We start from the raw sequence: 115,343 nt of genomic DNA on the forward strand, positions 1-115,343 counted from the left end.
TTTTTCAGCGTTTACGGCTATTGAGCTCTATGCAGAAGCCTTTGCGCAGCTTGATGCGCTGGATAAGTTAGAGGGTTTTGCCAGCCACTTTGGTGCTGATTTTTATGGCCGCCCGCGCAACACCAAGAAAATACAATTGCAACGGGATATTTGGCAGGCGCCTGCAACAGTTACCCACAATGGCGAAACTTGGGTACCGTATTGGGCAGGGCGAGATTTGCAGTGGCAGGTGGTGATGGCTGGGGCTTAGCTTGTAGCTATCGATAGTTATATTCTATTTGTCATACATAGAAACCCAAGTAAGTTTGTTAAAAAAGCTATAAAATATCGTATGTTAGTAAAAGCTTGTGAAGCTAAAGTTAAGAACTTTATGTGTATTTCACTAGGTTTCCGTTTATAGTTTATGAAAGTTAGTAAGTTATGAATCTACGCGCTCTTCTTGAGCAGCGAAAAAAATGTTCAGGAATGAGCGATGAGTAACTTAACAGAGGGATTCGTTTGTTTACGTTTTTAAAAACAAACAAAAAGAAGTTAATAGTAGCACTGGGCGTTTGTGAGGCTTCAGTGCAAATTGCTATTCTCAAAGCGGTAGCTCAAGATCAGGCCAGTGGCGCTGTGATCAGCCACGCAGGTGAGGCATGGCAATTAGTGGTGAATGATGAAGAGCCCATAACCGACCACAACCCGCTGGTGGCGGTTGAGGCGCTTATCAATCGCTACGAGAGCTTTGATTTCAAAAAGCAGCCTGTGCAACTGGTGCTCGGCTCCAGCTTAGTAGAGCAAGTTGCCGTAGAACGCCCCGATGTTCCCGAACAAGATATCGTGCCCACATTACAGTGGACACTGAAAGATTTGGTAACCATTCCCGCCGATGATTTGCTCTTAGATTATTACGATATCCCGGTGCAAGTAGCGGGCGCAAAGAAAATCAATGTAGTGGCCACCAGCCGCAAGAAAATTCAGCCTTTGGTTACCTTTTTAGCGAGCCAAGGCATGCAAGTGGCTGGCATTGTGAACCAAGATAAGGCGCTAACGCAGTGGCTAGATGAAGAGCTGCGCGGCATGTTAGTTACTCAATCAGCTGGTGAACGCGCACAGTTGCACATCATTGCCAAGCAACAGTTGGTTGTGAGCCGGAGATTACCGGCAGCATTCAACTTGGCGTCTATCAATCCAGAAGATATCGAGGAACTTGAAAACCTCTCGATTGAGCTGCAACGTTCGCAGGATTTTTATACAGGGCAATTGCGGCAAGCGCCTTTAGCGGATATTGAGTTAGCTATCGATCATAAGAATTCTACCGCTATTGCGGAAGTAATTGGCGCGCAGCTGGGTATGCAGGTGAGTATGTTGGGCTACCCGGATTGGGCAAAAGAATTGGCCGCCGGTGATTATTCTGATTTAGCCGCGATTTCTGGGCTGTTATGGTTCGTGTTTTCTGCGGGGCAAGGCGATAAAGGAGCGGGTTCATGAAACACTCAATTAACCTGTTCCAACACGATCTTATCCCAGAGCAACCTTGGCTGAGTTTCACGCGAGTGTTGCTTGCCACATTGCTTGTGTGTGTTGTGCTTGTAGGTTGGAAAGGCATGCTCATACTGCAGCTCAAGGATTTACAAACGCAAGTTGCTACACAGCAGGAAAAACTTGCGAATGAGCAGCAAGAATTGGCTCAGCTAAGTGAACAATTACGTGCGAAAACGCCAAGTTCTGCGCTACAGGCAGAAGTGAATCAGCTCGAAAGCGAAGTTTCCATGCGCCAATTCTTGCTAGCTGAATTTCAACGTCGCGGGCAAATTAAACAGCAAGATTATGCCGAATTGCTTACCGATTTAGCGATTCTGCACCGTGAGGGCGTATGGTTAACGCGAATCCACCAAGATCGTAATCGCCTGAATCTGCATGGGCATTCGGTGAATGCAAGTATTTTACCGCAATGGATGCAAAGCTTTAAAACCTCAGCCACATTATCTGATCGCCGTTTCAATATGGTTGAACTCAAGCGCGACAATCGCGATCTTCTCAGTTTTGTGTTGCAGGGTAGCTCTGGCGATATGGCAGAGTTTCTGCCGGTCGAAGGAAACAGTTTCGATGAGCAAGGTAATAGCGTGCAAGCCTCGCAACAACGGGATAGAGAAGCAGAAGCGCGCGCTGCAGAAATACGAGCGGAACGTTTGCGCGCGCTAGAAACTGCGGAAGAAGCGGAACAGCAGCAACAAGAACAACTGGAAGAAGCTCGCAGAGCACTGGAACGCGTTACGGGAGGTAACCAATGAAAGAATGGTTAGCTAACGCAGAACTTTGGTTTAGTGATCGGGAAAAGCGCGAGCAATATATTTTAGCTGCGGTTTCTATTTTGCTGGTAGCCTGGCTTGGCTATATTTTGCTGATTGAACCCGGCATAGAAGAACGCGAAGGAATGCAACGGCAGTTGCAGCAAGCCACCACGCAAGCTAACAGCATGGAACAACAAGTAACCGTGGCGCAAAACCAATTGCAGGCAGATCCAAATGCAGCATTGAGTAATCGCCAACGGCAACTGGCAAGCCGCAATGATCGCTTGAACCAACAGCTTGATAATTTGGCAGAATTTATTGAACCGGAGCAATTGCTAGATTGGTTACAGGCAATGCTCATGGATTCCGAGAATATCGGCAACACTTCCGAGGGCGCTGCGGATTCCGGATTAACCTTGCGTTCTTTTGATACCTACGCGCCTATACCGTTTTTAGAAGATTCCCCAACAGGCACGGTTTATCAGCACAACGTTGAGGTGGTTTTGGAAGGCAGTTATTTTGCGGTGCGGGATTACTTGCAACGTTTACAAGATTTGCCTTTTGGCTTTTATTGGCAAGAGCTTGATTATCAAGTTGATGCCTACCCTACGGCAATGGTGCGGTTGCGTTTATACACATTGAGCCAACAAGCTCGAACTATGCGCACATCGCAGGGCTCGAACTCAGGGGAGGGCAATAATGCAGGCGAATAAACCAATGGCACAGGCAAAGGCTAGCGTACTTATTGCAGCCGTTTGCATTTTTAGCTGCAGTTACTTTGTTGCGAGCGCAAACACCAGCGGTGATGCGGTGCAACGAGATCCAACACGCCCAGCGGTAAGTGCCGAGCAATTAGCCCCTGAGGGAGAGCGAGCTCGCTTGCGCTCTGATAACTTGCAATTAGAGCTCATACGTTATAGCTCTGAGGGCAGCAGCGCGGTGATTAACGGCGATACTTATCAAATTGGGGATCGCTTGAGTGGTTGGGATGTGCAGCAAATTGAAGCAGATCGTGTAGTACTGATTCGTAACAACGAACAGATCGTTTTATCGGTATTTTCCGGTTTAACGCGCAGTAGTTTTAAGGATAATCCATGAAAGTAAGAATCAGCCTGAGCATCCTTATCGGATGTATCGCACTCACGGGGTGTATTAGTAAACCACCCGAGCAGTTGGCCGATGAAGCGGATCAAGCATTGCGTACCGGTGAGCAACGGGGCTCTTCAAGCCAGCGTTTAGCAGAGTTACCGAGTGATGTGCGGAATGAATTGCGGCAGCCGGTTAACAACCGCGAAGAGCGTAACCGTTTGCTCGAAGAGCCACGTTTTTCCGTGCAAGCTCGGCAGGTGAACGCGGCTGATTTCTTTGCTCAGCTTACCAATGAAAGCCCTTATAGCCTAGTAGTACACCCTGATGTACAAGGCTCTATCACGGTTAACCTTCGTGATGTTACGCTGCAAGAAGCGCTCGATGTGGTGCAAGATATCTATGGCTTCGATATTCGCCGCGAAGGCCGTATTTACCGCGTGTTCCCAGCCGGTTTGCGTACCGAAACTATCTCTTTAAACTACCTTGCGCTGCGCCGCCAAGGGCAATCACAAACATCTATTACTTCTGGTGGCGTTGCTGAGCAACAGGGTGGTGCAAGTGGCTCGAACCAAGGTAACTTTGGTGGCAGCAATGCCGGTAATCTCGGTGTGCCAACCCAAGGCGGGCTGCCAGCAGGTGGTTCAATGGGCGTAAGTGGACAAACCGGTTCAACGATATCATCGCAATCGGAAACCGATTTTTGGAAAGATCTGCGGGAAATTCTTGAAGGTGTAGTGGGTGAAGGCGAAGGCCGCCGTGTGGTGGTATCTCCGCAAGCAGGCTTGGCTACTATTCGCGCTTACCCTAGCGAAATTCGAGCGGCTCGTGATTTTCTGGCAGCTGCTGAAAATAGTTTACAACGGCAAGTTATTTTAGAGGCTCGTATTGTTGAGGTGTCACTCAGCGAAGGTTATCAGCAGGGCGTTGATTGGAGCCAGATCACCAGTGGCATTGGCGGCGGCGCAACCGAGTTCAGCTTTAGCGGTGGCAGTGTTGATGCAACTTCGTTGGGCGGCGTATTTGGCTTACAATTCCAGAGCCAATCGTTTAACGGTATGCTCGAGATGCTCTCAACCCAAGGGAATGTGCAAGTACTCTCGAACCCGAGGGTAACGGCCACGAACAATCAAAAAGCGGTTATCAAAATTGGTGAAGATGAATACTTTGTAACCGATGTGTCTACCACTACCGTTACCGGTACGGCTACCACTTCAACGCCAAACGTTCAGTTAACTCCTTTCTTTTCGGGGATAGCTTTGGATGTTACACCGCAAATATCCGACGATGGCACCATTACCTTACATATTCGCCCTTCGGTTACGGAAACCCAAGAGCAAGAAAAAATTATTAGTTTGAATAGCGAAACCTTAGTATTGCCGCTCGCTCGCAGTAATATTCGGGAATCCGATACCATTATTCGTGCCCGCGATGGCGAAGTGGTGATTATCGGTGGCTTAATGCAAACTTCCTACACCGATGAGTTAAGCCAAGTGCCATTCTTGGGTAACATTCCTATGCTCGGTGAGTTGTTTACCAACCGGCGGCAACGGGAAGTGAAGAAAGAATTAGTGATTATGCTTCGCCCTACTGTAGTAGGTGTGGATACATGGGATACTGAACTGGAATCTTCTCGCGAATTATTACGCCGCTGGTATGAAAGCCAGTAACGAATGCGCGTTGCCGATAGCGATGAAGCTATTGGTGTAGAACCTGGAATAGCAAGGATAACAATGTATTTATACCACTTCGGCTTTTCAGAATTGCCGTTTACATTAACACCGAATACCAACTTTTATTGTGGCCTCCGGGGCCACGATGAAGCGTTGCAGGTGTTGTTAACGGCGTTGAAAACCGGTGAAGGCTTTATAAAAGTAACCGGCGAAGTGGGAACCGGTAAAACCTTGTTATGCCGAAAATTGCTCAATGAAATTCCTGATCATTTTGCCACAGCTTATATTCCAAACCCTTATTTACCGCCTGAAGAACTGCGCCATGCCGTTGCTTCGGAATTGGGTATTGAGCATCACGCACAAATTGATCAGCATCAGCTTACGCGAGAAATTGAGAAGAAATTGGTGAGCTTAAATAAGAGTGGCCGTTCTGTGGTGCTCATTATCGATGAAGCACAAGCGCTACCAAACGAGAGTTTAGAAGCACTGCGGCTGCTATCAAATTTAGAAACCGAAACGCGCAAACTCGTGCAGCTGGTGATGTTTGGCCAACCTGAACTCGATGAGCGTTTAGCTACTCGCGAACTTCGGCAGTTGCGGCAACGAATTAGTTTTTCCTATCAGCTAGAAACGCTTTCTGAAGAAGATATGGGGCGCTATGTGCACCATCGTTTGCAAATCGCCGGTTACAAAGGGCCACCCTTATTTCAGCCCGATGTGATTTGGTGGCTGCATAAAGGCAGCCGCGGTGTTCCCCGGTTAGCGAATATTTTGTGCCATAAAATGCTCTTACTAGCTTATGGTTCGGGCCGCCACACTTTATCGGTGAAAGATATTAAAACAGCCATAGCCGATACCGAAGATGCGATTATGCCGAAGCGCCAAGATATGCTTTGTTTTTTGGCGGGCGTGTTAGTGGCTGCGGCATTAGCGTTAAGCTTAGCCTTTTTCTTAGGGTGGTTGCCCGTATGAGTATCATTAATCAAATGCTGAAAGATATTGATCAGCGCGAGCGGCAGAATCACTCAGGTGGTAAAGCAAACTATGTGTATTCCGGCTCAGCGTTGCGCTCCCGCCGTTGGCTTTGGGCGCTTGGTGGTGTGGGTTTAGTTGTGGTTGTATTTGCACTTATCGCACTCGTTATGTGGGCCAGCTCAGCATTTAATACTGGGGATAACGCGCCATTACCAACCGCTGAGCAAATGCAAATTGAGCGCATGAATGCGCAATTAGAGGCTCGTGAAGCGGAAATTGCCGAAATTCAGCGGGAACTTAATGCGCAAGCTGAACGAACGAATTCAGAATTAAACAATTCAGCCTCGAATGCGGCAAATACTGGTGCTGAAAACCGTGCCGAAAACCGAGCACGAGCCCGGCAAGTAGCGGTGCCTGTGGTACCGGAAGTAATCGCAGAAAATGATTCGGTGAGCGATTCGCAAGCGGACGATGCCAATAATGTGTCTGGTTTGCCTAATGCCGAATCCGCGGTGGTAGAAAATGGCGTTGATACCCAAGCTGCCAACAACAGCGCAAATCTTGAGAGCACAGACAATCAAAATCCAAACCGTGCAGCTGGCAGCTCGGATAGCTCGAGTGCAGAGGCGAATTCCGGTGCTGGCGAAATGAGTATTCAACGCAGCGATAGCCGCACGGCAACGGCGCCTGCACTGTATCGCCGTGGTATGGAAAGCTTAGAAGCGGGCAATGGCCGCGAGGCAATGCAACGTTTTCAGGAAGCTTTATTAGTAGATGGCGAGTACCACGATGCCCGCCTGCAACTCGCCGCTTTGCAGTTTGGCCGCGGTTTTGCCGCCGATGCCCTAGAATTGCTGCGCGATGGGTTAGCGCGCGCGCCAACAAATACCGAATTTTTGTTGTTAAAAGCGCGGATTTACGATCGTATTGAGCAACCCGGTTTTGCCCTCGAGCTATTGCGTGATGTTGATGCCCAGCTGCCGCGGGATGCCGATATTTTATTGATGCGGGCAAACTTGGCCAGTGATGCCGGTGATTATGCGCTGGCAGTTTCTAGCTATCAACCACTGGTGGCTTGGCGCAGTGATCAAGGCAACTGGTGGTTAGGCTATGGCTACGCACTGGAACAATTAGCCCAAAGCCAAGGTGAAAGTACAAGCGAATACACGCAGCTGCGCAATGATGCCGCCGAGGCCTATCGCCGGGCACTGCAAGATGCCCGCTTATCTAGCTCAGCCAAAGAATTTGTATTGGATCGGCGGGAGGCCTTAACAAACTAATGGCACGCCGTAATCGATTAAAAATGCGCTTGGGCGATTTACTCGTTCATGAAAAGGTTATTTCTGAAGACCAACTGAACCAAGCGTTAAAAGCGCAGAAAACATCGGGCCGTAAGCTCGGTGATTTATTGATCGAGCTCGAGTATTTAACTGAGCAGCAACTACTGGATTTCCTCGCTCAGCAGTTGAACCTGCCAGTGCTGCAACTCAGTGAGCGGCGTTTAGATACCAACTTAGCGCGGCTATTGCCAGAAGTGCAAGCTCGCCGGCACCGTGCCCTAATCGTTGAAGCCGATGATAATCGAGCCTTAGTGGCCATGAGTGACCCGGCCGATCTCACCGCTATTGATGCCATTACTGCGATTCTGGCCCCGCGGGAAATTGAGTTGGCCGTGGTAGCCGAGCGGCAACTCTATGATGCTTTTGATAGCTTGTATCGCCGCACACAAGAAATTGAGCAATACGCCAGCCAACTGCAAGAAGAATCAAAAGATGAAACCGAGCTTGATTTAGGCGGCTCCCTTGAAGGTGATGGCGATGATGTTACCGTTGCCCGGCTCTTAAAATCGATTTTCGCCGATGCGGTGCAAGTGCGGGCCTCGGATATTCACTTAGAGCCAGCTGAAAAAGGCCTACGGATTCGGCAGCGGGTAGATGGCCAGCTACAAGAAACCATGCTGGATGAAAAAGGCATTGCTGCGGCTCTGGTGCTGCGCTTGAAGTTAATGGCGAGCTTGGATATCTCGGAAAAGCGGTTGCCGCAAGATGGCCGTTTTCAAATGACAGTGCGCGGCCACCAAATTGATGTGCGTTTGTCTACTTTGCCTACCCAGTGGGGCGAAGCCTGTGTTATGCGGTTGCTGGATCAATCCCACGGCCTGCTTAGTTTGGAACAAACGGGTATGCCGGCGGCGCTGGCGAAAAAAATTCGTTATCACATTGGCCGCCCTCACGGCATGATTTTGGTAACTGGGCCTACAGGCTCCGGTAAAACCACTACGCTGTACGGTATTTTGAGTGAACTGAACCAGCCGAACAAAAAGATTATTACGGTAGAAGATCCAGTGGAATATCGTTTACCACGGATTTCGCAGGTGCAGGTAAACAGTAAAATTGGCCTTAACTTTGGCCGCGTGTTGCGCACTACGTTGCGTCAGGATCCGGATATTCTGATGGTGGGTGAAATGCGCGATCAAGAAACCGTAGAAATTGGCCTTCGCGGCGCGATTACCGGCCACTTGGTGTTATCAACCTTGCACACCAACGATGCAATCACCAGTGCCATGCGCCTTATTGATATGGGCGGCGCGCCCTACTTGGTAGCCAGTGCCTTGCGCGCGGTATTAGCGCAGCGGCTTGTGCGCCGAATTTGTGAGCATTGTAAAGAAGAGCATATTCCAGATACCCAACAAAGCACCTTGTTGCGCAGCGTTTTACCAAAAGTGCCAGAAAACGCTACCTTCTATAAAGGCCGTGGCTGCCAACGTTGTAACTTTACCGGCTATCGCGGCCGTGTAGGTGTATTCGAGCTCTTGGAAATGAATGAGCCGATGATTGCGGCACTTAGAAACAGCGATACGCAAGGCTTTGCTGAAGCAGCCCGCAGCAATAAAGATTTCAAAACGCTTGCGGAAGTGGGCTTTGATTATGCCCTTGAAGGCATTACCTCGGTAGATGAGGTGCTTACCTTAGCGGCGGGCACACCAGTATTTTCTGATGAAGATATGCAGTTGATGCAAGAAGCCGATGATCTTAAGTTAAGCGATTCCAAGGCTAGCGGAAAGGCCGATAGCGATGGCTGAGTTCGCTTATCAAGGCCGAAATCGGGCCGGTAAGAACGTAAAGGGCAACCTCAGTGGTGCCAGCGCCAATGCGGTAGCGGAAACCTTGATTCAACAGGGTATCACCCCGTTAAAAATTCAGCCGCAAGCGGCGAAAACTGAACGGCCGAAATCAGCGAAAGCAGCGAAAACTCGAACAGCAGCACGTGCTGGCGCGGGCGGAAATGCAGCTGGCTCAAAATCCAGTGCAGGCAAAGCAAAAGCAAGCTTAACCTTACCCAGCTTTTTCCAACGCAGTGTACCGCTGCCCGATTTGATTATGTTTATTCGGCAAATGTATTCGCTTACCAAAGCGGGTATTTCTATGTTGCGGGCCATTGAAGGACTGGCCGAGAATGCTACCAACCGCCAGCTTGGCGATGCACTAAAAGACATTTGTGAGCAACTTGAACGCGGCCGTGGTTTATCCACCGCTATGGCGGAACACCCCAAGGTATTTCCGCGGCTCGTGGTGGCTGTTGTTCATGTGGGTGAGAATACCGGCCGCCTAGAGCAAAGCTTTGCCCAGCTCGCGGTATATTTAGAGGGTGAGCTCGACACCCGAAAACGCATTAAGAGCGCTACACGGTATCCCATTTTCGTGAGTATCTTTTTAGTGCTTGCGGTAATTGTGTTGAATATCTTTGTCATTCCTCAGTTTTCACAGATGTTTGCAAGTTTTGATGTGGAATTGCCCTTGATTACGCGCATGCTACTCGCAAGCTCCAGCTTTTTTCTCAACTATACTTGGTTGCTGATCTTAATTATTGTTGGGGTGATTGTGGGCACCATTCGTTGGCTGAAGCAGCCTCATGCGCGAGAACGCTGGGATGGCTGGAAATTAAAGATGCCAGCCGTAGGCGATATTCTTGAACGCTCTCTGCTTGCTCGGTTTTGCCGCAGTTTCTCGGTAATGCTGAATTCAGGCGTGCCACTTACCCAGGCATTAGGCCTCGTGAGTGAAACATTGGATAACCAATATATGTCGGTGCGCGTGGGCGAAATGCGCAAAGGCATTGAGCGCGGTGAAAGCCTATTGCGGGTGAGCCGTAACAGTACTTTGTTCACACCGTTAGTGTTACAAATGGTAGCTGTGGGCGAAGAAACCGGTAGTTTGGATGATTTGCTGGTAGAAGCTGCCGAATATTACGAGCGCGAAGTGGATTATGATTTGAAAAACATTACCGCGCGCATTGAGCCCATTATGATCAGTGTGGTGGCAGTAATGGTGCTTTTCTTAGCGCTCGGTATTTTCCTACCGATGTGGGAAATGATGGGGGCGTACGGAGGTGGCATGTAATGGACGAAGAAAGGCGTAAACGCTCACGTTCTGCTACCTCAAGCGCGGCTTCAGCGCAGAAAGTAACCTTGCCGTTAAAAACAACGAGCACAGCGGCAGCTAGCACCAGCTCAACATTAGGTATTGCGCTGATCATTAGTTTGGCCAGCATGGTGGTGGTGGGTGTGTTGATGCGCGGTGCTTTAATGAATATGTTTTCAGAAGATACCGCAGGCTGGCGCGAAACTGAATTTGATGCGGCGGCAAGCCGTTTTCAAACTCATGTAATGTTGGCGCATGTAGAATGGATTCGGTTAAGCGAACCAAGCCAAGTAGCCCTGGAAGTGCGCGGCGATACCTTTACGCAAGTGCCCATGGGGGCAAACGGTTGGCCCGTTGGCCGCAATGGCGAAGTGAGCGGTAATGGCATGTGCCAAGATATTTGGGAGCTTTTGGCCGAGCCTGGCACCATGCGCGGCAGTATGCGCACCGAGTGGGCAGAGCAGGGAAACCGAGCGTTTTGTGAATTCTATTACGATGGTACGCTGCGCTTTCGTTATCAGCCCTCGAATGGGCAGATTTACCACGAGTTGAAAACCGAGTAGTTAGCTCTTGTTAGTGAGCTTTGGTTAGTAAATGGGGAAATAGAAAGCCAATACTGGCGGGGTGTGCAAAATGTCGCATATAACATTCAACATAGAGCAAACTCGCGCGCAGTTGTTATGATCACCGTATAAAGTTTGTTCGCCATGCTTCACGAAGCAACAGAAACAAGCTGGCAGCGAAAAAGCTAGTAGCAGAACAGCTAGCAACGAAAAAGCCAGTAGCGAAGAAATAGCAGCAGAACGAGCAAAAGCCAGATAGAGGTAAAAGAAGAATGACCAAGCAGTATTTGCAAAACAAAAGAAGCGCACGCGCTATGCAGCAAAAAGGCTTTACCCTGATTGAGCTTATCATCGTGGTAATCATTCTTGGCCTGTTAGCCGCAAGTGCACTGCCACGCTTTACCGATATTTCTAGCCAAGCGGAAGATGCTTCACTTGAAGGCGTAGCCGGTGGCTTTACCAGCGCCGTAGGCATAGTGCGCGGCCAGTGGGAACTTGATGGCCGCCCAGTGGGCGATGATGAAACAACAGGCGCAGGCTCGTTAGTATTAATTGATGAAATTGAAGTGTTTGTTGATGGCAATCGCGGCTACCCCGTAAGCGGCTTAGATAATGCATCAGCACACGATAACAACATGAACGCAGAAGATTGCCGTAGTTTGTTCTCTGCAATATTACAGGGCGCACCAACGGCAAGCACCAATTTCGCTGATCTCGACAGAGCACGATTCTTTGTTGCGGCGGAAAACAACGGCACCAACAATATCTGTGTGTACTACCAGGCCAGAACATTAAGAAGCTTGCTAGATGCGCCCAGTGGTGACGATTATCTAACGGTAGGTAACAATTTCGTGTACAACCCGCGTACCGGAGGCGTAAACGTTAACCTCAATCGAAGCAACTAGCAGGCAGTATTACTGCCACGGAAATTTTAAACGTAATTTTAAAACTTAACTTTTAAACTTAGGCAATACAAAAGGTGAACAACATGAAACAGCAAAAAGGTTTTACATTAATCGAATTGATCATCGTGATCATTATCTTAGGTATCTTGGCCGTAACCGCAGCACCACGGTTCTTTAACTTTGCAACGGATGCTCGTATATCTGCGTTACAAGGTTTAGAAGGAAGTATTAATGGTGCCGCGGGTATTATTTATGGCAAATCTGTAATTAACGGTACGAATACTGCAGCAACAGGCACAACAGAAGGCGTTTCCGTTGCATATGGATATCCAACTGCTGACGAAACTGGTATCTTAGAAGCGGTTTCATTGAGCAATGATTGGACTAATGAAGAAGTTACCGGCTATGAGAACGGCACTCCGGCGGCTGCTGTTACAGCGATAGCAATTTATAGCTCAGCTTTCGATGCAGCTACCGTTACTGCCGATTGGGATTTCACAGAAGCCGATGCATCTGGTTGCTATGTAGTCTACGTTGAGGCGAGCAGAGATATTGATAGCTCAGGCACTGAACCTGTATTAGGTGATATAAGTGAATATCAGGTGAAACGTGTAACTGACCAGTGCTAATTTAAAAAAACATTTTTAGCGAAAGGGGGCTTCGGCCCCTTTTTTGTTACCCGCATTCCTAGATGACAATCTAAGTGAAAGCCAACCTAATAGTTTGAGTACCAAAAAAGATCTAAAACTCTCAATTTCTACTATAACTACTAACTGAATTAATAAGAACATTCGGCTTTGTAAGGGAGCGAAAGTATGAAGATTTTAAGTTCGTTGGCGGTAGTAGTGAGTTTTGCATTTGCTAGCTTGATGGTGAGCGCGAACGCCCAAGCGCAACAAGTTACAGAAACGGAGCTTACCGAGGGTGTTTATATGCTCGAGGGACAGGGCGGTACCATGATGCTGGTAACGACGGAAACTCGCACGGTGTTGGTTGATGCCCAATATGCGCAGATGGCTGAACAAATTGCGGCAAAAGTGGTGGATTTAAGCCAGGTGCCGTTAACTTACCTTATTAATACGCACTTCCATGGCGATCATGTGGGTGGCAATGGTTACATGGGTGAAGAGCTGGGTGCGCAAATTGTAGCCCATAAAAATGTTCGCACGCGCTTGGAAGCGGATGATGAATTCCCAGCGGCTGGCCTGCCTACTATTTTAGCGGATAATTCCCTTACCCTTGAGCTTGGTGGCCATAGCTTAACCTTGGTGCATTATCCAACGGCGCACACTGATGGCGATATGGTGGTTTGGGTAAATGATGAGAATATTGTTCACTTGGGTGATTTGTTCTTCGTTGACCGCTTCCCGTTTATTGATTTAAATGCTGGCGGCACGGTGCAGGGCTATATTGATGCGCTTGCGGCATTGCGGGATATCATGGATGACGACACGCAAATTGTTGCGGGCCACGGTGGTGTGCGCAACAACGCTGATTTGCTGCGCCTGCACGATATGATTGTAGAAACTCGCCAGCAAGTGCGCGATTGGCATGCAGCTGATGCCAGTGTAGATGATATGGTTGCTGCTGGTTTAGGCGAGAAATGGGAAGATTGGAGCTGGAACTTTATCAACGAAGATCGCTGGATCCGCACCCTTTATAACGATATGCAAGCGAGCATGTAAGAACTAAGTTACTCAAGCGCCCGAACAGTGAGTTCGGGCGCTTTTGCTCAGCTAACGCACTAACGTACTAGCGCAATTCCAGCCAATAAATAATACGATCGTTGCCGCGATACTGGCCGAAGCTACCGAAAGCGCGCGGATTAACATAAGGATCGCCTTCGGCATCTACCCAAGGATATTGCAGCCATGTAGGCGCTTGATATTCAAACTCGAACTCGCCCACATCATTTGCTGCTTCCCAGAAGAAATCACCGAATACCAATTCTCCATTTTCAAGATTAGCAATGGTACCATCAGGCCCAGTTACCAGATTATTTGGGTTATCAACAATGGCTAAGTTTGCTGGGTTCGTTGGCGTGCAGCTATCGAGGCTATTCACCATAAAGCGGTTACCATCCCAATACTCCGCCAACATAATCACATTCAGATCTTCATCTTCTGGGCCAGCAATGTTTTCCAGCACCAAACGGCCATAACGAACGTTAAGCGTATCGGCAAGGGGCACCGCGGCGCCAAGTTGCGTGGTTAAACTGGCATCCGTGCTACTAAAATTGCGGCTATCTTGCTCGTTGGCAATTTGCAGGCCTATATTCACATCTTCATAAGGCCCATCGGGGCTTCCATCGGTGAGCCGCTGAAATACCGCTGCCGGTTCACTCACTGGCATAATGCCATCTTCCCAATCAGCAGCCCAACTAATGCCAAAGCGACTGGGGAAATCATCCGCAGGCTCATCGGCAGGCGTAACATTCGCCGCTACCGCATTGATATCCGCCGAACCAACATAAGGCACGCGGCCATAATTCTGGGTAATAGCGCCATTAACATTCACCGCCCGCACCTCAGCGGAAACAATAATATCGTTGTGCCCCATGTAGGTGAAGCCATCGGCGGTGCAGGCGTTCACAACCGAGGAGCTTTCCACAACAAATCGATCTGGGAAGAACCGGCCAACTGGGCTGGGTGGCTTGGCAATCACATCACCTGCTCCGAGATAGCTATTGCCAACCAAGCTAGCTACAAGATTTACGGTGCCGGCTTCGCTCCAGGTAACGCCATTTGAGCGCTGGGCACCAGGGTAAACGTTATCTGGCACAAAGGCGCTGCCCGTGGTTACCGTGCCATCTTCAGCATCGGATGGAAACGCCACCGAATCAAATGCGGCCTGCACACCCGCCGGCGTATTTTCTCTGCCGAAGTTAGGTGTTGCATTGCCATTGGCATTCAATGATTGAATGATGACATTGAAGGGCGAACCTGCCGCTTGAAAACCGTTGCCCGTATCTGTGGTAGCACTCCATAGATCATCGTTACCATCTAGTGCTTGCAATACCAAGGTGTGGGGTATCACTATAAATTCGTTTAAGCTGGTGCCCTCAAGTTCCACAGGTGGATCGTTAATGTCGGGGTTATCAGCATTGGGTTCTGCCGGCAAGGTGAGTTCAGCATGCAAGCGCAGTTCGCCAACGTCGGTGTAGTTATGTGGCAGTAGGGCAATACCGTTGGCATCGAAGTTAAGCGTTACTGGCTGTTTATTGCCGCTTGAACCTAAATCATTTAGGCCTACATTAGTACCGCCAATACTGTAGTTCTGCCCGGGCATACACGAGGCCGGGTTCACACACTCCACACCGATATCAACCGTTTGCGCACCTTCTACCCGCGCTTCGCAGGCACCGGTGTTCACATTCGTTTCAACGGCGCGCAAGGCAACCGAGAAATCAACACCGGCGTGGCTATCGGGTACCGGCTCAAAATTATTGGCCCCCACAAACAGTAGGCCCGCGGTTTGGAAATCAATATTACAGGTGCTGGCGATAGTGCCGGTCGGGTCAAAACACTGGGTGGGGTTTACCGCAGCAACGCTGGTGTTATCAACACTAAGGGTAGCGTTGCCTCCCGGCACATTTTGCAACCCAATCACGCCACTGCCATTGGTCAGGTCTAGGGTGCCAGTGGTCCCGCTGGTGCTCACCACATCACCACCTAACCAAGTTGAAGCCGCAGCAGTTGAATCGAGGGTAATCTCCACTGGATCTTCAAATAACTGGGAACAACTCGCATCGGCGCAGGCATCCACGCTAACCGCTGCAGTGAAACAACTCACAATACCTAGGGGATGTCGGATTCGGTAGTGATCTATTTCTGCTGCATCGGGATCACAACCGAAAGCGTTGTTGATATCACTTTGTACTGCGGGGCTGTAAATAAAATCTGTTCCGCCGCCGACATCAATTGTACCACCGACTAATATACTGCCTTGAATAGTATTGTTATTACCGAAGTTTATGTTGTTGTTTTCAGCTGGGCCGTAGATTAAGCCATTAAAATTTATCGGTGCGTTATTACCTGAGTTACCATTGCCGACGTTAATATATGCACCATCATATAAAAACACTTGAAAGCTACTAGGGTTCCCAGCAGTGTTTATTTCAATTTGATTTGGACTATTATTGCCATCACCTTGAATATAATTACGAATAAACACACGTACAGGCCCACCCGAGGTGAGTATCTCAACCCCATTACCTAGTATGAAATTCTCTATGAAATAGTCACCAGATTGCATCGTGATACTGCGATTGTTTTCAATCGTTAATTGCTTAATCTGATACGTACCAGATGTTAGTGTACTATTATTATTCGGTGTGACTTGATTGTAAGTACCGGGATTTATCGTTCCACCAGATACGTTTGTTGTCGAGGAAAAAGTAGGGAAAACAGCAGGATCTAGTGCCGGGAGGCTTAAATCAACCGTGTCCACCTGTCCTATTGGTGTAGGTGTATTGCCCGAACCTTCGATGGTTTCACCATTAATTTCTGAGTTCTCGTAGGTAAATCCACCAAGGCCGACTATACCAAAGCCAGTTGCCGCATTTATTTCACCGCAGAAATCAGGGGGCGGGCCAGTAGGCCCAGCAACACAGCTGTGTGGCGTTTGCCCATCGGAATCATCACAAATCGCATCACCACCAACGGTGCCGCCATTATTAGTTATTTCTGGTGCCGTTGCATTCCCTCCAATGGAACCCTGATTGTTAGAAATTGTTTCACTGGCGGTTGCATTTTCCGTAACGTAAGCGTTGGAAAAATTAAGGGTAATATTAGTGGCTGTTGCGTTGCCGGTAATGCCAGAACCACTGCCAATATCAATATTATTTGTTGCGGTGACATTGCCTGTTATATCAGCGCTGCTCGGCTGAATGTTGACATTAGTTGCGCTCACATTCCCTGTCACCGAGCTATTACTGGCTAATGTGAAATCACCGCTCGCCGTTACATTCCCATTTATGGTTACCGGAGAGTTTGTGGAAATAGTGGTTCCCGTTACCGGCCCGTTAATTGTGGCTGAGCTACCTATAAATACCGTACTTGTTGAGTTGAGAGCCCCGTTAACGGTAGTGTTTGATGATTGAATCGCTATGCTATCGCCGGTTATAGAGCCACCGATGGTGTTTGCAGAACCAATGTTTACAACAGCCCCCGTAACAGTGCCTCCCACGCTAGTATTGTTCGCGGTTGTAACATTCCCTCCTTGAATAGAGCCGGTGATTGTATTTGCTGAAGCACCGGTAAAAGATGTGCTTGCAACAACATTACCGCTGATAGTAGTACTGCTTTGAGTGGTAATAGTGTTTGCAGAAACATCGCCTAGAAACTGAGCGCCACTACCACTGTTGATGTTGCCGGCAGTAACCGGGGCACTGAAGGTATTGTTACTTGCTGCATTTAATGTACCACCGACACTTAACGAGGAATTAATACTAAAGCCAAACCCTGTGTTTAGATCTCCTGATATTGAAACGGCTAAGCGATTTGTGTCACCGCCAACGTTAATTTGCGCATTCTGTAAATTCGCATTACCAATAATAACTAAAGAACGATTGTTTCCGCCAACCGAAATTGTATCACCCCAGTTAAGGTTTAACCCATTTGGGCAAGTAACCGTGCCACCACTACGATTACAACCGGGAGGTGCATTATTTGGGATCGTATAATCGGCGGCAAAAACTGAAAACGAAATCAGGAATAGGAGAACAAGGCCCAAGATCTGATTAAAAACGCGAGTACTATGGCATGGAACCGGTGCTTTTAAGATGTTAATTCCCTTCATCGATGGCCTCCAAGATCACTTGCTTTGAATATTCCATATCGCCGGCATCGCAGATGCCGCGGGTGATGATACGAAAATGAGTGCCGGTGTAGGCCGAGTCAATCGCGCCCAGATCGAGATAGTCACAGGCTACTTCCGCGCGGCAGCTGTTCAGGCCGGGTATCGCAAAGGTTTGGCTGAGTGTAGGCGTGAACGGATTATCGAGGGGAATGCTCGTATCTCGAACCGAACAAACGCTGGTATCAACGGGTGCATCGAGGGGGAATAAATCGGTTAAAAATAATTCTGCACCACTGCGCGCGGCGGCGAATGCGCGGGTGCCATACACATCGCTTACCGTTGCTCGGCCTAAATCACCGAGGATGCGCACCATGGCCACGCCAAGAATGCTCATGACCACGATAATAAAAATAGCCACAGCTAGCGCCCCGCCGCGCTGGCGAGCCATACGCTGCCGCGCCATGCACTGATTCGAAATGCTTTTGTGGTTTGGCTTTGCGTTATGGAACATTCGGTACATGCACCTCATGAAGAATCTGCAGCGGCTCGTTTTCGGCACTGCGGCGGAAGCGAAGGTCGATTTGCACTAGGCTACTGCGCTGCAATGTGGCTTCAAACACGCGAAATGGCAGCTGGTTATTATTTAAATCATTATCCATATTTACGGCCATGATTTCGCGAGTTCCGCTAAAACTGCTCTGCAGCGCGGTTTGTGTGAGCTGGGAAACGTTTAAGCCATAACCTTGGTAACGTTCAAGTGAATTTGTAGCTGCGTTGTAACACCAGCTTACCGGCTGACCACCCACATAATAGCGCGAAGCCGGGCTATCGGTAGGAAAGAAGCTCGGTGTGTTGCTGTAATCAATGGTGATTAGGCCATCTTCCGGCACATTATTGCTCACGCTATCAATGGTTTTGCGCCGAAGTGGCGTATTGCCATAGATGAAATTCGCGTTGGTGGCATACACAAACAGATATTCGCCGGCTAATGTGCTGTTGGTTTGTGGCAAAACACCAATAAAATCATCTCCCGCGCTTGGCCCGGCTTTCGGGATTTGTACATAACTACTGCTGGTAATAATGGGCACAAACTCAATGCAGCGCTGCAAATCGCCGGGGAGCACGCGAATACTGCGTGGGAGCGCATTGCGCAGCTCGCGGGTAAGGCGCTCAACGGCAAATCGGCTTTGGGAAACCAATTGTTCGCGGCCGGCTACATCGCTGTAAATTCGAGTGCCGAAACCGATATAGCTAAAAATAAAGGTGCTGGTGATACCCAGAAGAATGATCACGATCACTAATTCTACTAGGGTATATCCCTGCGTTTTAACGCGCTGCACTAGTAATTACCTCGTATGGCGCTAAATTGGAAATCTTGCCCAATAGGGGTAGTTACGGTTACCTCAACCCGTTTAAATAATGAGATTGCGCCTGTGTTCAGGCATTCGCCACTGTTATCGCTGTAACACACAGTTATGGCGTAACCGAAGCCTGAGTAGCGCGCGGCTATTTCCTCGCCGAGGGCATCTTCGAGGGGTGAAACAGTATCATTCAAGCCATCGTAATCATCCACATCATTAAAACGATCACGGGTTTCGGCGGCATCTTCAGGGCCAAAACTAATTTCTAAAGTGCAAGGGCTTGCGCCGATTTCGCCGCAACGCTCGGCACCGCCCGAGCGATCGCTATTTTCATCAAAGGGTTTACTCATGATTTCATCGAGCAAGGCTTGGCCCAAGGTTGCGGCTCGGGATTGCAAAATCGGCTCGGCGCTTCGTTGTGCCTGGGGGAAAATAATGACAGAGAGTAAAACAACACTAATACCAAGGGTAACGATACCAACAATAATTTCGATCAGGGTAAAACCTCGTTGCCCACGAACCTGGCTGTTCGCCATTTGCTTTAGCTTGAGGTGCTGTTGGTGTGGCATGAAAGATTCCCTTGCTCATGTTAGGTTCGATAGCGTGTGGCAAAAAGCGCCACTTTTTAGTTGTAAAACTCAGCCTAAACCTTTTCTGAAGCTTTAATTAACTTGCAATATAACAGCGAAATATATCGTTACCTGCTAGTTTAACTCGTTAATACAGCATTGTTTATATATTGTTCTTCATACTACATTTTTTTAAGTTACACTGCATACTTAGATTATTCACTTTAGCGCTTTCATTAGGTTTTCCGTATGGCTAAAACACAACATTCTGAACAATTGGAAACTGCCAGTGCGAATAGCCGCTTACCTATTTCCTATTGGTATAATAAATCAGTTGCTAGCGGCGTTAAGCTGAGTGCTCAGGGGGCAACACCGCCGCCAAAGTATCAGCGAGCCACTGGTTTTACGCTTGTAGAGTTGGTGATTGTGATTGTGGTTTTAGGCATTTTAGCGGTTACCGCGGCGCCACGTATTTTTGGCGATCGTGGTGTTGAAGAATCAACCTTAGAGCCACGGATTCTGAGTATGCTGCGCTTGCAGCAGCAACGGGCAATGCAAGATACAATTCAGCCCTGCTATGGCGTAACCCTTACCGCCGCGCAACTCACCCCCAAGGATTGTGCCGAACCGATAGCGCCGGAACGCGTTTTGGCACTGCCAACGCCTGCGGTGTTAACCGTGATTTCCGCATTGCCGGGCGCTGATTCTGGCTTTTTATTCAACGGCCTTGGTTGCCCGGTTTCCAATGGCCATGAAACTATCCCTGAAGCTTGCGGTCAGAGTTCTGTTGAATTACAGATTGACGGTGTTGAAAACCGACGAATTTGTGTGCAAAGCCAAGGATATATTCGGTCCGGTGAGTGTTAGTGATCGGAAACTGTATAAATCTCGCAAAACCGCGTTAACGCGCTTGCTCGCGGGATCACAGCTTGTTAAAGTTACGGCCTAGAATTCTATAATTATCACAAAGGGAACATCCCCCCATGTTTAAGAAGTTGCGCGGTTTGTTTTCCAACGATTTATCAATCGATTTGGGAACGGCAAACACCCTCATATATGTAAAAGAAAAAGGTATCGTGTTGAACGAACCTTCGGTGGTTGCGATTCGGCAGGATCGTGCTGGCGGCAGCAAAAGTGTGGCCGCAGTGGGTACCGCAGCGAAGCAAATGCTAGGGCGAACGCCGGGCAACATCAAAGCTATTCGGCCCATGAAAGATGGCGTAATAGCCGATTTCCATGTTACCGAAAAAATGCTCCAGCATTTCATTAAACAAGTTCACGAGAATAATTATTTGCGCCCAAGCCCGCGGGTTTTGGTGTGTGTGCCGTATGGCGCCACGCAGGTTGAGCGCCGAGCGATTCGCGAATCAGCACTAGGCGCTGGCGCTCGCCAAGTGGTTCTCATTGATGAGCCAATGGCCGCTGCGATTGGTGCCGGCTTACCGGTTTCGGAAGCAACTGGCTCTATGGTAATTGATATTGGTGGTGGTACTACCGAAGTAGCGATTATCTCGTTAAATGGTGTGGTGTATTCAAGCTCAGTGCGCATTGGCGGGGATAAATTTGATGAAGCGATTATCAGTTACGTGCGTAGAAACTTCGGTTCATTAATCGGCGATGCTACCGCTGAACGTATTAAGCATGAAATTGGTACGGCTTACCCGGGCGATGAAGTGCGCGAAATTGAAGTTCGCGGCCGTAATTTAGCCGAAGGCGTGCCGCGCTCGTTTACGTTAACCAGCAATGAAATTTTAGAAGCCCTGCAAGAGCCATTAATGGGTATTGTGGCGGCGGTAATGACAGCGCTTGAACAATCACCACCTGAATTAGCCTCTGATATTTCAGAACGCGGCATGGTACTTACCGGCGGCGGCGCCTTATTGCGTGATTTAGATCGTTTGCTCATGGAAGAAACGGGCATTCCAGTTATTGTTGCGGATGATCCGTTAACCTGTGTGGCTCGTGGTGGTGGTAAAGCCCTCGAGTTGATTGATGAGCATGGCGGCGATTTATTTAGCGACGAATAAACGGTGTCTTCTACTTTATTCATTCAAAGGGTCTCTTTGAGGACCCGCTTAACGCTAGCCTTGTTGCTAGCGTTTTTGCTTATTTTTGCCGACCATCAGCTCGAAATAATGCAGCCGGTGCGGGGGGCATTAAACTCTGTGGTAAGCCCAGTTCAATACCTTGCGGTAATGCCGGAACAAGGGCTGGATAACTTTATTAATCAAGTGCAATCGCGCCGGCGTTTAGTTCGGGAAAACCAGCAACTAAAAGAAGATGTGTTGAGTTTGCAGGGGCAAATGCAGCGCTATCAATTTTTAGTGCGGGAAAATGAGCGCTTGCGTGGCTTGCTTGCGAGCGAATCACGGGAAGAAAGGATGCGCATGGTGGCGGAAGTTATCGCGGTGGATTCCGATCCTTTCTCCCATCAAGTGGTAGTGAATAAAGGCACGCGAAACGGGGTTTATATTGGCCAACCGGTTATCGATGCTGAGGGCGTGATAGGCCAGGTGGTGGATGTTGGCTTAACCACGGCTCGGGTTATTTTGGTTTCGGATCAAAGCCACGCCATTCCATTGCGCGCTGAGGCAAGCGGTATTCGGGTGATTGCGCAAGGGGTAGGCGACACTAATTCCATTGAGCTGATGCACGTGCCCCATTCTACGGAGCTTAGCGAAGGTGATTTATTAATGACATCGGGGCTGGGCGGGGTATTTCCGGAAGGCTACCCGGTTGCGCGGATAAGTAATATCTTGCGGGATGAATCATTACCCTTTGCTCAGGTGCAAGCTACACCAGTGGCTAACCTTGATCGTATTCGAATGCTGTTATTACTCTGGGATAGCAACAGCGAACTACAGCCCATTCGTACGGAAAATGAGCCCCCAAGCGCTGATGAAAGTGGTAATGAAGGCGCCAATGAAAGTGGTAATGAAAGCGTCGATAAAAGCGCTAATGAAAGCATGGAAGAAAGCGCTGATTCAGAACCTGGAACAGCGGAGCCTGAAACCACACAAGGGGAGGGCGTATGATGATGCCACGTTTTGCCCAGCGCAGTATTATTTTGATTACGGTGATTTTATCGCTGATTCTGGCGGTGATGCCTATGTCGATCGCGGTAGCCGCATGGCGCCCTGAGTGGCCGTTACTGGTAACCCTGTACTGGATTATTGCTTTGCCACACCGCGTGAACATTGGTTATGCGGCAGTGGTGGGCCTTGCGGTTGATATTCTTCTTGGCTCTACGTTGGGTTTTCACGCCGCGGCTTACGCAATAACAGCCTATCCAGCCGCCCGTTATTATCAGCGGATTCGCAATTTCTCGCTCTCCCAGCAGGCACTGTTGGTGGCGCTGCTGGTGTTAATTGCCCGGGTAATTGTGTATCTATTTGAGCATTACTTAAATAACGCACCCCTGATGTGGGTTTATCTTTGGCCGGCGCTGAGCTCGGCAATTTTTTGGCCTTGGATATTTTTAGTGTTGCGTAAATTACGCCGGCGGTTTCAAGTTCAATGAGCCATTTAATTTTAGCCTCGGCATCACCGCGGCGAAAAGAGCTTCTGCAGTTATTAGGTGTGCCTTTTAGCACACAGCCCGCGGATATTTTAGAAGAAAAGCAAGCCCACGAAACACCCCGTGAATATGTTGAGCGCTTGGCTTACGAGAAAGCAGCGGCGGTGTTAGCTTCAGAGGCCTCATCGGCTAACGTTGAGCGCCAAGCCGTGCGCGGTTCTGGCATAGCGGTTTTGGGTTCTGATACAGTAGTTGTGTGCGATGATAAAGTTCTCGAAAAGCCAGTTGATTTTGCTCACTTTAAACGCATGATGGCGATGTTGAGTGGCCGTAGCCACCAAGTGTACACCGCGGTTTCTTTGCTAACGCAACAGCAGAATTGGCATTGTTGTGTTGTTACCGAGGTGAGTTTTCGAGCGTTAAGCGATGAGGATATTCAAGCCTATTGGGCATCTGGCGAACCTTTAGATAAAGCCGGCGGCTATGGCATTCAGGGCTTAGCTGGAAAGTTTGTAACAGGCCTAAACGGCAGCTACTTTGCTGTGGTTGGTTTACCTTTGTATGAAACTGAGCACTTGCTGAAGCAGTGGTTAGCAGCAGATTCGGGATAATATGAAATGAGCGCGGAAATATTAGTAAATGTAACCCCTAGCGAAACCCGAGTGGCTTTGGTGGAAAATGGCATTTTGCAAGAGGTGCATATTGAGCGCCAAGAGCGGCGTGGCTTAGTGGGCAATGTATATGTTGGCAAGGTGAACCGCGTGCTTCCGGGTATGCAAGCAGCATTTGTGGATATTGGCCTTGATAAAGCTGCGTTTCTTCACGCTTCCGATATCATTACGCGCATTGATAATGTGGAAGAACTTGATCGCGATCAGCTGCCCTCACCAGATATTTCCCGCTTAGTGCGCCAAGGCCAGCATATTATGGTGCAAGTGGTGAAAGATCCGCTTGGTACCAAAGGTGCTCGTTTAACCACTGATATCACCATTCCCTCACGTTATTTAGTGTTAATGCCGCGTTCTAATCACGTGGGCGTTTCTCAGCGTATTGAAAGTGAGCCGGAGCGCGATCGCTTGCGCAGTGTGGTAACCCAATTTAGCGATGAAAACATCGGCTTTATTGTTCGTACCGCCGCTGAGGGCGCGGCAAAAGAGGCGCTCGAACAAGATGCCCTATTTTTGCGCAAGCTCTGGGGGAAAATCCAAGAGCGGAAGAAGAAACATGCCAAAGGTGGGGTGCTCTACGAGGATTTGAACCTTGCAGCTCGAATTCTTAGAGATTTTGTGGGCGTTGAAATTGAACGAATTCGTGTTGATTCGCGTCTAAGTTTTCAGTTGCTGCACGAATTTGTTGAAGAATTTGTACCGCAGTTAGCGCCGCGTTTGGAATATTACGAGGGCGAACGGCCAATTTTCGATTTGTTCGATGTGGAAAATGAAATTCAGCGCGCCCTCGATCGCCGCGTGCAGTTGAAATCGGGCGGCACATTGGTGATCGATCAAACCGAAGCCATGACCACCATTGATATTAATACCGGGGCGTTTGTTGGGCATCGGAATTTAGAAGAAACCATTTTCAATACGAATACAGAAGCAACCCAAGCCATTGCGCGGCAACTCAGGTTACGAAATCTCGGCGGCATCATTATTATCGATTTTATTGATATGCAAAATGATGATCACAAACGCCGCGTGCTTCATAGTTTGGAATTAGCTTTGGCGAAAGATCATGCGAAAACCAGTATTTCCGGCTTTACATCGTTGGGTTTAGTAGAGTTAACGCGCAAACGCACTCGCGAAAGCCTAGAGCATATCTTAAGTTGCGAGTGCCCGGTTTGTAAGGGCCGCGGTTCAATGAAAACAGTAGAAACCGTGTGTTATGAAATTATGCGCGAAATTGTGCGAGTAAACCGCGCCTACGCTGCGGATCAGTTTGTGGTGTATGCCTCGGCAGCAGTAGCGGAACGCCTACTGAACGAGGAATCCCATGGATTGGCAGAGCTAGAAGTATTTGTGGGTAAGCAAATTAAAGTTCAAATTGAGCCTTTGTACCATCAAGAACAATTTGATGTGGTGATGATGTAGTGAATGTAAGAAGTACCCTAAGTTTTGTAATTAGAAAATTGTGGCTCACTGCCGCCGTTATCTTGGTGGGCCTTGCCGTGCTTCTCAGCATTGTTCGCTTTAGCCTGCCTTATCTTGATTATTATCGAACTGACATTGAACAGCAGCTGAGTGAGCGTTTTAATCAAGAAGTGCAAATTGGCAGCTTAAGCGCCACCTGGAATGGCATTGGCCCAGCCCTCGTGCTTGAAGATCTCGAGCTTGTGGTGAATGAAGGCGCTGAGGCTCGTGTAGCGATTGGCACCCTTGCTGTGGGTATCGATTTTTGGAATAGCTTGCTGCAACGGCAAGTGCTGCTGAATCACTTTTCCCTAACCGGCATGGAGCTGGATGTTTATTACCAAGGTAGCAACGGCGAAAGTAATGTATTAGCTGAGCTACAAGAACCCCTTGAACGCTTATTGTTTCAGCAATTAGAACGTTTCCAGTTGCATGATAGCTTGGTGCGTTTACACATTGGCGAGCAAGAGCCACGGGCTATTGAAATTGAACAGCTGCAATGGCGCCGCGATGCGCTACTAAAACAAGCCACAGGTTTGTTTCGTATTCCTGATATTACCAGCAATTCGTTAGATTTTGTGCTTGATGTGTATGGTGAGGCTTTCGCTGAAGTGAGTGGTAGTTTGTATGTAGAAGCGCAGCAGTTAGATGTTTCGCCTTGGTTGCAGGAGATCACCCAAACGTCTTCCGTTGAGCGGGCTGAGTTTAATTTACAAGCTTGGTTAGATTTTGAGAATGGCCAGTTTGGTGAGGGGCAAGTTCGGTTTGCGGAAAATACGCTAGCTTGGCGCCGAGGCGATGAGCTTCATCAACTAATTACAACCCCCACTGTATGGACATTATTCCCTGAACCCGGTGGTTGGATTTTAAATTCAAACCCTATGGTAGCCAGAATTGATGAACAGGAATGGCGCCTTGAACAAGTTACCTGGCAGTATCGCGAGGGTGAGCACCTGTGGAATTTAAATGATATCGAACTGATTGATTTTGGCCCAGTTTGGAATCTCTTCGGTGCACCGGGTATAGCCCTTGGGGATTGGGCCGATGGGTTGCAACTGCAAGGTTGGCTCGATTCTGTGCAGATTCGCTTGGATGCAGATCGTGATTGGCAGTTGTACGGGCGCGGTAGCGATATTCGTTGGCAGCCGCACCGGGGTATTCCGGGTATTAATGGCCTACAAATGGAAGTGTGGAGCACCCTTTCTGAGGGAAGGTTCGAACTGCAGGGCGATTCGGTAAGTTTAAGCTCGCCGGCAACCTATAACGATGCCAAAGTGCTGAATGAAGTAATGGTTTCAGGTGGTTGGTTGCAAGATCAAGGGCATTGGGAGCTCGATGTTGAAGAAGCGCTTTTTAGCCTACCTGGGGCTGATATTAGCCAACAAATGCGCTTTACTGGCGCACCAAATGAACCGGTGGAAGTGGATTGGCTGATCAACGGCGGCACTTCGGGCATGGCCGTGTTGGATGTGGTTTCCTTGTTGCCACTGCAATTGGGTGAACGCTTAGGCAACTACTTAAATAATTCCTTGCTCGATGGTGAAGTTGATAGTTTGAGCATGGTGTGGCGTGGGCCCGTTGGCCGTTTTCCTTACACCGAGAATGAGGGCGTATTACAGGCTCACGCGTTAATCAATGATATGGATTATCGCTTTCAACCCAACTGGCCAGCAGTGATGGGAACCCGTGCCGAACTCACCTTCGCCGGTAATGAATTAGCGATTAATGCGCGCGGTGGCCAGTTATTGGATATTCCCCTTACCGAAGTAGATGCAACGATTTCGAATCTGAGTGGTGGCGAGCGCCATTTGCATATTGCGGCTGATGTGGCGGCTGAGGGAGGGCAATTACAGGAACTCTTTTTGCAAAGCCCATTAGCAAATAGCGTGGGCGCGGCCCTTGAACGGGTGCAGCCAAATGGTGCGCTAACAGGCGCCTTTACCTTAGATATTCCCTTGGTTGGCCAACGCCCGCAGGTTAAAGCTCAAGGGCGCGTGAACCTTGTGGAACAAGATATCTATATTCAGCCGGTGAATTTATGGCTTCGGGATATTGATGGCTATCTTACCTTTGATAATGCCGATATCAATTTTGTAGCTGAGGGTGCCTCGCTGTTTGCGCTACCCGTTCAGGTTGAGCTTACGGGCGGACTGGCTGAAAGCAACGAAAGCGGCCAGCGTGATTATCAAATAGCCGCTAAAGTGGATGCTAATTGGCAAGCACCAGCGATACACGAAGAACACGCGAATATTCCACTGATTCAGCAATTACAGGGCGAGTTTGCTTGGAACGCCGATTTTAATTTGAATTTGCTCGCTGGTGGCGCTGGCTATAATTATCAGTGGTTGATGGATGCAGATTTAGCGGCTACAGATTTGTTGTTGCCCAAGCCGTTTGCGAAAACGGCGGGTGAAGCACGCAACTTAACCGTAGAAGTTACCGGTAACCAGGAGCGTTTGCGCGCAAATGCTAGTAGCCCTGAGGTATTCGCTTTGCGTGGCGATATGCGCATCGGCTCCGGCGCGTTTCAAGCCCTGGAATTACAAATTGGTGATAGCCCCTATACAGTGGGTGCACGGCCAGAAAATGGTTTTCGCATTATGGCCGGTTTAGCGGAAGCAGAGCTAGGTGATTGGTTGCCTATTATTGTATCCCTCGGCCGCGCCATTCCTGCCCCAGCTGAAGTGGTTGCTAGTGCGAATTTAAGTTTGGACGCTGTAGGTTTGGATGATGTGAGCGATAATCTCGGTGAGGTGGCGGCCAGTGCCGGCGCAGAACCTACAAAAGCTTCGCCGGTACCGCCTTTATCTCGAGTAGATGCACAAGTTTCTAGCTTGCAGTGGTTTGGCCAAGATTTTCGCAACACTGAAATTGAGGGCCGCAGCAGTGGTGATGGCTGGCTGTTAGATGTGGATGCGGAAAATGGCCGCGCGCGGATTGATTGGAGCACTATTGGTTCTGGGCAGTTAACCGTAGCCGCTGATTTTCTTGAATTGAACCGGCCGCCAGAAGTTAACTCGGAAGAGCGGGTGATTGCGGATCGTTCTTGGCTAAATAGCATGCCACCGATCATTTTCACCTGCCGCATTTGCCGTTATCAAGGCCGTGAGCTTGGCCAAGTTGCGTTGCGTTTAGAGCCTGCTAACGGTGAGCAACAGGTGCGGCAATTTGAAATTCGCAAGGGCAGCACAGTTTTGCAAGCGAGCGGCGGCTGGTCTGGCGAGGGCGAAGCCATGCAAACTGCGCTGCAAGGAACCTTTGTAAGCAACAATGTAGGCTCTTATTTGAGCGAGCTTGGCTTTAATTCAGTGGTGCGCGATTCTTCCGCTGATTTTCGTTTCGATTTGGGTTGGGATGGCGCCCTCCAAGATTGGAACAAAGAAACACTGCGAGGCGAAGTAAATTGGGCGCTGGGCGCTGGTTATTTGCGTGATGTTTCCGATGGTGGGGCGCGTTTGCTTTCCATTCTTAGCTTAGAAAGTGTGTTGCGTAAGTTTGCGCTCGATTTCCGTGATATTTTTGCTCGCGGTATGTTTTATTCCTCGTTTGGAGGCACATTAACCCTTGAAAATGGCGTAATTCGAACTGAAAACACGCGCATGAATGGTTCTGCCGGCGACATGACGGTTTCAGGTTCCACCAACTTGGTGGATGAACAACTTAATTACCGTTTAAGCTATGTGCCTAAGGTAACTTCGAGTTTACCGGTGCTGCTTGCCTTCATGGTGAACCCACCAAGTGGTATCGCGGCTCTGGTGCTGGATCGGATGTTGCACGATGCGGAAGTAATTTCGCGTTTGGAGTATGAAGTAACGGGCACGATGCAAGATCCAATAGTAACGGAAGTACAGCGGGATAGCACCGAGGTTGAGTTACCGGAAATGGCTGAGGACGTTCTACCTCCGGAGCTGCCTGCGAATACCGAGGCACAGCGAGAGCAAGGCGGCGCAACGCGAGATCCTGAAAGCAACAATCAAGGAGGCGGCAATGAGTGATTCATCAACACCTCTAATTACCCTGTTACAGTGGACATCACGGGCTGATTGGGGCGCTAATAAGGCTTATTTAGAGCAAGCCTTTGCGGAAATAGCCAAAAGTGCAAATGCTCGGGGTAACAACCCTCACTTAGTTATTTTGCCGGAAGCGTTTCCGCGCTTTGGAGCCGGCGAGGCGGTGCAGGGAAAATATGCTGAAACTATAGGGCATGGCCCGGTACAGGATTTCCTTATGGAGTGTTGCCAGCGTTATGATATTTGGATTCTTGCCGGTACTATGCCAATTCGAGGTGGTGAACGTTACTGTGCAGCTTCCTTGTTATTTGATGCGCAAGGGCAGTTAGCCGCGCGGTATGATAAAATCCATTTGTTTGATGCCAACGTACAAGATAATACGAAAACTTATCGGGAATCTGCATTTACGCAGCCCGGAAACAAGCTCGTGGTGGTGGATACGCCCTTTGGTAAATTAGGGCTGGCGGTTTGCTACGATTTACGTTTTCCAGAAATGTTCCGGGCGCTACGCACAAAAGGCGCACAACTTATCAGTTTACCTTCTGCGTTCACCAAAGTAACTGGCGAAGCTCATTGGTTGCCGCTATTACAAGCGCGAGCTATTGAAAATCAAGTTTACATGCTGGCGCCGAATCAAACCGGAACGCACGATGATGGCCGCGAAACCTGGGGCCACAGTATGGTAGTTGATCCTTGGGGCCGGGTGGTTACAGCGCTAGGTTCGGAGCCTGGGTTTATTAGTTTTACGCCGAATTTTAACGAATTAGAAGAACTGCGCGAGCGCATGCCCGTGCAGCAACACAATCAGTTTGAGGTACGTTTTTTAAATGATTAATACGCAGGTGGCCGACCACTTATTGCACAATGCTGAGCTTGATTACAGCGCCTTGCAACAGAGCTTACAAAGTATTTATAGCGGTAGCATTGATTACGCCGATATTTATTTGCAAAGCAGTATTCATGAAGCTTGGGTGTTGGAAGATGGCATTGTAAAAAGTGGTAGTTTCAATATTGAGCGCGGCTTGGGCGTTCGCGCCATTAGTGGCGAGAAAACTGGCTTTGCTTACGCGGATAGTATCGATCCTGCGGCCCTTAAACGGGCATCGCAAGCCGCTCGTGGCATTGCCGATCAAGGGGCGAATCGCACGGTAGCCGATTTAAATTCAGGGCCGGTAACATCGCTATATGCGCTTGATAATCCGCTCGATAGTTTTTCTGAGCAGAAGAAAATTGATCTTCTGCAAACTATGGATAAATACGCGCGTAAGCTGGATCCGCGTATTCAAGAAGTTTCGGTAAGCCTTACCGGCACCTATGAGCATATTTTAGTGGCGGCTACCGATGGCACTTTAGCGAGCGATATCAGGCCATTAGTGCGTTTGAATTGCAGCGTTTTGGCGGAACAAAATGGCCGCCGGGAGCGAGGTTCTTCTGGCGGTGGTGGCCGAGTTGATTATCACTATTTTATGCAGCCTGTGTTTTTGGATACGGATTCGCTGAAACAGGAACGTGGTGCCGATAAGGTGCGTTACTTGAGCTATGTTGATGAAGCCGTTCGGCAAGCATTGATTATGTTAGAGGCAAAACCTGCGCCGGCGGGTACTATGCCGGTGGTGTTGGGTGCCGGTTGGCCAGGCGTACTTTTACATGAAGCCGTGGGCCATGGTTTAGAAGGTGATTTTAACCGTAAAGGCGCTTCTTCATATAGCGGCCGTATTGGCGAGCAAGTGGCGGCAAAGGGTTGCACTATTGTAGATGATGGCACCATTGCTAATCGCCGCGGTTCTTTGAGCGTGGATGATGAAGGCACGCCGAGCCAATACAATGTGCTCATTGAAGATGGCCGTTTAGTGGGTTACATGCAGGATAAACTGAATGCGCGCTTAATGGGCGTAGCGCCTACGGGCAATGGCCGCCGCGAATCATACGCACACTTACCGATGCCGCGCATGACCAACACTTACATGCTCGGTGGCGATAAAAGCCAAGAGGAAATAATCGCTTCGGTTAAACGCGGTATCTTTGCGCCCCAGTTTTCTGGTGGCCAAGTAGATATTACTTCCGGCAAGTTTGTATTTTCGGCCTCGGAAGCTTATTTAATTGAAGATGGCAAGATTACGGCGCCGTTGAAAGGGGCCACGTTGATTGGCAATGGCCCGGAAGCAATGGCAGCGGTATCTATGGTTGGTAATGATTTAGCGCTAGATACCGGCATTGGTGTGTGTGGTAAAGATGGCCAAAGTTTACCGGTTGGAGTAGGGCAACCAACCTTAAAAATTGACAACATGACAGTAGGCGGGACGGAATAACGGAGTTGAATGTGGCGCACGGTGCCTAGTATTGGGCCGAGCACTTGAGCGCCGTTTGTTCTAGATTGAATTACTTGTTTATTTTGCCGTTTCGCTGAGTGTGCGGATGTATTTAAACAAGGCGCGTGAAGCCGCAGGTGGCTTGTTTTGCTCTTGTTCTTTAGCGGCTTGCCGAGCGTATTGGCGCAACTGTTGGCGATCGCCGTGAGGATACTTTTCAAGTAGCGCCTGAATCGCATCATCGCCTTGTTGGATGATTCGATCACGCCATTGTTCAAGGGCATGAAAATGGGCGGCCTGATACAGGGCTTTGTTTTCTAGTTCATCAATGGCGGCCAAGATAGGACCTACTTCACGATTGCGCAAAAGCTTGGCAACGAGTTGAAGTTGGCGGCGATAGCCCTCGCGTTTGTGTTCGATTTTTTTAGCAAGCTTTACCGCTGCGGCGGTTTCATCATCGAGCGGTATTTGTTTGAGTGCGTTACTGCCAAGTTTTACCAGTTTTACGCCGAGATCGTGCATCTCTTGGGAATGGCGCTTCAGTTGTGTTTTACTGAGTTCGCCATCATCTAAATGTTCATCTTGGTTATCGCGTTGCATGTTCAGGTTCACCTAACTATTCAATGCGCTAAGTTTATCAGGAAGCAGGCTTCGGTGATATACCGGCCGTTCACCATAATATTTGAGGTTTTTTTTGGCTAATTTAAATAACACCACAGGCTTAACATCACGGGAACAGTTACAACCAGATTTAGAGAGGGCGGTAACGGCAGTTGAAGCTGCCTTAGCTGCGGCAAAAAAGCGTGGTGCCTCGGCGGCTGAGTGTGCCTTGGCACACAGCCGTGGTTTAAGTGTAAGCACGCGTTTGGAAGAGATTGAAACCGTAGAATTTAACCAAGATGGCTCGTTGGGTATCACGGTATATCGGGGCCAAAGTAAAGGCAGTGCGAGCACCTCTGATTTATCTGCCGATGCGGTTCTGATTGCGGTGGAAAAAGCGGATGCAATAGCGCGTTGGACGGAAGCTGATGCTTGTTCCGGGCTTGCAGATAAGGCTTTAATGGCAAATGGTTATCAAGACCCTGAGCTCTTTTATGCGGCGAATCAATCACCGGATTATGCAGCCGAGCAAGCACTTGTGTGTGAAAAAACTATGCTGGCGGCAGATTCGCGGATCGTGAACTCTGATGGCGCACATTATTCGAGCCATTGCGGTTTTCGCGTGTATGGCAATAGCCATGGGTTCCTCGGCCACTACATGAGTTCGCGGCAAAGCTTGAGTTGCATGCCAATCGCCAAAGAGGGCGATAAAATGGAGCGCGATTATGCCTATACTATGGCCCGCAACCCGAGCTTACTGAATAGCCCAGAGGCCGTAGCTTCAGAAGCCGCAGCTGCCACAGTAGCGCGTTTAGGCGCGCGCTCGATTCCTACCTGTTCAGCGCCGGTTATTTTTCATCGAGATTTAGCCCATGGTATTTTTGGCCAGTTCGCTGGGGCGATTAGCGGTGGCAACTTGTATCGAAAAAGTACCTTTTTACTCGATCATTTAGGCCAACAAATTTTCCCTGAATGGTTAAGTATTCATGAAAACCCGTTAATTCCCGGTGGCTTGGCAACAAGCCCGTTTGACCACGAAGGCGTTGCTACCCAAGAGCGCGATATCGTTACCGCGGGGGTGCTAGATACTTATTTATTAACCAGCTATGCAGCGCGCAAGCTAGGTATGCAGAGTACCGGGCATGCAGGCGGGATTCATAACTGGTTTGTGCAGGCGAAAGCGCCGCAACTTGATGCCGATCTTGCTGCACTGTGTAAACGCATGGGCAAAGGCCTTTTAGTAACTGAATTAATGGGCCAAGGCGTGAATTTAGTTACGGGCGATTATAGCCGTGGTGCGGCAGGATTCTGGGTAGAAAATGGCGAGATTCAATTCCCGGTAACGGAAGTGACCATTGCCGGTAATTTGCGCGATATGTTTAAAAATATGGTTGCAATGTCGGCGGATGTTGACCCACGGCACGGCGTGCAATGTGGTTCGGTATTGTTGGCTGATATGAAGATAGCCGGTTCGTAACCGGCTACTCGTCTTCGTGAAAACGCTCTTCGATGAGCGTGCTGATTGCATTTAAAGCCGCCTCAGCATCTTTGCCGGCGGCTTTAATTTCTATCTCTTTCCCACGTTGGCTTGCGAGTAGCATTAAACCCATCACGCTGGCTGCATCTACTTCCTTGCCATCCTGGGCAATAATCACCTTAGCCTCAAACTCATTTGCTAAACGCGCAAGTTTAGTGGCTGCGCGCGCGTGCAACCCAAGTTTATTACGAATCTCTACTGTACGGCTAAAGTTTGGCATTGTTTTTTCTTTCTAATTCACGGTGTTTGATACGGATATTCGGGTGTTGCGCGGCAATGCCTTCTGCTAATTTTTCGGTAATATAAACCGAGCGGTGCTGGCCCCCAGTACACCCAACAGCGATGGTAAGATAACTACGATTACTGCGTTGGAAATAAGGGAGCCAAGTGCTGATAAAATTCTCGGTTTGATAAATAAACTTAGTTACTAGTTGCTGCTGGCTCAAATAATGCTGAACCGGTGCATCAAGGCCGGTATATTGGCGTAATTCAGGCTCCCAGTGGGGGTTCGGCAGAATACGTGCATCGAATACCGTATCGGCAGTTGTTGGAATACCATGTTTAAATCCGAACGACATAAATACCAGCATGAGTTTGTTTTGTTTGCGGCCTAAAACCCGTTCCGTAACTTGCTCGATCAGCTCATGCAGGCTCAATTCGCTACTATCGATGCGCCAGGTGGCTTGTGCCGCTAGGGGTTCAAGAATCTGCCCTTCAGCCTGAATGGCATCAGCTAGGGTTAAATCAGACTGGGACAACGGGTGTAAACGCCGTGTTTCACCGTAGCGGCGAATAAGCACATCATCGTTGGCATCGAGGAACAGAATGTCAGGTTTTATATCGTGTGGAAGGAATTCAAGCGCATCGCTGAGTTCACTATTATCGGCTGCTAAATTGCGCACATCGATGCTAATAGCAATGGTTTCGTAGCGTTCAATTACCGTGTGCACCAAAGTGGGTAACAAGGCCACAGGTAAGTTATCAACACAGTAGTAGCCGAGATCTTCAAGTGCTCGAAGTGCTACGGTTTTGCCTGAGCCTGAACGGCCACTAACGATAATTAACTGCATGAATCGGCGGTGTATTCCTTTGTGATGAGCTCATAGAGCTCAGCGCTAGAAGTGGAATGCCGCAACGCTCGGCAGCAATCCTTTTGATTTAGTTTAGCGGCAACTGCAGATAGGGTTTGTAAATGCAGTTCCGGATTATCTTTGGGTACTAATAATGCAAAGATAATATCCACTGGTTGGTTATCAATAGCATCAAAATCAACTGGCTGCGCTAAGGTAATTAACGCCGCAACCGGTTGGCCGGCATTTTCCAGCCGGCCGTGAGGGATTGCGATTCCCAGCCCAATACCCGTGCTGCCAAGGCGCTCTCGCTGCAACAAACTATCGAAAATATCAGCCTTACTCACCCCGGCTAATTTCGGCGCCACCATTTGGCTGATGAGCTCAAGAATTTTCTTTTTGCTGCTTTCTTCCACAGCAACGCGCGTACTATCTGGGCTAAGGATATCTTTTAGTTCCATGATCCTAGTGCTTACTCAACTTTTCTTTGTGTTTAATAACTTGGCGATCGAGTTTGTTGATCAGGCCATCGATTGCGGCATACATATCTTGATGCTCTGATGTGGCAAAAACTTCACCCCCGTTTAGATGTAGGGTAGCTTCCGCTTTTTGCATAAGTTTTTCAACATTCAAAATCACATGAACATTATTGATGTGGTCGAAGTGGCGCTCAAGCTTGGAGAATTTGGTATCAACATAGTTTCTTAGAGCATCGGTAATATCAACATGGTGACCCGTAAGATTAATTTGCATAGCACATCTTCCTTCTATTGATAGTTAAAGCAGACTCTTCCGTTGACTCGAAGGCGGGATGTTGAGTGATTCCCGGTACTTCGCAATGGTCCGTCTTGCTACTTGGATACCCTGGTCAGCCAATAATTGAGCAAGTTTATTGTCACTTAATGGCTTCCCCGGATTCTCCGCTGCAATCAACTTGCGAATTAACGCTCGGATTGCAGTAGATGAATACTCGCCCCCTTCATCAGTGCTGACATGGCTAGAGAAAAAATACTTCAGCTCAAAAACACCTTGTGGGGAATGCATGAACTTTTGCGTGGTTACTCGCGAAATGGTTGATTCATGCATATCTATACTATCTGCGACATCACTTAGAATCATTGGTTTCATTGATTCTGGACCATACTCAAAGAATGCCTGTTGTCGTTGCACGATACAATGGGCAACTTTAAGTAAAGTTTCATTTCTACTTTCAATACTTTTAATAAACCAGCGCGCTTCTTGCAAGTGTTGTTTGATATATTCTGCGTCGCCACTACTACAGTTTTCGTTACTTTTACTACTTCCCATTGCTGCATAGGTTTGGTTTACGCGCAACCTAGGTGCTGAGGCAGGGTGAAGTTCAGCAATCCAGCGGCCTTGATGTTTGCGAACCTGAATGTCGGGAATAACGTAGTTGGAATCGCCACTAGAAAAACTATCACCCGGTCGCGGATTTAAATTTTGTAAAAGTGCAAGAACATCGCGAATAACCGCTTCTTTTAAACGTGATTTTCGTGCCAATGTTCGATAATCGTGCTTGCCAAGCAGATCCAGATAATTATCAACTACATTCTTTGTGGCAGCGAGTGCTGGAGTATCTTTAGGTAATTGTTCGAGCTGCAGTAGTAAGCACTCACGTACTGTGCGTGATGCCACACCAATGGGTTCGAAGTTTTGAATGCGCTTTAACACCATGGTAACTTCAGCACCGGTTATTTCATCATCTTGCTGTTGTGCGGCTTCTAGAACCTCATCAAGGGATTGCGTTAAATAGCCACTATCATCGATTGCATCGATGATGATTAATGCGATTTGTTCATCGGTTTCGGAGAAGTGAGAAAGGCGCATTTGCCAAAGTAGGTAATCTTGCAGCGATTCGTTAGTTTCGCCTTGATAAATATAATCATCTTCGGCAGCGATGCCTGAGCTTGTGGATATGCCGGCCGACAAGTTTTGTTCCCAGTTAGGCGTGTGTTCTTCTTCGGGCAATTCCAGTAATGGGTTGTTTTCCAGCGCCTCTTGAATTTCTTGTTGCAGCTCTAAAGACGACAGCTGTAACAGCCGAATTGCTTGTTGCAACTGCGGTGTCATGGTTAGGTTTTGGCCAAACTTCAGCTGCAAGCCTTGCTTCATTGACTTCGTATCTCTCGCTGTTTGCGGGTGAATTTAGTGTATCTTACAAATACGATGCATACCTATATGATGGGTGCACTGGCAAAAATTACAAGGTGAATTGATCGCCTAAGTACACGTCTTTCACTTGCTGATTGGCCAAAACCTCATCGGCAGTGCCTTTTGCAATCAGATTACCTTGGCTCACAATATACGCAGTTTCGCACACAGAGAGCGTTTCTCGAACATTGTGATCAGTTATCAAAACGCCAATCCCGCGATCACTGAGTTGTTGGATAATTTTTTTAATATCCAATACCGAGATAGGGTCAACACCGGCGAAAGGCTCATCAAGAAGTATGAATTTTGGTTCAGCGGCTAGGGCACGGGCTATTTCAACGCGCCGTCGCTCACCACCAGATAAGCTCATGCCTAAATTATCGATGATATGGCTGATATGAAATTCGTTCACGAGCTCATCGAGCTTATCTTCGCGCTGGCTATTATTTAGCTCTTTGCGAGTTTGCAAAATAGCCATAATATTATCGCGCACACTGAGCTTCCGAAATACCGAGGCCTCTTGCGGCAAATAACCAATGCCCTTGCGCGCTCGCGCATGCATCGGCAGCAAGGTAATATCTTCATCATCAAGCAGAATCTGGCCATTATCGTTGGTAACTAGGCCCACGATCATATAGAAAGTTGTTGTTTTACCGGCGCCATTCGGGCCGAGTAATCCAACAACTTGGCCTGCTGCAACATCGATACTTACATCTTTAACGACGCTGCGGCCTTTATAAGCTTTCGCTAGGTGCTTAGCTTTTAGTGTTGTCATGCTTAATTTTGCTCATTTTCTGTGCGTGAACGCGGCCGGAATATTGTTTCTACTTGTTCTTCGCCGCGGGTGGCGCTTACTTGCATTGTCTCTACATAGTAAGTGATGTTTTCGGCACGTACTGAGTTTCCCTCTTGAGTTAATTCAGCGGCGCCTACCAGTTTCAATATACGATTTGTGGCATCGTATTCAATACGATTTGCATACGCGTTCACAATCATGCCCGGCTCAATTTCTTGTTCGTAGGTGGCAGGGCCTTCGCCATTACCTTCTAAAATAAACAGCTCATCTTCACCGGTGTTGGTTTCGAAGCCGGTTACTGAAAGCGTGTGGGCGGTGATGCGCATGCTACCTTGGGTGATGCGCACATTGCCGCTCGCCCGATAAACGTTTTCAGCTAAATCGAGAAGATCATTATCGGCTAGAATTCGAATTGGCGCGGCAAAATCCCGCGCTAGGGTTGTGCCGCGTGCGTTTTCGGAAGCTTCAGCTACGGGCTGTTGCTCTTGCTCCTGCGCTGAAGGCTCTTGTTGCCCCGCTGAAGGCTCTTGTTCCTGCGCTGAAGGCTCTTGTTCCAGCGCTGAAGGCTCTTGCGCGCTTGCGCTCGCCAAGCTAAGGGCGAGCAGAGCGAGGATAGTAAATGGTTTCAACATGATGGATAAGCTCCAGTTGCTGTGCTTCTAAATCAACGCGCATGCCATTGCCGTTAACGATAAATTGCGTACCCTCAATGGTAACAGGGGAATCGGTGTGCATGGTACGATTTTGTAAATCGATGTAAATAAAATCAGTTCGAATTTCATCGATGTATCCCGTATTCGAAAGATTCAGCACTAATACATTGTCTTCTAGCTCTAGGCGTTCACCTTCATAGTATCGACCTGTGTTCGCCGATACCTCCCAAATACTGCCTGTTTCCGCTGGATTCACCGCTAGTTCATCCAAATAAGTGATATAAACTGGGTTTTCGAGGTTAGTGAGGTTGAGTGCACTGAAATGAGCCATGTGATCAGCGCGGATTTGTTGCGCAAGGCGGCCATCGGATTCGAATACTCGAGTTTCCAAGCCGGTAGCAGTGAAATCGGGAATTAAGGCTTCACTGTTTTGGTCAAGCTCGATAGTTTCTTCATCATCAAACGCATTCCAAAGAATGATGGCGGCGATTAACGCCAGAAGAAGAATGATAACGATGCTGCGCCGATTCACGTGCTACTCTCCTGCACCTGATGCAACAAGCCTTGGCTCAATAAGAGTAAATCAGCAATTTCACGTACAGCGCCAAAACCGCCGCGCTGTTGTGTTACGTAATGCGCTCGCTGCTGCACTTGCGGATGGCCATCAAAAACACTGAATGCCAAATGTGAGCCGCCGAAAAGCGCTAAATCTGGCGTATCATCACCAACACTGGCGGTGTATTCTGGGCCGATGCCAAGATTTGCTTGCAACTCCGTTAACGCCTCGGCTTTATTGTGCTGCCCTTGGTAAATGTGTTTTACACCTAAAGCCTGCATTCGGCTTTGCACAATGTTCGAAGATCGCCCGGTAATCACTGCAACCTCGATGCCGGCCGTTAATAAAGCCTTTACCCCAAGGCCATCGCGAGTATGAAAGGCTTTCAGTTCCTCACCTTGATCACCGAGGTAAATACGGCCGTCAGAAAAAACGCCATCAACATCGCACACCAGTAATTTTACCGCGCGAAAACGGCCCATTAAATCGTTATGGATATCACCATACCAAGTTGTGACGTAAGCACTCGATGCTGATTTCATTAAATTACCCCTGCCCGCAAGAGATCGTGCATGTTGAAAGCGCCAACCACGGTTTTATCCTTATCTAACACAATCAAGCCATTAATTTTACGCGTTTCCATCAGTTTGAGGGCTTCGGCCGCTAAGGTATTAGGTGTTGTGGTGATACACCCTGTGGTCATTACCTCAGCAATTTTGGTTTGATGGATATCCACGCGCTGATCAAGGATGCGTCGCAAATCACCATCGGTGAATAGGCCCAGCAAACGGTTTTCGGCATCAACGATGGTTGTCATGCCTAAGCCTTTTTGCGATATCTCCAATAGTGCTTCGGTGATGATGGCATCACTTGTAATTTTTGGCACACGCTCATCGGCATGCATAATATCGCTTACTCGCAACAGCAAGCGTTTGCCTAAACTACCGCCGGGATGAGAAAGCGCAAAATCATTCGCAGTAAACCCACGCGCGTGCAGCAAGGCTACCGCCAGCGCATCGCCCATTACTAAGGTTGCGGTAGTGCTTGCGGTGGGCGCTAAACCCAGTGGGCAGGCCTCTTCACTAACCGCTACGTTTAAATGCACATCAGCAAGTTTAGCTAGGGTTGATTCCGGTTGCCCGGTGAGCGCCACTAAAGGAACACCAAGGCGTTTGATCACGGGCAGAATACTCAAAACTTCATGAGTTTCACCGGAATTCGAGATGGCGATTACCGTATCTTGTGGCGTGATCATACCTAAATCACCGTGGCTCGCTTCGCCAGGGTGCACAAAAAATGCAGGGGTGCCGGTGCTGGCTAGGGTAGCTGCGATCTTTCCGCCGATATGGCCAGATTTCCCCATACCAGTAACAACCACACGGCCTTTACAGCGAATGAGTAATTGGCAGGCATTGGCAAAATCATCATTAATTGCGGTTTGCATTGCCTGAATTGCGGCAGTTTCAATTTCTAGAACCCGCTTGCCTTGCCAAATGTAGCCTTCGGCAGATGCGGGTGAGATATGTTCAGCCATAGATCCCTATTCCTCTTTTGCAACGTATTCATTGGCTATTCGGCACGTTATGTACACGCTCGCGATATTCGCTGTGCCAATGTTCGTGTGCTTCCAATATGCTGCAAGTATACCATCGCTTGCACTTAAATCAGCTATTCTCTGGTGGTTTCTCAATGAATGCAATTGCAACACTGATTCGCTGTTTGAGAAAAAGGCCAAGTAATGATAGTTTACCGGATAGACGGTTTTCATAATGGGTATCTAATATGACAGCAGTAAAGAAAACAAATCGCGGCGGCAGACCAAGCAAACGTGATTATATCCTCAAGCAAGCGGAACTTCTGGTGCAGGAGCAAGGCGCTTCGAATCTAACCTTTGATTCGTTAACTGAGAAAACAGGCATCAGCAAAGGCGGTTTGCTGTATCACTTTGCCAGCAAGGAAGCCCTAATCGTTGCCATGTTGGAGCGCTACATCGGTATGCGCGAGGCGCGCACGGAGGAGCTGATCAATGAGGGTATTTCTGGGCCAAATGCGGAAATAAAAGCGGTTATCCTTGGTGAGTTGAATGTGCCGCAATCGATGCTGGCTGTTGATAGTGCGATTATTGCCGCAGCGGCAAATAACCCGGCCTTGTTAGAACCGGTAAAACACAAGTTTGAAGAACTGTGGGCAACGCTAAATGCCAGCGAAAGTGGCGGTGCGCGTGCGCAAGCGGTTTGGAAAGCTGCTGTTGGCGATCGTTTATTACGGCAATTTGGTTTGCTCGATAGCGAAAGCCCAGAGCAACGGGAAGCGTTTATTGCAGAAATGATGGCCTTACTCGATGCGCCAGATTTAACCAAAGATAATTCCGATAGTGTATTCGGCTAAATAGGCTTTAGCCGAACGAAGGTTGCCGCTGTTACCCTTATCAATGGTATAATCAGCTGCAATGCGAAATGGCATACGAGGCACTAAGTGGACAATTTAGTAGAAGTAAAGGATATATATTTCAAGCGCGGCGATACCTTGATTTATGAAGATGTATCAGTGCAAGTGCCGCGGGGTAAAGTAACGGCCATTATGGGGCCCAGTGGTTGCGGCAAAACCACACTCTTGCGTTTGATTGGTGGTCAATTAAAACCACAAAAGGGCAGTATTCGCTTCGCCGATTATGAAATCACCGAGCTTGGGCGAAACCAATTATTCGAAGCGCGCAAGCGTATGAGTATGTTGTTTCAAAGTGGTGCGCTGTTTAGTGATATTACCGTGTTTGAGAACGTGGCGTTTCCGCTGCGGGAACACACTAACCTACCGGAAAACATTATCGCTACTGTGGTGAAAATGAAGCTAGAGGCCGTTGGTTTGCGCGGCGCTGGGAAATTATTCCCACAAGAGTTATCCGGCGGGATGGCAAGGCGAGCCGCGCTGGCACGTTCGATAGCACTCGACCCAGAGCTTATCATGTACGATGAGCCGTTCGCGGGGCAAGATCCTATTTCCATGGGTATGTTAGTGAAGCTTATCCGCTCCTTAAATAGCACCCTTGGGCTTACTTCCATTGTTGTTTCCCATGATATTCATGAGGTGATGAGTATCGCAGATCATGTGGTGATACTGGCGAACAAAACAGTGGTTGGGCAAGGAACGCCGGAAGAGTTAAAGCGAGATGGCAATGATTTAGTGCAGCAGTTTCTCCGTGGTGAAGCTGATGGCCCAGTGCCATTCCATTATGCTGCCTCCGAGTATGAAAGTGATTTGTTGGCAGGAGGCCAGAAGAAATGACATTTTTTATTAAAATTGGCCGCAATACCCTAAATATTTTGCAGGGCGTAGGCGCGGCATCAATTATGCTTTTCCAAGCCTTAGTGGGTAAACCAGAGCCACGGAAAATGTTCCCGTTGCTCATTCGCCAGTTGTATGTGGTGGGTGTGCAATCGATGCTAATTATCCTCATTTCCGGTTTGTTTATCGGCATGGTGCTGGGGCTGCAAGGTTATACCATTCTGGTAGATTTTGGTGCTGAGCAAGCCTTGGGGCCAATGGTAGCGTTATCCTTGCTGCGCGAATTGGGGCCGGTAGTTACAGCGCTCTTGTTTGCTGGCCGGGCGGGCTCGGCGTTAACAGCTGAAATTGGCCTAATGCGAGCTACAGAACAACTTTCTAGCTTGGAAATGATGGCTGTGGACCCGTTACGCCGCGTAGTGGCACCGCGCTTTTGGGCTGGTTTTATCAGCATGCCGCTACTGGCGCTGATGTTTAGTGCTGTGGGTATCTATGGCGGCTTCCTTGTAGGTGTGCAGTGGCTAGGGGTCGATGATGGTGCGTTCTGGTCGGTGATGCAGGCCAGCGTTGAGTGGCAAAACGATATTCTTAATGGTTTTATTAAAAGTTTAGTATTCGCAATCGTTGTAACCTGGATCGCGCTTTACAAGGGTTATACCGCAGCACCTACCTCGCCGGGAATTAGCGCCGCCACTACACAAACTGTAGTGTATAGCTCGCTAGCCGTGTTGGGTTTGGATTTTGTTTTGACAGCAGTGATGTTCGGGTGATTTATGGAAACGCGTAAAATTGAATTATTAGTAGGTGTGTTTATTTCGGCTGCGGTAGTAGCGTTGATATTTTTAGCGTTGCAGGTGGCTAATCAAAGCAGTGCTATGCGAGGCGAAACTTACACGCTATATGCCAATTTCGATAATATTGGTGGATTAAAAGTTCGTTCGCCAGTGAAAGTAGGTGGTGTAGTTGTTGGCCGAGTTGCAAATATTGAACTGGATCCAGAGTATTTTGAAGCCGTAGTGGAATTGCAGATTAGTAAATCATTTTCTCAGTTCCCAGAAACTAGCAGTGCTTCGATTCTTACTTCAGGGTTGTTGGGCGAGCAGTATATCGGTTTAGAACCCGGCTTTATGGACGATGATGTATTCGTTTTAGAAGACGGCGATTCAATTTTTAGTACCAATTCAGCAGTGGTGCTTGAGGAACTTATCGGCCAATTCTTGTTTAGCCAAGGTGACAATTAAGATGGCAGATTTGAGTTTTGAAGTGCAGGATGATGGTGTTCATGTTGCTGGGAAGCTGAACCGAGATAACGTGGGCGATGCCTGGCGCTCTCGCCACGATTGGCTTGGTGAGAGTGGCGAACTCGTTTTGGATTTTAGCAGTGTAGAGCAGGTGGATTCCTCTGGCATTGCCATGCTTATTCAATTAATTGCTGAGCTTTCTGCTAGCGAGCGCTCACTCTCTTTACGTAATACCAACAATCAACTGCGGCAATTTGCTGAGGTGAGTGGCGTTACCGAGCTGCTTTCGTTAAGCTATGAAGATACAGAACAGTAACCAACGGATAAGCTCATGACCCCGAAAGATATCGAAGCGATTTTACAAGCCGCGCTCGAACTAGATGAAGTGCACGTAACCGGTGAAGGCCAGAGTTTTCAAGTAATTGCAGTGAGTGCTGCGTTCGCCGACCTTTCTCCAGTAAAGAAACAACAAATGATTTACCGCCCTTTGAACGATAAAATTCACGATGGCAGTATTCATGCTTTGAGCATTAAAACCTACACTCCTGAAAAATGGCAGCGTGAAAAACTGCTTAATATGCCAAGCTGAGTGTAAAGAAAATGGAAAAATTAGTTGTTCAAGGTGGCACTCGTTTAGCGGGCGATGTGCGTATATCTGGCGCAAAAAACGCCGCCCTTCCGATTTTGCTGGCCTCTATTCTTGCTAAAAGCGGCGTTCTGATTCACAACGTGCCGCGCTTGCAAGATGTGGAAACCTCATTAGATTTGCTCGCTGAACTAGGCATTCCGCACCAGCGCGAGGCAGATAATAGCTACTTAATTACGCCGCCCGATGAGCATGGGCACATTGCGCCCTATGAGTTAGTAAAAACCATGCGGGCCTCAATCTTAGTGCTCGGCCCATTACTTGCGAAATGTGGAAAAGCGGAAGTTTCCTTGCCTGGCGGCTGCGCCATTGGTGCTCGGCCGGTAAATCTGCACATTGAAGGGATGCGGCAAATGGGCGCGGAAGTGGTTGTGGAAAATGGCTACATCAAGGCTCATGTACCGGCAACATTAGGTGGCCGTTTACAGGGTGCGCACATCATTATGGATATGGTGAGCGTTACCGGTACCGAAAATCTGATGATGGCGGCGGCGTTAGCCAATGGCATTACGGTGATTGAAAACGCCGCTCGCGAACCAGAAATTATTGATTTAGCAAACTTTTTAAACGCTTTGGGCGCCGATGTGCGCGATGCGGGCAGTGATACAATCACGATTCATGGGGTAGAATCGCTGCATGGCGGCGAATATAGAGTTTTGCCCGATCGAATTGAAACCGGTACGTTTTTGGTAGCGGCGTTGGCTACCCAAGGCCATATAAGATGCACGCATACGAATCCAGATTTTTTAGATTCAGTGCTGAAAAAATTAACCGAGGCGGGCGCGGAAATTCGCAAAGGCCCCGATTGGATAGAGCTTATCAGCCATGGTAGGCCTCGCGCTGTGAATGTAGTTACGGCACCGCATCCTGCTTTTCCAACCGATATGCAGGCGCAGTTTATTGCTTTGAATAGTATTGCTGAGGGAACGTGTTGGGTGCGGGAAACTATTTTTGAAAATCGATTCATGCACGTGCCTGAGCTGCGGCGCATGGGTGCGAACATCGAATTGGAAGGCAACACAGCCATTTGCACTGGCGTGGAAAAGCTCACCGGCGCCCAAGTTATGTGCACCGATTTGCGCGCTTCCGCTTCGCTAGTGATTGCGGGCATGGTGGCGCAAGGTACCACTGAAGTTGAACGGGTATATCACATTGATCGGGGCTATGAAGCGATTGAAACTAAATTAGCTGGCCTAGGTGCGCAGATTGAGCGGGCGAAGATGTGCCCAACACGTATCAAGCGCACACAAGATTAATAAGCAGGTTATTGCAGTTTGGTGGTTGTTGCTACTAGGGCTTATTGCAGTTGCTCTATGGTAACAACAACCGACATTTGCCGGTTACCGCGATAGAATTTGATTTCTAACTCGGTACCTGGCGCCGCTTCGGCAACAAGATCTAAGCCTTGGTTCACCGACGTTACCGCGCGGCCGCTGATTTCATAAATCAAATCACCTACACGTAAGCCAGCTCGATATGCTGGCCCTTGCTCAACAACCTCATCAACCTGTAAGCCGCGTGCGCCAATATCATCACTGTAATATTGTCCGGCAGTTATACCAAGAAACCCGCGTGTTACCGTGCCCTCATCGATAAGCTGGCGCATGATGCGTTGTGCCAGTGGGTAAGCAAGCGCAAAATAAATACCTTGCGAACCGCGGCTGCTAAATTCCGATTGATACGAAGCGCTCGCAATGCCTACTAGCTCCCCCCGCGTGTTTACCACGGCGCCACCCGAATTACCTTCGTTTATCGCTGCATCAATTTGAATAAACTCAGCATAAGGGCTGCCCAAGCTAATGCGGCCCGTAGCGGAAATAATACCTTGGGTTACGGTTTGGCCTAAGTTGTAAGGATTGCCAATTGCAAGTACAACATCGCCCGCGCGAGGGTTGTATTCTTGATTTACGGTAATGATAGGTAAGTTACTTGCATCGATGCGCAGCACCGCTAAATCAGTGAGCTCATCGCTCCCTACTAATTGGGCGCCAAATAGGCGGCCATCTTGCAGCGCAACTTCGATTTGATCTACATTTTGCACAACATGCAAAGCGGTTAAGATATAGCCTCCCGAATCTACAATAATGCCTGAGCCTAGGCGCATAGCGGTAGCTGGTTGGCTGCGCAGGCGGCCATCGCGAACTGATTGGGCGGTGTAGATATTAACTACTGCTGGTGCGGCTTTTTGAAAGGCGCTGGAGAAGCTTACCAATTCGCTGCTGTTTAGCGGGGGTTGTTGTTGTGAACTTGGTTCACGAGTGAGCACCCATAGCACAATAAAAGCAACAACCACGCCTAAAAGCGCGGGTTTTAAAAAGTATTGCGTGAACATATCGCTTAGTGTGCTTTTAGGGCGCTGCTTTGCCGTCATGAGAGCCTACAGGTGTTATATCGCAAATTATCAATGGCCTAGCGGAAGCGAGTTCGGCGGCATAGTAAATCGCATATTGGTGAAATATAACACTAAATATAGCAGGAAAGGCTGGCCTCTGATAGAGGCCAGCTGATAATAGAAGGGCTTTAGTTTGGTAATACGAGGTATAGTTGCGAGTTGCCTCGGCGTAAATTCAAGGCTACTACGCCTTGGGCATTCTCAATCATATTTTGTAACTCGCGGGTTGTGCTCACTGCTTGCCGGTTTACGGCAATGATCACATCGTCCTCGCGCAAGCCAATGCGTTCAGCAGGTGAGTTGCTTTCAACCGTGGTTACTACAACGCCTTCGCGCTCCACAGTGCTGAGTTCGGCACCCCGTAAGGCTGGGTGCAACAAATCTGCAGTAATTTGTTGGCTCTCTTGGCGATCTAGCTCAACGGTAACCTTCAGCTCTTCGCCTTCGCGCAGCAAGGTAAGCTCGATAGTACGCCCTGCACCAATGGTTCCCACTTTCGCTGCTAACTCAGCGAAGGAGTAAACCGGTGTTCCGTTGAGTTCCAAAATAACGTCACCCGCCTCAATTCCTGCACGTTGAGCCGCGCTATCATCAATCACTTCGCTTACCCAAGCGCCTTGTGCGCGGTTGATTTCTAAAGCTTCGGCTAATTCTTGGGTGAGGTTACCACCGCGAACACCTAACACACCGCGGCGTACTTCCCCAAACTCCACAATTTGTTCAACTAAGTTGTTCATCATGTTCGCGGGAATGGCGAAACCAATTCCAATGTTACCGCCGGTTGGGCCGAGAATAGCCGTATTAATTCCAATTAAGTTGCCTTCTAAATCAACTAAGGCACCACCGGAGTTACCACTATTAATCGCGGCATCTGTTTGAATAAAGTTTTCTAAGCGATCAACGCCCAGGCCGCTGCGGCCTAGCGCAGAAACAATTCCAGAAGTAACGGTTTGGCCGAGGCCAAATGGATTGCCGATAGCTACTACAAAATCGCCCACCCGCAACTGATCAGAATTGCCGATTTCGATAGCCACAAGATTTTCTGGATTTTTCAATTCTAGTAGCGCAATATCCGATTCCTCATCACGGCCTAATACTGTGGCATCAAATTGTCGGCCATCGCGCAGCGTTACCGTAATTTCGGTAGCGTCATCGATTACGTGAGCGTTAGTGACTACAAAGCCCTCTTCGGCATTAATAATCACACCTGATCCCAAACCTTGAAAGGGTTGCTCACGCACTTCTTCACGAGGGGAATTAGGTCCAAAAAAGAACCTGAATGCCTCAGGCAAACGCTGGCGCGTAACGCGTTTCCCTTGCACGGAGATATTCACAACCGCTGGGGTTACTTCCTCGAGCATGGGCGCGAGGGTAGGTACACCGCGCTCATTGGTATGGGCGGCCGGAAAGTTGGCATAGGCTTGGCCGTTTGCCTGGGCTGCTTGAGTTACCTGCGGTGCTTGAGCGGCGTGGGCGCTTTGCAATGGTTGCAATGCAGTTGTTGCTATGAGCGCACTGGTGATCACAACAGTGGTAATAAACGACGTTACTTTTCTCATCAATATTACTCCGAATAAACATCTATTGTTCAGGGTATAAACCATTGAAGGTATAAACTACTGACCATCAAAATCGGAAATAAGTTCGGCGGGAAAAGATTTCAAGGGGTGAAATACGCAAACAGAGCGTTGAAACGCTCTGTTTGCGTATTTAATTGATGAATTAAAGAGCGAGGAAAAGTGTTTGTGCGCTGCAACCGTTATTAAAGTATTTATGCGTTTCAGCTCTAACTCATTAGTGCGGCTAACTAATGTTGTTTAACCAATGCTGTTTAACCGATGCCTCCATGGCGCTTTAAGTAGTGCACACTCCATGGGGTTTGCTGGTAAAGCCGCTAATCTTCCTTCATGGCTTTCGGCACAGGAGTAAACAAACCACTACCTGGTTCCGAATAATCACGTGGCGGTGTCTCGTCAGCAAGCTCGCTATCATCCCGGCGATCCCGATTTAGGGTATTGGCTTTGCGAATGGAGCGAATTGTTTCTTCTGAGAATAGGAGCGGCTGCTGCCAATCTTTATCTTGCTCGAGCAAATGTTGGCTATCTTGCAAAAATAGGTTCAAGCGGTGTTGAATATCCGTTACTTCCGAGGCCAATTGGCGGGCCGAAGCGAGTTGCTCTACCACATCTTTGCGGTAGGCTTCAAACTGCTGCTGAGAATTTTCAATTTGCATTTTCAGTTCGGCGGCATCGCCGGTTTTCGCTAAATAAAGACGCGCTAAAAAGAAACCAATGATAGCACCTGCAATTAGCAGCAAAATCCCAATTAACCAATCCATATCTTGTTCCTCGATTTGGGCTACATATTATATATAGCATGATGGTATCATGTAATCATTCCAACAGTCGTCAGATGTCAGGCAAATTTGTGGTTGAAAACGTAAAAACTCCTTTAGCAGCATATGAACGTGATTTAGCCCGCGCAGATTTTCACCATGATCCTGCGCAAGAGGAGGCTGTGCGGCATCTTCAACGTTTATATGAAGATCTTATCGAGCATAAACCAGCGAAAGGCTTAAAAAAACTCTCCCGAACTTTACTTAAGAAATCAAAAGCACCGATAAAAGGGCTGTATTTCTGGGGTGGAGTAGGCCGCGGGAAAACTTATTTAGTTGATACTTTTTATAATGCGCTGCCCTTTGAGCGCAAGTGGCGCGTGCATTTCCATCGATTTATGCATCGTGTGCACACAGAACTGAAGGCATTAAAAGGCAAATCTGATCCGTTACCAATTATTGCGGCTAAATTCGCTGCTGAGGCGCGGGTAATTTGTTTCGATGAATTTTTTGTTCAAGATATCACCGATGCAATGATTCTCGGCACGTTACTCGAAGCCTTGTTTGCGGAAGGTGTTGTTCTGGTGGCAACTTCGAATATCGTACCCGATGATTTGTATAAAAATGGCTTGCAACGGGCTCGCTTTCTACCTGCCATTAAGCTATTGAATCAACATTGCGAAGTAGTGAATGTTGATGGTGGCGTAGATTATCGCTTACGCACTCTTACCCAAGCCGAAATTTATCATTCTCCCCTTGATGAAGCGGCCGACGACAATCTCGTACGTTACTTCTATCAACTTGCCCCAGAGCATCAGGCACACCGGTGTGATGAGCATATTGAAATTAACGGGCGTAACCTATTAGTGCGTTGTGAAGCCGATGATGTTGCGTTCTTTGATTTTAAAGAGCTATGCGAAGGGCCGCGTAGCCAGAACGATTACATTGAGTTAGCACGTTTATACCACGCGATTTTAGTAAGTAACGTGCCACAACTCGGGCGTGAAAAAGACGATGCCGTACGCCGTTTTATTGCTTTGGTAGATGAGTTTTACGAGCACAAAGTAAAGCTGATTATATCGGCGGCGGTACCCATGCAGGATCTCTATTCTGGTGGCACTTTGAACTTCGAGTTTCGCCGCTGTTTGAGCCGTTTACAAGAAATGCAATCCCATGCTTATTTGGGCCTTGAACACTTACCATAATTTAATCGGATCTAAGCATGATCGCCGTTGCGTTTAACTACGTCCGTGTATATAATACCCGCCGCCCACGTTACCTCCCCCGGTTTAAAGCGGGGTGAAACATTATTGGCATTTCGCGGGGAAGCCCGGAGAGCCGCAGGTAAACTCATGAATTTGGGTAATAGATAACTCATGAAAACATTTGTAGCAAAAGCAGAAACTGTAAAGCGCGACTGGTTCGTAGTTGATGCAGACGGAAAAACTCTTGGTCGTTTGGCCACTGAAGTAGCAACTCGTTTGCGCGGTAAGCACAAACCTGAATATACTCCACACGTGGATACTGGCGATTACATCGTAATCATCAACGCTGAAAAAATTACCGTAACAGGTAACAAAGCGAAAGATAAAATGTATCATTCGCACAGCGGATATCCTGGTGGTCTGAAGTCTATCAGCTTTGAAAAGCTACAGGCGAAGAAGCCAGAAATGATCATCGAAGCAGCCGTAAAAGGCATGTTGCCGCGTGGTCCTTTGGGTCGTGCCATGTTCCGTAAGCTTAAAGTGTTTGCGGGTCCTGAGCATGCACATGTAGCTCAGCAGCCTAAAACTTTAGAGATTTAATACGGAGCATATTATGGCAGATAATCAATACTACGGTACAGGTCGTCGCAAAAGCTCTACAGCTCGCGTATTTATGCGTGCTGGCGGCGGTGACATCAAAATCAATAATCGTACGCTCGAAGAATATTTCGGTCGTGAAACTGCTCGCATGGTAGTGCGTCAGCCTTTAGAACTTCTTGAAGTAACTGAGAAGTTTGATTTGTACATCACTGTTACTGGTGGTGGTACTACTGGCCAAGCAGGTGCAATTCGCCACGGTATTACTCGTGCGTTGATGCAATACGATGAAGCCTTGCGCGGCGATTTACGTAAAGCGGGTTATGTTACTCGTGACGCGCGTAAAGTTGAGCGTAAGAAAGTGGGTCTACATAAAGCGCGTAAGCGTCCACAATTCTCCAAACGTTAAGTTGGAATTGGCAGACCTACAAAAGCCCGGCTCAGTCCGGGCTTTTTTTATTTCAACTGCACTAAATATTATATAAACTTACCTCTGCTAAGCCTCATTTTTACTGCATTTCACAAGAATCAAAATTAAGCTCCTCGAACGAAAAATAAACCGCAGATCTATCCGATTTGATCAACCGTTTACCTTGTAAATAGAGTGAATTTTCATTATGATTGGACAGATTTTTTTTCGTGCGAGCATTGAGTTAAATTAGCTGCGTAATTTCGCACAGCGTCCAAATTGGAGAGAGATGGATGAGCAATGCGCCTGTAGATAAAGGCCGCCGTCGGTTTCTGACCGTTGCTACTTCGGTAGTGGGTGGTGCAGGAGTTGTTGGTGCTGCCGTGCCTTTTATAGCTTCATGGAATCCGAGCGCAAAAGCCCGCATAGCGGGTGCTCCGGTAGAAATGAAGATAGATAAAATTGAGCCGGGTCAGTTGGTTCGATCTGAATGGCGAGGAAGCCCTGTGTGGGTTATTCGCCGTACTCAAGCCATGATAGATAGTTTATCCCTAGTGGAAGACAATCTACGTGACCCAGGTTCCGAACAGCCACAACAACCTGAATATGCGAAGAACCAACATCGGTCGATTGACCCTGAATGGTTCGTGGCCGTAGGTATATGTACGCATTTAGGCTGCTCACCGCAGTTTATTACCCGCGATTTCGGTTCGATGGAAGGTGTTGATGCGGGCTTCTTCTGCCCTTGTCACGGTTCTCGTTTCGATATTGCTGGCCGCGTATATCAAGGTGTTCCCGCACCAACTAACCTAATGATTCCACCGCATTACTTCGTTGACGATGCAACGATTCTAATCGGTGAAGAAGAGGGAGCAGCCTAATGTCCTTATTAAACTGGATTGATAAACGCATTCCCTTTAGCAACACCATGAAGTTGCACATTACTGAATACCCAGCGCCGAAAAACTTTAACTTTTGGTATCTAATGGGTTCGTTAGCGATTGTGGTGTTAGTGAACCAAATCGTTACCGGTATCTGGTTAACTATGAGCTACACACCAAGTGCGGAAGGGGCGTTTGCTTCCGTAGAATACATCATGCGTGATGTTGAATTCGGTTGGTTGTTGCGTTACATGCACTCCACCGGTGCCTCAGCGTTCTTTGTTGTGGTGTATCTGCACATGTTCCGCGGCATGATGTACGGCTCGTATCAGAAACCACGGGAGTTACTGTGGATCTTCGGTATGCTCATCTTCCTAGTGTTGATGGCTGAAGCCTTTATGGGTTATCTACTACCTTGGGGGCAAATGTCTTACTGGGGTGCGCAGGTAATCATTTCATTGTTCAGTGCCATTCCTATTGTGGGTGAAGATCTTACAACCTGGATTCGGGGTGATTATGTTATCTCCGGTGCCACGCTGAACCGTTTCTTCGCGTTACACGTGATTGCGCTTCCGTTAGTGATTGTGATTTTGGTGTTCTTGCACTTAATCGCGTTACACGAAGTGGGCTCTAACAACCCTGATGGCGTAGATATCAAAAAGCCAAAAGGTACTGTGAAACCAGAAGAACAGGCTAAATATAAGTTCCACCCACGCTACACTGATAAGTACGATATTGTGGATGCTATTCCGTTCCACCCGTATTACACAGTGAAAGATATCGTTGGTTTGGTTGGCTTCTTGATTCTATGTTCTTTGGTGATTTTCTATGCACCAACGATGGGCGGGTTTTTCCTAGAGCCACCAAACTTCACAGCTGCAGATCCAATGAAAACACCGGATCACATTGCACCGGTTTGGTACTTCACGCCTTTCTACGCAATTTTGCGCGCCATACCAGATAAGCTTGGCGGTGTAATCGCCATGTTCTTAGCTATCGTTATGTTGGCGTTGTTGCCGTGGTTAGATAGAGCGAAAGCACGTTCAATTCGTTACCGCAGTAAGCTACATAAGTTGAACTTAGCTCAGTTTGTAATCAGCTTCATTATCTTAGGTTACTTGGGTGTGATGCCGGCAACTGATTTATACACGCTAATGGCTCGAATCTTTACAGCGTTGTACTTCGGGTTCTTCATATTCCTGTTCTTGTATAGTAAGAATGAGAAGATTAAGCCACTGCCTGAGAGGTTAACGAAATGATGAAGCGATTTCTAATGGCTCTTGCCTTACTAATACCTGCTGCAGCTATTGCAGCAGGGTATTCAGGACCGCTAGATAAGGCGGATATTGATCTGAAGGATAAAGCTTCATTACAAAGCGGTGCGCAGATATTCATGAACTATTGCCTTGGTTGCCATAGCATGGAATATCAGCGCTATCAGCGTACCTTTGAAGATTTGGATATTCCTCTAGATCTAGGTGAAGAATTTCTTCAGTTCACTGGTGATGGTGTAGGTTCTCATAAATTTTCAGCGATCGATGAAGAAGCCTCGGCGGATTGGTTTGGTTTAACACCACCAGACCTAACCATGGTTGCGCGAGTACGTGGTGCTGATTGGCTATACACCTATTTCCGTAGTTTCTATGTTGATGAAAGCCGCCCATTCGGCGTGAACAACGAAGTATTTGAAAACGTGGGTATGCCGCACGTATTACAAGAACTTCAAGGTGTTCCGCGGAAAACTTGGGAACGTCGTATGGTCGACGGTGAAATGAAAGAAGTTTACGTGGGTATCAAATCAGATGGCACAGGCTCTATGAGCGAAGAAGAGTTTGATCAGGCGATGCTCGATCTTACTAACTTCCTTGTTTACACCGGTGAACCAATGATTTTAGAACGTCAGCGCATGGGTATGTTTGTAATTGGTTTCTTACTGGTTCTTCTTATCCTTAGTATCATGCTGAAGAAAGAATACTGGCGCGACGTTAAGTAATTATCCTCGCTAGGTATTTGAAAGATAAGTTATATTTTCGGGGGCGAAATTTCGCCCCCTTTGCTGTTTTCAGAGAGTGGAGAATCTTATGGCTGTTGCTGCCAATAAGCGTTCAGTAATGACCCTTTATTCAGGGAAAGATGATTTGTTCAGCCATCAAACACGTATCGTGTTGGCTGAAAAAGGTGTAACGGTAGAAATTGCATATGTAGAACAGGACAATCAACCGGAAGATCTGTTGCAGTTAAACCCATACGCCGATAACGTGCCCACCTTAGTTGATCGTGAGTTGGTGTTGTACAAAGCACAAATCATCATGGAATACCTTGATGAGCGATTTCCACATCCGCCATTAATGCCAGTTTATCCTGTTGCTCGTGGCACTAGCCGTTTGATGATGTACCGCATCGAGCGCGATTGGTATGCGCTTGCCGATACTATTTTAACGGGCAGCAAAAAAGAAGCCGAAGCAGCTCGCCAAGAATTGAAAGAGAGTTTGTTAGCGCTTGCACCGGTATTCTCGGAAATGCCGTATTTCATGAGTGAAGAGTTCACGCTAGTAGATTGCTATTTGGCTCCGCTGTTATGGCGTTTGCCCGTGTATGGTATTGAATTAGCAGGCACAGGCGCAAAAGAAGTAAAATCTTACATGCTACGTGTTTTTGATCGGGAATCTTTCCGTGATTCGCTTACAGAAGATGAACGCGAAATCGGCCGTAGTTAATTCTATTAGTGAGAAATAGTGTGGGCTAACGGGCAAAATTCACGGTAAGTAGTGCTTTTTGCCTGTTAGCTAAAATCGCAAACTAATTAACCGGTAGCGGCTACAAGTATATTTTCTTCCGATTTTTGGCTTGCAGCCTTTACCGGATAATTGATTCCATTTATTCAATGAAGAGTATGGCAATCTAACTATGACACCTAAACGACCTTATATTTTGCGCGCTCTTTATGAGTGGTTAGTTGAAAATGATTTAACACCACACCTTGTGGTGGATGCAGAATATCCGCGAGTAGAAGTGCCTCAGCAGTTTGTTCAAGATGGCCAAATTGTACTAAATGTTGCTCCAGGCGCGGTGCAGAACATGCTTATGGCGAACGAGGAAGTAAGCTTTCGCACTCGTTTTAATGGGCAAGATCAAAGAATCATTCTGCCCATGGGTGCGTTGTTAGCCATTTATGCACGCGAGAATGGTGCTGGCACAATTTTTGAGCCAGAAGATGCGTATATTGCAGCTGCTGATAAAGATGGCGGTTCAGAGGGTTTAGTGCCGGTAGAAACAACAGATACGGATATCAATTCTGAAGCACCAGAAACAACAGAAAAACCCAAAAAAGGCCCAAAACTCACCGTAGTAAAGTAGAGGCTCGGCCTTAAGGTTTACCCTTAAGGCGGAGTAAGTTAACTTATTTCACGTTGAGTGACCGCAAGTTAGCTTAGCGAATGGTAAGAACGTCGATAACCTTGTTTACACCACGGACATTTCGAGCAATATCAATTGCTCTATCGGCACTTTCACGATCAACAATACCCAGTAAAAACACTTCATTATTTTCAGTGATCACTTTAATACCTGAAATATCGTATTCTTGATCCCGTAACAGCAAGGCTTTAACTCGAGTGGTAATCCAAGTGTCGTCGGCCCGGGCCACTAAGTTCGCCACATCATCAATACGAATTTGATTATATACCCTTACCACGCCCTCTATATCACGCGCTTGTCGCTCGGCTTGGCGAGCGATATCTTCGTTCGCTGCTTGCCCATAAAGCAGTATATCGCCGTTGTATACAACAAACTTAACACGTTGATCATCGAACGCATTACTTTCCCGAAAGGCCGATGAGGCTCGCAAACGCAGGCCAGTGTCATCGATTTGTTGATTTACTTCCCGGTTATCCAAAACAACCGCAGTACCGCCTACCGTTGCGCCCACTACTGCAGCAGCACAACCTTGTAAGAATGGAACCAGCAAAATGATTAAAAGGAACCACTTCTGAAACACGGTGTTACCCCCCATGGAAAATACGTTGCTCAATTAAATCACAGAGTAGTTGGCTAAGAAATAGTTGCTGTTCAACAATACGTAGCGCACTGGTAGTTGGAATCCGCACCTCAATATCAGCAGGCCCCAACAAACTGGTAATTTCTTGCGCATCATCGCCAATAATCGCAATGATTGTCATTTCTCGCGAAAGCGCCGCTTCCATAGCTTGGTGCACACGCTCCGATTGTTGTTCACTAACAAAGGCTATCAACAAATCACCCGCCGAACCTAAAGCGCTAAGTTGCCGCGCTAAACATGCATCTTTACTGATATGCGTAGAATTGCCATTTAAGGTAATTGCCGGAAAAGGCGGGCGTTCAAGCTGGCTACCTTGCAACAACAGATCAGTAAAATGCTCGGCAATAAAGCTGCTTTTGCCATCACCACAGGAAAAAACACGGCGGCCTTCAAGTAACGATGAAACCATTAAATCAGTGGCATGTTGAATCGAAGCAGTAAGGGTATCCGAGGCTGCCACTTGAATCTGTATGCTCTCGTTAAAATAGGCCTTTATGGTATCTTGCATACTTAAAATGCGTCCTTAAACCATTCAATATGAAAGGGCTCGCCGGTGATTATTATCAAATCAAAGCGGCAATAAGTTCGATGCTCAATCAGCTTTTCGCTCGCCATCCAAGCCCTCGCTGCATACTTGATTCGCTCTAACTGCGATACACGGAGCTGTTCTAATACTTTGGCAAAATGCTGATTGCGGCGATATTTTACTTCAACAAAAACTAAATATTGACCATCTTTGAGAATTAAATCAATTTCCGCGTGATGAACGCGCTGATTTCGAGCTAGCGGCAGTAAGCCCCGCTCCTTTAAGTATTGTTCAGCCAATACTTCGTAGTTAGTTCCCACCTCGCGAGTTGACATAGCTTTGCACTTCCAGTTTGATTTCGTGTTCATCAAACCTAGCCCAATCTAACTCGCGTTCAACAATTTGATTAGAAATACGTAATTGCCCAGTTAAGCCCGGATATTGATACCCAGGGTAACGCAGCATAATGGCAAATTTTGGCGCCATTGCAAACGCATCAAAGCCCATGGCAACTAAACGCTGACGATTGAGTGTCCATGGCAACATAGCATTGCTCAATTGTTGCTTGAGGTTGCTTTCTAAATCATCTCGCAATACCCATGGCGCATCAGAGAAAAACACCGAATCGAGGTCATTCTCACCCAAACTACGTTGCTCTTGGTGTATTGCGCTACTTGCGTATACCGGAATGCGGTTGCCAAAGGCGCTCAAGTTTACATCAATGAAAGGTTTAAGCAGGCGCACTTGGTTGGCATCACCTAATAAATAAATGGCATCAACATCTTGCCGGCTGCGCACCTCGAAGTAGAGTTCGGGAGCCTCGCCACGGGTTGAACGCAAACTACGATCGTTAACTAAAGCACTCTCTATTGCATCAATTCTGTTTTGGCTCGACGTTACATTGAGTGCTTCTTGCACGGCATCGGCCATATCATTGCTAGATGCATAAAAATTTGCGCGAATACTGAGCGGCCCGTGCTGATCTTGCCACCAGTTTTCTAGCCGAGCAGCGGTACCGCGCCCTCGTTGTGTATCGGGGCCCAATAAAATAATATTTTTATGCCCTTTATCAGCTAACCAGCGAACAGCACTTTCTGCCTCTGATTCAGAATCCAAGGCGAAAAAAGCATGATTCAAGCGTTCAGAAACCTCTGCCGGTGGTTGGTTTAACCATAACTGGCTCCAAGGGCCTTCAGAGTAAGGCAGGAAAGCTTCAATCGCAGCGCGATCTAAGGGGCCAATTACAAAATCAACATTCGCCGCTAGCAATTCAGCTTGCAGCGCCTCAGGATTCAATGTGGCGGTATCATGAAAACTTACAACTTCATCACGATCTGCACTAAGAGCCCCCAGCACGCCATTGCGAACTGACATCCCTAAATCCGCCATTGGCCCGGTTAGGGGAAGAAGTACCGCGATACGAGTTGGCCGCTCGGTTAAAACATCTACGCTTAGCATCTCGGTTACAATATCTTCGGCTGGATGCGCCGGATAAGTGCGTTGCCAAGCCTGCAAGGCACTATCAAGAGGGCGGTTGCTATCTAATGCGAGGGTGAGTTGCTCAATAAGGCTAAACCAACCACGCACTAGTTCATCGCTCTGGTAACGTGATTGCCGCCAATATTCTGCGGGCACTTGCGTGAGCAACTGCCAAATTTCCGACGCTTCAACGTTATCGCTATAACGGCTAAGGAGTATGAGTTGCTGCGCGGCATCTAACCATTCTTCGTTGTTCTGAAACGCTTGAAAACGCAGGGTATAAAGTTGTGTTCGTAGTAGGCGTTGATTGAACTTACCATCCAGCTCAGCGGTTAATTCGAGTACTCGTTGCCAGTTCTCTAGTTCGGCAGCAAAGCGCGCCTTTTGCAGTAACAACCGATTAGCTGCTTCAGGGCGAACTTGCTGAATATTAATAACGCTAAGAACAACCCCTGCCTTTTCCGTGCTACCTTCATCAAGCAATTGTGTGGCAGCGGCAAGCAAGGCTTCTTGCTGTTGATACCCTGGTGCCGCTTTTCTGGCATCTGCCATTAGCATTTCAGCGGTTGTTTCCGGAGTATCTGGGCGTGCTATTTCAGGTGTAGGCTCACCTTCGCTCACCGGCTCGGGCGCTGAACTACAACCCGCCAGCGCAAGAGCACTAACGGCGAAAACAAATATGCAACGGGCTAACTTATTTGGCACAATAACCATCTCATCTAACGAGCGATGCTCTACTATAAACTGCCAATCGCGGTGAAACAAATATCGCTAACCTACAACTGCGTAAAGAGAGCGAAAAATGAAAACCGGAACCTTATATATCGTGCCAACACCAATTGGCAACCTCAATGATATCACGTTACGCGCGCTCGAGGTTCTTCGCAGTGTTGATGTTATTGCCGCTGAGGACACGCGGCATAGTGGTGTGTTGTTGAACCACTTCGGTATCGAGAGCACATTATGGGCGGTGCACGAGCATAACGAACGGCAAAAATCCGAGGCTATAATCCAGCGAATTCAAGAGGGCCAGAGTATTGCCCTGATTAGCGATGCAGGAACCCCGCTGATAAGCGATCCCGGTTACCCGTTAGTGAATGCCTGCCGCAACGCTGGTGTTCCCGTAGTGGCATTGCCAGGGGCATGTGCAGCCATTACTGCGTTATCGGCTTCAGGGCTGCCTACCGATAGGTTCTTATTTTGCGGTTTCTTGTCACCCAAGCAACAAGCTCGATTAACTGCGCTGCAAGCGCTGGAAGATGAAACTGCTACCCTGGTGTTTTATGAAGCCCCGCGCCGAATACTCGATACACTCGCCGCCGTATCTGAAGCCTTAGGCCCGGAACGGTATGTTGTTATTGGCCGCGAAATAACGAAACAATTTGAAACCTACTTAACTGGCACAGTAACTGAAGTGCAAGAAAAAGTGGCCGCCGATACTAACCAACAACGGGGCGAAATGGTGCTGATGATTGCCGGTGCGCCTGCCAATGAACACAATATCCCGGCAGAAGCGCTGCAACTCCTCAATTTATTGAAAAGCGAAGTGCCGCCGAAGAAAGCGGCAAAGTTAGTAGCTAGCCATTATAATTTGCGAGCGAACGATTTATACAAACACATAATTTAGAAATTAAACTGTTGTTAGGGGGTATATCGATGCCCATCTATCTTCGGTTGTTTTCGATTATTTTATTTGCACTTCCAAGCAAACCCGAAGTGGCCGGATAATGCTTTCCCCAGTAAAAAGGCTGGGGTATACTCCCGCTCGGAGTCAGCCAAGGCAATCGCCGCTTGCGTTTAGCGCAAGGGGAGGAAAGTCCGGGCTCCATAGGGCAGGGTGCCAGGTAACGCCTGGGCGGCGTGAGCCGACGACAAGTGCAGCAGAGAGCAAACCGCCGATGGCCTTAGTTTTCGCAAGAAAGCTTGGGATCAGGTAAGGGTGAAAGGGTGCGGTAAGAGCGCACCGCGCGGCTGGTAACAGTTCGTGGCTGGGTAAACTCCACTCGGAGCAAGACCAAATAGGGATTCTTGGGGCGGCCCGCCTCGGATCCGGGTAGGTTGCTTGAGGCTATGGGCGACCATAGCCCTAGACGAATGATTGTCCACGACAAAACCCGGCTTAACGGCTGACTCCAATTTATTCTTGCTTTTGCGATGCCGCAGCGCGTTAAGCGCCTGCGGCATTTATTTTTTCCTGATCTAGTTCTGGCTCAACGCTTAATTTTGTTCACCATAGCGTTCAATTATTGCCGCAATAGGCATCGGCCGAGCAAAATAAAAGCCCTGAATTAAATCAGCACAATGCTTATTCAAAAACTCTACTTGCGTAATTTGCTCCACGCCCTCAGCAACGACATCAATTTCTAGTGCCCGCGCCATGTGAATTAAAGCCGTTAACAACGCGGTTTGGTGCTTATCCTCGGGTACCCGATCGACAAAGCTTTTATCAATTTTCAGCATAGATACGGGGAAATGCTGCAGGTAACTGGTAGACGAGTAGCCCGTTCCGAAATCATCAATGGCTAAGTGGATCCCCTTGTGGTGAATACTTAAAAGTAAATCACGTTGGCGTTCGCGATCTGGTAACAGCATGGATTCGGTGATTTCGAAGGTAAAGTTCTCCGGTTTAATATCGTGTTTTTCCAAAATAGCAAACCAAGCATCTACCGCCATACGATCATAAAACTGATGCGATGAAAAGTTCACCGCTACGCGCCCTTTAATTTTGGCTTTGCGAAACTTGGGGATATCTAGGCAAGTTTGGTTCAATACAAAATTTCCCAACTCGCGGATAGCCCCACTTTTTTCGGCGATGGGAATAAATGCTTTGGGGGGCATTAAGCCATGTTGTGGGTGTTGCCAACGAACTAAGGCTTCCACACTATGCAAAGAGCCATCTTTCGAATTCACCACAGGTTGGTACTCGATAAAAAACTCATCGTTTTTCAGGCCAAGCATAATGGCATGGTGGAGCTCAACATGAGAACTTGCCTGTTCCCGTAACTCTGCGTTAAAAAATGAGGTAGTGCCACGGCCAGTATTCTTCGCGTTATACATGGCTAAATCAGCTGATTTCAGGAGTTCATCCACGGTTTCGCCATCGCTCGGATAAATGGCAATACCGATAGATGAATTAATGATCACATCTTGTTCACCCAAAGTTACTGGTTCATGAATGTGTTGCAGCAATTTTTGTGCCTGAATTTGTGCATGCATGGCTTCAGTTATATTCTTCATCACCACCACAAACTCATCACCGCCCAAACGGGCAACGATATCGTCTTTGCGTAGCGAAGTGCGCAAGCGATTAGCAATAGTGACTAAGAGAGCATCACCTGCCGCATGGCCAAGAGCGTCGTTTACTTCCTTGAAATGATCAAGATCTATAAATAACAAAGCACATTTTTCTCGGCGCCGCTCACAGCTATCCAAATAGCCGGATAGTTGTTCTTGAAAATAATGCCGGTTTGGTAATTCGGTGAGGGTATCAAAACGAGCTTGGCGAGTAATCAAACGAAAAGCATCGCGCAGCCGATGCTGATTAAACAACACTAAGCTGGTTAAAACGGCGAGCAAGCAAGACACGAAGGTGCCTATTAACCACAGAAGTGCGTAAGGATAGTTTTCAGGAATCCAAGAACCATTAATTGGAGCCGCCGCCAGCGCCCATGAACCAGTAGGCAAATGAACTTCCTGAGTGATGGGCTCGCCTTGCCAAACACTGCTATCGCCCAAAATAATAGCACCGTTTATGCCCGAACCATCGATTCCCCGTAAGCTAATGTTTAAAAAGGGATGTTGAACCAAGCCTGCATCGCGAAAAAGCCGCTCATGATCGATAACTTGGGAAATAATCATCGGTGGCTCACCCTCTTTATACGCCACCGGCACCCGAGCGATTAAAGCTGTGCCACCTTGAGTAAGCTGAACCGGGCCATTCAAAGTTATTTCGCCACTGCTCACCGCGGTTAAAAATGAGCTAAGTTGTTCGGGATCACTGCGGTAATCAAAACCAATGGCATTCTCGTTTCCTTCGAGCGGGTAAATAAGCACAATGCGATAGTTCTTGCCTAAGGCTAAATGGCGGATGTGTAATTCCGGTGAGAGTAAGCTAGATGCGATTCTACGAAAACGCTGTTCATCAATGACAGGATTTAGCGTGAGCTCTGTTCTCAATTGCCGAATGGCAATAAGGTTCGCTTGTAACAGGCCCTCGAGGCGTGCTCGCACTGTGGATAATTGCTCCAAGCCAACATAACGATTTGTTTCCACTAAACCTTCGCGATCGGAGTGAATTATGCGAGCCACCACTAATTGGCTACATAAAAACACCACAAGGCCGATCCCTGTAATCCACAGCTTAGCGCGCACGTTTTTACTCCTCGTTTAATTATTAAACAAATAGTTAACGAAAGTAATGAAATGCGCAAGTAAAACTGTAAAGCAATATTGTAGAAAACTTAACGCATTTTTCCTTGACAGGTGATCAGAGTGACACCTAGACTGTATCATTGTGGGGAAAAGTGGAGAGAAGTGGATCATTCTGTGATCCCGCTATAAAACTATGTTTCGTGGAGCTACTAGTATAAATCTTGATGACAAAGGTCGCCTTGCGATACCCGCGCGGTATCGTAACCTGTTGTCGTTAGATTGCGAAGGTAAAATGGTTTGCACTGTTGATAACAAGCAACCATGCCTTTTGCTATACCCGCTCCCCGAATGGCAAGTGATTGAACAAAAACTCGCAAGCCTTTCCTCAATGAATCCAGTAGAGCGCCGTTTGCAACGTTTATTGCTCGGCTACGCAGAAGATTGCGATATGGATAAAAATGGTCGCCTCCTGATTGCGCCACCCTTGCGGCAATTCGCAAATCTAACGAAAAAATTGATGCTTGTTGGTCAGTTAAATAAGTTTGAGATTTGGGATGAAGCGGTATGGCAACAGCAAGTTGCTGAAGATATAGCAGCTGAACAGGCAGGTGATTTTACATTAACTGATCGACTACAAGATTTCTCATTATAATGACGCAGACACCGCTTCACGTACCGGTGTTGCTAACCGAGTCGATTACAGCGTTAGCGATCCAACCGGACCAGATATACATCGACGCGACCTTTGGCCGTGGCGGGCACAGCCGTGCTATCCTGAAAGAACTCGGGCCAGCAGGCAAACTCATTGCTTTTGATCGCGACCCCACCGCGGCTGAGGCAGCTGAAGCGCTTTCCAACGACCCACGTTTTCAGTTTTTCCACACTCCTTTCTCTAAACTCGCTGACATCATTGCAGCGCAGCAATTAAACGGCCGCGTGGCCGGAATTTTATTCGATTTAGGCGTTTCTTCCCCACAGTTAGACGATGCCGGTCGAGGATTTAGTTTTATGCGTGATGGGCCCTTGGATATGCGCATGGACCCAAGCACGGGTGAATCCGCAGCAGAGTGGCTCTCCCATGCGGATATGGATGAGCTTTGTTATGTGTTCCGAACCTATGGTGAAGAAAAATACGCTGCTCGTATTGCTCGGGCGATTATTGCGTACCGAGAGGATCATCAATTTTCCCGCACCTCGGAATTGGCCAACCTAATTGCCAAGGTGAACCCGAGCCGAGAAAAACATAAGCATCCGGCTACACGAGTATTTCAAGCGATTCGGATTCATGTGAATCGCGAACTTGACGAGGTGCGCGAAGCCTTGGTAGCGGCGCTTGATGCTTTAATGCCGGGTGGTCGCCTTGCGGTAATTAGTTTCCACAGCTTAGAAGATAGGATTGCGAAACAATTTATTCGCGAGCAAAGCCGGCGCGCACAAGTACCTGCAGGTTTACCGCTCATGGAGGATCAAATTGAAGATAACCGAACCTTGTTGCCAATTGGTAAAGCGATAAAACCTAGCCAAGCTGAATTGCATTTGAACCCGCGCGCCCGCAGCAGTGTGTTGCGTATTGCTGAACGTTTAGCAACAGGAGATGAGGCCGGTAGATGAAAAAGCTCGATTTAAAGCGCTTTGATGCCCACCAAGCTTTACTGCAGATTATCCTTGCGGATATCAAGCAGTATCGTGGCCTATTGGTGTGGGTATTAATTGCTTTAGGTAGTGCTTTGTTAACCGTGTATTTAACCCATTTAAACCGTGAGCTTATCGCAGAACGCGAAGAATTACTGAAACACCGCGATGCCATTGATGTTGAATATCGGCATTTGGTAATCGAGCAAACCACATTGAGTTCTCACAATCGCATTGAATCATTGGCGCAACGGGAACTTGGTATGCAACGCCCCACCGACGAACAGGAGGTATTAGTACCATGGCGGTAAAACGCAATGAAAAAATACTTCGGCCTGAGCCATTGCCTGGGCGTTTTATGTTTTTGCTGGTATGCATTTGCTTAGGCTTTGTATCCTTGGTGGCGCGAGCGGCTTACATTCAAGTTATTGAGCCAGATCGGCTGCGTTACGAAGGTGATTTGCGGTCAATTCGTGTGGCGCATGATCGGGTACAACGCGGCAATATCACCGATAGAAACGGTGTTGAGCTCGCCGTGAGTGTGCCGGTGCACACGATTTGGGCTGACCCGAAAGTAGTACATGATCGCGGTGGCTATACCGATACTCGGCGCTGGCAGGCGATGGCGGATGTGTTGAATACCACGCCAGAGCAATTATTAAGTAAAGTTGAAAATCCTGAACGTCGATTTGTGTATCTTGAGCGCATGATCACCCCTGCGGTTGCAAATTACATCCGCGATCTACGTATTCCAGGAGTTGGTTTGAAAGAAGAATCACGGCGCTTTTATCCGGGCGGCGAAATAAGCGCGCAAGTTGTGGGCATTACTAATATCGATGCGGAAGGCTTAGATGGTGTGGAATCGGTTTATAACGAACTACTTACCGGCACGCCCGGTCAGCGCCGTTATCGCAAAGATGGCCAGGGCCGGTTAATTGAAGAGTTAGAGATCACCGCCTCAGAACAACCACAAAATTTAACCTTGAGCATTGATCAGCGCATTCAATCGATTGCTTACCGAGAATTGGCGAAGGCGGTTCGTTTTCATCAGGCCAGTTCCGGTTCTGTGGTGGTGGTTGATGTGCAAACCGGTGAAGTACTCGCGATGGTGAATAACCCTTCGTACAATCCGAACAATCGCACAAACGTAGAAGCACACCAAATGCGAAACCGGGCAATCACTGATAGTTTCGAGCCCGGCTCAACGGTGAAGCCCTTGGTTATTCTGGGTGCTCTTGCTGCTGGAACGGTGAACATTGATAGCACTTTAAACACCAGCCCAGGTTGGATGCGCGTGGGTGGCCGCCGGGTTCAAGATGCGCGTAATTATGGCGAGTTAGATTTGGCCGGCGTGTTGGCCCATTCAAGTAACGTAGGTACTTCGCGTTTAGCACTTGATTTAGAACTTGAAGATTTCTTGGATTTGTACAGCATGGCGGGTTTTGGTTCTGATACCGGTATTAACATGTTGGGAGAGAGTATGGGCATGTTTCAACACCGTAACCGTTGGTCGGATTTTGAAGTGGCCGCTTTATCCTACGGTTATGGCCTCAGTGTAACTACACTGCAGCTCGCCCAGATGTATGCAATTTTAGGCAATGGTGGCAATCGGCAACCTCTATCGATTTTGAAACTCGATGAACCTCATCCCGGGCGGCAAGTATTCAGCCGCGAAATCTCGCGCCAAGTGTTAGAACTCATGGAAGCGGTGGTAGCAGAAGATGGTACCGGTAATCGCGCTCGCGTATCGGGCTATCGTGTGGCAGGAAAAACGGGTACAACTCGCAAAGCGGTAGCGGGTGGTTATGGTGATGAATATGTTGGTTTGTTCGCTGGTGTATTGCCAGCAAGCCGACCACGAGTGGCGATTGCCGTGATGATTAATGAGCCAGCTGGTGATAGCTACCACGGTGGTACCGTGGCCGCACCGGTTTTTTCCGCAATCGCAGAAGAAACCATGCGCATTTTAAATGTGGCACCGGATAATTTAAGTGGACGTGAACTGCGAGTTGCCGGATTTGGAGGGCGCCAATGATTACGCTTTCTCGATTAATCCCTGATTGCCCTATGCCGCTGCCGGAATTAACGATTTCTGGGTTGAAACTTGATAGCCGGAAAATTGCGAGTGGTGATGCTTTTATCGCCGTTCCAGGGGCCGCAACCGATGGCCGCGAATATATTGATTCGGCCATCGCTGCTGGCGCAAGTGTAGTGCTTGCCGATATGGATGAATGGACTCGCGGTGAGCTCGATGGTGTGCCACTAATCGGCATTCCCAATTTAGCCAGTGAAATTTCTCATATTGCCGGGCGTTTCTTTCAGCAACCAGATTCCCAATTACGTTTAATTGGGGTTACTGGCACTAACGGTAAAACCACAGTAAGCCATTTAGTAGCGCAACTATGGCAACAGCTTGAGCCAAGCGCTGCGGTACTTGGAACCCTCGGTAGTGGCGTGTTGCCGAACTTATTGCCAGAAACCAACACAACACCTGATGCGGTAACAGTGCAGCAACGGCTTGCTAGCTTTGCTGCTGAGGGTGCGAAAAACGCAGCCATGGAAGTATCTTCCCATGCCTTGGTGCAAGGGCGGGTAGAGGCGCTGCATTTTGATACCTTAATTGCTACCAATTTAACCCGCGATCATCTCGATTATCACGGCAGTATGGCTGAATATATTGCGGCAAAAGCGCGGCTCTTCAGTGATTTCCCCGCACGAGTAAGAATTCTAAATGCCGATGATGGCGTTGTTGCGGCTTGGGGCACTGCTGATGATTATTGGTATAGCCTGAATCGGCAAAAAATCGGCCAAAAAAATACCCTGGTGGCCAGCGAAATCCAATATACCCATGCCGGAACTAGCATGGTTCTTCACTGGCAAGATCAACAAATATCTGTGCTCAGCCCATTGTTGGGTGATTTTAATGTGGCGAATTTGTTAGCCGCTTTGTTAAGCCCTTTAACCAGTGGTTTCAGTTTAACGTTTGCCGCCGCGCTTGTTCCACAATTGCAATCGGTTGCGGGCCGTATGGAAACATTTAGCGCTGAGGGCAAACCCTTAGTGCTCGTTGATTACGCACATACTCCTGATGCCCTTGAACAAGTGTTGGTAGCTGCTCGCCGTCATTGCAGCGGCACACTTTGGTGCGTGTTTGGTTGTGGCGGTGATCGCGATCGTGGCAAACGGCCACAAATGGGTGAAGTGGCCGCACGCTTAGCAGATCATGCCGTTGTAACCGATGATAACCCCCGCACTGAAGCGCCTGAAGCCATTATTCAGGATATCATTAGCGGCATGCCCAGTGGTTCTGTGTACACAGCGCTCCCCGGCAGAGCTGAAGCGGTGCGGCAAACAATTGCGAAAGCGCAGCAAAACGATGTTGTAGTGTGTGCAGGTAAAGGCCACGAAACCTATCAAATCATTGGTACTAAAGTGCAGGATTATGATGAGCGAGCTTGGGTTGCGGAAATACTTGGGGGTGGCCAATGATTCCAGTATCACTCGCATGGGTTGCAGAAAAAACTCAAGGTCAGTTACAGGGCGGCAGTGGCGAAGCCTTGCTACCGAGCTCTTGCGTGGCAAAGCATGTAGTAACGGGAAATGTAGTGATTGATAGCCGGCAGGTGCAACCTGGTGATTTGTTTATCGCACTCAAAGGCCCAAATCATGATGCTCACGATTATGCCGATGGCGTAGCTGCCGCCGGTGCTATCGCCATTATTTGTTCACGGCCATTAGATTGCGATGTGCCACAGATTTTGGTGGCTGATACGCACGCTGCGCTTGGTCAATTAGCTGCCGCTGTTAAGGCTGAAGTGGCACCGAAGAGTGTGGCCATAACGGGAAGCAGTGGGAAAACCACGGTGAAAGAAATGGTTGCCGCTATTTTAGTGCAAGCGCCTAGCGTGTCGGGTAAGGTTTTAGCCACTAAGGGGAACTTTAATAACGATATTGGCGTGCCATTAACTTTATTGGCGCTTACCGATGAGCATACCTATGGCGTATTTGAATTAGGTGCTAATCATCGCGGTGAAATTGCCTACACTACTGATTTAGTGAAACCAGATGTGGCCCTAATCAACAACATTGCACCAGCTCATGTTGAGGGCTTTGGCGATGTGTGTGGCGTAGCGAAAGCGAAAAGTGAAATTTTTCGAGGGTTATCACCCGAGGGCATCGCCATCACCAATGCTGATTCTGATTTTCATGAGCACTGGCAACGTGATCTCGCTGATGCCCAGCACTTAACCTTTGGGTTATCGGCAGCAACAGCCGATATTGCGGCTTCTGATATTCAACTCGATAACGATGGCTGCGCCCAATTCCAATTACATGTGCGCAATACCGGAGCAGAAAAGGCAGCAAAACCCGAGGCTACAGCGAGTGTGAAACTAACGCTGCCAGGCAAACACAATGTGAAGAATGCATTAGCCGCGGTAGCCATTTGCCACGCGCTAGGCGTGCCACTCAACGAGATCATTACTGGGTTTAGCGCAATGGTAGCCGTACCGGGGCGCATGAATGTGCATACGCCACGAGCAGGGCTGCGAGTTATCGACGATACTTACAATGCCAATGTTGGGTCGGCCAAAGCGGCGATTGATGTGTTAGCCAGCTTGCCAGGCAAACGCATTTTTGTATTTGGCGATATGGGTGAACTTGGCACCCAAGCGCGCGCTTATCACGAAGAAGTGGGCGCTCATGCGATAACCGCCGGTATCGATGGTTTATTCACCCTTGGGGTGTTAAGCCAAAGCGCCAGTGAAATTTTTAACGGCCATGGCGGCCAACATTTTGATAGCGTTGAAAGTTTAACCACGGCACTGCTGGAAATGATTCAGCAAACGCCGGAGATCACCATACTGGTGAAAGGATCACGTAGCTCGCGTATGGAACGCATTGTGGAATCTCTTTTAACTGAAGATGTACAAATCCACTCGCGAGGACAAGCCGCATGTTAGTTTGGTTGGCAGAATATCTACAAGCAAATGTAGCCACGGGCTTTAACGTTTTTTCTTATCTCACGATGCGAACCATTATGGGCATACTCACGGCATTGTTCCTTTCTTTGTGGATGGGGCCGTGGCTGATTCGGAAATTACAGGTGCTGCAAATTGGCCAAACTGTTCGCGATGATGGCCCACAAAGCCATTTGAGCAAATCAGGTACGCCAACGATGGGCGGCTTGATGATTTTGTTCAGTATCCTGGTTGCGGGTTTGTTGTGGGCTGATTTAAGCAATCGGTATGTGTGGGTAACTTTATTAACCCTTACCGGCTTCGGTTTGATTGGCTTGGTGGATGATTATCGTAAGGTGATTCGCAAAGACCCAAATGGGCTTATTGCGCGCTGGAAATACTTTTGGCAATCGGTATTAGCAGCCACAGTGGCCGTGTATTTGTTCTGGAGCGCAAAGCAACCGGTAGAAACGCAATTGCTCATTCCATTTGTGAAGGATGTGATGCCACAGCTGGGGGCGCTTTATATTTTACTCGCATATTTTGTGATTGTAGGCACCAGTAACGCAGTAAACCTCACTGATGGCCTCGATGGCTTAGCGATTATGCCTACGGTCATGGTGGCGGGTGCTTTAGGGGTTTTTGCCTATGTAACCGGGAATGTGAATTTTTCGAGCTACTTACAGATTCCTTATATCCCTGAAGCGGCTGAACTTACGGTGGTTTGTGCGGCAATCGTAGGTGCAGGGCTTGGGTTTTTATGGTTTAACACCTATCCAGCACAAGTATTTATGGGCGATGTGGGCTCTTTGGCCTTGGGCGCGGTGCTTGGTGTTATCGCCATTTTGGTACGGCAAGAATTAGTGCTGTTCATTATGGGCGGCGTGTTTGTTATGGAAACGATGTCGGTGCTGCTGCAGGTAGGCTCTTTTAAAATGCGTGGAAAACGTATTTTTCGCATGGCACCGATTCATCATCATTATGAACTGAAAGGTTGGCCAGAGCCCCGGGTAATCGTGCGGTTTTGGATACTCTCGTTGATTCTAGTGCTAATTGGTTTAGCCACATTAAAACTGCGTTAAGGGTTGAGCATGCATAAGCAATTACGCGAATTAAACACGATCACTGTATTAGGTTTCGGCCTAACAGGAGTTTCGTGCGCGCGCTATTTGCTATCGCTTGGGATTACACCTGTTGTACTCGATACGCGCAGTGAGCCTCCGGGCTTGCATGATGCACCAGAAATTGCGGCGCAATGTGAAACCTATTTTGGCCCTTTGCAGCTCGAGCATTTGTTGCAATCCGATTTGCTGTTGGTAAGCCCAGGGCTTGACCGCCGTGAGCCATTATTGGAAATGGCGGTTGATGCCGGCGTTGAAATGATTTCCGATATCGAATTATTTGCCTGGCAGGTAGATGTGCCTGTTGTTGGTGTTACCGGTTCGAATGGTAAATCAACTGTGGTTGAACTTACCGCTCATATTCTTCGTTCTTGCGGCCTCAATGCCATTGCCGCCGGAAATATCGGCGTACCCGTTTTAGATAGCTTGCTTCCGGGTGCGGAAAAAGCTGATTGTTATGTGTTGGAGCTATCGAGTTTCCAATTAGAGTTGGTGAACTCGCTGCAATTAACGGCCGCTACGATTCTAAATATCACTTCTGATCATCTTGATCGCTATGATGATGAACGGGCTTATGAGCGCGCTAAACATCGTATTTATCAGAATACCAAATCCTGTATTTGGAATCGTAATGATAGTAAAACGAAACCGCTTTTTCGCCGCAAGGGTATGCAGCTAGTAAGCTTTGGTAGCGCTGATGCGGCGAAAGATTATGGCATTACCAAGGTTAACGGCGAATTAGCGCTCACTTACAATAATAAGCCTTTAATAAAAGAAAGTGCCTTGCCAGTACAAGGTATTCACAACCTGCTAAACGTACAAGTGGCAATAGCGTTAGCGCAGGCGCTTGGATTAACTTTAGCAGAGGCGGTAAAAGGTGTTCAGGGTTATCGTGCGCTACCACACCGCTGTGAGCTAGTGGGCGAATATAATGATGTTCGTTGGATCGATGATAGTAAAGCAACAAATCCGGGCGCTACCATTGCCGCTATTTCGGGCATTCGCCCTGGCGTAAAAGGAAAGCTAATTTTAATTGCCGGCGGTGATGGTAAAGGTGCCGATTTGGCTGTGTTAGAAGAGCCTTTAACGCAAGTGGATGTGCTGATCACGCTGGGCCGTGATGGCGATAAAATAGCCCAACTAAAAGCCAAGAGCCGGAAAGTACACAGTTTGAATGAAGCGGTAGCGTTTGCTGCGAAAGAGGCAACAAAAGGAAGTGTAGTATTACTTTCACCGGCCTGTGCCAGCTTGGATATGTTCAGAAACTATGCCGAGCGTGGGCAAAAATTCCGAGAAGCAGTGGAGGCATGGCATGCGCTCAACTGAACCGCAACTAGAACTTGAAATTCGCGCCGAGAATAATCTCTGGCAACAATTTACTGGGCTTTTTCAAGGCTCAGGCACCTACCAATTGTATGATCGCCAATTGCTCTGGCTATCCATTGTATTGATCGGTTTTGGTTTAGTGATGGTGGCATCGGCATCGTTACCCGTGGGTGAACGCTTAACCGGTAACCCTTTCCACTTTGTGATTCGCCATTCGGTTTATTTGGTATTGGGTACTTGTGGCGCAATTATTGTAACCATGATTCCAGTTGCAAAATGGCAGCAGTTTAGTGGCACGCTGTGTTTATTGGCAATTCTATCGTTGGTAGTGGTTTTGTTTGCGGGGCACACCGTGAATGGCGCTACTCGCTGGTTGAAGTTAGGCCCACTTACTTTACAAGTAGCGGAATTGGCCAAGCTATTTTTTGTAATCTATTTAGCTAGCTATTTAGATCGCCGTTATGATGAGGTTCGGAAGAATTGGCGCGGCTTTATCAAAGCTTTATTTGTGCTCGGTATTCTCACCATTCTACTGCTTATGCAGCCAGATTTAGGGTCGGTTATTGTTCTTGGGGTTACGGCCGTGGGAATGCTTTGGGTAGCGGGCGCTAAAATGGTGCAGTTTATTTCGTTAGTTATTACCTTGCTTGTTGCCTTTGTGCTGCTGATTATGTTCGAGCCCTACCGAATGGCGCGGGTTACCTCTTTTATGGACCCATGGGATGACCCGTTCAACAGCGGTTACCAGTTAACTCAATCGTTAATGGCGTTTGGCCGAGGTGATTGGTTTGGCCAAGGCTTAGGGAATAGCGTGCAAAAACTGCAGTATTTACCCGAGGCCCATACTGATTTCATTCTATCGGTAATTGGCGAAGAGCTTGGCTTTATCGGTGTAGTTAGCGTAATCGCCGTGTGCTTTGTGTTGGTGATTAAAGCGTTATTGCTGGGGCAGCGAGCGTTACGGCAAAAACGGCCTTTCTCCGGCTACCTAGCCCAGGGCATTGGGATTTGGTTTGCCTTTCAAGTGGGTGTAAACGTTGGTGCCGCATCGGGGTTAATTCCAACCAAAGGCCTTACTTTACCCTTATTAAGTTACGGTGGTAGTAGTTTGATTATCACCATGGCAGCCGTTGCTATCTTAATGCGCATTGATTATGAAGTGCGTACCGGCTACCGATTGGCGCGTTCCGCCGGTGAAGCGGCACAGCAAGCTGGTCAACGCGCACGCCGGAAAGTTCGGGGAGGTGCCCGATGAGCCACGTATTGATTACCGCTGGTGGCACTGGTGGCCATGTATTTCCAGCGTTGGCGGTAGCACATGCGCTGAAAGCAGAAGGCCATACTATCACCTGGTTAGGCACACAAGATCGCATGGAGGCAGAGCTGGTGCCGGCTCACGGCTATTCGTTTATCGGCATGCAGCAGCAAGGCTTACGCGGTAAAAGCAAGCTTAGTTTACTGGCGGCACCGTTTCGATTAATGAAGAGTATTTTGGCCTGCCGAGCCTTGCTAGCACGCGAGAAACCCGCGTTAGTTTTAGGATTTGGCGGATATACCGCCGGGCCAGCAGGTATGGCGGCATGGACCAAGGGTATCCCTTTAATTATCCATGAACAAAATGCGGTTCCAGGCCTCACAAACAAGTTGCTTGCGCGGGTGGCAAAGCGTACCCTGCTCGGCTTTTCTAGCGCTAAGCGTTTTTTACCTGAGGGTGAACTGGTGGGTAACCCCGTGCGAGAGGAAATTGCGAGCTTGCAGCAAGAGCCTGTGAAGGTGAAAGGGGATTCCTTAAACGTGCTGGTAATTGGCGGGAGTTTAGGCGCGGCGCATTTGAATAAAGTAGTGCCAGAGGCTGTACGAGTTTTACTCGCCGCAAAGCCGGCGTTAAAGCTTAGTGTTCGCCATCAAGTGGGTAAAGGCAATGTAACTTCAGTTGAGCAGGCTTATGGGGTGGTGCGTGCGGATAGGGAAACTAATATCGACATTGAGGTTAGCGAGTTTATTGCTGATATGGCAGTAGCTTACAACTGGGCTGATATCGTGATATGCAGAGCGGGGGCGTTAACAGTGGCGGAACTCAGTGCCGCTGGGAAAGCATCTATTTTAGTGCCATACCCCCACGCAGTGGATGATCATCAAACTGAGAATGCTAAAACATTGAGTAGTTCTGGAGCGGGCGTATTGATGCAGCAACATGATTTCACCGAGCTCAGTTTAGCGCAGCAGCTAACCCAGTTCATTGCCCATCCGGAGCAATTAGAGGTAATGCAACTTGCCGCGAAAAGCACTGCCCAATTAAGTGCTGTTGAACAGATTATTGCGGTTTGCAACGAATATTTGCCACGTTCTGCTGCCGCAACAAAAGAACAAGCTAAACAAACGGAAACAAAGATTTTATGACAGTAGCAAAAGAGCAAGCCTTCACCGTTGTAACCGTGCCAGAAATGCGCCGGGTTCGCCGTATCCACTTTGTGGGTATCGGTGGCGCTGGCATGGCCGGTATAGCTGAGGTTTTACTCAATCAAGGCTACCAAGTATCAGGCTCAGATATAGCCGAAAACGCAAGTACGCTGCGCTTACGCAATTTAGGAGCAGATGTAGCCATTGGCCACACGGCGGAAAATGTACGCAGTGCAAATGTTATTGTGGTTTCCACCGCGATTAACCCGAATAACCCGGAATTAGAAGCGGCACGCGAATTATTAATTCCCGTTGTGCGGCGAGCGGAAATGCTCGCTGAATTAATGCGTTTTCGGCACGGAATTGCGATTTCTGGAACTCATGGAAAAACCACAACCACTAGCTTAATTGCAAGTATATTTGCTCAAGCCCAGCGGGATCCTACCTTTGTAATTGGTGGGCTGTTAAATAGTGCTGGCACTAATGCGCGATTAGGCAGCAGTAAATATCTGATTGCTGAGGCGGATGAAAGTGATGCTTCGTTTTTGCATTTGCAGCCCATGGTTGCGGTGGTTACGAACATTGAAGCTGACCACATGGACACTTATGAAGGTGATTTCAATCGCATGCAGGATACCTACATTGAGTTTCTGCATAACCTGCCATTTTATGGTTTGGCGGTGATGTGCGTAGATGATCCAACAATAGCGAGTTTGCTCACACGGGTAGGCCGACAAATTACCACTTACGGCTTTTCTGAACATGCAGATGTTCAGGCAAGTGAGTACCAACAAACTGGCAATCTAAGTAAATTTAAGGTGTTGCGCAAAGACATGGCGCCACTAACCATTGAATTAAACTTGCCCGGTAAGCACAACGCACTGAACGCGTTAGCGGCAATAGCCGTTGCCACCGATGAAGGGATAGAAGATGCCGCGATTGTGGCCGCCTTAGCGAAATTTGAGGGCATTGGCCGCCGTTTTCAACAATACGGGAGTTTTCCTTGTGGTGAGGGAGATGTGCTTTTAGTTGATGATTATGGCCACCATCCTTCCGAAGTAGCCGCCACTATTAAAGCTACCCGAGCGGGCTGGCCGGAGCGCCGCTTAGTGATGTGCTTTCAGCCTCACCGTTACAGCCGAACGCGAGATCTTTATGAAGATTTTGTGGATGTTCTCAGTGAGGTTGATGCCCTATTAATGCTCGAAGTTTACGCTGCGGGTGAAGAGCCGGTGGCGAATGCCGATAGCCGTGCATTGTGCCGTTCTATTCGGCAGCGGGGCAAAGTTGATCCAGTATATGTAAAAGAGGTGGAGCAATTGCCAGAGCGGTTAGCAGAATTGCTGCAACCTGGCGATATTGTGCTTACCCAAGGCGCCGGTAATGTAGGTGGGTTAGCTAAAATTTTAAATGAATTACAGTTAGATAAGCAGCGCATGCAAGGTTTTGGAGTAGCCATATGAAGCAGTTTGGCAAAGTAGCGGTACTAGCAGGTGGGCAATCGGCGGAGCGAGAGGTTTCTTTGCGCTCGGGTGCGGCTGTGCTAGAAGCACTTTGTGATGCTGGGGTTGATGCCTTTTTGTTTGATACGGCCGAGCAATCTTTGTTGAAGCTTGCAAATATGCAAGTGGATCGAGCCTTTATTGCGCTGCATGGCCGTGGCGGCGAAGATGGCCAGGTGCAGGCTGTGTTAGAAGTGATGGGAATACCTTACACCGGTAGTGGTGTTCTGGCGTGCGCCCTAACTATGGATAAAAGCAAAACCAAAGCGCTTTGGCATGGGGTGGGTTTGCCTACGGCCGCAGCGGCAACAGTAACGGCGAAAGAGTTAAATTCGGTTGATTGTGCCGAGTTGCTGGCTCGTTTAGGCGGCAAGGTCATGGTGAAGCCGGCACATGAAGGCAGCAGTATTGGGATGGGTTTAGCGAGCAATGCCGATGAATTAGCGAAAGCGTTAGCCGAAGCGGCGCGGTTCGATGGTGATATGTTGGTAGAGGCTTGGTTGAGTGGCCCCGAATATACCGTTGCGGTTTTAGGGGATGAAGCTTTACCTGCGATCAAGGTGCAAACCCCCAATGCATTTTATGATTACGCGGCGAAATATCAGGCGAACAGTACCCAGTATATTTGCCCCGCAGAGTTAGCGGATGAGCAAGAAAATAATGTTCGACAACTGGCGCTTGCTGCATTTAAAGCGGTGGGTTGCGAAGGTTGGGGCCGGGTAGACATGATGATGGATAGCGCGGGCCAACTGCAGTTATTAGAGTTGAATACAGTGCCGGGAATGACAACGAAAAGCCTAGTGCCGATGGCAGCAAAGCAGGTGGGCTTATCGTTTTCGGCGCTGGTGCTAAAGGTTTTGGCTACAACGTTGGACGCCTAATATGGCAGCGGCTGGGGTGAAAAGAACGAAAGAGGAAAAAACGAATGAGGAAAATACGCCGAGCCGTTGGGAGTTTATCGCTGGCGTTAGTGTATTTTTCGCCATTGTGTTGGGATTTTTAATTGGTGGCTACCAGCTATTAGATTGGATTACCGATGCTGAACAGGTGCCATTAGAAGGTGTGATTATTCAAGGCGATCGCACTTACACCGAAGACAGTGAGGTGTTAAACGCGATTTTAGCAGGTGAGGTTGGCAGCTTTTTTACCGCCGATGTCGATCAAATTCGCCAACGCATTGAAGCATTGCCTTGGGTTTATTCAGCTTCGGTTCGAAAAGAATGGCCCCAGCGCTTACGAGTATATGTGGTGGAGCAGGAGCCAATAGGCATATGGAATGATGCTCAGGTTTTGAATCGTTTCGGCGATGTGTTTGCGGCTAACCCTGAGCTAATACGCGGTCATGTTCCATTGTTTGCGGGGCCCGAGGGTGCAGAAGACGAAGTGTTACGGCAATACCGGCGAATTATGGAGTTACTTGTAATTCATGATTATGCCATTAGCCGCATCGCCTTGAGTGAACGATTTTCGGTTCGCTTGTGGTTGAACAACGGTGTTGAGCTGCAACTTGGGCGTGAGGCTCGATTAGAAAGAATTCAGCGTTTTTTAGATTTATATCCGCTGATACAGGCAGAAAGTGAAAAAGCGGTGGCTTATGCAGATTTGCGTTATGACACCGGCATAGCAATCGGTTGGAAAGAGCAATCGGATAGTGAGTAACCTTTGCAATACATGTAGTTAATGGTAAGTGAGAGAGCTGTGATCGCAAAAAATGATAATGACAACATGATCGTGAGCCTCGATGTTGGCACCAGCAAAGTGACAGCACTGATTGGCGAGATTTTACCAGACGGCGATATTAATGTTATCGGTGTGGGGGTTACACCTGCGCGAGGCATGGATAAAGGCGGGGTGAATGATTTAAATCTTGTGGTGCAATCAATTCAACGTGCGGTAAATGAAGCCGAACTGATGGCCGATTGCAATGTATCTACGGTGTATTTGAACATCTCGGGCCGCCATGTAGCCTGCCAAAACGAAGATGGCATGGTGCCGATCAATGATGCTGAAGTAACACAAGATGATGTGGATAGCGTAATTCATGCTGCGAAATCAGTGCCTATTGCGCAAGAGCGCCGGATTTTGCATGTATTGCCGCAAGAATTTGTGATTGATTCGCAAGAAAGTATTAAAAGCCCAGTAGGCATGTCTGGTGTGCGAATGGAAGCGCGGGTACACATTATTACCTGCGCCAATGATATGGCGCGGAATATTGTAAAAGCAGTAGAACGCTGTGATTTGAAAGTAGAATCATTGGTGTTTTCGGCGTTAGCTTCAAGCCATTCAGCCTTAACGGAAGATGAGCGTGAATTGGGTGTGGCCCTTGTTGATATGGGGGCTGGCACTATTGATATTAGTATTTTTAGCGGCGGAGTGTTGCGGCACACAGCGGTTATTCCCGTTGCCGGCAATCAAGTTACTAACGATATTGCGAAAATATTCCGCACACCGTTAAGCCATGCCGAAGATATTAAAGTGCAGTATGCCTGTGCGTTGCGGCAAATGGTAAGCATGGAAGATAACATTGAAGTGCCTTCGGTAGGTGGCCGGCCAGCTCGTTCAATGTCGCGCCACACCTTAGCTGAGGTTGTGGAGCCACGGTATCAAGAATTATTTGAGCTCATCCGCGATGAAATATATGGCAGTGGTTTGGAAGAGCAAATTGCAGCCGGTGTTGTGTTAACCGGCGGAACCGCAAAAATGGAAGGTGCCGTTGAATTTGCTGAAGAGGTATTTCAAATGCCTGTGCGGTTGGGAACACCAGTTGGAATCAAGGGTTTAAGTGATTATGTAGATGATCCAGAATACGCTACCAGCGTTGGATTACTGCGCTTTGGGCAAATAATGCTCGCCGAACAACAAGAAGAACGGCAGCGCAGCCAAAAGCCTCATTGGGGACAATGGTTTCAGCGAATACAAAGCTGGTTCCGAGGCGAATTTTAAATTAAGAAGAAACTTTGCAATTTTTGGGGTAACAACAGAAAATACGGGTAAGTGGAGAGGTAATTATTATGAGTACATTTGAAGTTCAGGATGATTTCGAAGCCGATGCGGTAATAAAAGTTATCGGCGTTGGTGGTGGCGGCGGAAACGCAGTGCAACATATGGTTTCGCAACAAATCGAAGGCGTTCGTTTTATTGCAGCAAACACTGATGCACAAGCGTTACGTAAACATGATGCCGATGTGCTAGTGCAGCTTGGTAGTGAAGTAACCAAGGGCTTAGGTGCGGGTGCGAACCCGGAAATTGGGCGCATTTCTGCGGAAGAAAACCGCGAAGAAATTGCTCGCCAACTTGAAGGCGCCGATATGATCTTTATCGCCGCTGGTATGGGTGGCGGTACGGGCACAGGCGCGGCGCCTGTGGTTGCAGAGATAGCGAAGGAACTCGGCATCTTAACCATCGCTGTGGTAACCAAGCCTTTCCCATTTGAGGGCAAGAAGCGCATGGCTGCCGCTGATGAAGGGATTGCGCAATTGAGCAAGCATGTTGATTCCTTGATTACCATTCCTAACGAAAAACTATTGAAAGTTTTAGGTAAGGGCACCTCGTTGCTCGATGCCTTTGGCGCCGCAAACAACGTATTAATGGGTGCGGTACAAGGCATTGCTGATTTGATTACGCGCCAAGGTTTAATCAACGTTGATTTCGCCGATGTGCAAGCGGTTATGCGCGAAATGGGTACGGCCATGATGGGTACCGGTGTTGCGAGTGGGCCAGATCGAGCTCAAGAAGCTGCGCAAATGGCAATTAATAGCCCATTATTGGAAGATATCGATCTTTCTGGCGCGCGTGGCGTATTGGTTAACGTAACAGCGGGCATGGATATGGGCATCGATGAATTCGAAACTGTGGGTAGTGTTATCCGCTCGTTTGCATCGGAAAATGCCACGGTAATCGTAGGTACGGTTATCGATATGGAAATGTCGGATGAAATGCGCGTAACAGTAGTTGCTACGGGCATTGGTGCTGAGCGTAAGCCAGATATTTCGCTGGTAGAGAAGAAAGCGGAGCAAGGTTCATCGCGACCAACTTCTTCGGGTTACTCGCAACGGCAAGCAACCGCACCGAAAATCGATGAAGAGCTTGAATTCGAGTTGGAAGAACGCAGCCCTCGGAAATCAGGTGAGCCAGATATCTTAGATATTCCGGCATTTTTGCGCCGACAAGCAGATTAAGCGCAAGAAAGTAGGGAAGATAGAATTGCAACGCTTAGCGCTAGGCTAACTTTAGAAAAAGTTATTTGGCTTAGGTGCTTGGCGCCAAGATGGGTTTGTATGATCTGGATTGACCAGTGCTTTATCATTTGGTATAGTATCGCCCCTTTACCCGTTACTAGCTGCGGTTTTAATGACCAACAGGGTTATAGAACCAGTAGTTAGTGGGGAAGTATTAGCTAAATGAATACACGGCAATTGGGAACATGCTGAGCCGGTATCGAAAATAAGCTGGTATCTACATAGAGAACAGATGAAATGGTGGGCCCGTACTTAGGTAGTTTGCGGGCTCAAACGCGAGCATCGTCATAGAGATGATGGAGGATTCAGTTATGATTAAACAGCGCACAATCAAGCAAATGATTGCAGCTACTGGTGTTGGCCTACATAAAGGTAATAAGGTCAATCTAGTATTGCGGCCGGCTGCGCCAGATACGGGGATCGTATTTCGCCGTTCTGATCTGAATCCTATGGTGGAAATCAAGGCATCACCAGAATTGGTAAAAGATACGCGCATGTGTACGTGTTTAATAAACGACGACAACGTACGTATTTCTACTGTTGAGCACTTGCTCGCAGCGATCGCAGGTATGGGTATCGATAACTTAATCGTGGAAGTTGATTCTCACGAGATCCCGATCATGGACGGCAGCTCGCATCCGTTCATTTATCTATTGCAATCAGCTGGCGTGCAAGAGCAAGGCAAAGCAAAGCGCTTTATTAAAGTGAAGCAGCCAATTCGCGTGGAAGAAGGCGATAAATGGGCCGAATTGTTACCCCACAAGGGCTTTAAAATCGACTTCGCCATTGATTTCGATCATCCAGCAATTGCTGGCACGAACCAAGTTGTATCAATGGATTTCAGTAGCCAGAGCTTCATTCGCGATATCAGCCGCGCGCGTACGTTTGGCTTTATGAAAGATATTGAACACTTACGAGCAAACAACTTAGCGCTTGGCGGTGGTTTTGATAATGCGGTAGTGCTCGATGATTTCCGTATTTTGAATACAGATGGTTTGCGTTACGACGATGAGTTCGTAAAACACAAAATATTAGATGCGGTAGGCGATTTGTACATGGGCGGGCACAGTATTTTAGGCCATCTTCGTGCATTCAAATCAGGCCACGCGTTGAATAACAAATTGCTTGTTGCCCTAATGCAACAACAAGAGGCATGGGAATTCGTTACTTTCGAAGAGCCAGCCGCAGAAGCACCCATAAGTTATCTCAACCCGGTGCTAGCATAACAAGAAAGGCCGCTGTTAAAATAAGCGGCCTTTTTTGCTATTTGAGTGTTGGTTTTATTTGGATATCTAGACTACGAATTTGCGTATCGGGCAACTCCCGAAATTTATTCATAATATGAGCCTGTAATAAACGAATTCGGGTCGACCAGGAACCATTTCTGGCGTAAATTACAAGTGTTTGCCCCTGAACCGCAAAACAGCGAGAGTTGGCAGCAAGATCAGCCGGAACTGTTGCTACCCAAAGAGCTTGTAAACGAGAAGTTTTAGCATCTTTCTTTTGCAGCTTGCTAAGGCTTCCCTTCGAAAGGAGCTCTTGCACTGATTTGGGTGGGCGGTTTAGCATAACGTATACACTTTTATTCAGGACATTGCATGAGTTTAGCCATTATATACCGTGGTAAAAAAATCCGCATGAAACTTCGCTTTAGTCAGCGTCGTTTATTATCACTATTGGGTATCTCTTTGTTCTTGCTCATCGCTTATATGCAGCCTTGGAAGGGGCTGAGCAGCAACGCTCTAGTTGTGCAAGAAAAAATAGAGGCGGAACAGCGGTCTTTAGCAATGCAAGCCGAAGCCGTGCAAGAAGTTCGCACTCAAGCCCAACGTGAATTAACGGCACTTACAATGAAGCTGGGTGAACTACAAGCGCAAACCATGCGCCTTGAAGCACTAGGGCAGCGCTTAGCTTCGGAAGCGCAACTAGATACCGGTGAATTTGATTTTTCTCAATCCTTGCCTATTGGTGGTCCAGATCAAAGCCCTTATCAGAGTATTGACCATAATATTGCTGAGTGGCCTGTGGTTACTGAGCACCAGCTTCTTTCCGATATTGATTTAGCCTTAGAACAAATCTCTAGCCGACAGAAACAACTTAGCCTCCTTGAATCTTTGATGTTGAATCACCATATCGAAGAAGAGCGTTTTATTGTTGGCCGGCCCATTCAAGATGGTTGGTTATCTTCACAGTATGGCGTGCGTAAAGATCCGTTTCACGGTAACCCGAGCATGCATAACGGCATTGATTATGCGGCGCCAGAAGGGGCACCTATCTTAGCTACTGGTGCAGGTATCGTAACTTTTGCAGGTCATCGCTCGGGATATGGTAAACTAGTGGAAATCGATCACGGTGCAGGTTTACGCACTCGTTATGGCCACATGCGAGCCATTAATGTGCAAGTTGGCGATGTGGTTACACGCGGGCAAACAATAGCCGAGGTAGGCAACCTTGGCCGTTCTACAGGCCCGCACGTGCATTATGAAATTTTGGAAAATGGTAAACACGTTAATCCAGCGCGCTATGTTCTGCGGCAAATGCCTGGGGAATGATAGCGGTTAGGGCGCAATATCCGGCACCCTTTGGCGGTGCCGTTTTATTTTTTCGAACTCTGAAAATAAATCTTATAGGAATTTGAATCCACATGTTAGGTAGTTTATTCAAGCGAATTTTTGGTAGCCGTAACGATCGCGTTATTCGCGGTACCCGCAAGCAAGTTGAGCGCATAAACGCTATGGAAGCGGAATACGAGGCGCTTAGTGAAGAGGCCTTACGTGGTAAAACTGCAGAGTTCAAGGAGCGCTTAGAAAAAGGCGAATCTCTTGAAAGCCTGCTTCCAGAAGCGTTTGCGGTAGCCCGTGAAGCGAGTAAACGCACACTCGAAATGCGCCCGTTTGATGTGCAGCTTATCGGTGGCATTATCTTGAATGAACACCGTATCGCAGAAATGCGTACAGGTGAGGGTAAAACCTTAACCGCTTTGTTACCTGCTTACTTAAATGCGCTCACGGGTAAAAGCGTGCACATTATTACTGTGAACGATTACCTAGCACGCCGAGATGCAGAATCGAGCCGGCCGTTTTTTGAATTCCTCGGCTTAACCGTGGGTGTTAATGTTGCGGGCATGCGCCCGAACGATAAAAAATCGGCTTATGCTTGCGATATCCTTTATGGTACCAACAACGAATTTGGCTTTGATTACCTTCGGGATAATATGGCGTTCACGAAAGATGAACGCGTACAACGGGATTTATACTATGCAGTTGTGGATGAGGTGGATTCAATCCTTATCGATGAAGCGCGTACGCCGCTAATTATCTCTGGCCCAGCTGAAGATTCTTCTGAACTCTACAAACGCATTAATGCCTTAGTGCCACAATTGCAGCGGCAACCGGATGAACATCCTGATGATGCTGAACCGGGTGATTTCACGATCGATGAAAAAGCGCGGCAGCTCTACCTCACTGAGTATGGCCAAGAGCATATTGAAGAAATGCTGCAAGAGAATGGCTTGTTATCGAGTGAAGATTCTTTGTATTCGGCAACGAATATTTCGTTATTACACCACGTAAATGCGGCTTTGAGAGCGCATCACTTGTTCCACAAAGATGTGGATTACATTGTAAAAGACGATGAAGTGATCATTGTTGATGAACACACCGGCCGTACAATGGAAGGGCGCCGTTGGTCTGAAGGTTTACACCAAGCAGTTGAAGCTAAAGAGGGTGTGAAAATTCAGAACGAGAACCAAACGCTCGCTTCCATTACCTTCCAGAACTATTTCCGGTTATACGATAAATTAGCGGGAATGACCGGTACTGCCGATACAGAGGCGTTTGAATTTCAATCGATTTATGGTTTAGAAACAGTAGTTGTACCAACCAATAAAACCATGATTCGTGAAGATCAGCCGGATTTGATTTTCTTAACGGCGGAAGAAAAATACCAAGCCATTGTTGAAGATATCCGTGAGCAACGTGATGCTAAGCGTCCAATTTTGGTGGGTACTAGCTCCATTGAAAGTTCGGAATTGGTGGCGAAATTACTGAAAAAAGAAAAGATTAAGCACAAGGTTCTTAATGCTAAATTCCACGCCCAAGAAGCCGAGATTATTGCGCAAGCAGGCCAGGCAGGGGCGGTAACCATTGCAACGAACATGGCTGGCCGTGGTACCGATATCGTATTAGGTGGTAGCTGGCAGGCAGAAATTGCAAAAATTGAAGAGCCCACGGAAGAGCAAATTGAAAAGATTCGCAGTGCGTGGCAAGAACGGCACAATGCGGTAATTGCCGCTGGTGGTTTGCACATTATTGGTACTGAGCGCCATGAATCGCGCCGTATTGATAATCAGCTTCGCGGCCGTGCTGGCCGTCAAGGCGACCCTGGTTCATCGCGCTTCTACTTATCACTTGATGATAGCTTAATGCGTATCTTTGCTACCGAGCGCATGGGTACCATGATGAAGCGTTTAGGCATGAAGCCGGGTGAAGCAATTGAGCACCCATGGGTAACGAAGGCTATTGAGAACGCCCAGCGCAAAGTTGAAGCGCGGAATTTTGATATTCGTAAGCAATTGCTCGAATACGATGATGTGGCTAACGATCAACGTAAAGTGGTTTACGAGCAGCGTAATGAATTGCTTGATGGCGATGATATCAAAGACACCATTAGCGTAATTCGTGAAGATGTCATGAACCGGGTAATTGATGAGTACATTCCACCGCAATCACTGGAAGAAATGTGGAATATCGATGGCCTAGAAGATCGCCTGCGGGCAGATTTCGATCTCGAGCTACCGATTCAGAAGTGGCTCGATGAAGACGATAAATTGTTCGAGGAATTGCTGCGCGAGAAAATTCTTGAAGAAGTGGTAAAAGCCTATGAATTGAAAGAACAGCAAGTAGGCGAAAAAGTGCTTCGTCATTTTGAGAAGGCTGTAATGCTGCAGAGCTTAGATTCCCATTGGAAAGAGCATTTAGCGGCAATGGACCATTTGCGCCAAGGTATTCACCTTCGTGGTTACGCGAATAAAAACCCGAAACAAGAATATAAGCGCGAAGCCTATAACTTGTTTACCGATATGCTAGAAGCTTTAAAAACCGAAGTGATTAGTATTTTGAGTAAGGTTAAAGTTCGTGCCGAAGAAGATGTTGAAGAAATGGAAGCGAAGCGCAGACAAGCGGAACAATCTGCACCACGCGAATTTCAGCACGAAAGCTCACCTGCCAGCGGCAGCGGTAGCCAGAGCACGGCACAAGATACTGCAAAAGTAGGTAGAAATGAGCCATGTCCATGTGGATCTGGGAAAAAGTATAAGCACTGCCACGGCAAGCTTGCTTAACTCAGTATGCTTAACCCAGTGTGTTTGACTTAGGTTGGCCAAGTTAGCTTGGTCAACCTGGCTTGAGTAACCAGGCTAAAGCCGATGGCGCAAGTGGACCTTGAAATCAAATAGGAAGCCTGAAGTGGAAAACGCAGCGGCGGCAAAGGAAACTAAGAAGCATGTTCACGTGGCGGTGGCCGTGGTGCTAAATAGAGCCGAGCAAGTGCTCGTGAGTAAACGTGCAGCTCATCAGCATCAAGGTGGGTTGTGGGAGTTTCCGGGTGGTAAAGTAGAAGCTGGTGAAACCGTGTTAGCGGCGTTAGATCGAGAACTCCATGAAGAATTAAATTTACGGGTTCAGCGCGCCGATGCCATAATGGAAATAAAGCACAACTATAGCGACAAGCAGGTGCTGTTAGATGTGTGGTTAGTTCAGGAATTTAGCGGTGAAGTGCAGGCTAACGAGGGCCAACAATGGCTTTGGGCTGATCTTAATACTTTGCAATCGCTGCAGTTTCCCGCAGCAAATGTTCCTATTTTAGAAAGTATTGAAAAATTACTTGCCGGCGCCCATTAGCCGTTAAAACTCAGCACAGAATCAATAACTGCAATTAAAACTCATCATCTTCGTTAGCAGTAAGCGGTAATTCATCGCCAGGAATACGCTTTTCTTCCGCTGCCCACTCGCCTAAATCGATTAACTTACACCGTTCGCTACAAAATGGACGAAACTTTGATTCCTCGCCCCAAACCACATCTTTCTCGCATGTAGGGCAGTTAACCGTAAGTGGTGATTTTTTCGACATGACGTATAAATCCTTCTGGGTGTTTTATATAAACTTGCCGCGCACTTTTCGCATAAACTTGCCACGCGCTTAGCGAGGGCTGTTGTTATTTTCCAAGCGGGTTGTTGTTGGTATTTGCTTTGCGGCCAGCCTAGCTCACAATACTCTTAAACACAGCGAGCTAATTCAAAATTAACCGCTTCTTGATAAGCGGTACGCTCAGCTGTGCCGGCATTCATAAAGCGAATATTGTAGCGCTGGCGATGGCCGCTAATTAGCGGATATACTGGCAGATCGGCCGGTACTCGAACTCGAAGTAGTGCCAACTTTTCTTCATTGCCGAGCCAGTTGCCATTTTCCGCAACTACGGGTACAAAATGTGTTTGTTCCCGAAGCATTGTCATTTCCATAGCGAGTGCATCGCGAAGCACACTTAATTGCTCAAGCCACGTATGCGCATCATGCCGCCGATCCGATGCGCTAGTTTGCAACCAATACTGCAAATCAGGTAATTCGTTGTGGCACTGCCCACCCATAATTCCCATACGTTGGCGAATATTACTCAGCAAACGATGATCCCGTAAAGCGTAGCCAAATTTTCTGCCTTCGCAAAGGGCTTGCAAAATAGCACGTAGATCTTGATGAATTTCTTGTAAACGCTGTTGATCAACATCAGGATGATTGAAGAAAGCGAGCAGCTTGGCTTCTCGCCGCTCCAAATCTTTTATTAAATCAGCGCGGGTATCAGTGCGATCGAGCAAATCTAAAAGATTAAACAAGCCACCAAAAAACAATGGGTAATTCACTGAATTAACTTGCTCGGCAGCAAGTTCCAGTTGGTCGAGCAGCGCTTCGATACGTAAATATACCCGAACCCGCTCTTCTAACGGATGTTCGTATGTTTTCCAGGCCATCTTCTTCTTCTAATTAGTGAAACCATCCCCATGATAACGAACCGCATAACGAGTGCAATGGTTTTTCCTAGGATTTTAAGCCAGCGCTCGATACTGTGCATGTAAACGCTGTACCTGATCTTTCAGCGCTGCAGGGCTACCACTGTTATCAATCACATCATCGGCTTTTTGTAGGCGTTGTTTACGTGGCATTTGCGCACCGATAATAGCCGCTACTTGTTCTTGAGTAACGTCGTCACGTTGTTGCGTGCGTGCGAGCTGCAATTCTTCCGGTATATCCACCACTAACACACGCTGACAGTACTTTTCCAAACCATTTTCGAGTAGCAAAGGCGCTGAGAGCAACACATAAGGCGATTGGGCTGCGGCTAGCTGGCGCAATATGTCATCTCGAATAGCTGGGTGCATGGTGCTGTTTAACCAATTTTTAGCTTCAGCATGGCTAAAAATAATTTCTCGCAAGCGCGCACGATTCAGGTTTCCCTGACCATCGAGAATATCTTCGTGGTAGTGTTCGGCGAAGTGTTTTGTAATTTTTTCTAGCAATGGGGTGCCTGGGTTAACGATTTCGCGCGCAATCACATCGGCATCCACCACTTCAATGCCAAGTTCGGCGAATAAATTGGTAACCGTTGTTTTTCCAGAACCAATCCCACCTGTAATGCCAATAACAATCATATGGCAAAGCTCCAATACCAGCGGTAAATGGGTTCGGCATAAAACAAGGCTATACCACCAGCAACCGCCAAGTAGGGGCCAAATGGCATCGGGTTACCTTGTTTATGTTTGCTCATTATAATCATTAAAATACCGTATGCCGCGCCTACCAATGAACTTAATAAAACAATTAATGGCAACGCTTGCCAGCCAAGCCAAACACCAAGCACCGCTAAGAGCTTAAAATCACCATAGCCCATGCCCTCTTTACCTGTAGTTAGCTTAAAGAGCCAGTAAACCGACCATAAGAACAAGTAGCCTGCCGCACCACCTATAATGGCATCGGTAGGGCTCACAGGCAGAACATGAATACTTAACAGCAAACCAAGCCAGAGCAACGGCAAGGTAATTTGATCGGGTAACAGCATGGTTTCCGCATCGATTAACGTAAGCAATAGTAGTGCGTAGAGAAAAACAGCGAAAGCGAGTGCTGCATAGGTAAAGCCAAAGCTAGCCACAACGGCTAAAGTGAGCAGCGCGGCGGCTAACTCGGTTAGCGGGTAACGCAGAGAAATATGCGCTTTACAACCGCGGCAACGCCCTCGTTGTAGCAAGTAGCTCAACAATGGGATATTTTCAAACCAGCGTAATCCATGGCCACACTTAGGGCAATGGGATGCAGGGTAGGCTAGATTAAAGCGCTTTTCTTTTATGGTTGGCTTTTTTTCTTTTTCATCTGCAAACGCCTCTTGGCACTCTTGCCGCCATTGTTGCTCTAACATTCGAGGTAACCGCGCCACTATAACGTTACCAAAGCTCCCAAACACGAGGCCAAATAAGGCTGCAAACAAAAAACCAATCCACGGATATAGCTGAACAATTTCTGCCACTTTAAGCTCCTTTTTAACACCTATCTTAGCGCACAGTTTGCCCTAGCTGGAAGAGCGGTAAATAAAGCGCGAGTAATAATACGAGTACAATAACGCTCACCGCGATTAAAACTAGGGTTGGCAGAATATGCATCACGTTTTGCTGTTGCTGATTGAGCGCTAGCGTAACCTGTTTTTTGGCAAAGGTTAACTGCCGGTTGAGTTGGCCGCTTTGTTCGCCCGCAGCTATCGCTTGTAGCAGTATATCTGGCATGTTGCTCGAAGCTAAGGTTTGGCTGAACGTTAAACCCTGGCTCAAACCTGCGCTTGCGGTTTGCCATTGCTGTTGCCAATAGCCACTTGCAGCGTGTTGGCCCACTAATTGGCAGCTCTGTTGCAAGGGAATGGCACTCTCAATTGCCAATAGCAACATATCGAGATCATGCAATAGGTGTTGTTGGCATAACCAATTACCGATTAAGGGCAAGCGATAAATGCGATCACAAACTTTTGCTGAGGCAATGTAACGGGGCCACAGCGCCCGTGCGATGCTAAATAAAGCAATAGCAAAACCAATACCCATTAGCAGTTTGCGCTGAGTGTTAGGGCGCTCAAGCTGCATAACGGCTTCGGTGATCGCGGGTAGGGATACCTCAAGTTGCGCATAAATCTCAGCGAATCGTGGTAGTAGAAAAAACACCATTCCGAGTAAGGTTAACCCGGCAACCGCTAGCACAATAAGTGGATAGCGCAATGCATCGTTCATTTGCTTTCTGCGTTCCCGCTCAAGCTCCAAAGTGTTTACTAGGCCTTTAAGAACCTCGGGCAGGCGCCCTGTGCTTTCGCCAACATCAACCCAGGCACAAAGTTGTGGAGAAAATAGATTTGGGTGGCTCGCAATTGCATCGGCGATACTGCTACCTTGAGTTAGCGCACGCAGAACATCGGCGCAGGCTTCTGCTTCTGCTTGGGTTTGGCAGTTTCGTTGTAAATGCTGCCACGCTAATTGCTGATCAAAGCCGGCTTCAAGCAAGCTTTGCCATTGGAATAAAAAGCCCGGCAAAAACTGCCGGGAATGCCGAGTACCGATTTTTTTCGGTAATTTCGACAGGGAACGAACATATATTTGCTGCAACAATAGTTGTTGTTTTGCACTCGCGGCATTGTTCGCCGCGATTACGCCTTTTTGCGGGCCGTGTTCATTGTGAAGCCCTTGCCAATGAAACCACATCATAAGCTTCTTTTTCCTGAGGTTGGTTTAAGCACTGCTGTAAATGCTGCCAATAATTTTCATTGTTTGGCCCTGAGAGTAATGCCCTGCGCAAAGCATTGTGCATGGGTTGCAAGGTGAAAACGCCGCGCCGCTTGCCATCTACCGTAATTAATCGCTGATTTATTAGTAGTTGCCAACAAGCCGCAAGTTGATAGTTATCCACACCGAGTTGTTGCAGCCGAATGATTGCGCTTAGCGATTGGCTTGCGTGCAATGTAGCAAGAACCAAGTGCCCGGTTTGGGCTGCCTGCACGGCAATTTGTGCCGTTTCCGCATCACGAATTTCACCCACCATTAGCACATCGGGATCTTGCCGAAGCATTGCCCGAAGAGCGGTAGCAAAGGTTAGGCCCACGCTGGTTTTTATGGGCACTTGATTCACGTTAGCTAGGGTAACTTCTACTGGATCTTCCACCGTGGCGATATTTTTCGCCTCGGCGGCAAGAATTTGCAGCATGGCATAAAGTGTTCGCGTTTTTCCGCTCCCAGTTGGGCCGGTAACTAGGATAAGCCCCTCGGGTGTTTTTAATATCTTTTCAATTACGGCACGCTGCTGCGGTAAAAGGCCGAGGGCGCTTAAGGGTAATGCTTCCTGCTCGCTAAGTTGCAAGCGTAACACCAGCTTTTCGCCATGCAGGGTGTTCAAGGTGTTGATTCGGCAATCTACTTTTAATGTTTGTTGATTGCCGGCACTTTGATTTGCACTAGTGGTTGCGGCAGGGGTTGGATTCTTAGTTGTATTCTTAGTTGCATTCTCATTTGTACTGGCGGTTGCACTCTCGTTTACATTGGGGATTGCCAGATGCAGGCGGCCATCTTGGGGCAGCCGCCGCTCTGTTGTATCTAACCCGGCGGCAGTTTTTAGTGCGGCGATAATTCGAGCCCCCTCTGCCACGTGCATTTTTGCTATGGGTTCGAGTAAGCCAAGGCGCCGTCCACGCCAACGATAATGGTCAGGTTGTGCCTCCAGGTGCAGATCTGATACGCCCTGCTTGGCTTGTGTGCAGATAAAGGTTGTGAGTTCCGAATTTAGAGTGTGCACCGAATTATCCTCGGCTATCAGCAACACAGTGCGGAATACGCATACCTACACCATCATTAGTGCCAAAATCAGAGCAGGCAACGGCCCATTGTAATTGGGTTGCTGTGGCCGCGGGGCGAAGCTCTACCAGTAGGGGGTTACCCTCGCGATCATTTACTTCTAAGGTAGCTTGAATAGAACCGGGTACAGAGCCTGGCTGTAGTGTTGTAATACCGGTAGGTAAGGGTGCTTCAACAGCGGGAATGCCCCTTTGGCCAAAGCTGGCGCAGGGGGTGAGTGAGCCCTCCATTTGCCAACAAATATTGATAGCTGTTTGCCATGGCTGCAAGCCCATGAGGGCAGTGCTAGCTTTTGCGCGCTGGGTATAATCGGTGTAGGCCGGCACTGCCACTGAGCTCAACACACCAATGATGGCAACAACAATCATTAATTCAATTAAATTAAAACCCAGTGCTCGATGATACGCTTTCATGTGCAACTCCTTTTGCAAAATTAAGATGCAAAAGTAATAGCGGTAAAAGCCAGAAGGGTAAAGTTAAATGCAGAAAATTCAGCAAAAGCTGAACAAGTAAGAAGTTGGGGTCGTTGCTGCGTTACTCTGGCCCCTCTTAGGTGCCGGAGTAACGCAGCAACGACACCATTCTCTTAGATACTGGTAACGCGGAGGGATAAATCGAGTGCTTTTACATGTTTGGTGAGAGCACCCGAAGATATATAATCAACTCCAGTTGCGGCATATTGCGCCAATTGATCGGCGGTTACATTACCGGATACTTCCAGCTTTGCACGGCCACGAGTGAGCGCCACTGCAGCTTCAACATCTGCCATACTAAAGTTATCCAACATAATCACATCAGCACCCGCGGCAAGGGCTTGCTCAAGCTCGGCAAGGCTCTCGGTTTCCACTTCCACCCATGAACTCGGTTGATTCGCGCGAGCGGTTGCAACCGCGTTGGCAATTCCCCCACAAGCGGCAATGTGATTTTCTTTTATTAAAAAGGCATCGTGCAAACCAATTCTATGGTTCACACCACCACCACACAGCACCGCGTATTTCTGCGCTAATCTTAGCCCCGGAATAGTTTTGCGAGTATCCAATAATTTGGTGTTGCTGCCCTCTAAATGGCGTACCGCATTCGCTACTGCAGTAGCCGTAGCGGAAAGCGTTTGCAGGAAATTCATGGCCGTGCGTTCGCCAGTGAGTAACGCGCGAGCCGGCCCAGATAAGGTACAAAGTGTTTGATTGGCAACAACGGCATCGCCATCTGCAACTTGCCACTCAACTGTTATATTATCGGCCAGTTGCGTAAACACCTCATCAACCCAAGCGCACCCACAAATAGTGCCGACCTCGCGGGTGATTAATCGAGCTGTAGCCCGTTGTTCAGCAGGAATTAAGTTTGCTGTGATATCAGCATTAACATCAAACTGTGCGCCAAGAGCAGCACCTAAATCTTCCGCCAAAGCCGAAGCCACTTGTTGCGGAATGGATTGGCGCAATAAATCACTCATGCGGGCTGAATTTTGCATGGCTAAGCGTTACCTTTACTAGTTGAGTTTGTTTAGTTCGAATTTTTATCGACGTTATTGGCGAATGGTGAGGGTTTCATTACGTTGGGTGAACTCCAAACTTCGTAATGCACTCATGCCCAATAGAATATGGCGGCTATCGTAATCGGGAACAATGGTAGCAGCAACATTATTTAAGCGAATTTCACCTAATTCGAGCTCTGCAACTTCGGTTTGGAATGCATTTGCTATCCCGTTTGCCGTTCTTACTTGTACCCGAGTACCTTGCGTAAGCCCGAGTTGCCCCGCCAAACGGCCGGGCACCGCAACTTGCGTAGCGCCGGTATCCAACAAAAAAGTGACCTCGCGGCCATTAATAAAACCGTTCGCAATGTAGTGCCCTCGGGAATTTTGTTCAAGCACTACAACAGCATTACCGTTCTCTTGATAACTTAAAACTTGTTGATTAGGATTCTCTTTGTTTTGTAAAAAGTTATCGAAGGTCCAGTACAACACAAACAGCGCAGCTATCCAGGCAAACCAAGAAAACAGGCGGCCCATTTGTTTACTAGAATCACTCGAACTAGGCATAACTGTGCGCTCCTCGCTTTACCTTTTTACGTTAAGTACGGATACTGAGCACTGGTATCAAAATGAATAATAACAAGAGAACCTATTATAACGAAAACTATAGAGGTTACCGTGCTAAATTTAACCGCGCATCGATTACATCCGGTTCGATGGGAAGCATCGCCCCACGCCGATGAGCGCCCCAACAGCAATGATATTAGCTTGCTGGTGATTCACGGGATTAGTTTACCCGAGGGTAATTTTGGTGGCCCCTACATTACTGAGCTTTTTTTAGGCCGCTTAGATTGTGAGGCACATCCTACATTTGCCATCTTAAAAGGGTTACGTGTATCGGCTCATTGTTTGATCAGGCGCAATGGTGAAATTATCCAATATGTTGATTTCAATCGCAGGGCTTGGCATGCCGGAGTTTCTAGCTGGAATGGGCGGGAACGTTGTAATGATTATTCGATTGGCATTGAACTTGAGGGAACTGATTCCACCCCCTACACTAAAGAACAATATCAAGCGTTGGCGGCGGTAACGCAAGTAATACAGCAACACTATCCAGCTATCACTAACGAGCGTATTGTTGGGCACGAGCACATCGCGCCGGGCCGCAAAACAGATCCTGGGCCAGCGTTTGATTGGCAACACTATCGCGCACTTTTAAATAATTAGAAGCGCTAAGAAAAATAATATAGCGAGCTGAATTCCGCGCCGGTAGGCGCTTGAGAGGAAACAAAAATATGATGGTGTTTTCACTGTTTGTAGCTTTAATTTTAGAGCGATTACGGATAACTCCGGAGGCTTGGAAACTAGATCCTACCGCAGAACGCTGGGATAACTGGCTCAATCAAAAAGATGATATCCAACGCTGGCGCAATCATGATTTGTTTGGGCCGTTGTTATTGGTGGCGCCGGCCATTTTGTTAGCTGTTTTGTTGTCGTTGAACAATAGCGTGTTAGCGGCGCTATTAATAAACATTATTGTGCTTACTCTCGTAATCGGTTGCCGTTCCTATCGCACAGCGTTGCGCCAGTATTTCTTAGCGGCAAAACGCGGTGATGAAGAGGAATTAGAGGCGCAAGCGGAAACTTTGGAATATCTGAAAGATGCCGGCTTAAGCACCGGGCAGCAACTGGTATGGCTTAACTTTCGTTTTTATGCCGCGGTATCGATTTGGTTTATTTTGCTCGGCGCTCCAGGCGCTCTGGCGTATGGTTTACTGCGCTCGCGCGCGGAAGTTTTTCCACACGTGTTAGCCTGGGTTGAGTGGTTACCACTGCGTATCTGCGCTTTTGGTTATGTATTAGTTGGGCACTTCTCGAAGGCAATGCCGGTTTGGCTAAAAATGGTACCTGAAGGCGTTGATAACCCGCCGCAGCAGCTTGTGGATGTAGCCGTTGCGGCAGAAGAACTGCCACAGCACGTTAACGATGACGAAAAACACTGGGTTGAGGCGGAGAACCTAGTTAATTTAGTGCGCCGAAATATGATACTGATACTCGTAATTGTTGCGTTTGCCACGCTTTTAGGTTGGGTGGTATGACCAATAATCCTGCTTATAAATTTGGTTTAAGCTCAAATAAGGGATATAATTACAGCCTTTGGTAAATTGGTATTACCAATAATTCGAAAAATCACATAGGTAACAAATGATTCAACGCGTGGCACAAACTAAGTTGTCGGATATCATCGTTTCGCAAATTGAATCGATGATAGTTGATGGCACTTGGGCGGCCGGAGAGCGCTTACCCTCAGAACGGGATTTAGCCACGCGATTTCACGTTTCTAGGCCTTCGTTACGAGAAGCGATTCAAAAACTCGAAGCTAAAGGCTTGGTGTCGCGCCGGCAAGGTGGTGGTACCTTTGTGAGTAACGCCTTAGATCAGCAGGTGCGAGAGCCGCTATTTGAGTTGCTCGCACGGCATCCAGAATCACAATTCGATTTGCTTGAATTTCGCCACGCAATGGAAGGTGTTTCCGCTTTTTATGCGGCTATGCGAGGCACTGATTCAGATTTACAGCATATCGCCAACAGTTTCGCTGCAATTGCAGCCAAGCGCTCAGAGCCTATTGTTGAGCAAGCGCAAGCCTTGATGGTGTTTTACACCAGTATTGCTGAAGCTTCACATAACGTTGTTTTACTGCATTTAGTGCGCGGCATGCGCGAGTTATTGCAGGAAAATATGCGGCGCAATCTAGAAGTGCTCTCTGAGCGTAGTGATGTACGAGAACAACTTCAAACCCATCGGCAAGCGATTGTTGATGCAATTATTGCAAGAAAGCCAGAACAGGCGCGCGATGCGTGCCATCAGCATTTGGCCTATATAGAAAAAACATTGTTACACCTGAATCGGGAACACACCCGGCTGCAACGCTCGTTGCGGCGGAGTGAACCTTTATCGACTCCAATGGAGAAGTAAGGAATCAGTATGGCAGATTTAGATCAGCACGATATCGACCAGCAAGAAACGCAGGAATGGCTAGATGCACTTGAAGCCGTTCTCGATGCTGAAGGCCCAGAGCGGGCGCATTTTATTCTTGAGCAACTGATTGATAAGGCGCGCCGCAGCGGTGCTTATTTGCCTTATCAGCCTACCACCGCGTATTTGAATACTATTCCGGTGAGCCAAGAGCCGGTGATGCCTGGCGATCACACGTTAGAAGCGCGGATTCGGGCCGCTATCCGTTGGAACGCATTGGCCATGGTTCTGCGCGCATCGAAAAAAGATCTTGAACTGGGCGGCCACATTTCGAGCTTTGCTTCTTCAGCCATGTTGTACGATGTGGGCTTTAATCATTTCTTCCGGGCGCCGGGTGAAGATGGCGGCGATTTCTTGTTTATTCAGGGGCATGTTTCCCCAGGTATCTATGCGCGAGCATTTTTAGAAGGGCGTATTACCGAAGATCAAATGAATAAATTCCGCCAAGAAGTAGATGGCGATGGCCTTTCTTCTTATCCGCATCCGAAATTGATGCCCGATTTTTGGCAATTCCCAACGGTTTCTATGGGCCTTGGCCCCATGCAGGCTATTTATACAGCGCGGTTCTTAAAATATCTTACCGATCGTGGCATTAAAGATTGTTCAAAACAGCGTGTTTATTGCTTCTTAGGTGATGGCGAAGTAGATGAGCCAGAAAGCTTAGGTGCAATTGGCTTAGCCACTCGCGAAGGCTTGGATAACCTAACCTTTATCGTGAATTGTAACCTCCAGCGCCTTGATGGCCCGGTGCGCGGTAACAGCAAAATTATTCAAGAACTCGAAGGTACTTTCCGTGGTGCAGGTTGGGAAGTGATCAAAGTTATTTGGGGTCGTTATTGGGATCCGCTGCTATATCGTGATACCGAAGGCAAGCTTGCTGAAATTATGCAAACCAGCGTAGATGGTGAATACCAGAACTACAAAGCTAAAGGCGGCGCTTACACGCGCGAACACTTCTTTGGCAAAACTGAAGAAACCAAAGCCATGGTAGCGAATATCTCCGATGAAGATATTTGGCGCCTCAACCGTGGTGGCCACGATCCAGTAAAAGTTTACGCTGCTTATCACAAAGCGGTGAACACGAAAGGCCGGCCACAGGTTATTTTGGCGAAAACCGTAAAAGGCTACGGTATGGGTGCAGCCGGGGAAGGTAAAAACGTAGCGCACCAAGTGAAGAAAATGGATATTGAGGCGATTAAACATTTCCGTGATCGCTTTAATATTCCAATTAAAGATGCGGATCTTGAAGATATGCCGTTCTATCGCTTCCCAGAAGATAGCGATGAAATGAAGTATATGAAAGAACGCCGCGAGAAACTCGGCGGTTTCACTCCAGTGCGCTTAGCCGAAACAGATAAAGAGCTAGATGTGCCGAGTTTGAAAGCCTTTGATTCGGTACTTAAAGGCAGTGGTGATCGGGAAATTTCAACCACGATGGCGTTTGTACGCGTACTTACCGCCATGCTGAAAGACAAGAAAATTGGCTCTCGTGTGGTGCCAATTATTCCCGATGAAGCGCGCACCTTTGGGATGGAAGGTTTATTCCGCCAAGTGGGTATCTATTCAAGCCAAGGCCAGAAATATACGCCACAAGATGCGGATCAAGTGGCTTATTATCGGGAAGATAAGAAAGGCCAGGTATTGCAAGAGGGTATTAACGAATTAGGCGCTATGGCTTCGTTTGTGGCGGCAGGTACCAGCTACTCCACCAACAACGAACCTATGATTCCGGTTTATATCTACTATTCAATGTTCGGTTTCCAACGGGTAGGTGATTTAGTTTGGGCTGCAGGCGATAGCCAAACTCGTGGTTTCCTAGTAGGCGGCACGGCAGGCCGAACCACGCTCAATGGCGAAGGCTTACAGCATCAGGATGGCCATAGCTTATTGCACTTCGGCACGGTGCCAAATTGTGTAAGTTATGATCCAACTTACGGTTACGAAGTGGCGGTTATCGTACAAGATGGCTTACGCCGTATGTTCGCTGAGCAAGAAAATGTTTTCTATTACATCACCGTAATGAACGAAAACTATAAACAACCAGAAATCGCTGAGGGCGTGGAAGAAGGTATTCTCCGCGGCATTTATAAGTTAGATGAAGTTAAAGCGAAAAAAGCGAAAGCAAAAGTGCGTTTGCTTGGCTCTGGTACCATTTTGCAGCAAGTGCGCAAAGCGGCTACTGTGTTAGCCGATAAATATGATATCGATGCGAGCGTATTCAGTGCTACTTCATTTAACGAACTTGCCCGCGATGGTTTGGATGTAGAACGTTACAACATGCTGAATCCAACCAAGAAAGAGAAAAAAGCCTTCATTACTTCTGTGCTTGAGAAAGAAGAAGGCCCAGTAATTGCAGCCACCGATTATATGAAGCTTTATGCGGATCAAGTGCGTGCCTGGGTGCCGGGTAGTTACCGTGTGTTGGGTACCGATGGTTTCGGCCGCTCGGATAGCCGCGAAAACTTACGCCGTCATTTTGAAGTGAATGCCGATTATATTGTGGTAGCTGCACTCAGTGATTTGGCGAAAGCAGGGGATATCGATAAAAAAGTAGTGGCGCAAGCCATCAAAGATTTCGGTATCGATGTTGATAAATTAAACCCACTCTACGCATAAGGAGAACATGATGGCAGATGCAAAAGAAGTTCTAGTTCCCGATGTAGGTGGGGAGAGCGTTGAAGTTATCGAGGTGTTGGTAAGTGAAGGCGATAGCATTGATGCAGAAGAATCACTGGTAACTGTTGAGAGTGATAAAGCCTCAATGGATATCCCTGCGCCTTTTGCTGGCAAGGTAAAAAGCCTGAAGGTAAAAGTTGGTGATAAAATTAGTGAAGGCGATTTGCTGGCGCTGATGGAAGCGGCTGATGATGGGGATGACGATTCTGGCGATGATTCTGAAGAGAAATCATCAGAAGAAGAGGAAAAATCTGCTGATAAAAATGAAGCGGATGAGAGCAAAGAAGATTCTAGCGAGGAAAAAGATACCTCGAGTGAATCGAAAAACGATGATTCGAAATCTGAAAGTAAGAAAAAATCTTCTGGTGGCACCGAAACCATCGAAGTGAATGTGCCCGATATCGGTGAAGAGGGTGAAGTTGAAGTTATCGAGGTTCTCGTTGCTGAAGGTGATGAAATCTCCGAAGAAGATGGCTTGATTACCCTAGAAACCGATAAAGCCACGATGGATGTGCCCAGCCCGAAAGCCGGTAAAGTAAAAAGCTTGAAAGTGAAAGTTGGCGATAAGGTGAAAGAAGGCTCGCTTGTGCTTGAGCTGGAAATTGCCGGCGAAGATGAGGGCGAAGAAGCTTCTGAGAGCGAATCTAAGCAGGAAGAGAAGCGAGAATCTAAGCAGGAAGATAAGAAAGAAGAAAGTAGCTCTTCTAGCTCTGAATCATCTAGCTCCGAATCTTCTAGTAATGAAAGCAAAGATTCCGGCCGTAAAGAGCCCCCAGTTCCTGATCACCCCCTTGGCCGCAAAGGTAAAGACGATGCTCTAGTGCATGCTTCACCTGCCGTGCGCCGGGTAGCACGTGAGTTTGGTGTTGATCTTAGCAAGGTAAGCGGCAGTGGCCCGAAAAACCGCGTATTGAAAGAAGATGTGCAAGAGTTTGTGAAATATGAACTTTCACGGCCGAAAGCTTCTTCTGCACCGGCTTCAGGTGGTGAGGGTGGCTTACAAGTAATTGCCCAGCCGAAAGTTGATTTCAGCAAATTTGGTGAAATTGAAGAAGTAGAAATGTCCCGCATTCAGCGTTTATCGGGGCCGAACCTGCATCGCAACTGGGTAACTATTCCTCATGTTACGCAGTTTGATGAAGCGGACATCACCGAGCTCGAGAAATTCCGTAAAGGTGAGAACGAGCAGCTGGCGAAGAAAAAAGCCGATGTGAAGTTCACACCGCTGGTATTTATCATGAAAGCGGTGGCCAAAGCGCTGGCAGAATTCCCAGAGTTCAATTCTTCGTTGCACGAAGATGGCGAGCACTTAATTCTGAAGAAATATATCAATATCGGTATTGCCGTAGATACGCCAAAAGGCTTGGTAGTGCCAGTTATCCGTGATGTGGATAAGAAGGGCATTGTTGAGCTTTCCCGCGATTTGGCCGATGTAAGCGCGCGCGCTCGCGATGGCAAGCTAAAATCTGCCGATATGCAGGGCGGCTGTTTCTCAATTTCAAGCCTAGGTGGCATTGGTGGTACCGCGTTTACGCCTATCGTTAATGCGCCAGAAGTAGCTATTCTCGGCGTATCGAAAAGCGATATGAAACCGGTATGGAACGGCAAAGAGTTTGAACCACGGTTAATGCTGCCACTGAGCCTTTCCTATGATCACCGGGTAATTGATGGTGCATTAGCGGCGCGGTTCTCGGTGTATTTGGCCGGTGTGCTTTCCGATATCCGGAAAATTATACTCTAAACAAGACGTACCGAGGATTTCTCGGTACAATACTGCGCAAATTTGAGCGCGAATTTGAATTTTATTTTTGGCGCAGCAGTTAGCGAACAAATAGGGGTTATCATGAGCAACGAAATTAAAACACAGGTTGTAGTTCTTGGCGGAGGCCCAGGTGGTTATTCAGCCGCTTTCCGTGCAGCCGATTTAGGTTTGGAAGTAGTGATTGTTGAACGGTACAACGTGTTAGGCGGTGTTTGTTTGAACGTGGGTTGTATCCCTTCAAAAGCCCTGCTGCACCTTGCTAAGCACATCGATGATGCCAAGCACTTAGGCGATGCCGGTGTTGCTTTCGGCGAGCCGAAAATTGATTTAGATAAAATTCGTGCGCACAAAGAAAAAGTAATTAGCCAGCTTACCAACGGTCTTGGCCAAATGTCGAAAATGCGCAAAGTGAAAGTAGTTACCGGTACCGGTGAATTTACCGGCGCTAACGAACTTAAAGTTTCAGGCGATGAAGAAACAGTAATTAAGTTTGATAACGCTATCATTGCTGCGGGTTCAACACCTGTTGAATTGCCATTTATTCCCCATGATGATGAGCGCATCTGGGATTCAACCGATGCCTTAGAAATGCCGTTCATTCCAAAGAAAATGTTGCTCTTAGGCGGCGGCATCATTGGTTTAGAAATGGGTTGCGTATATAGCGCATTAGGTTCGAAGCTTGATGTAGTTGAGTTCATGGACCAACTAATTCCAGCAGCCGATAAAGATTTGATTAAAGTTTTCACAAAGAAAATGCAATCAAAGTTCGATAACATCATGTTGGAAACGAAAGTAACTAAGGTGGAAGCTAAGAAAGATGGTATTCACGTTACTTTCGAAGGCAAAAACGCACCAGAGAAACCAGTGAAATACGATGCTGTGTTAGTAGCTGTGGGCCGCACGCCAAATGGTGGGAAAGTAGGCGCGGATAAAGCGGGCGTAAACGTTACCGATAAGGGCTTCATTGAAGTTGATAAGCAAATGCGTACCAACGTTGATAATATTTTTGCTATCGGCGATTTAGTGGGGCAGCCAATGCTTGCACACAAAGCAGTGCATGAAGGCCACGTTGCTGCAGAAGTAATTTCTGGTAAGAAACACTTCTTCGATCCGAAAGTAATTCCTTCAATTGCCTATACCGATCCAGAAGTTGCATGGGCAGGTTTAACCGAGAAAGAAGCGAAAGAGCAAGATATCGCCATTGAAACTGCCGTGTTCCCATGGTCGGCTTCTGGCCGTGCCATTGCTTCTGGCGCAACAGATGGTTTCACTAAGCTGATTTTCGATAAAGAAAGCCACCGTATTCTTGGCGGCGCTATTGTAGGCTCGCACGCAGGTGAGCTACTCGGCGAAATTTGCTTGGCTATCGAAATGGGTGCCGATGCCGAAGACATCGCACTCACCGTGCACGCTCACCCAACACTGCATGAATCAGTTGGCTTGGCTGCAGAAGTAATGGAAGGCTCTATTACGGATATGCCAAATAAGAAAGCGAAGAAGAAGTAGTTTTCTAGCTTTTAACGAAAATAAAAAGCTGCGGAAGGTAAATGCCAATGCCGTGGCTAGAAAAATAGGCCTAACCTGGTGCAAACCTTGTTAGGCCATTTTTATTGCTACGGCACCCGTTTGTAGCGCTATTCGCGCATGCACAATTAGCCGCAACTCAATTCTCGTTATCAACTTGCCTCCCCGCAAAAAAAGCCGTAATGTTAAATGCTTGTAGATTAAACAAATCAGATAATGAGCATCGATGCCCGAAGTAATGCGCACGCACATTATCTGCAATCAATAAGCCCGCTCACTTTCACATCGAAAAATACAGGGGCGAATCTCATTTTATTAATTAATTTCAATATCTTGTGTGTTTTAGTGCTTAGCCATGCGCTGTAAAGTGTGCGGGCTTTAGATATAAATGTTAAGTCGCTCGGCCCTTTCAGTTCTGAGAGGGCGGAGCCAGGTCAGAAGTAACTGCCATTTGCTGGCAGTCCGGCATCAGGGATCGTGCCGTTCCTATCTCGGCAGTTTCGTTCCTTGTGCCTTTAATGAATTTTGTGGCGTAGCAGGTCTTGCGCATTCTGCATGGCTTGCCACAATCGGGTTATTGGGGGCATCCAGCCGTGTCGTTCTATCGGGTGCCATGTTTAGGGTTGGGCTCGCGTTCGCTCGCAACGTGCCAGTAGCTGGCTATGAGCGTCGCTTGCTTAACCAGGTGAAGCACGCGACAAGCGCGTGTTCACGGCGTTATAAGCCATAGGAAAGATCGGTGTCCAAATCGTTAATAGGCAAACTCGATGTACTCAGCGTTTTTATTGCGTGGTTTTTGCTGCTCGCATTCCTTATCGCGCTGTGTTACGGCAAGTTATTCGCTCCACCGGAGGCTAGTGCGAGTCATTTGGTATACATCTTCGGTGCTTTTCTTGGCGCTTTAGTTGTACATATTGTGTTGGCATTGTTTAATCGTTGCCCTCACTGCAATAAGTGTTTAACCGTTCAAGGGTTTAAACCGCCACACCCAGCGTCAAGCGGTGATTGGACAAAAGTGGTTTGGCATTGGTTCTCTGGTTCTATAGTCTGTATTCATTGTGGGCAACGGGTAAATACAAATGGCTTATAACAAGTTGCTTAATTTCGTTCCGGCCACAAAAAGCGTGGCCTCCACTGGACTGCCTACGCTACGCTGCGGCAGCCAATTAGCAAAGCGTTATGAGATACCAGCATCATGATGAAGCACACTTTTAAAGCCCTGCTTTTTATGATTTCCGGCTGTGCATTCGCGGAAGGGCTACCAACAAATACAGAAGTGACGCCTGAGAATGCAGAAGCGTATTCTATCGAGTTGAATCAGATCGACTCTGGAAGCCCAGAAATCGATTTATATCAACTTGAATTCTCAGGTCAGCTTAACGAGTGCCCAGCGGGCCGAGTTCAAACATTTCTTTTCGATGGCGAAAATCAAATTTCAGGCTCCTCCATGGACTATAAGGTTGGAAGCTCGGAACCAAGTGTGCTACTTCACATGCCTGCATCGGGCTATGACATGGCGATTACTCTCCAATACTGTTGTTCGTCTGGATTATCTCCGGGGTGCAAGAGATCGCTTTCCATTGCGTCGGTCAAGGCTTTTGCAGCGGAATGAAGGCCGCTCATAACAATCGCAGGCACAGCGACGGCTTTTTCATTTCGGCTTCGCCTCCATTACAAAGCCACGCGTGCTGTGGGCGTTATGTGCTCAAGTTAATATCGGAGATTTGATGAAATATTTAATTTTACCAATGATTTTTCTTTTAACTGCATGTGCAAGCACTTCCAAAGAGCCTCAAAGTGTCGAGTTAGCCGGCAGAGTCTTGAGCTCTTATGTAAGTACGCCGTCAGGTATGCTCAAAGGCAACATTCTCCTTGTGAGCGATCCTCGTTCGATAGGGAAAATCGAAGCTGTTGGAAATGGGAACTCAACTAAATTATTTTTAGAACACGCCGACGCGAGTGTTTTAAGTGAGTTTGCTGGTAAGCAAGTTACTGTGATTGGAGAGCTTGAATTAAATCGTTTGGAAGCGTTTCGTACCGATTTTATTCTTAACGTCACAAAGATAGTTGAGCAGCCGTGAGGCACATAACAAATTGCTTAATTTCGTTCCGGCCACAAAGAGCGTGGCCTCCACTGGACAGCCTACGCTGCGCTGCGGCAGCCAATTAGCAAAGCGTTGGTATGATTCCCTTTGTCAACTCTGAACGCGTGCAGCCCTGGCACTTTTTCAGCCATAATCAGTTCTTTCTATTCTCAAGTAAATTGAGCTAACGCACCAGATGAGGCAGTAATGTCGTCGGTTGCTATGCTGGTATCCGTGGATTATTTATCTTGCGATAAACAGCGCCTACCTTACTCACTCCGCCGTAGCACCTTCTCATCAGTCTATGCTCGTGGGTCAATAACGAATTAGGTTATTGCCATCATAACGCCGTCGTGGGTTGTGCCACGTCCGCGGCCTGATCCGAATGCGTTAGCTCAAACCCGTTTATCATGCGGGTACCCGACTTAATCGAAGTTTTGGATTAACCGACGCGCTCTGGCATTGCCGCACTTGGTTATTGCACCTAAACGGCGCTTACCGCCGGAGGAGTGCTCGCCGGGAACTAAGCCGAGATAAGCCATCAGCTTTCTGGGGTGGTCGAAACGCTGTAAATCCCCAAGCTCGGCAATCACGCCGACAGCGACCAGTAGTCTGACACCGCGCATGGCCTGAACCGCCTTTACAACGGGATAATACCGCCACTGATAAACATGGTGGGTCAGTTCATTATCCAGTCGCTCCAGTCTCCGGATACGCTCCTCAACGGTTTGGAGCTGCTCTTGTAGAACAATTTGCTGAGCCGGGTGAGGTAATATCATTTCGGTCAGCCAGCGTAAATGCTTTTTTGACCAGTTGGCCGTGCCCTCATGATTAATATTGTTTCTGAGCAGCAGAGCTTTCAGTTGGTACTTCGCGTCCTTTAAGTCTTTCATCGCCGTTTCGCGAGCCCGGGATAAATCACGCACGGCTTCATAAACCACATGCAACGTGGCGCCGGGATACTTGGATTAAAACTGTCGTATCAGCTTTTTCAGACTGACTTTGGACGACGGGATACGACCATAATGGACGGGCGCGGCTCCTCGTTGCTCTTCACAATAGGCGACTTCGTTAAACTCTTTATGAGTATCCAACCCAAGAAAAATCATGCTATGTTTGTTTATGCTAGCCTCCAAATGATTTAGTCTTGAACAAACTAATTATGGCACTGGCTTTTAGCTAACCCAGGAAAATGCGGAGGCTAGCATTTGGCAGGGAGTCATTGTGTCTATGCTTCTTGACCGCACCTGTTAACTGGTGCTATTAATAGTGCCAAATCGTTGACGAGGTAATCACTATGCAAGTGAAATTTTCCGAGGATGTCATTCCTCTATCAGATCTGAAGATCAATCCAGGAAAGGTGGTTGGCCGAGCACAGGACACGCATCGCCCAATCCTGCTTACAAGTCGTGGCCGTGGCATAGCTGTGGTTCAGGGGCTCGAGGATTATGAGAAAACCGCAGAGGAATTGCGGTTTGTAAAGGCGGTGGCGCAGGGGCTAATGGATGTCCGCGAATGCAACACCGTATCGTTGGAGGACGCCAAGAGAACGTTGGGCATCAAGTAAATGGAATTACGCATAGCACAGTCTGCTCTTGAGGACTTAAAGGCTATTCAGGAGTATTACAGAGACCAGGGCGTGCCAAATATCGGTGATGATTTCTTGGCTGCTATTTTGGAGCATTATGAGATGCTTCAAATCCACCCTGATGCAGGCCGAGTTGTTCCTGAATTCAACATGGATCATATTCGTGAACTGATTCACGCGCCATTTCGAGCTGTCTACCTCAGGCAGGATAAAGAGGTTGTACTCATACGAGTCTGGCGGAGTGAGAGGCAGCTCGAATTACCAGAAAACGAAACATAACAAGCCATTCCAGTTCGTTCCGGCCTGCGACTTCCACCGGACGCCCCTGTCAGGGCGCCGCTGAATATTGGCGTTATTTGCATTATTAAATTAATTCTTATTTTATCGATGATTGGTCGGTGTTGACTCTAATGCAAGTTCTTTATTCCAGACATATTCAGACGGTTCAATGCAATAGATGTGATCTACGTTATCCGAAGAAAGAAACCGAATGCCCACATTGCAAGGATTTATCGGATTCAGAGTTAAGAGCTTTGAAGTTAGAAACTGAGCGCCAAGCAGATTCACACTCCAATCTCGAGAAATTAATGTTTGGAGCAGCTATCATAATCATGCTTGTTGTAGTTGTTCTTTTTGTATTGCTGTAACGGGCACATAACGTGCGCATTGTATGTTGTTTTTGGTGATTTTTATTTATCTTGTATTCAAACGAAGTAAATATTATCGCTATCAACAAGCCCATGCTGGGTCGCTTCTTACGCTAATTATTTAGGGCGTTGCGATACTAAACATATCATCCGCCTATCGATAGCAGGCTAAGTATGGAAAACATCGATGAATAGATACATAGTTCCTCTCTCGCTACTTAGCGTATTCTTTACTCCAGTGGTTGCTTACCCAGCACAGAATTCGATGAGCGAAATAAGCGAATATGCTGAGGTTCAGCAACGCTGGAGTTGCTATACGGCTGCTGATGCACAAGTGCGTGAGGAGCAGGTTACCGGCGGTATGCTTCCGTTAGTGGTATTTGATGGTGAAACTAAACCGGCTAGCATCGAGACGCGCATGGATTTGTCTAATGTTCCCGCCTTGTCCGTAGCGGTAATGCATAATGGTAAGCTGGATTGGAGCGCAGCTTGGGGTCAGCTACATACCAGTGGCGCAGATACTGATTGCGGTAGCCTTTTTCAATCGGGCTCAATTGCCAAGCCAGTTACATTGTTTGCCGCGCTGCGGATGGAAACAGAAGAGCTCATCGATTTTGACGAGAATATTGAAAACTACCTTTCATCGTTTAATCTGCCAGAAGGCCTTCAATCCGCAGAAAATCCCGTTACACTCGGTAATTTGCTTTCACATACAGCCGGTATAGCCCGAGGCGGCTATGCAGGGTATGCGCGGAACGAATCAATACCAACCGATCAACAGATCGTGCGGGGCGAAGCGCCAAGCAACTCGCGAAAAGTAGAAGTAGTAAGTGTACCAAATACTTCACTCGCTTATTCAGGCGGGGGCTATACGATTGTAGAAATAGCCTTGCAGGACCAGCAGCACAAACCTTTTGAGGAGATCATGCGCGAGTGGCTGCTCTTCCCGGTTGGTATGAAACAGGCTGACTTTACAGTCCCACTGCCCGATTCTAGTCATCCTCATACTGCTCACGGACACCAAATTGACGGCACTGCTATCGCTGGCGGCTGGAACAATTATCCCGAACAGGCAGCCGCCGGTCTTTGGGTGACAGCCACTGATTTGGCGTTGTTTTTGCTCGAGATTCATAAAGGTTACGAAGGAACGAGCAGCTTATTCACTCAAGCTAGTATCGGAAAACTACTATCTAACAAGGTAGAAAACCATACATACGGTTTCAGGTTAATTGGTGAAGGTGATATGGTTTTTATCACTCACTATGGAGCTACAGAAGGCTACAGAGCTGGTATTACCTTTAATTTGCAAACAGGTGATGGAGCAGTTTTTCTGGCTAACTCCAATAATGGTGCAAACCTTGGTGAAGAATTCTTCAACTCTGTTTCTCGTACCTATGAGTGGCCCGTGTTCCGAGAGAAGAAAGTTAAGCGAATAAATCAATCAGTTGAAGTATTGCAGTCACTCGCTGGAACTTATGTCTTCCCTAATCAAGGCTGGACGGTTTCTGTGCTTACGGAGCAAGACTCACTTAGGTTGGCATTTCCAGCGGGAAATCGTCTTCCTCTGGTGATGTTTCCGATCCAAGGTAACCCCTTAGAGTTCGCTCATGAAACTGGCGTTATCGCCAACTTCAGTGGTGAAGGGGCAGATATGAAGATTAAGTTGTTCGGACAAACCGGGCATCGGCAAGATTTAGTTGATTAGCATTACGTTAAAGTAGTTCTGTAATAGGCCACCGCCTTGCTCCAACTCGGTAACGGATTCTAACAAACGACGGGCGTTCTTTGGTGAGCGTAGGAGATATGAAGTCTCTTGCAACGCTTCATAATCGTCAAGGGAGATCATTACCACGGACTGCGATTTGCTCCGGGTGATGAAGTGCCGGAGTGGTATTAGCCCCGAAATGGCGCTTCGCTTGTCGAAAGCCTTAGGTCGAAGCCCTGAGAGTTGGTTGGCGATGCAGGATTCTTACGATTTATGGCATGCTGGAAAAAATCTGAGTTTAGATAAGGTGCAGAAGGTTGAGCTTACAGCTGCATAACAAGTCGCATCAGTACGCGCCTCTGTTGGCGGACGATACTAGTTTCCAAACTTCAGCACTAAGCAACGAAAATATTATAAATTCAAGGAAAATCAATGGTTCATGAACGCGATATGCCTTACTTGCGGCGCTGTGTGGAGCTTGCAGCAGAGGCGCTTGAGGCTGGTGATCAACCCTTTGGCTCTGTGCTAGTAGCTGCCAATGGTGAGGTTCTTTTAGAGGAACGAAATCGAGTGGTAACGTCGGATAGAACTCGGCATCCTGAAGTTGAACTAGCCCGTTGGGCGGCGATTAACATGACCCCTCAAGAAAGAGCTGCTGCAACCGTTTATACTTCCGGGGAGCATTGCCCGATGTGTTCGGCGGCCCATGGTTTGGTGGGCTTGGGGCGTATTGTGTTTGTGAGTTCGGCTCAGCAGTTAACAACATGGTTGGCTGAATTTGGTGCGCCTACGCCAAAAGTAAAACCACTTTCAGTAAATGAAGTTGTGCCCGGCGTGGTTGTTGATGGGCCAGTGCCGAGCTTAGCTGAAGCGGTGTATCGATTGCATCAGCGTTTACATCAAGGCTGAAAGTAACAAGGCATTAGAGCCAACACACAAAAGATTATTGAGCTACTGCGCCAGCTCTAATACCGCAAGCGCACTCACTCGCTCCTGAAAACGCACATCGGTAACTGAGCCGTTCTCGCCCTTGTAGTTCTCGAACCAGAGTTGCAGAATCTGCGGAATTGCCGGGTGTGTTTCAGTGAGCTCGGCAATATCGGTTACTGCGCCGAAAACTGGGTGGCTTGGGTCTACCGCGATAAGCTTATCGTCTTGTTCGCCGCCATCGAGCATTGTCATAATGCCGATAATCCGCACTGGGATCAGCGTGCCCTGTGGCAAAGGCGAACCGAGCACGAGAACATCAAGAGGATCGCCATCCCCACCTGCTGATTTTGATAATAGGGTATTTGGAATAATGCCGTAGTTCGCCGGGTAACCCAAAAACTCAACCCAACGTGGGCTACCGTTTTGCAGCTCCCACTCCAACCAATTCTCATTGTCGTGATTTTGCTGCCATTTCTGTTGGCTGCCACTGCTGATTTCAATCATCGCTAGGGTGAGGTTTTCGGCAACCGCCATTTGGCTTCCTGCAATCGGTTGCTGATTGGGAATACAATCTTTCAATTCAGCGGCGTTATTATCAAGTAACGCAAACGCGAGTTTACCTAGTTCGCGGTTATCGCAAATAAGTGCATCGAGTTCCCGCTCGGTACCCGCAACAAACTTACCCAGTTCGCCAGCGCTTCGTTGGCCGCCCGAGCCATTTTCATTGATTACTACGCTTCCGTTCATGCCACTCACATAGCCCGCTAATTTACTCAGCCAACGCATGTAGGCGTGTATATCCGTAAGATTAGCAGGAGGCTGTAACATTGCTTGTTGGCGCAAATGATTAGCCCAATAGAATTCAACAAATGGCACTGAGGGGTTGGGCTTGCGCCATACTAGATCGCGTAAAAAATACATGGCCGCCCGAAAATCATCGTTAGCCAGATTAGCCCGCCCGAGCGAAGCAGGTAGAGCCTGCCAGCTTATCATTTCGCCGTTAGCATCACGCAGCCATGTTAATTGATTTTGCTGCATCCAACGCCAGAATTCAGCCTCGGTAAGTTCTGATTTATCCGCCGTAATTAACACGCTCACCTGAAAGCTAGGGCCACCTTCGGGCATTTCATAAAACGTAGAAAACGTATGGTGGCCATCCGTTAGATAAAGCTGACCTCCCGGGCCTACCACAGCGGTTTTCAGATCGCTTTGTTTGCGAGCTTTGCCATCGCCTGTGCAGTTTGGTTGATCGCTACGCGCCTCCGGCGTTTGCTCTTGGCTTGCTCGGCCTAGCCCACGGGCCTCACAAATATCATCCAATTGTTTTTGTGGTTCAAAGCGATAGCGGTTGAGTTTATAAGCTACTTGGGCGTGCGCGATAACCCCTTGAGTGGGGTGCAACTCACGCAGTTCCACCTCAATCACCTGATTTACCCTCGGGGCTTGTGCTTGAGCATGGGCAACATTTGCAGTGAGTAACTGTAACAGAATAGCACTTGCAATCATGGCCGCTGCAATCCGCAGAGCGAGCGTTGAAACAGCACTGGGAAATTCACGAGGAAATGCATGAAAAAATGCATGAAATATTGGCATGAGAAGGTTTCGCTCCAGTTTATTTTATGCTTTCAATATAGCAACTTTTAATGACTATTCGATGACAAAACAGCGTCGATTCTTTGTCTTGTAACTGAATTGTCGCTGATCTGTAACAGGAACTGCGTAAAAGCGTCATTTAGTTTCTATACCGTTGTGCGGTCTTTTCATTACAATTTTATTGAAGGTACCCACAATGTTGCGAACGCCACGGTTCTCTCGAAAAGTAACTACGCAAGCAGTGCTACTTGCACTCGCTTTACCTATGGCTGGAGTAGTGCAAGCCGCTACTACAGTGCAAGGGGAAGTAAAAAATGCTAATGGCCAACCGCTAAGTGGTGTACAGGTTGAAATTCTTGGTACTGCACGTAGCGTATTTACGGATCAAGATGGCCGTTTTGTGCTTCGCCAAGTGGAAGATGGCAACGTTACTCTGCGTTTTCAGTACCTTGGTTTACCAAGTGTTGAGCAATCAGTTGAAGTAGCTGGGGCAAACACCGAGGTTCTTGATGTTGTACTAGCGCCGCGCGTTGAAAACATTGAGCGTATTCGCGTTACTGGTCAGCGGGAAGCGCAGAACCGAGCACTAAATGCGTATCGCGCTTCTGATGCGGTAGCTAGTTTCGTTGAAGCCGATGATATGGGCCAATTTGTAGATCAAAACGTGGCTGAATCTTTACAGCGCATTCCTGGAGCATCGATTTCTCGCGACCAAGGTGAAGGCCGCTTCGTAAGTGTGCGCGGTGTAGATGCTGGCCTGAGCACAGTAACTATCAACGGTATGCGTATTGGCACTCCGGAAAGTGGTTCACGAGCAGTGCCTTTAGATGTGATTCCCACTGGCTCGGTTGAAGGGATCTCGGTAGTAAAAGCACCAACGCCAAACATGCCTGGCGATGCCATAGGCGGTGCAGTAGATGTGCGTTCCGCATCACCATTTGATCGTGATGGCCGCAGTATTCGCTATCGTGCAGAAGCTTCGTACAATGAATTAAGTGGCGAAACCAGCCCGAAATTGCAGTTTAACTTCAGTGATGTATTGAATGATAACTTTGGCGTTTCATTTGGTGTGAACTATTTGGATCGTAAACTTGAATCTGACAATATCGAAGCGGAATACGATATGGTGGATTTCGAAGACGGCGAAGTTTTCTCTATAATTGAAGCGCAACAGCGCAAATACTTTGTGAACCGCGAACGTTTGGGTACAAACCTGAACTTAGAGTACCGCCCGGATAGCAACACCAAGTTTTTCGCTAATACTGTTTACAGCGTATTTAAAGATGCAGAAACGCGCCAGCGGAGCATTTATGTATTCGAAGATGGCGATTTAACTGAATTTGATGGTGAATTCGCTACTGTTTCGGAAATGCCAGAAGATGCATTCCGCCGCCGTATTCGTTTCCGCACGAAAGAACAAGATACGCTAGCCTTTACTGCCGGTGGTGAGCATATATTCGAAACTTGGGATCTAAGCTACCGCGCCGGTATTTCTACTACCAAGGAACGTGTGTTGGATGAAAACGAAGGCCGTTATGAGTATGATCAAGGTGATTTAGATGCTACCTACCGGATTGGCTCAGGTATTCCTACCTTCGAAATTTTGCGCAACGGTGTTGCCGATACTACCCACCTTGATAACGCCAACTATGTGCTAGATCGCGCAGTATTAGAGCCAAAAATCATTGACGACAACGAATATAGCGTTGGTTTTGATGCAACCTTCCCGTATGCCTTCAATAACCAAGCGCTAACACTGCAAGCAGGTGTTGATTTGCGTTGGAAAGATAAAGACGTTGATGTAAACGAAATCGAACTACGCAGTGTGCCAGACGCGCGTTTAGATGCGCTCACCATAACTTCACCAAGTTATGGTTTAGGTAATCTTGGCCAAGGTATTAGCTCGAGCCAGTACATTGATTTCTTCAATGCGAATCGGGGTGATTTCAATCTTCGCCCACAAGATGAGCAAGAAGCCATTGAGCTGCAAATTGCTGAAGATTTTGTGGCAGATGAAGATGTATTTGCGGGTTATTTAATGGCAACTTGGGATCTTGAGCATACTCGGGTGATTGCCGGTGCTCGTGTTGAGCGCACGAAATACTCAGCAACGGGTAATCAACTTGATTTCCTTGAAGATGGCAGCTTGCAAGTAACCGATCGTTCGGTATCTTCAGATTATACAAACGTACTGCCTGGCTTACACGTGGCTTATGATTTATCGCCAGATATGGTTTTACGCGGTGCGTGGACAAACACCATAGCGCGCCCGAGCTTCTCGGATATCTCACCACGCGCTTCGGTTGATCGCGAAGATAACGAGGTTGATTTAGGTAACCCCGATTTGAAACCTTACGAAGCCATGAACTTTGATTTGGTATTCGATTGGTACTACAACCAAGGCAGCGTACTCTCGGTAGGCGCGTTCTACAAAGATATTGATAACTATGTGGTAGAACTTACTTCAATTGATGTGCCTGAATTTGCCGGCTTTGATGTAACACGGCCAACCAATAGTACGAAAGCTTCGATTGCTGGTATGGAGTTTAACTTGCAGCACAGCTTTACATCAGAGGCCTTACAAGGCTTCCTAGTAGGCGCCAACTTAACCGTATTAGATACCGACTTAGAGCTGTTCGAACGCCCAGGTGAGAGCTTTGCTTTGCCTGACGCGGCAGAGCTATCGGGTAACTTATACGTAGGTTATGAGCGTGAGCGTTTTGGTACTCGTGTAAGCCTTTCTCACCGCGATAAAATGCTCACAGAAGTAGGTGATGATAGCCGCTATGATATCTATGTCACCGACCATACTCAGTTAGATTGGACGGCTTCATATAAAGTTAACGAAAACATTGAGCTGGTATTTGAAGTAACCAATATTACCGATGAGCCACTTGAGTTGTACCAAGGTTCTCCGAACTTAACGCTACAGTTTGAAGAATATGGCCGTACCTTCGCGGTTGGCTTTAAAGGCCGGTTTTAGTGGCTAAGGGCAAAAATAGCGAAGTTAAGTAACTTGCTGTTCGCCCAATTCTAAAATAGTTTTTGTTTACGTACTGAAAAAGCTGCCGAATGGCAGCTTTTTTTATGCTTATTCCAAACGGTGAACCTTTGTTTGCTCTAGAGTGCTATAAAAATGTGCATTCATCGGTTTCTGTTATATGCTCTTTGCAAGAAAATAAAACAGCATCAGGTTGCATGCCGTTTTACACGCAGGGGAAATGGAACTTTTTATCATGGCTGTGAATTTAAAAGCGCTCGCTCCGAAGCTGATTAATTTAATGTTAGATACAGTATTCGTTGTTGATCGTGATCACCAAATTGTATTTGTTAGCAATGCCTGTGAAAACTTGCTTGGCTACACAGCTGCTGAGCTAAAAGGCACTACGATTACTGATTACGTGCACCCAGACGATTTGGAAGCAACCAAAGATTCCATCAAACGCGCTGAGCAGGGCGAACCTCATAAAGATTTTCGTAATCGCTACATTCGAAAAGATGGGGCGATCGTTTATATTTTGTGGTCAGCTCGTTGGTATGAAGAAGAAAGTGTTCGTATTGGCGTAGCAAGAGATGTAACTGCCCTGAAAGAAGCCGAAGATGAGTTGCGTTTTTTGGCCCACCACGACCCTCTAACGGGATTAATCAACCGCTCATTGTTCAATGATCGGCTAAGGTCAGCGCTTAGCTCGGCTCGTCGCCGGCAATCAAATTTTGCCTTGTTGTTTCTTGATGTAAATAACTTCAAAGATATTAACGATGAGCACGGGCACTCCACAGGAGATGCTGTGTTGCAAGCGATAGGCCAGCGTTTGCAGGGGTGCTTACGGGAATCCGACACCGTAGCGCGTATGGGGGGTGATGAGTTTACCGTACTACTAACGGATATCAATTCTGTGGATGCGGTAACCACTGTTGTGCAACAAATCATGACAGTGATGGCAGAGCCTTTGGGGCCTGAGTTCCGGGGGCTAGAGATGCCCTCGTGTAGCATTGGCGTAGCCTGCTACCCGGATGATGGCGCCGACATTGATGCGCTGTTAAGCGTTGCCGATGGTAATATGTATGCGGTTAAACGCGGCCAAGCGGCCGAAGAAAAGCAATAGTTCACATGTAGCACGGTAAATAGATGACGTATTTAAAAAAATTAATCCTCCTTTGTGTTCTCATCACCATCAGCGTTGGCATTTACAATGCTTATAAGCCGCTTCCTTCCGGATTAGATTTTAGCGGTTCAACACATGCTGCTAAAAATGCTAAATTTCTATTCGATAGCACCTATCTCGATGCTCGCGGTGAACGTAAAATCGAGCAGCAAATTTTCGATGAAGTGCTTGCGATGATTGCCAACGCCCGAGAATTTGTATTGGTAGATATGTTTTTGTTTAACAATTTTCAGGGCGAATTGGGTGAAACTTATCGGCCGCTTTCCTCTGAGCTCACCGCAGCCCTCATTGCGCATAAACAACAATTCCCGCAAGTAGAAATGCATGTTATTTCGGATCCCTTGAATAGCTTATATGGCGGCCGCCCTTCGCCTCAATTTGCAGAGCTAGAGGCGGCGGGTATCACGGTAACTCTCACCAACTTAAGCCGTTTGCGTGATAGCAATCCACTATACTCTGCGTGGTGGCGAATATTTGCCCAACCTTTTGCCAATAGTGAAGGAACAACATTACCAAATCCCTTTACTGAGGGCCGTGTTTCTCTGCGTAGCTATTTGGCGTTGCTGAATTTTAAAGCAAACCATCGAAAAGTAATTCTCGCCGATAATAAACAAACGCTGAATGCACTGGTTACCTCGGCCAACCCCCACGATGGCAGCAGTGCTCACAGTAACGTGGCTTTGCGTTTTAGTGGGGCCGCAGCCTGGGATTTGTTGGCAACAGAAGCAGCGGTATTGGCGTTTTCAGATGGTCCGGAAATCGGTTATGGCAAAGGGAGAGTATCCGAGCCGGATGTAGCTGAGCCTGCATTGAATGAAGATACGGTTCGCTTACAGGTTGTTACGGAACGTTCGGTAGAGCGAGCTCTATTAGCTATTATTCACCAAGCCGAAGCGGGTGAGCAGCTGGATATGGCGGCTTTCTATTTATCTGATCGTCAGGTGATCCGCGCGTTACGCGAGGCATCATTACGCGGCGCACATGTTCGTGTATTGCTGGATGCCAATAAAGATGCTTTTGGCCGCGAGAAAAACGGTGTACCCAATCGTCCGGTAGCTCATGAACTTGTGCAAGCAGGCGTTGATGTCAGGTGGTGCGCTACAAATGGTGAGCAGTGCCACTCAAAATGGGTTTATCATGAAAATGCTGAGGGGCAGGGTACTATGCTGTTAGGCTCTACCAATTTTACCCGCCGCAATTTACACAACTTGAATCTCGAAACCAGTGTTGTGTTAAGTGGGGCGCTTACGGCAGAGCCTTTAGCACATGGCAAGCAGTGGTTCGATAACCAATGGCAGAACGTGGAGGGCAAGGAATTTAGCCTTAATTACGAGGTATATGCCAACGCTAGCCTTTGGTATCGGTTGCTTTATCGGGTGATGGAAGCCACTGGCCTTAGTACCTTTTAAGGTAACGTTCCGATGAGTGCAATCGAGCTTTAACCCATCGCTAAACGCGCAATTATTTTGCCTTCCTGCTATAATCGCGCGGTTCCTAGTTGCTGAATGAGAGCAGTATTCATGACCAACGTTGCTAAAATGAAAATCGTTGCACAAACCCGTTTGCCAACCCAGTTTGCCGAGTTTACTTTGGTAGGCTTTGAAGATCCGAAAGGCAAAGAACATGTAGCGTTAACACTTGGTGATATCACCACAGATGAGCCT

At 47.8% G+C, this 115,343-nt stretch carries 111 protein-coding genes, 1 other RNA gene and 1 pseudogene (2 of these 113 only partly in view); 77 read left to right on the top strand and 36 right to left on the bottom strand.

Annotation, left to right across the window (positions count from 1 at the left end):
- From pyrC to CWE08_RS02130, 14 genes are all read left to right on the top strand, one after another.
- Positions 1-250, top strand: the end of a protein-coding gene (pyrC, locus tag CWE08_RS02065; protein ID WP_126765117.1) for a dihydroorotase. 818 nt of this gene lie to the left of the window's left edge; the window shows 250 of its 1,068 coding nt (coding positions 819-1,068); its start codon lies off the left edge, out of view; it ends in the stop codon at positions 248-250.
- Between the two features lie 314 nt (positions 251-564).
- Positions 565-1,473 carry a hypothetical protein gene (locus CWE08_RS02070; protein ID WP_126765118.1) on the top strand — a complete coding sequence of 303 codons (909 nt, stop codon included), beginning with the start codon at positions 565-567 and terminating at the stop codon, positions 1,471-1,473.
- The gene (locus CWE08_RS02075; RefSeq protein WP_126765120.1) at positions 1,470-2,276 is read left to right on the top strand and encodes a PilN domain-containing protein; all 807 of its coding nucleotides are present in this window, start codon (positions 1,470-1,472) and stop codon (positions 2,274-2,276) included. The genes CWE08_RS02070 and CWE08_RS02075 overlap by 4 nt, the downstream gene beginning before the upstream one ends.
- Positions 2,273-2,989 (top strand): type II secretion system protein GspM, encoded by a 717-nt coding sequence (gene gspM / locus CWE08_RS02080; RefSeq protein ID WP_126765125.1) that lies wholly within the window; start codon positions 2,273-2,275, stop codon positions 2,987-2,989. The genes CWE08_RS02075 and gspM overlap by 4 nt, the downstream gene beginning before the upstream one ends.
- Positions 2,976-3,374: a hypothetical protein gene (locus tag CWE08_RS02085; RefSeq protein WP_126765127.1), complete on the top strand. Its 399-nt coding sequence runs from the start codon at positions 2,976-2,978 to the stop codon at positions 3,372-3,374. Before gspM ends, CWE08_RS02085 begins: the two co-directional genes overlap by 14 nt.
- On the top strand, positions 3,371-5,032 hold the full coding sequence (mshL, locus tag CWE08_RS02090) for a pilus (MSHA type) biogenesis protein MshL (protein ID WP_126765129.1): 1,662 nt from the start codon (positions 3,371-3,373) through the stop codon (positions 5,030-5,032). The genes CWE08_RS02085 and mshL overlap by 4 nt, the downstream gene beginning before the upstream one ends.
- Before the next feature lie 63 nt (positions 5,033-5,095).
- Positions 5,096-6,007 (top strand): ExeA family protein, encoded by a 912-nt coding sequence (locus CWE08_RS02095; RefSeq protein WP_126765131.1) that lies wholly within the window; start codon positions 5,096-5,098, stop codon positions 6,005-6,007.
- A complete protein-coding gene (locus CWE08_RS02100) occupies positions 6,004-7,290 on the top strand; it encodes a tetratricopeptide repeat protein (protein WP_126765133.1) in 1,287 nt (428 codons plus the stop codon). The genes CWE08_RS02095 and CWE08_RS02100 overlap by 4 nt, the downstream gene beginning before the upstream one ends.
- Positions 7,290-9,092 carry a GspE/PulE family protein gene (locus CWE08_RS02105; RefSeq protein ID WP_126765135.1) on the top strand — a complete coding sequence of 601 codons (1,803 nt, stop codon included), beginning with the start codon at positions 7,290-7,292 and terminating at the stop codon, positions 9,090-9,092. The genes CWE08_RS02100 and CWE08_RS02105 overlap by 1 nt, the downstream gene beginning before the upstream one ends.
- A complete protein-coding gene (locus CWE08_RS02110) occupies positions 9,085-10,410 on the top strand; it encodes a type II secretion system F family protein (RefSeq protein ID WP_126765136.1) in 1,326 nt (441 codons plus the stop codon). The genes CWE08_RS02105 and CWE08_RS02110 overlap by 8 nt, the downstream gene beginning before the upstream one ends.
- Positions 10,410-10,994: a hypothetical protein gene (locus tag CWE08_RS02115; RefSeq protein ID WP_126765138.1), complete on the top strand. Its 585-nt coding sequence runs from the start codon at positions 10,410-10,412 to the stop codon at positions 10,992-10,994. The genes CWE08_RS02110 and CWE08_RS02115 overlap by 1 nt, the downstream gene beginning before the upstream one ends.
- 272 nt (positions 10,995-11,266) lie before the next feature.
- Positions 11,267-11,899 (top strand): prepilin-type N-terminal cleavage/methylation domain-containing protein, encoded by a 633-nt coding sequence (locus CWE08_RS02120; RefSeq protein ID WP_275540776.1) that lies wholly within the window; start codon positions 11,267-11,269, stop codon positions 11,897-11,899.
- Between the two features lie 83 nt (positions 11,900-11,982).
- On the top strand, positions 11,983-12,528 hold the full coding sequence (locus CWE08_RS12380; RefSeq protein WP_126765140.1) for a prepilin-type N-terminal cleavage/methylation domain-containing protein: 546 nt from the start codon (positions 11,983-11,985) through the stop codon (positions 12,526-12,528).
- A 186-nt stretch (positions 12,529-12,714) separates the two neighbouring features.
- The gene (locus CWE08_RS02130) at positions 12,715-13,584 is read left to right on the top strand and encodes an MBL fold metallo-hydrolase (protein WP_126765142.1); all 870 of its coding nucleotides are present in this window, start codon (positions 12,715-12,717) and stop codon (positions 13,582-13,584) included.
- Between the two features lie 67 nt (positions 13,585-13,651).
- Here CWE08_RS02130 and CWE08_RS02135 read toward each other — a convergent pair whose 3' ends face one another.
- From CWE08_RS02135 to CWE08_RS02150, 4 genes are read right to left on the bottom strand one after another with little or no spacing between them, the layout of a single operon-like run.
- A complete protein-coding gene (locus tag CWE08_RS02135) occupies positions 13,652-17,698 on the bottom strand; it encodes a polymer-forming cytoskeletal protein (RefSeq protein ID WP_126765144.1) in 4,047 nt (1,348 codons plus the stop codon).
- A complete protein-coding gene (locus tag CWE08_RS02140) occupies positions 17,685-18,209 on the bottom strand; it encodes a pilus assembly PilX family protein (protein WP_126765146.1) in 525 nt (174 codons plus the stop codon). Before CWE08_RS02140 ends, CWE08_RS02135 begins: the two co-directional genes overlap by 14 nt.
- Positions 18,199-19,038, bottom strand: a complete 840-nt coding sequence (locus CWE08_RS02145; RefSeq protein ID WP_126765148.1) for a PilW family protein — start codon at positions 19,036-19,038, stop codon at positions 18,199-18,201. Before CWE08_RS02145 ends, CWE08_RS02140 begins: the two co-directional genes overlap by 11 nt.
- A complete protein-coding gene (locus CWE08_RS02150; RefSeq protein ID WP_241973807.1) occupies positions 19,038-19,628 on the bottom strand; it encodes a type IV pilus modification PilV family protein in 591 nt (196 codons plus the stop codon). Before CWE08_RS02150 ends, CWE08_RS02145 begins: the two co-directional genes overlap by 1 nt.
- A 249-nt stretch (positions 19,629-19,877) precedes the next feature.
- On the opposite strand from CWE08_RS02150, the gene CWE08_RS12385 reads away from it, so the two are divergent.
- The 9 genes from CWE08_RS12385 (at position 19,878) to tldD (ending at position 31,590) form a co-directional block, all read left to right on the top strand.
- Positions 19,878-20,495 (top strand): prepilin-type N-terminal cleavage/methylation domain-containing protein, encoded by a 618-nt coding sequence (locus CWE08_RS12385; protein ID WP_126765150.1) that lies wholly within the window; start codon positions 19,878-19,880, stop codon positions 20,493-20,495.
- A gap of 116 nt (positions 20,496-20,611) precedes the next feature.
- Positions 20,612-21,655: a rod shape-determining protein gene (locus tag CWE08_RS02160; protein ID WP_126765152.1), complete on the top strand. Its 1,044-nt coding sequence runs from the start codon at positions 20,612-20,614 to the stop codon at positions 21,653-21,655.
- Positions 21,656-21,658: 3 nt separating this feature from the next.
- Entirely contained in the window at positions 21,659-22,663 is a 1,005-nt protein-coding gene (mreC, locus tag CWE08_RS02165; protein WP_126765154.1) for a rod shape-determining protein MreC, read from the top strand.
- A complete protein-coding gene (gene mreD / locus CWE08_RS02170; protein WP_126765156.1) occupies positions 22,660-23,148 on the top strand; it encodes a rod shape-determining protein MreD in 489 nt (162 codons plus the stop codon). Before mreC ends, mreD begins: the two co-directional genes overlap by 4 nt.
- Entirely contained in the window at positions 23,145-23,756 is a 612-nt protein-coding gene (locus tag CWE08_RS02175; protein WP_126765158.1) for a Maf family protein, read from the top strand. The genes mreD and CWE08_RS02175 overlap by 4 nt, the downstream gene beginning before the upstream one ends.
- Before the next feature lie 6 nt (positions 23,757-23,762).
- Entirely contained in the window at positions 23,763-25,232 is a 1,470-nt protein-coding gene (gene rng, locus CWE08_RS02180) for a ribonuclease G (RefSeq protein ID WP_126765160.1), read from the top strand.
- A complete protein-coding gene (locus tag CWE08_RS02185) occupies positions 25,232-29,266 on the top strand; it encodes a YhdP family protein (protein ID WP_126765162.1) in 4,035 nt (1,344 codons plus the stop codon). Before rng ends, CWE08_RS02185 begins: the two co-directional genes overlap by 1 nt.
- Positions 29,259-30,116 carry a carbon-nitrogen hydrolase family protein gene (locus tag CWE08_RS02190; RefSeq protein WP_126765164.1) on the top strand — a complete coding sequence of 286 codons (858 nt, stop codon included), beginning with the start codon at positions 29,259-29,261 and terminating at the stop codon, positions 30,114-30,116. The genes CWE08_RS02185 and CWE08_RS02190 overlap by 8 nt, the downstream gene beginning before the upstream one ends.
- Positions 30,112-31,590, top strand: a complete 1,479-nt coding sequence (gene tldD / locus CWE08_RS02195; RefSeq protein ID WP_420837070.1) for a metalloprotease TldD — start codon at positions 30,112-30,114, stop codon at positions 31,588-31,590. Before CWE08_RS02190 ends, tldD begins: the two co-directional genes overlap by 5 nt.
- A gap of 78 nt (positions 31,591-31,668) precedes the next feature.
- Here the strand turns inward: tldD and yjgA are convergent, their stop codons facing one another.
- The gene (gene yjgA / locus CWE08_RS02200; RefSeq protein ID WP_126765168.1) at positions 31,669-32,190 is read right to left on the bottom strand and encodes a ribosome biogenesis factor YjgA; all 522 of its coding nucleotides are present in this window, start codon (positions 32,188-32,190) and stop codon (positions 31,669-31,671) included.
- Positions 32,191-32,284: 94 nt separating this feature from the next.
- Between yjgA and pmbA the strand changes: the two genes are divergently transcribed.
- The gene (gene pmbA / locus CWE08_RS02205) at positions 32,285-33,667 is read left to right on the top strand and encodes a metalloprotease PmbA (RefSeq protein WP_126765170.1); all 1,383 of its coding nucleotides are present in this window, start codon (positions 32,285-32,287) and stop codon (positions 33,665-33,667) included.
- Between the two features lie 4 nt (positions 33,668-33,671).
- Here pmbA and CWE08_RS02210 read toward each other — a convergent pair whose 3' ends face one another.
- From CWE08_RS02210 to CWE08_RS02255, 10 genes are all read right to left on the bottom strand, one after another.
- Positions 33,672-33,947, bottom strand: coding sequence for an HPr family phosphocarrier protein (locus CWE08_RS02210; RefSeq protein WP_126765172.1), 276 nt, complete (start codon positions 33,945-33,947; stop codon positions 33,672-33,674).
- A complete protein-coding gene (rapZ, locus tag CWE08_RS02215; RefSeq protein WP_126765174.1) occupies positions 33,934-34,797 on the bottom strand; it encodes an RNase adapter RapZ in 864 nt (287 codons plus the stop codon). The genes CWE08_RS02210 and rapZ overlap by 14 nt, the downstream gene beginning before the upstream one ends.
- Positions 34,788-35,258, bottom strand: coding sequence for a PTS IIA-like nitrogen regulatory protein PtsN (gene ptsN / locus CWE08_RS02220; protein ID WP_126765175.1), 471 nt, complete (start codon positions 35,256-35,258; stop codon positions 34,788-34,790). The genes rapZ and ptsN overlap by 10 nt, the downstream gene beginning before the upstream one ends.
- 4 nt (positions 35,259-35,262) lie before the next feature.
- Entirely contained in the window at positions 35,263-35,550 is a 288-nt protein-coding gene (hpf, locus tag CWE08_RS02225; RefSeq protein ID WP_126765177.1) for a ribosome hibernation promoting factor, read from the bottom strand.
- Between the two features lie 24 nt (positions 35,551-35,574).
- Positions 35,575-36,930, bottom strand: coding sequence for an RNA polymerase factor sigma-54 (locus CWE08_RS02230; protein ID WP_126765178.1), 1,356 nt, complete (start codon positions 36,928-36,930; stop codon positions 35,575-35,577).
- An 88-nt stretch (positions 36,931-37,018) separates the two neighbouring features.
- Positions 37,019-37,744: an LPS export ABC transporter ATP-binding protein gene (gene lptB / locus CWE08_RS02235; protein ID WP_126765180.1), complete on the bottom strand. Its 726-nt coding sequence runs from the start codon at positions 37,742-37,744 to the stop codon at positions 37,019-37,021.
- Between the two features lie 2 nt (positions 37,745-37,746).
- Positions 37,747-38,397 carry a lipopolysaccharide transport periplasmic protein LptA gene (lptA, locus tag CWE08_RS02240; RefSeq protein ID WP_126765182.1) on the bottom strand — a complete coding sequence of 217 codons (651 nt, stop codon included), beginning with the start codon at positions 38,395-38,397 and terminating at the stop codon, positions 37,747-37,749.
- Positions 38,357-38,950 (bottom strand): LPS export ABC transporter periplasmic protein LptC, encoded by a 594-nt coding sequence (lptC, locus tag CWE08_RS02245; RefSeq protein WP_126765184.1) that lies wholly within the window; start codon positions 38,948-38,950, stop codon positions 38,357-38,359. Before lptC ends, lptA begins: the two co-directional genes overlap by 41 nt.
- A complete protein-coding gene (kdsC, locus tag CWE08_RS02250; RefSeq protein WP_126765186.1) occupies positions 38,947-39,516 on the bottom strand; it encodes a 3-deoxy-manno-octulosonate-8-phosphatase KdsC in 570 nt (189 codons plus the stop codon). Before kdsC ends, lptC begins: the two co-directional genes overlap by 4 nt.
- Positions 39,516-40,508 carry a KpsF/GutQ family sugar-phosphate isomerase gene (locus tag CWE08_RS02255; RefSeq protein ID WP_126765188.1) on the bottom strand — a complete coding sequence of 331 codons (993 nt, stop codon included), beginning with the start codon at positions 40,506-40,508 and terminating at the stop codon, positions 39,516-39,518. Before CWE08_RS02255 ends, kdsC begins: the two co-directional genes overlap by 1 nt.
- A 248-nt stretch (positions 40,509-40,756) precedes the next feature.
- Here CWE08_RS02255 and CWE08_RS02260 point away from each other — a divergent pair, with 248 nt between their 5' ends.
- The 7 genes from CWE08_RS02260 to murA all read left to right on the top strand — a co-directional run bounded on the left by CWE08_RS02260 (position 40,757) and on the right by murA (position 45,399).
- Positions 40,757-41,362: a TetR/AcrR family transcriptional regulator gene (locus tag CWE08_RS02260; RefSeq protein WP_126765189.1), complete on the top strand. Its 606-nt coding sequence runs from the start codon at positions 40,757-40,759 to the stop codon at positions 41,360-41,362.
- Positions 41,363-41,449: 87 nt separating this feature from the next.
- Positions 41,450-42,256, top strand: a complete 807-nt coding sequence (locus CWE08_RS02265; RefSeq protein WP_126765191.1) for an ATP-binding cassette domain-containing protein — start codon at positions 41,450-41,452, stop codon at positions 42,254-42,256.
- Complete coding sequence (mlaE, locus tag CWE08_RS02270; protein WP_126765193.1) at positions 42,253-43,026, top strand: lipid asymmetry maintenance ABC transporter permease subunit MlaE; 774 nt, start codon at positions 42,253-42,255, stop codon at positions 43,024-43,026. Before CWE08_RS02265 ends, mlaE begins: the two co-directional genes overlap by 4 nt.
- Before the next feature lie 3 nt (positions 43,027-43,029).
- A complete protein-coding gene (gene mlaD / locus CWE08_RS02275) occupies positions 43,030-43,497 on the top strand; it encodes an outer membrane lipid asymmetry maintenance protein MlaD (RefSeq protein WP_126765195.1) in 468 nt (155 codons plus the stop codon).
- 1 nt (position 43,498) lies between these two features.
- The gene (locus tag CWE08_RS02280; protein WP_126765197.1) at positions 43,499-43,813 is read left to right on the top strand and encodes an STAS domain-containing protein; all 315 of its coding nucleotides are present in this window, start codon (positions 43,499-43,501) and stop codon (positions 43,811-43,813) included.
- 15 nt (positions 43,814-43,828) lie between these two features.
- On the top strand, positions 43,829-44,086 hold the full coding sequence (locus CWE08_RS02285) for a BolA family protein (protein WP_126765199.1): 258 nt from the start codon (positions 43,829-43,831) through the stop codon (positions 44,084-44,086).
- An 11-nt stretch (positions 44,087-44,097) separates the two neighbouring features.
- Positions 44,098-45,399, top strand: a complete 1,302-nt coding sequence (gene murA / locus CWE08_RS02290) for a UDP-N-acetylglucosamine 1-carboxyvinyltransferase (protein ID WP_126765201.1) — start codon at positions 44,098-44,100, stop codon at positions 45,397-45,399.
- 41 nt (positions 45,400-45,440) lie between these two features.
- Here murA and CWE08_RS02295 read toward each other — a convergent pair whose 3' ends face one another.
- The 3 genes from CWE08_RS02295 to CWE08_RS02310 all read right to left on the bottom strand — a co-directional run bounded on the left by CWE08_RS02295 (position 45,441) and on the right by CWE08_RS02310 (position 48,873).
- A complete protein-coding gene (locus CWE08_RS02295) occupies positions 45,441-46,514 on the bottom strand; it encodes a trypsin-like peptidase domain-containing protein (RefSeq protein ID WP_126765203.1) in 1,074 nt (357 codons plus the stop codon).
- A gap of 149 nt (positions 46,515-46,663) precedes the next feature.
- Positions 46,664-48,094, bottom strand: a complete 1,431-nt coding sequence (locus tag CWE08_RS02305; RefSeq protein ID WP_126765205.1) for a DegQ family serine endoprotease — start codon at positions 48,092-48,094, stop codon at positions 46,664-46,666.
- A gap of 335 nt (positions 48,095-48,429) precedes the next feature.
- Positions 48,430-48,873: a Z-ring associated ZapG family protein gene (locus tag CWE08_RS02310; RefSeq protein WP_126765207.1), complete on the bottom strand. Its 444-nt coding sequence runs from the start codon at positions 48,871-48,873 to the stop codon at positions 48,430-48,432.
- 74 nt (positions 48,874-48,947) lie between these two features.
- Here CWE08_RS02310 and zapE point away from each other — a divergent pair, with 74 nt between their 5' ends.
- The 8 genes from zapE to CWE08_RS02350 all read left to right on the top strand — a co-directional run bounded on the left by zapE (position 48,948) and on the right by CWE08_RS02350 (position 55,319).
- Positions 48,948-50,075 (top strand): cell division protein ZapE, encoded by a 1,128-nt coding sequence (zapE, locus tag CWE08_RS02315; protein ID WP_126765209.1) that lies wholly within the window; start codon positions 48,948-48,950, stop codon positions 50,073-50,075.
- Between the two features lie 171 nt (positions 50,076-50,246).
- A complete protein-coding gene (gene rplM / locus CWE08_RS02320; RefSeq protein ID WP_126765211.1) occupies positions 50,247-50,675 on the top strand; it encodes a 50S ribosomal protein L13 in 429 nt (142 codons plus the stop codon).
- A 13-nt stretch (positions 50,676-50,688) separates the two neighbouring features.
- Complete coding sequence (gene rpsI, locus CWE08_RS02325) at positions 50,689-51,081, top strand: 30S ribosomal protein S9 (RefSeq protein WP_126765213.1); 393 nt, start codon at positions 50,689-50,691, stop codon at positions 51,079-51,081.
- 293 nt (positions 51,082-51,374) lie between these two features.
- Positions 51,375-51,962, top strand: a complete 588-nt coding sequence (petA, locus tag CWE08_RS02330) for a ubiquinol-cytochrome c reductase iron-sulfur subunit (RefSeq protein WP_126765215.1) — start codon at positions 51,375-51,377, stop codon at positions 51,960-51,962.
- Positions 51,962-53,221, top strand: coding sequence for a cytochrome b (locus CWE08_RS02335; protein WP_126765217.1), 1,260 nt, complete (start codon positions 51,962-51,964; stop codon positions 53,219-53,221). The genes petA and CWE08_RS02335 overlap by 1 nt, the downstream gene beginning before the upstream one ends.
- Entirely contained in the window at positions 53,221-53,955 is a 735-nt protein-coding gene (locus CWE08_RS02340) for a cytochrome c1 (protein WP_126765545.1), read from the top strand. The genes CWE08_RS02335 and CWE08_RS02340 overlap by 1 nt, the downstream gene beginning before the upstream one ends.
- Before the next feature lie 88 nt (positions 53,956-54,043).
- Entirely contained in the window at positions 54,044-54,679 is a 636-nt protein-coding gene (gene sspA / locus CWE08_RS02345) for a stringent starvation protein SspA (protein ID WP_126765219.1), read from the top strand.
- 190 nt (positions 54,680-54,869) lie between these two features.
- Positions 54,870-55,319, top strand: a complete 450-nt coding sequence (locus CWE08_RS02350) for a ClpXP protease specificity-enhancing factor (RefSeq protein WP_126765221.1) — start codon at positions 54,870-54,872, stop codon at positions 55,317-55,319.
- A 73-nt stretch (positions 55,320-55,392) separates the two neighbouring features.
- Here CWE08_RS02350 and CWE08_RS02355 read toward each other — a convergent pair whose 3' ends face one another.
- Genes CWE08_RS02355 through CWE08_RS02370 form a run of 4 tightly spaced genes read right to left on the bottom strand, consistent with a single transcriptional unit; the run spans position 55,393 to position 58,789 of the window.
- Complete coding sequence (locus CWE08_RS02355) at positions 55,393-55,959, bottom strand: BON domain-containing protein (RefSeq protein ID WP_198677031.1); 567 nt, start codon at positions 55,957-55,959, stop codon at positions 55,393-55,395.
- A gap of 4 nt (positions 55,960-55,963) precedes the next feature.
- The gene (locus tag CWE08_RS02360; RefSeq protein ID WP_126765225.1) at positions 55,964-56,527 is read right to left on the bottom strand and encodes a D-sedoheptulose-7-phosphate isomerase; all 564 of its coding nucleotides are present in this window, start codon (positions 56,525-56,527) and stop codon (positions 55,964-55,966) included.
- 2 nt (positions 56,528-56,529) lie between these two features.
- Positions 56,530-56,880, bottom strand: coding sequence for a YraN family protein (locus CWE08_RS02365; RefSeq protein WP_157981214.1), 351 nt, complete (start codon positions 56,878-56,880; stop codon positions 56,530-56,532).
- Positions 56,855-58,789, bottom strand: coding sequence for a penicillin-binding protein activator (locus CWE08_RS02370; RefSeq protein WP_126765229.1), 1,935 nt, complete (start codon positions 58,787-58,789; stop codon positions 56,855-56,857). The genes CWE08_RS02365 and CWE08_RS02370 overlap by 26 nt, the downstream gene beginning before the upstream one ends.
- Positions 58,790-58,826: 37 nt before the next feature.
- Here CWE08_RS02370 and rsmI point away from each other — a divergent pair, with 37 nt between their 5' ends.
- Complete coding sequence (rsmI, locus tag CWE08_RS02375) at positions 58,827-59,651, top strand: 16S rRNA (cytidine(1402)-2'-O)-methyltransferase (RefSeq protein WP_126765231.1); 825 nt, start codon at positions 58,827-58,829, stop codon at positions 59,649-59,651.
- A gap of 140 nt (positions 59,652-59,791) precedes the next feature.
- Positions 59,792-60,162, top strand: an RNA gene (rnpB, locus tag CWE08_RS02380) — RNase P RNA component class A.
- A gap of 79 nt (positions 60,163-60,241) precedes the next feature.
- Here the strand turns inward: rnpB and CWE08_RS02385 are convergent.
- Complete coding sequence (locus CWE08_RS02385) at positions 60,242-62,395, bottom strand: putative bifunctional diguanylate cyclase/phosphodiesterase (RefSeq protein WP_126765232.1); 2,154 nt, start codon at positions 62,393-62,395, stop codon at positions 60,242-60,244.
- 193 nt (positions 62,396-62,588) lie between these two features.
- Here CWE08_RS02385 and mraZ point away from each other — a divergent pair, with 193 nt between their 5' ends.
- The 16 genes from mraZ to lpxC all read left to right on the top strand — a co-directional run bounded on the left by mraZ (position 62,589) and on the right by lpxC (position 80,798).
- Positions 62,589-63,047 carry a division/cell wall cluster transcriptional repressor MraZ gene (gene mraZ / locus CWE08_RS02390; RefSeq protein WP_126765234.1) on the top strand — a complete coding sequence of 153 codons (459 nt, stop codon included), beginning with the start codon at positions 62,589-62,591 and terminating at the stop codon, positions 63,045-63,047.
- The gene (gene rsmH / locus CWE08_RS02395) at positions 63,047-64,006 is read left to right on the top strand and encodes a 16S rRNA (cytosine(1402)-N(4))-methyltransferase RsmH (protein WP_198677032.1); all 960 of its coding nucleotides are present in this window, start codon (positions 63,047-63,049) and stop codon (positions 64,004-64,006) included. Before mraZ ends, rsmH begins: the two co-directional genes overlap by 1 nt.
- Entirely contained in the window at positions 64,003-64,338 is a 336-nt protein-coding gene (gene ftsL, locus CWE08_RS02400) for a cell division protein FtsL (RefSeq protein ID WP_126765238.1), read from the top strand. Before rsmH ends, ftsL begins: the two co-directional genes overlap by 4 nt.
- Entirely contained in the window at positions 64,329-66,062 is a 1,734-nt protein-coding gene (locus tag CWE08_RS02405; RefSeq protein ID WP_126765240.1) for a penicillin-binding transpeptidase domain-containing protein, read from the top strand. The genes ftsL and CWE08_RS02405 overlap by 10 nt, the downstream gene beginning before the upstream one ends.
- Positions 66,059-67,516: a UDP-N-acetylmuramoyl-L-alanyl-D-glutamate--2,6-diaminopimelate ligase gene (gene murE / locus CWE08_RS02410; protein ID WP_126765242.1), complete on the top strand. Its 1,458-nt coding sequence runs from the start codon at positions 66,059-66,061 to the stop codon at positions 67,514-67,516. Before CWE08_RS02405 ends, murE begins: the two co-directional genes overlap by 4 nt.
- Positions 67,513-68,988 (top strand): UDP-N-acetylmuramoyl-tripeptide--D-alanyl-D-alanine ligase, encoded by a 1,476-nt coding sequence (locus tag CWE08_RS02415; protein WP_126765244.1) that lies wholly within the window; start codon positions 67,513-67,515, stop codon positions 68,986-68,988. The genes murE and CWE08_RS02415 overlap by 4 nt, the downstream gene beginning before the upstream one ends.
- Complete coding sequence (mraY, locus tag CWE08_RS02420; protein ID WP_126765245.1) at positions 68,982-70,067, top strand: phospho-N-acetylmuramoyl-pentapeptide-transferase; 1,086 nt, start codon at positions 68,982-68,984, stop codon at positions 70,065-70,067. The genes CWE08_RS02415 and mraY overlap by 7 nt, the downstream gene beginning before the upstream one ends.
- A 9-nt stretch (positions 70,068-70,076) precedes the next feature.
- Entirely contained in the window at positions 70,077-71,432 is a 1,356-nt protein-coding gene (murD, locus tag CWE08_RS02425) for a UDP-N-acetylmuramoyl-L-alanine--D-glutamate ligase (RefSeq protein ID WP_126765247.1), read from the top strand.
- Positions 71,419-72,687, top strand: a complete 1,269-nt coding sequence (gene ftsW / locus CWE08_RS02430) for a cell division protein FtsW (protein WP_126765249.1) — start codon at positions 71,419-71,421, stop codon at positions 72,685-72,687. The genes murD and ftsW overlap by 14 nt, the downstream gene beginning before the upstream one ends.
- Positions 72,684-73,832, top strand: coding sequence for an undecaprenyldiphospho-muramoylpentapeptide beta-N-acetylglucosaminyltransferase (gene murG / locus CWE08_RS02435; RefSeq protein WP_126765251.1), 1,149 nt, complete (start codon positions 72,684-72,686; stop codon positions 73,830-73,832). Before ftsW ends, murG begins: the two co-directional genes overlap by 4 nt.
- Positions 73,829-75,295, top strand: a complete 1,467-nt coding sequence (gene murC, locus CWE08_RS02440) for a UDP-N-acetylmuramate--L-alanine ligase (RefSeq protein ID WP_126765253.1) — start codon at positions 73,829-73,831, stop codon at positions 75,293-75,295. Before murG ends, murC begins: the two co-directional genes overlap by 4 nt.
- Positions 75,292-76,215 (top strand): D-alanine--D-alanine ligase, encoded by a 924-nt coding sequence (locus CWE08_RS02445; RefSeq protein ID WP_126765254.1) that lies wholly within the window; start codon positions 75,292-75,294, stop codon positions 76,213-76,215. The genes murC and CWE08_RS02445 overlap by 4 nt, the downstream gene beginning before the upstream one ends.
- 1 nt (position 76,216) lies before the next feature.
- Positions 76,217-76,993: a cell division protein FtsQ/DivIB gene (locus CWE08_RS02450; RefSeq protein WP_126765255.1), complete on the top strand. Its 777-nt coding sequence runs from the start codon at positions 76,217-76,219 to the stop codon at positions 76,991-76,993.
- A 66-nt stretch (positions 76,994-77,059) separates the two neighbouring features.
- Entirely contained in the window at positions 77,060-78,277 is a 1,218-nt protein-coding gene (gene ftsA, locus CWE08_RS02455; RefSeq protein WP_420837071.1) for a cell division protein FtsA, read from the top strand.
- 68 nt (positions 78,278-78,345) lie between these two features.
- Positions 78,346-79,512 (top strand): cell division protein FtsZ, encoded by a 1,167-nt coding sequence (gene ftsZ / locus CWE08_RS02460; RefSeq protein ID WP_126765257.1) that lies wholly within the window; start codon positions 78,346-78,348, stop codon positions 79,510-79,512.
- A gap of 371 nt (positions 79,513-79,883) precedes the next feature.
- Positions 79,884-80,798 (top strand): UDP-3-O-acyl-N-acetylglucosamine deacetylase, encoded by a 915-nt coding sequence (gene lpxC / locus CWE08_RS02465; protein WP_126765258.1) that lies wholly within the window; start codon positions 79,884-79,886, stop codon positions 80,796-80,798.
- A 37-nt stretch (positions 80,799-80,835) separates the two neighbouring features.
- Here lpxC and CWE08_RS02470 read toward each other — a convergent pair whose 3' ends face one another.
- Positions 80,836-81,141, bottom strand: coding sequence for a DciA family protein (locus CWE08_RS02470; protein ID WP_126765259.1), 306 nt, complete (start codon positions 81,139-81,141; stop codon positions 80,836-80,838).
- A gap of 29 nt (positions 81,142-81,170) precedes the next feature.
- Here CWE08_RS02470 and CWE08_RS02475 point away from each other — a divergent pair, with 29 nt between their 5' ends.
- The 3 genes from CWE08_RS02475 to mutT all read left to right on the top strand — a co-directional run bounded on the left by CWE08_RS02475 (position 81,171) and on the right by mutT (position 85,472).
- On the top strand, positions 81,171-82,124 hold the full coding sequence (locus CWE08_RS02475; RefSeq protein WP_126765260.1) for a M23 family metallopeptidase: 954 nt from the start codon (positions 81,171-81,173) through the stop codon (positions 82,122-82,124).
- A 92-nt stretch (positions 82,125-82,216) separates the two neighbouring features.
- The gene (gene secA, locus CWE08_RS02480; RefSeq protein ID WP_126765261.1) at positions 82,217-84,913 is read left to right on the top strand and encodes a preprotein translocase subunit SecA; all 2,697 of its coding nucleotides are present in this window, start codon (positions 82,217-82,219) and stop codon (positions 84,911-84,913) included.
- Positions 84,914-85,037: 124 nt separating this feature from the next.
- Positions 85,038-85,472 (top strand): 8-oxo-dGTP diphosphatase MutT, encoded by a 435-nt coding sequence (gene mutT / locus CWE08_RS02485; protein ID WP_126765262.1) that lies wholly within the window; start codon positions 85,038-85,040, stop codon positions 85,470-85,472.
- Positions 85,473-85,506: 34 nt separating this feature from the next.
- On the opposite strand, the gene yacG is transcribed toward mutT, so the two are convergent.
- The 9 genes from yacG to CWE08_RS02530 all read right to left on the bottom strand — a co-directional run bounded on the left by yacG (position 85,507) and on the right by CWE08_RS02530 (position 92,535).
- Positions 85,507-85,701, bottom strand: a complete 195-nt coding sequence (gene yacG / locus CWE08_RS02490; protein ID WP_126765264.1) for a DNA gyrase inhibitor YacG — start codon at positions 85,699-85,701, stop codon at positions 85,507-85,509.
- Between the two features lie 146 nt (positions 85,702-85,847).
- The gene (locus CWE08_RS02495; protein ID WP_126765266.1) at positions 85,848-86,594 is read right to left on the bottom strand and encodes a cell division protein ZapD; all 747 of its coding nucleotides are present in this window, start codon (positions 86,592-86,594) and stop codon (positions 85,848-85,850) included.
- Between the two features lie 75 nt (positions 86,595-86,669).
- Positions 86,670-87,272, bottom strand: a complete 603-nt coding sequence (gene coaE / locus CWE08_RS02500; RefSeq protein ID WP_126765268.1) for a dephospho-CoA kinase — start codon at positions 87,270-87,272, stop codon at positions 86,670-86,672.
- Positions 87,269-88,141 carry a prepilin peptidase gene (locus CWE08_RS02505; protein WP_126765270.1) on the bottom strand — a complete coding sequence of 291 codons (873 nt, stop codon included), beginning with the start codon at positions 88,139-88,141 and terminating at the stop codon, positions 87,269-87,271. Before CWE08_RS02505 ends, coaE begins: the two co-directional genes overlap by 4 nt.
- Before the next feature lie 25 nt (positions 88,142-88,166).
- Entirely contained in the window at positions 88,167-89,354 is a 1,188-nt protein-coding gene (locus CWE08_RS02510) for a type II secretion system F family protein (protein WP_126765272.1), read from the bottom strand.
- Positions 89,320-90,435 (bottom strand): GspE/PulE family protein, encoded by a 1,116-nt coding sequence (locus CWE08_RS02515; RefSeq protein ID WP_157981215.1) that lies wholly within the window; start codon positions 90,433-90,435, stop codon positions 89,320-89,322. The genes CWE08_RS02510 and CWE08_RS02515 overlap by 35 nt, the downstream gene beginning before the upstream one ends.
- A 4-nt stretch (positions 90,436-90,439) precedes the next feature.
- Positions 90,440-90,907: a pilin gene (locus CWE08_RS12390; protein ID WP_126765276.1), complete on the bottom strand. Its 468-nt coding sequence runs from the start codon at positions 90,905-90,907 to the stop codon at positions 90,440-90,442.
- A gap of 173 nt (positions 90,908-91,080) precedes the next feature.
- Positions 91,081-91,965, bottom strand: a complete 885-nt coding sequence (gene nadC / locus CWE08_RS02525; protein ID WP_126765278.1) for a carboxylating nicotinate-nucleotide diphosphorylase — start codon at positions 91,963-91,965, stop codon at positions 91,081-91,083.
- A gap of 54 nt (positions 91,966-92,019) precedes the next feature.
- Positions 92,020-92,535, bottom strand: a complete 516-nt coding sequence (locus CWE08_RS02530; RefSeq protein ID WP_126765280.1) for a retropepsin-like aspartic protease family protein — start codon at positions 92,533-92,535, stop codon at positions 92,020-92,022.
- A gap of 111 nt (positions 92,536-92,646) precedes the next feature.
- Here CWE08_RS02530 and ampD point away from each other — a divergent pair, with 111 nt between their 5' ends.
- The 8 genes from ampD (at position 92,647) to CWE08_RS02570 (ending at position 103,047) form a co-directional block, all read left to right on the top strand.
- Positions 92,647-93,195, top strand: coding sequence for a 1,6-anhydro-N-acetylmuramyl-L-alanine amidase AmpD (gene ampD / locus CWE08_RS02535; RefSeq protein ID WP_126765282.1), 549 nt, complete (start codon positions 92,647-92,649; stop codon positions 93,193-93,195).
- A 68-nt stretch (positions 93,196-93,263) separates the two neighbouring features.
- A complete protein-coding gene (gene ampE / locus CWE08_RS02540; protein WP_126765284.1) occupies positions 93,264-94,067 on the top strand; it encodes a regulatory signaling modulator protein AmpE in 804 nt (267 codons plus the stop codon).
- 106 nt (positions 94,068-94,173) lie between these two features.
- Positions 94,174-94,944, top strand: coding sequence for a pyruvate dehydrogenase complex transcriptional repressor PdhR (gene pdhR, locus CWE08_RS02545; protein ID WP_126765286.1), 771 nt, complete (start codon positions 94,174-94,176; stop codon positions 94,942-94,944).
- Between the two features lie 9 nt (positions 94,945-94,953).
- Positions 94,954-97,620, top strand: coding sequence for a pyruvate dehydrogenase (acetyl-transferring), homodimeric type (aceE, locus tag CWE08_RS02550; protein WP_126765288.1), 2,667 nt, complete (start codon positions 94,954-94,956; stop codon positions 97,618-97,620).
- Between the two features lie 10 nt (positions 97,621-97,630).
- The gene (gene aceF / locus CWE08_RS02555; protein WP_126765547.1) at positions 97,631-99,421 is read left to right on the top strand and encodes a dihydrolipoyllysine-residue acetyltransferase; all 1,791 of its coding nucleotides are present in this window, start codon (positions 97,631-97,633) and stop codon (positions 99,419-99,421) included.
- 102 nt (positions 99,422-99,523) lie between these two features.
- Entirely contained in the window at positions 99,524-100,948 is a 1,425-nt protein-coding gene (gene lpdA / locus CWE08_RS02560) for a dihydrolipoyl dehydrogenase (RefSeq protein ID WP_126765290.1), read from the top strand.
- 1,213 nt (positions 100,949-102,161) lie between these two features.
- The gene (locus tag CWE08_RS02565) at positions 102,162-102,578 is read left to right on the top strand and encodes a hypothetical protein (protein WP_126765292.1); all 417 of its coding nucleotides are present in this window, start codon (positions 102,162-102,164) and stop codon (positions 102,576-102,578) included.
- 115 nt (positions 102,579-102,693) lie between these two features.
- Positions 102,694-103,047 carry a hypothetical protein gene (locus CWE08_RS02570; RefSeq protein WP_126765294.1) on the top strand — a complete coding sequence of 118 codons (354 nt, stop codon included), beginning with the start codon at positions 102,694-102,696 and terminating at the stop codon, positions 103,045-103,047.
- Between the two features lie 443 nt (positions 103,048-103,490).
- Here the strand turns inward: CWE08_RS02570 and CWE08_RS02575 are convergent.
- Positions 103,491-104,174, bottom strand: a pseudogene (locus CWE08_RS02575) (transposase); the annotation flags it as partial.
- Between the two features lie 173 nt (positions 104,175-104,347).
- Between CWE08_RS02575 and CWE08_RS02580 the strand changes: the two are divergent.
- The 3 genes from CWE08_RS02580 to CWE08_RS02590 all read left to right on the top strand — a co-directional run bounded on the left by CWE08_RS02580 (position 104,348) and on the right by CWE08_RS02590 (position 106,990).
- Positions 104,348-104,617: a type II toxin-antitoxin system Phd/YefM family antitoxin gene (locus CWE08_RS02580; protein ID WP_126765296.1), complete on the top strand. Its 270-nt coding sequence runs from the start codon at positions 104,348-104,350 to the stop codon at positions 104,615-104,617.
- On the top strand, positions 104,618-104,917 hold the full coding sequence (locus CWE08_RS02585; RefSeq protein ID WP_126765298.1) for a type II toxin-antitoxin system RelE/ParE family toxin: 300 nt from the start codon (positions 104,618-104,620) through the stop codon (positions 104,915-104,917). It abuts the gene before it with no gap.
- 555 nt (positions 104,918-105,472) lie between these two features.
- Positions 105,473-106,990: a serine hydrolase domain-containing protein gene (locus tag CWE08_RS02590; RefSeq protein ID WP_126765300.1), complete on the top strand. Its 1,518-nt coding sequence runs from the start codon at positions 105,473-105,475 to the stop codon at positions 106,988-106,990.
- On the opposite strand, the gene CWE08_RS02595 is transcribed toward CWE08_RS02590, so the two are convergent.
- The gene (locus CWE08_RS02595; protein WP_198677058.1) at positions 106,979-107,131 is read right to left on the bottom strand and encodes a type II toxin-antitoxin system Phd/YefM family antitoxin; all 153 of its coding nucleotides are present in this window, start codon (positions 107,129-107,131) and stop codon (positions 106,979-106,981) included. The genes CWE08_RS02590 and CWE08_RS02595 overlap by 12 nt on opposite strands.
- Before the next feature lie 70 nt (positions 107,132-107,201).
- On the opposite strand from CWE08_RS02595, the gene CWE08_RS02600 reads away from it, so the two are divergent.
- On the top strand, positions 107,202-107,327 hold the full coding sequence (locus CWE08_RS02600) for a helix-turn-helix domain-containing protein (protein ID WP_241973809.1): 126 nt from the start codon (positions 107,202-107,204) through the stop codon (positions 107,325-107,327).
- Positions 107,328-107,422: 95 nt separating this feature from the next.
- Complete coding sequence (locus tag CWE08_RS02605; protein ID WP_198677033.1) at positions 107,423-107,899, top strand: nucleoside deaminase; 477 nt, start codon at positions 107,423-107,425, stop codon at positions 107,897-107,899.
- A 42-nt stretch (positions 107,900-107,941) separates the two neighbouring features.
- On the opposite strand, the gene CWE08_RS02610 is transcribed toward CWE08_RS02605, so the two are convergent.
- A complete protein-coding gene (locus CWE08_RS02610; RefSeq protein WP_126765304.1) occupies positions 107,942-109,513 on the bottom strand; it encodes a ParB-like protein in 1,572 nt (523 codons plus the stop codon).
- A 196-nt stretch (positions 109,514-109,709) separates the two neighbouring features.
- Between CWE08_RS02610 and CWE08_RS02615 the strand changes: the two genes are divergently transcribed.
- The 4 genes from CWE08_RS02615 to ribA form a co-directional block, all read left to right on the top strand.
- A complete protein-coding gene (locus CWE08_RS02615) occupies positions 109,710-112,496 on the top strand; it encodes a TonB-dependent receptor (RefSeq protein WP_126765305.1) in 2,787 nt (928 codons plus the stop codon).
- 253 nt (positions 112,497-112,749) lie between these two features.
- Positions 112,750-113,619 carry a sensor domain-containing diguanylate cyclase gene (locus CWE08_RS02620; protein WP_126765307.1) on the top strand — a complete coding sequence of 290 codons (870 nt, stop codon included), beginning with the start codon at positions 112,750-112,752 and terminating at the stop codon, positions 113,617-113,619.
- A 23-nt stretch (positions 113,620-113,642) separates the two neighbouring features.
- Entirely contained in the window at positions 113,643-115,088 is a 1,446-nt protein-coding gene (locus tag CWE08_RS02625) for a phospholipase D-like domain-containing protein (protein WP_126765309.1), read from the top strand.
- Positions 115,089-115,199: 111 nt separating this feature from the next.
- On the top strand, positions 115,200-115,343 hold the 5' portion of the coding sequence (gene ribA / locus CWE08_RS02630; protein WP_126765311.1) for a GTP cyclohydrolase II. The gene runs 450 nt beyond the window's last position; 144 of the gene's 594 nt are visible here — the first part of the coding sequence; the start codon lies at positions 115,200-115,202; the stop codon falls past the right edge of the window.

Origin of the sequence: Aliidiomarina iranensis, from assembly GCF_003987135.1 — a bacterium.
GTDB classification, from domain to species: Bacteria; Pseudomonadota; Gammaproteobacteria; order Enterobacterales; family Alteromonadaceae; genus Aliidiomarina; species Aliidiomarina iranensis.

Bases quoted from the DNA above. Each gene is read 5' to 3' on its own strand.
- CWE08_RS02075 (WP_126765120.1), top strand. From the start codon at position 1,470: ATGAAACACTCAATTAACCTGTTCCAACACGATCTTATCCCAGAGCAA.
- gspM (WP_126765125.1), top strand. From the start codon at position 2,273: ATGAAAGAATGGTTAGCTAACGCAGAACTTTGGTTTAGTGATCGGGAA.
- CWE08_RS02085 (WP_126765127.1), top strand. From the start codon at position 2,976: ATGCAGGCGAATAAACCAATGGCACAGGCAAAGGCTAGCGTACTTATT.
- mshL (WP_126765129.1), top strand. From the start codon at position 3,371: ATGAAAGTAAGAATCAGCCTGAGCATCCTTATCGGATGTATCGCACTC.
- CWE08_RS02095 (WP_126765131.1), top strand. From the start codon at position 5,096: ATGTATTTATACCACTTCGGCTTTTCAGAATTGCCGTTTACATTAACA.
- CWE08_RS02100 (WP_126765133.1), top strand. From the start codon at position 6,004: ATGAGTATCATTAATCAAATGCTGAAAGATATTGATCAGCGCGAGCGG.
- CWE08_RS02105 (WP_126765135.1), top strand. From the start codon at position 7,290: ATGGCACGCCGTAATCGATTAAAAATGCGCTTGGGCGATTTACTCGTT.
- CWE08_RS02110 (WP_126765136.1), top strand. From the start codon at position 9,085: ATGGCTGAGTTCGCTTATCAAGGCCGAAATCGGGCCGGTAAGAACGTA.
- CWE08_RS02115 (WP_126765138.1), top strand. From the start codon at position 10,410: ATGGACGAAGAAAGGCGTAAACGCTCACGTTCTGCTACCTCAAGCGCG.
- CWE08_RS02120 (WP_275540776.1), top strand. From the start codon at position 11,267: ATGACCAAGCAGTATTTGCAAAACAAAAGAAGCGCACGCGCTATGCAG.
- CWE08_RS12380 (WP_126765140.1), top strand. From the start codon at position 11,983: ATGAAACAGCAAAAAGGTTTTACATTAATCGAATTGATCATCGTGATC.
- CWE08_RS02130 (WP_126765142.1), top strand. From the start codon at position 12,715: ATGAAGATTTTAAGTTCGTTGGCGGTAGTAGTGAGTTTTGCATTTGCT.
- CWE08_RS02135 (WP_126765144.1), bottom strand. From the start codon at position 17,698: ATGAAGGGAATTAACATCTTAAAAGCACCGGTTCCATGCCATAGTACT.
- CWE08_RS02140 (WP_126765146.1), bottom strand. From the start codon at position 18,209: ATGTTCCATAACGCAAAGCCAAACCACAAAAGCATTTCGAATCAGTGC.
- CWE08_RS02150 (WP_241973807.1), bottom strand. From the start codon at position 19,628: ATGCCACACCAACAGCACCTCAAGCTAAAGCAAATGGCGAACAGCCAG.
- CWE08_RS12385 (WP_126765150.1), top strand. From the start codon at position 19,878: ATGGCTAAAACACAACATTCTGAACAATTGGAAACTGCCAGTGCGAAT.
- CWE08_RS02160 (WP_126765152.1), top strand. From the start codon at position 20,612: ATGTTTAAGAAGTTGCGCGGTTTGTTTTCCAACGATTTATCAATCGAT.
- mreD (WP_126765156.1), top strand. From the start codon at position 22,660: ATGATGATGCCACGTTTTGCCCAGCGCAGTATTATTTTGATTACGGTG.
- CWE08_RS02175 (WP_126765158.1), top strand. From the start codon at position 23,145: ATGAGCCATTTAATTTTAGCCTCGGCATCACCGCGGCGAAAAGAGCTT.
- rng (WP_126765160.1), top strand. From the start codon at position 23,763: ATGAGCGCGGAAATATTAGTAAATGTAACCCCTAGCGAAACCCGAGTG.
- CWE08_RS02190 (WP_126765164.1), top strand. From the start codon at position 29,259: ATGAGTGATTCATCAACACCTCTAATTACCCTGTTACAGTGGACATCA.
- yjgA (WP_126765168.1), bottom strand. From the start codon at position 32,190: ATGCAACGCGATAACCAAGATGAACATTTAGATGATGGCGAACTCAGT.
- CWE08_RS02210 (WP_126765172.1), bottom strand. From the start codon at position 33,947: ATGCCAAACTTTAGCCGTACAGTAGAGATTCGTAATAAACTTGGGTTG.
- rapZ (WP_126765174.1), bottom strand. From the start codon at position 34,797: ATGCAGTTAATTATCGTTAGTGGCCGTTCAGGCTCAGGCAAAACCGTA.
- ptsN (WP_126765175.1), bottom strand. From the start codon at position 35,258: ATGGAACTAAAAGATATCCTTAGCCCAGATAGTACGCGCGTTGCTGTG.
- hpf (WP_126765177.1), bottom strand. From the start codon at position 35,550: ATGCAAATTAATCTTACGGGTCACCATGTTGATATTACCGATGCTCTA.
- CWE08_RS02230 (WP_126765178.1), bottom strand. From the start codon at position 36,930: ATGAAGCAAGGCTTGCAGCTGAAGTTTGGCCAAAACCTAACCATGACA.
- lptB (WP_126765180.1), bottom strand. From the start codon at position 37,744: ATGACAACACTAAAAGCTAAGCACCTAGCGAAAGCTTATAAAGGCCGC.
- lptA (WP_126765182.1), bottom strand. From the start codon at position 38,397: ATGTTGAAACCATTTACTATCCTCGCTCTGCTCGCCCTTAGCTTGGCG.
- kdsC (WP_126765186.1), bottom strand. From the start codon at position 39,516: ATGAAATCAGCATCGAGTGCTTACGTCACAACTTGGTATGGTGATATC.
- CWE08_RS02255 (WP_126765188.1), bottom strand. From the start codon at position 40,508: ATGGCTGAACATATCTCACCCGCATCTGCCGAAGGCTACATTTGGCAA.
- CWE08_RS02260 (WP_126765189.1), top strand. From the start codon at position 40,757: ATGACAGCAGTAAAGAAAACAAATCGCGGCGGCAGACCAAGCAAACGT.
- mlaE (WP_126765193.1), top strand. From the start codon at position 42,253: ATGACATTTTTTATTAAAATTGGCCGCAATACCCTAAATATTTTGCAG.
- mlaD (WP_126765195.1), top strand. From the start codon at position 43,030: ATGGAAACGCGTAAAATTGAATTATTAGTAGGTGTGTTTATTTCGGCT.
- CWE08_RS02280 (WP_126765197.1), top strand. From the start codon at position 43,499: ATGGCAGATTTGAGTTTTGAAGTGCAGGATGATGGTGTTCATGTTGCT.
- CWE08_RS02285 (WP_126765199.1), top strand. From the start codon at position 43,829: ATGACCCCGAAAGATATCGAAGCGATTTTACAAGCCGCGCTCGAACTA.
- murA (WP_126765201.1), top strand. From the start codon at position 44,098: ATGGAAAAATTAGTTGTTCAAGGTGGCACTCGTTTAGCGGGCGATGTG.
- CWE08_RS02295 (WP_126765203.1), bottom strand. From the start codon at position 46,514: ATGACGGCAAAGCAGCGCCCTAAAAGCACACTAAGCGATATGTTCACG.
- CWE08_RS02305 (WP_126765205.1), bottom strand. From the start codon at position 48,094: ATGAGAAAAGTAACGTCGTTTATTACCACTGTTGTGATCACCAGTGCG.
- CWE08_RS02310 (WP_126765207.1), bottom strand. From the start codon at position 48,873: ATGGATTGGTTAATTGGGATTTTGCTGCTAATTGCAGGTGCTATCATT.
- zapE (WP_126765209.1), top strand. From the start codon at position 48,948: ATGTCAGGCAAATTTGTGGTTGAAAACGTAAAAACTCCTTTAGCAGCA.
- rplM (WP_126765211.1), top strand. From the start codon at position 50,247: ATGAAAACATTTGTAGCAAAAGCAGAAACTGTAAAGCGCGACTGGTTC.
- rpsI (WP_126765213.1), top strand. From the start codon at position 50,689: ATGGCAGATAATCAATACTACGGTACAGGTCGTCGCAAAAGCTCTACA.
- petA (WP_126765215.1), top strand. From the start codon at position 51,375: ATGAGCAATGCGCCTGTAGATAAAGGCCGCCGTCGGTTTCTGACCGTT.
- CWE08_RS02335 (WP_126765217.1), top strand. From the start codon at position 51,962: ATGTCCTTATTAAACTGGATTGATAAACGCATTCCCTTTAGCAACACC.
- CWE08_RS02340 (WP_126765545.1), top strand. From the start codon at position 53,221: ATGAAGCGATTTCTAATGGCTCTTGCCTTACTAATACCTGCTGCAGCT.
- sspA (WP_126765219.1), top strand. From the start codon at position 54,044: ATGGCTGTTGCTGCCAATAAGCGTTCAGTAATGACCCTTTATTCAGGG.
- CWE08_RS02350 (WP_126765221.1), top strand. From the start codon at position 54,870: ATGACACCTAAACGACCTTATATTTTGCGCGCTCTTTATGAGTGGTTA.
- CWE08_RS02360 (WP_126765225.1), bottom strand. From the start codon at position 56,527: ATGCAAGATACCATAAAGGCCTATTTTAACGAGAGCATACAGATTCAA.
- CWE08_RS02365 (WP_157981214.1), bottom strand. From the start codon at position 56,880: ATGTCAACTCGCGAGGTGGGAACTAACTACGAAGTATTGGCTGAACAA.
- rsmI (WP_126765231.1), top strand. From the start codon at position 58,827: ATGAAAACCGGAACCTTATATATCGTGCCAACACCAATTGGCAACCTC.
- mraZ (WP_126765234.1), top strand. From the start codon at position 62,589: ATGTTTCGTGGAGCTACTAGTATAAATCTTGATGACAAAGGTCGCCTT.
- rsmH (WP_198677032.1), top strand. From the start codon at position 63,047: ATGACGCAGACACCGCTTCACGTACCGGTGTTGCTAACCGAGTCGATT.
- ftsL (WP_126765238.1), top strand. From the start codon at position 64,003: ATGAAAAAGCTCGATTTAAAGCGCTTTGATGCCCACCAAGCTTTACTG.
- CWE08_RS02405 (WP_126765240.1), top strand. From the start codon at position 64,329: ATGGCGGTAAAACGCAATGAAAAAATACTTCGGCCTGAGCCATTGCCT.
- murE (WP_126765242.1), top strand. From the start codon at position 66,059: ATGATTACGCTTTCTCGATTAATCCCTGATTGCCCTATGCCGCTGCCG.
- CWE08_RS02415 (WP_126765244.1), top strand. From the start codon at position 67,513: ATGATTCCAGTATCACTCGCATGGGTTGCAGAAAAAACTCAAGGTCAG.
- mraY (WP_126765245.1), top strand. From the start codon at position 68,982: ATGTTAGTTTGGTTGGCAGAATATCTACAAGCAAATGTAGCCACGGGC.
- murD (WP_126765247.1), top strand. From the start codon at position 70,077: ATGCATAAGCAATTACGCGAATTAAACACGATCACTGTATTAGGTTTC.
- ftsW (WP_126765249.1), top strand. From the start codon at position 71,419: ATGCGCTCAACTGAACCGCAACTAGAACTTGAAATTCGCGCCGAGAAT.
- murG (WP_126765251.1), top strand. From the start codon at position 72,684: ATGAGCCACGTATTGATTACCGCTGGTGGCACTGGTGGCCATGTATTT.
- murC (WP_126765253.1), top strand. From the start codon at position 73,829: ATGACAGTAGCAAAAGAGCAAGCCTTCACCGTTGTAACCGTGCCAGAA.
- CWE08_RS02445 (WP_126765254.1), top strand. From the start codon at position 75,292: ATGAAGCAGTTTGGCAAAGTAGCGGTACTAGCAGGTGGGCAATCGGCG.
- CWE08_RS02450 (WP_126765255.1), top strand. From the start codon at position 76,217: ATGGCAGCGGCTGGGGTGAAAAGAACGAAAGAGGAAAAAACGAATGAG.
- ftsA (WP_420837071.1), top strand. From the start codon at position 77,060: ATGATCGTGAGCCTCGATGTTGGCACCAGCAAAGTGACAGCACTGATT.
- ftsZ (WP_126765257.1), top strand. From the start codon at position 78,346: ATGAGTACATTTGAAGTTCAGGATGATTTCGAAGCCGATGCGGTAATA.
- lpxC (WP_126765258.1), top strand. From the start codon at position 79,884: ATGATTAAACAGCGCACAATCAAGCAAATGATTGCAGCTACTGGTGTT.
- CWE08_RS02470 (WP_126765259.1), bottom strand. From the start codon at position 81,141: ATGCTAAACCGCCCACCCAAATCAGTGCAAGAGCTCCTTTCGAAGGGA.
- CWE08_RS02475 (WP_126765260.1), top strand. From the start codon at position 81,171: ATGAGTTTAGCCATTATATACCGTGGTAAAAAAATCCGCATGAAACTT.
- secA (WP_126765261.1), top strand. From the start codon at position 82,217: ATGTTAGGTAGTTTATTCAAGCGAATTTTTGGTAGCCGTAACGATCGC.
- yacG (WP_126765264.1), bottom strand. From the start codon at position 85,701: ATGTCGAAAAAATCACCACTTACGGTTAACTGCCCTACATGCGAGAAA.
- CWE08_RS02495 (WP_126765266.1), bottom strand. From the start codon at position 86,594: ATGGCCTGGAAAACATACGAACATCCGTTAGAAGAGCGGGTTCGGGTA.
- coaE (WP_126765268.1), bottom strand. From the start codon at position 87,272: ATGATTGTTATTGGCATTACAGGTGGGATTGGTTCTGGAAAAACAACG.
- CWE08_RS02510 (WP_126765272.1), bottom strand. From the start codon at position 89,354: ATGATGTGGTTTCATTGGCAAGGGCTTCACAATGAACACGGCCCGCAA.
- CWE08_RS12390 (WP_126765276.1), bottom strand. From the start codon at position 90,907: ATGAAAGCGTATCATCGAGCACTGGGTTTTAATTTAATTGAATTAATG.
- nadC (WP_126765278.1), bottom strand. From the start codon at position 91,965: ATGCAAAATTCAGCCCGCATGAGTGATTTATTGCGCCAATCCATTCCG.
- CWE08_RS02530 (WP_126765280.1), bottom strand. From the start codon at position 92,535: ATGCCTAGTTCGAGTGATTCTAGTAAACAAATGGGCCGCCTGTTTTCT.
- ampE (WP_126765284.1), top strand. From the start codon at position 93,264: ATGATGGTGTTTTCACTGTTTGTAGCTTTAATTTTAGAGCGATTACGG.
- pdhR (WP_126765286.1), top strand. From the start codon at position 94,174: ATGATTCAACGCGTGGCACAAACTAAGTTGTCGGATATCATCGTTTCG.
- aceE (WP_126765288.1), top strand. From the start codon at position 94,954: ATGGCAGATTTAGATCAGCACGATATCGACCAGCAAGAAACGCAGGAA.
- aceF (WP_126765547.1), top strand. From the start codon at position 97,631: ATGGCAGATGCAAAAGAAGTTCTAGTTCCCGATGTAGGTGGGGAGAGC.
- lpdA (WP_126765290.1), top strand. From the start codon at position 99,524: ATGAGCAACGAAATTAAAACACAGGTTGTAGTTCTTGGCGGAGGCCCA.
- CWE08_RS02565 (WP_126765292.1), top strand. From the start codon at position 102,162: ATGATGAAGCACACTTTTAAAGCCCTGCTTTTTATGATTTCCGGCTGT.
- CWE08_RS02570 (WP_126765294.1), top strand. From the start codon at position 102,694: ATGAAATATTTAATTTTACCAATGATTTTTCTTTTAACTGCATGTGCA.
- CWE08_RS02580 (WP_126765296.1), top strand. From the start codon at position 104,348: ATGCAAGTGAAATTTTCCGAGGATGTCATTCCTCTATCAGATCTGAAG.
- CWE08_RS02585 (WP_126765298.1), top strand. From the start codon at position 104,618: ATGGAATTACGCATAGCACAGTCTGCTCTTGAGGACTTAAAGGCTATT.
- CWE08_RS02590 (WP_126765300.1), top strand. From the start codon at position 105,473: ATGAATAGATACATAGTTCCTCTCTCGCTACTTAGCGTATTCTTTACT.
- CWE08_RS02595 (WP_198677058.1), bottom strand. From the start codon at position 107,131: ATGATCTCCCTTGACGATTATGAAGCGTTGCAAGAGACTTCATATCTC.
- CWE08_RS02605 (WP_198677033.1), top strand. From the start codon at position 107,423: ATGGTTCATGAACGCGATATGCCTTACTTGCGGCGCTGTGTGGAGCTT.
- CWE08_RS02610 (WP_126765304.1), bottom strand. From the start codon at position 109,513: ATGCCAATATTTCATGCATTTTTTCATGCATTTCCTCGTGAATTTCCC.
- CWE08_RS02615 (WP_126765305.1), top strand. From the start codon at position 109,710: ATGTTGCGAACGCCACGGTTCTCTCGAAAAGTAACTACGCAAGCAGTG.
- CWE08_RS02620 (WP_126765307.1), top strand. From the start codon at position 112,750: ATGGCTGTGAATTTAAAAGCGCTCGCTCCGAAGCTGATTAATTTAATG.
- CWE08_RS02625 (WP_126765309.1), top strand. From the start codon at position 113,643: ATGACGTATTTAAAAAAATTAATCCTCCTTTGTGTTCTCATCACCATC.